Source organism: Hyalangium ruber, from assembly GCF_034259325.1.
GTDB classification, from domain to species: domain Bacteria; phylum Myxococcota; class Myxococcia; order Myxococcales; family Myxococcaceae; genus Hyalangium_A; species Hyalangium_A rubrum.
Genome location: NZ_JAXIVS010000002.1, coordinates 172,160 through 287,502, shown reverse-complemented (window position 1 = coordinate 287,502; position 115,343 = coordinate 172,160). Strand labels below are relative to the sequence as shown.

Sequence of the window (115,343 nt, the reverse complement as noted above, 5' to 3'; positions counted from 1 at the left end):
GCCCAGGGCGAACTGGTCGCTGCGCCCGTCGATGGGCTGCCCCGAGGCCTGCTCCGGGGACATATAAGGATACTTGCCCTTGAGCACCCCGGTGGCCGTCTGCTGGCCGCTGCCGGCCGCCTTGGCCACGCCGAAGTCGATGATCTTCACCGCCCCGTCGAAGCCGATGAGGATGTTCTGCGGAGAGACGTCCCGGTGGACCAGCTTGAGCGGCTGGCCCTGGGCATCGCGCGACTTGTGGGCGTGGTCCAGCCCGGCGGCCGCCTCGGAGATGATGCGCAGCACCAGCCCGGTGGGCAGCAGCTTGCCCTTGAGCCGCGCGTGCTTGTCCATGCGGCGCACGTCGTCGCCCTGCACGTACTCCATGGCCAGGCAGTGCCGGCCTTCGATCTCCACCAAATCGAGGATGGTGACGAGGTTGGGGTGCTGGAGCCGGGCAACCAGCCGGGCCTCGTCCAGGAACATGGTGAGGAACTCATCGTCCTCGGCCAGGTGCGGAAGGATGAGCTTGAGCACGACCAGGCGCTCCACCGCGCCCCTCTCACGCGCCAAGAAGACCTGCCCCATGCCCCCGGAGGCGATCTTTCTTAAAAGCTCATATTTGCCGAAGGCGACAGCCATGTTCGGCTCAGAATACCTTGGACTGTGGCCCTGAGTGAAAGTCCCTGTGCCCGACCCCCCGCCAGGCGGACAGGCGTGCGGTGAGAAGTGTCGGGTGCTCTCCAGGAGAGAGACTCAGGCCTTCATTTTATACCCGGAGTGCAGCGCCCAGTAGGTGAGGCCGGTGGCGACCACCGAGACCCCCAGGAGGATGCCGCCGCCCAGCACGGGCGAGAAGATGCTGTGGCCCACCATGCCGTAGCGCACGCCCTCGACCATGTAGACCATGGGATTGAAGAGGCTGATCGTGTTCCAGGGCGAGGGCAGCGCGTTGACCGAGTAGAAGACGCCGCCCAGGAACGTGAGCGGCATCATCACGAAGGTGGGGAAGAAGTTGATCTGCTCGAACTTCTCGGCCCACACCGCCGCCAGGAGCCCCAGCACGCTGAAGACGTAGGAGGACAGCAGCAGGAAGTAGAGGGCCACCCAGGCGTGCTGGAGGCTGAAGCCGGTGAAGAAGAGGGCCACCGCCCAGGTGAGCCCGCCCACCACCAGCCCGCGCACCATGGCGCCGCCCACGAAGCCGGCCATCAGCTCGCCGGCGCCCAGCGGGGCCACCAGCAGGTCCACCACCGTGCCTTGAATCTTGGTGATGAAGAGCGAGGAGCTGGAGTTGAGGAACGCGTTGTTGGCGATGCCCAGGAAGATGAGGCCCGGGACGATGAAGGACAGGTAGGGCACTCCCTCCACTTCCTGGACGCGGCTGGAGATGGAGTAGCCGAAGACGATGAAATACAGCGTGGTGCTGATGAGCGGCGAGAGGACGGTCTGGCCCGGCACGCGCATGAAGCGGCGGACCTCCTTCGCGAACAGCGTCTTCATCCCAAGGGTGTTCATGGCGTGGGGAGGGGCGTCAGGCGGGGTGGAAGTCAGGCGGCCTTCGGAGAGGAGGGGCCGCGGAGGATCTCGATGAGCACGTCCTCCAGGCGCGAGCGCCGCGTCTCCACGTCGGAGATGGGCAGGCCCTGGGCATAGAGGACGCGCAGCAGGTCTCCGGCGGGAGCGCTGCCCTCGCGCTCCAGATAGGTGAGCGTGCGCCGGTCCTCGGAGAGCGTGGTGTTGAAGCGGCGGGCGGGCTCGGGTAGCTCCGACTGGGGCTGCTCGAAGGTGACCACGAGGCGCTTCTCGCCGAAGCGCCGCATCACCGTGGCCTTGTCCTCCACCAGCAGCAGGCGCCCCTCGTTGATGACGCCCACCCGGTCGGCCAGCTCCTCGGCCTCTTCGAGGTAGTGGGTGGTGAGGACGATGGTGGTGCCCTCGCTGGCGAGCTTGCGCACGTAGTTCCACAGGTCTCGCCGCAGCTCCACGTCCACGCCCGCGGTGGGCTCGTCCAGGAAGACGAGCTTGGGGCGGTGGACCAGCGCCTTGGCGATGAGCAGCCGGCGCCTCATGCCGCCGGAGAGCGCGCGGGCCACCGTGTCCTTCTTGTTCTGGAGGTTGAGCGCGGTGAGCATCTCGTCCACGCGCGCCTCGTCCCGGGGGCGGCCGTAGAAGCCGAGCTGGATGTGGAGCGACTCGGCCACGGAGAAGAACGGGTCGAAGTTGATCTCCTGTGGCACCAGGCCCACTTCATAGCGCGGGCCCACGGGGTCCTGGTCCAGGTCCTTGCCGAACAGGAGGATGCGGCCGCTGGTCTTCTTCACCAGCCCGCAGATGGAGCCGATGAGCGTCGTCTTCCCGGCGCCGTTGGGCCCCAGCAAGGCGAAGATCTCCCCCTGGCGGATGGAGAGGTTCACGTTGGAGAGGGCGGTGAGCTTCGCGTAGGACTTGGTGAGGCCCTGCAACTCGAGGACGGGCGAGGACATGGCGAGAGGCGCTCTAGCACTTCCCGGGGCCGGTGTCCCTGGGCAGAGAGACAGGGTGCGCCAGGGCCCAGGAGCGCTAGAGTGGGGGCGAATGCTCTACGTACGGGACTTACGGGCCCTGGCCGCCCGGCTCACCGAGCCGTTCTTCATCAAACAGGTTGGACCGTTCGCGCTCGTGCAGAAACCGCCGCGTCCGGTGGTGGAGCAGATGGCGATGAAGATGGGGGCCCAAAGCACCATGGTGGCTACAGGCCCGAGCCTGGAGGCCATGCAGCTGGCGGTGCTGCTGCGCTTCGACGAGCTGCTGGTGGCCACGCTGCCGCCGCTGGGCAGCCAGGACGAGCTGACAGTGGGACGGCTGCCGAGCTGCGAGCTGGTCATCAACGACCCGTCGGTCTCCAAGGAGCACGCGCGGCTGCGTTGGCATGGGCAGGCGGGGGCCTGCACGGTGGTGGACCTGGGCTCGATGAACGGCACCCTGCTCAACGGGCACACGCTCGAGGCGCACAAGGAGTTCTTCGTGCGGGATGGGGACCTGGTGCGCTTCGGGGACGCGGACTTCGCGTACCTGACGGCGAAGTCCCTTTTCGAGCGTTTGCACCGCTGAGTGCGGCAGCGAGCAACCGGGGCAGGGGGGCGGGGAGTTCCTTGCGCCCCGCGCCCCTCCTTAGTATCCGCCACCGTCTACGTCGTAATTGGGAGGCACCAGACCCGAGATGGCCCAGAACTTCATCTTCACCATGCAGGACCTGCGCAAGGTCAAGGGCGGTAAGGAGATCCTCAAGGGCATCTACCTGTCCTTCTTCCCAGGCGCGAAGATCGGTGTCATCGGTCCCAACGGCTCGGGTAAGTCCACGCTGCTGCGCATCATGGCCGGCGTGGACACCGAGTTCTTCGGGGTGGCCAAGCCAGACCCCAGCGTGCGGGTGGGCTTCCTGCCGCAGGAGCCCCAGCTCGACGCCTCGCTGGACGTGAAGGGGAACGTGGAGCTGGGCCTCAAGGAGATTCGCCGGCTGATGGACCGCTTCAACGAGGTGTCGGCGAAGTTCGCCGAGCCCATGAGCGACGCGGAGATGGAGAAGCTGCTGGCCGAGCAGGGCAAGCTGCAGGACGCCATCGACGCGGCCAACGGCTGGGAGCTGGACCGCACCATCGAGATGGCGATGGACGCGCTGCGGCTGCCCCCGGGCGACGCGGACGTGACGAAGCTGTCGGGTGGTGAGAAGCGCCGCGTGGCGCTCTGCCGCATCCTGCTGGAGAAGCCGGACCTGCTGCTGCTGGACGAGCCCACCAACCACCTGGACGCCGAGAGCGTGGCGTGGCTGGAGCGCGCGCTCAAGGAGTACAAGGGCACCATCGTCAGCATCACCCACGACCGGTACTTCCTGGACAACGTGGCCGAGTGGATTCTGGAGCTGGACCGCGGCGAGGGCGTGCCCTGGAAGGGCAACTACTCCTCGTGGCTGGACCAGAAGCAGAAGCGGCTGGAGCTGGAGGAGAAGTCGGAGAGCCACCGCCAGAAGACGCTCAAGCGCGAGCTGGAGTGGGTGCGCGCCAGCCCCAAGGCGCGCCAGGCCAAGAGCAAGGCGCGTATCGCCGCGTACGAGGAGCTGCTCAACCAGACGCAGGACAAGCGCGACGCGACGGGCGAAGTCACCATTCCTCCCGGGCCCAAGCTGGGCGGGTTGGTGGTGGAGGCCAAGGGGCTGCGCAAGGCGTTCGGGGACCGGCTGCTCATCGACGACCTGAACTTCAAGCTGCCGCCCGGTGGCATCGTCGGCGTGATTGGTCCGAACGGCGCGGGCAAGACGACGCTGTTCCGGATGATGACGGGCGTGGAGAAGCCGGACGCGGGCGAGCTGCGCATCGGTGAGACGGTGAAGCTGGCCTACGTGGACCAGAGCCGCGACGCGCTCAATGGCGACAAGAGCGTGTTCGATGAGGTCAGCGGCGGGCTGGACTACATCGACCTGGGACGGGCGGGGCAGATGCCGAGCCGCGCGTACCTTGCGGGCTTCGCCTTCAAGGGACAGGACCAGCAGAAGCGGGTGAAGGACCTGTCGGGCGGCGAGCGCAACCGGGTCCACCTGGCGAAGATGCTCAAGAGCGGCGGCAACCTGCTGCTCCTGGACGAGCCGACCAACGACCTGGACGTGGAGACGCTGCGCAGCCTGGAGGAGGCGCTGCTGAGCTTCGCGGGCTGCGCGGTGGTCATCAGCCACGACCGCTGGTTCCTGGACCGCATCGCCACGCACATCCTGGCGTTCGAGGGAGACAGCAAGGCGTTCTTCTTCGAGGGCAACTTCGAGGACTACGAGGCGGACAAGAAGAAGCGACTGGGAGCCGAGGCGCTGGAGCCGCACCGCATCCGCTACCGCCCGCTGACGAAGAGCTGAGTGCTATGTGGGTCCCTTCTCCCGCTTTGGGGAGAGGGCTAGGGTGAGAGTCTAGAGGAGGGGACGCTGATGATCCGGAAAGTCTTGTTCCGTAAATTCAAGGCATATCGTTCCCTCGATGTGGAACTAGAGCCCTTCACTGTGCTGGTGGGCCCGAACGCTTCGGGCAAGACCACACTTCTAGAGGGGTTACTGCTTGCTACAGATGTTGCAAGTGAGGAGAAGAACCCCCCCACGAACCCGATGGCATTTATCTCGCCGGTTATTCGCACGAGAGAGGGGTTGCTTACACGTGATGCGACTCCGCCACTCGAAATAGGAATCACGGGAAATTGGAAGGGCACAGAAGCAGAACTCTGGCTCCGAGGAGCCGTGAGAAAAGCCGAAAACCCAAAGAAAGAGGAATGGGTTTTCTCGATTTCAGGCAAGATCGACGGCCAAGATTTTCGGCCAGGGTTAAATCCAATACAGCAGAGGGTAGATCAAAAAAAGCTCTCAATGCTGCGCAGTGAGTTGAGGTCAACCGCTGTTCTACGGTTCGAGCCAAGAAGACTCGCAGAACCCTCTTACAGCGAGGAAGAAATTCCACGCGTTGATAGCGATGGAAGTGGGCTTGCTGCTGTTCTAGCTCAACTTAAGCTTACCGACGATGAGCAGTTCAACGCCATTGAGAGCTTTTTGAAGCAAATAGTCCCGACGGTCCAAAGAATCCGTGTTGAGAGGGCGGCTGTTGAGCAAACAGCTCTAAGAACGGTAGCCCTCGATGAGCAGCAGATCAAGGTGCCTGAGACGCGCACTCTCTGGGGAAATCGGATTGTTTTCGATATGGTGGGGGCCAAGGGCGTTCCTGCGGATACTGCTGGGGAAGGCACTCTCATGGCACTAGGGCTCTTAGCGGTAGTGATGGGTCCTTCACGGCCGAAACTCATTCTTTTAGATGATGTGGAACTGGCGCTCCACCCTATGGCTCAGGGCAAGCTGATCCAAGTTCTTCGAGGGCTGCAATCCCACAATCCAGAATTGCAGATTGTTGCAACCAGCCACTCGCCTTTCATCTTGAACCACCTTGATCCGAAAGAGGTCAGGATGACGTTCCTCTCGGAGAATGGCATTGCTCGCTGCGAAAAGCTTACTGCCCATCCCGAGTTCGAGAAATGGAAGGACCTGATGAGCCCGGGTGAGTTTTGGAGCACCGTGGGCGAGAACTGGCTGGAGAAGGTGGGCGAAGCCAGTGCCAGCGAATGAGTCTTCCTACGAATTCGGGATCGTCTGCGAGGCTCGGGCTGATCAGCTCACGGCGTGCGGACTCGCAGACCGAGTTTTGCTCAAGGACATCGACTGGCTCGAAGAGGAACTGCTCGATTCTTGCCGGAGATGGCGAGGAGCATCCGAGGTGGATACCTTCGTTGAGTGGCGGAAGGTCAACGAACACTCGGGTCAAAGTGGTGCGAAGGTTATCTTCGGCAAGTTCAATGGTGAAGCGGGTCAGCCTGATGCGCTCATCGCCCGGAAGGCGCTTTTGCTGTTTAGCTCAATGAAGAAGCATCCTGCCGCTGTACTCCTCATTCGAGACAGCGATGGGTATCGGAATCGTCAGGAGGGGCAGGGACTCAAGCAGGTGCGAGAGGCCTACCCCTGGCCCTTTCAAGTGGTGATTGGCGTGGCTCACCCGAAGCGGGAAGCGTGGGTGCTCGCGGGCTTCGAGCCTCGGAGCCGTGATGAATCCGCACGCCTTCAAGCGCTCCGCGAGCGGCTCTCCACCGACCCCATCCTCAAATCTCACGAACTGGATGCTCGAGAACACGGTGCGAAGACCGACATCAAGCGAGCCCTGGATGAACTCATCCAAGGAGAGAGTGACCGGGAGCGCCAGTGCCTCAATGAGACAGCGCTCGAAGTGTTGGAGCAGCGTGGAAAGTCCAACGGACTGGCGGCATACCTGGCAGAAGTCCGCCAACGGCTCGTACCAATTTTCCTGGGACGGGCTCCAGAGCCGTAGCAGGTAGGGGGACGACCCGTCCCCCTCGCCCTGTCTCCGAGAGAGGGGGCGTGCCTCCCGAGGACACTACCAAGGAAGTGAGCTTGGGCCGATCCCGCGCTATGGTCGTCCCTCTCGGGAGCCGCCCCCCGAGGAGCCATGAACTTCGTCTTCATCTCCCCGCACTTTCCGCCGCAGTACTTCCACTTCATCACTGCCCTGCGTGAGCGGGGCGTGAACGTCCTCGGCATCGGCGACTCGCCCTACGAGGGGCTCCGTCAGGAGCTGCGCGAGTCGCTGCACGAGTATTTCTTCACCCCCAACCTCAACGACTACGACGCGCTGCTGCGCGCCACCGGCTACCTCACCTGGCGCCATGGCCGCATCGGCCTCATCGAGTCGCTCAACGAGTCCTGGCTGGAGATGGAGGCCCGCCTGCGCGAGGACTTCCACGTCCCCGGCCTTCTTCCGGCCGACATCCAGCGCCTGCGCACCAAGTCCGGCATGGCCGGCGTCTTCAAGGACGCGGGCGTGCCCCACCCCGAGCTGGAGCGCGTCCAGAGCGCCTCCCAGGTGAAGGCCTTCGCCCAGCGCGTCGGCTACCCCCTGGTCCTCAAGCCCGACGTGGGCGTGGGCGCCGCGCACACCTACAAGGTCAGCAGCGACGCCGAGGTGGACAAGGCCCTCGCCCAGCCTCCCGCCATCCCCTATGTGGCCCAGGCCTTCGTCCAGGGCACCATCGTCACCTATGACGGCCTCGTCGACCGAGAGGGCCGCATCCTCTTCACCCTCAGCCACGAGTACAGCGACGGGGTGATGGAGGTGGTGACCGAGAAGCGCGACATCTCCTTCTGGAGCCTCAAGGAGATTCCCGCCGCGCTCGACACGCTGGGCCGCAAGGCCGTGGCCGCGCTCGGCCTGCGCGAGCGCTGGTTCCACCTCGAGTTCTTCCGTCTACCGGATGGCCGCTTCATGGCGCTGGAGGCCAACCTGCGGCCCCCCGGCGGCTTCATGACGGACATGATGAACTACGCCTGCGACATGGACGTGTACCGGCTCTGGGCCCGCGTCGTCACCGGCGACTCCGTGGGCGACCTGCGCGTCACCCCCAAGTACCACGTGTGTCACGTCGCCCGGCGCGCCGGACGCTCCTACCGCCACAGCCACGAGGAGGTGCTGCGCAAGCTCGGGCCCTCGCTGCTGATGCACACCTCGAACCTGCCCGGCGTCTACCAGGCCGCCATGGGCACCCAGATGTACCTCACGCGCCACCTGGACCTGGAGGCCATGCGCCAGGACGTGCGCTTCATCCAGAGTACGATCTAGCCACGGCTCAGGGCGCCTCGCTCCAGGTGAGCAGGAACGTGCTGTGCTCCTCGCTGCCCTCCAGCAGCGTCACCCGGGGCCGCGCCGCGCCGCAGGCGAGCAGCACGCTCTCGAACAGGCCCTCGACGTACCCCAGGGGCTGCTTCGAGTTGATGCTCACCGTGTACTCCATCGGCCCGCGCTCTTCCGCCGAGCCCTCCGTGTAGTTGTCCGTGGAGGACAGCACCTTCGGTAGCCGCAGCACCATGCGCCGTGGCCCGAGCAGCCGCAGCACCCGCAGCGTGGCCTTGCCGATCAACGTCTGCCCGTAGCCCTGCACGTGCCGATGGGCCAGCCGGCGGAAGCCCTCCTCCCGCGGCATTCCCGGGAACGTCTCCTCGACGATGACGTGCAGGCACTTCTGCCACGCCAGCACCGGGAACGCGGGCGGCGGCCGGTCCACGTCCAGCCCCAGGTGCCGCAGCCGCTCGCGCAGCCGGGGCGACACCTGGCCTCCCAGCCCGTGCCGCACCAGCCCCTCCACCACCTCGGTGTAGATGAGGCGGTCCTCGAGCTTCACCAGAGGACGCGCCTTCACGCGCTACCCCAACAGCCAGCGCATCGCGAACGGCAGCCGTCGCTGCCAGTCCCGCTCATGGTGTTGCCCTCCCGGCTCCAGCACCAGAATCACCTCGTGGTCGTGGTAGCCCAGGCGCTTGAGGTGCCCGTAGAACTCGCGGGTGGCCTCCCCGTAGTTGAGCGGCACGTCGCCGGCGTCGATGTGCTCGGTGCTGCCCGCATCCAGGTAGATGCGGCTCCAGCGCTGGGTATGCGCCGTCCACTCTCCGAAGAGCTTGTGCTGATGCCACATCACCGTGGGCGACAGCGCGCCGATGCGCCCGAACACCTCCGGGTACTTCCACCCCAGGTACAGGGAGATGAGGCCGCCCAGCGACGAGCCCATCGTCCCCGTCCACTCCGCGCCCGAGCGCGTGCGGTAGGTGCGGTCCACGTAGGGCTTGAGCTCCTCCACCACGAAGCGCGCGTACCGTGCGCCCTGTCCCTCCTGGTGGCCGTGCGGCCCCTCCCACGGCGAGTACTCGCGGAGCCTGCCGGGCCCCGAGTCCACCGCGACGATGATCCACGGCTCCAGCCGGCCCTCGGACACCATGCCCTCGAGGACCCGGTTGGTACACCACGTGTCGTACAGCGCCGACTCTGGGTGGGCGAACACGTTCTGCCCATCGTGCATGTAGAGCACCGGGTAGCGGTGCTCACTCTGCGCGTCGTAGCCGTCCGGGGTGTAGATGCGAAGGGTTCGGTTGAAGCCCTCTTGGGGCGAGGGAAAGTCGCGGATGATGTGCACGTGGCCCATGTTGCGGACACCGGCCAGCCGGGCAGATGCCAGGCCGCGGCGGTGGAGGCCGCACCATAGATGGCTCCGCACCAGGGGCCAACCGGGGAAAGCGCGCGCGGTTTCCCATTTGATGGATTTCATGCGTCCACCCGGCGTGTGTCCGGGGAGCCGCCCAGGCTTGTCCCCGCTGCACTGTTCACCTCCGCGGGCGGCGCATCGTGCCGATGGGTGCCTCGCCCTTTGGGCTCGCCATGCCCACATTCGCTGACGACGCATGGTGGAAGCAGGAGGACAGGTGGCGCGAGATCCACCCAAGACAGCCATCCTGCCAGGCGAAAGCACCTCGGCAGGCTCGACTCTGGGAGGCGATGGGGACTTCCGGCAGGGAGGGCTGCCCTCATGAACCCGTGGGTCCCAGTGAGCGAGGCCTCCGAAGGCCGGCGAGAGGGCCGCGCGGAGGCGACGGAGCTCTCTCATGGGCCGCGGGCGCGAGACTGCATCCATCTGGTGCTCGCGTCCCTGCCCATCGTCCTCTGGTCCTATGACGTCCAAGGCGTGGTGACGTTGTCCGAGGGACGGGGGCTCCAGGCGCTCGGAGTACAGCCGGGAGAGGTGGTGGGCGCGTCAATCTATGAGCTGTGCGCGGGGCACGCGGAGCTGCTGGGGGCGATTCGGCGGGCCCTCCAGGGCGAGTCGGTCGCGATGGAGCTGGAGTACCGGGGCGTGTGGTTCGACACGCGCTTCATCCCCGAGCGTGGGCCGGACGGCGAGGTGGTGTCCGTCGCGGGCATGGCGCTGGACATCTCCGAGCGGCGGCGGGCCGAGGAGGAGCTGCGCGAGTCCGAGACGCGCTACCGCCTGGCCACCCTGGCCACCAGCGATGCCCTCTGGGACTGGAACATCGCCACCAACGAGGTGCATTGGAGCGAGAACATCCACCGCATCCTGGGCATGGAGCAGGAAGAGGTGGATCCCGCCCTGGAGTGGTGGGTCGAGCGCGTCCACCCCGAGGACCGCGAGCGCGTGCTGAGCGGCCTGCTCCGCTTCATCGACGAGGGCGAGGCCCACTGGGTGGACGAGTACCGCTTCCGGCGCTGGGACGGCTCGTACATCATCGTCAGCGACAAGGGCTACGCGGTGCGGGGCGCGAACGGTCGGGCCTACCGCATGGTGGGGGCCCTGGAGGACATCACCCAGCGCCGGGTGGCCGAGCAGGAGGAGCGGCGGCGCGCCGACTTCGAGCAGCTGCTCATCGGCATCGTCAGCCATGACCTTCGCAACCCCCTCAACGCCATCAGCATGGCCGCCGCGCTGCTGCTCAAGCAGGGCGAGCTGAACGAGGCGCCGCGCCGCTCCGTGCGCCGCATCCTCTCCAGCGCCGAGCGCGCCACGCGGATGCTGCGCGACCTGCTGGACTTCACCCAGGCGCGGCTGGGTGGGGGCATTCCGGTGAAGCCCCGGTCGTTGGACCTGCACGAGCTCACCCGCCAGGTGGTGGAAGAGGTGCAGCAGGCGCATCCGCAGCGCCAGCTCGTGCTGGAGCAGAGCGGCGACGCACAGGGCGAGTGGGACGCGGACCGGCTGGCGCAGCTCATCACCAACCTGGTGAACAACGCGCTCACGTATGGGCCGCAGCACTGCGCGGTGCGCATCCGCACGCAGGGCCGCAAGGACGCGGTGACGCTGTCCGTACACAACCTGGGTGCGCCCATTCCGACGGAGATGCTGCCCCGGCTCTTTCAGCCGCTCAAACGCGGCGAGGCGCGAGGGGGCGGCGGCAGCAGCCACTCCATCGGCCTGGGGCTCTTCATCGTCAAGCACATCGTCGACGCCCACGGGGGGCGCATCTCCGTGTACTCCACCGAGGCGAACGGGACGACGTTCACGGTGCGCTTGCCCCGGCATCCGCCCCGGGCGCGCGGGCCCGCGCGTCGTTGAGCGGCGACGGGGCGCTGGCCGCGGCCCGCAACCAGGGGCGCACCCGGAGCGCCAGGACCAGCGCCAACACCAGGGGCACCGTGCCCGAGAGCGCGAGCGCCGCCCGGGCGCTGGCGTGCTCGAGCAGCACCGCGGTGAGCGCGCTGCCCGCGCCGATGCCCAGCGACCAGCAGGCGCCGTACAGCGAGAAGCCCTCGGCCTGGCGGTCCGCCGGCAGCGCCTGCTGCAAGAGATAGGTGAGCAGCCCCACCAGCGGCGCGAGGAAGAAGCCGGCGGCGATCAGCCACCCCCCAGCGCCCACCACCCCGCGCGTGAGCCCCAGGGGCAGGAGGAGGGCGCCCCACAGCCCCAGGAAGAGCAGCGAGCGCCACACGGCGGCCGAGGTGGAGGCGGGCCGCGCCGCGCTCGCCGAGACCAGCCCTCCCACCGCGCTCGCGGCCGACAGCAGCGCCGCCAGCGCTCCCCACATCTCCGCGCGCGAGCCGAACTGCACCAGCAAGGGCGGCAGCGCCGAGTCCACCGCGCCCCAGCTCACCCCGGCGCCCACCACCGCCACGTACACCAGCAGCGGCAGCCCGTGCACGAAGGGCCCCAACGCCAGGCCCGCGGCGCGCGGGGAGGAGGCCGGAGGCGCCTCACGCGGAGGCAGCAGGCGGCTGGCCAGGGTGGCCAGCACCGCGCCCGCGCTGATGATGCCCAGCGTGAGGCTGACATGGACGAGCGCCAGCGCACCCACCAGCGGCGGGCCGGCGATCCACGTCACCTCGATGAGCACCGCGTCGATGGCGAAGGCGGGCGCCAGCTTCTGGGGGGAGAGGAAAGAGGGCAGCAGCGCACGGTAGGCGCCAAACACGCCTGCGGGGAGGACGCCCATCAGCAGCGAGAGCCCCAGCAGCACCGGCAGCGGCGCGCGGACGGCGCAGGCCACCGCCACCGCGGCGCACAGCCCCGCCAGCAGCAGCAGGGGAAGGCGCATCGCCTCGGGCAGGCGGCGGCGGTCCATCATCCGCCCGCGGAAGGGCGCGGCCACGGCGGCCCCCACCGAATACACGCTCGTCATCCACGCGCCTGCGGCGAACGAGCCCAATGCGGCCTCTCCCGCGAGCAGCAGCGCGAAGGGCATCATCGTCGCGCACAGTCGGGCACATGTGACGGCCAGCACCCAGCGGCGCCAGCTCGCGTCCGCCCACAATTCGCGCTGGGCGCTCAGGCCGCGCGCGGCTCCTTCCTGCCCGGACACCCGCCACCTCCTCCTCGATCCGAGCCCCTTCTACCTCACCGAAGCCGGCGCCGCCCTCCAAGGTGGGGTGGAAGCGACCCCAGAATTTGTGTGCTGAGAGGCATCCCCCTGAAGTCTTTTTCGACCCCACAGGTCACGTCAGCCCCCATGTGCAGACTGCTTCACACTGTGGCTCGCGATCGTAAGGGTTTTCCCCAGGGTCATTTCGTGTCCGGGCCCGCCTTCGTTTGCCCGTGAAGCATTAGAAAAAAACCAGGGAAAAGCAGTGGGAACGGGAAATTCAGCCCTGGAAGAGCTTTCAGAGCTGAAGACCTACATCTGAAGGCCCCAATCTTTCCGCGCGCTTACTCCTGGCATGAACCCTGCTGATATTCACTGTCGGCCGGTAAGAAACCTTACAAGCAAGCGAGAAATGCTTATGCCGACTGTCCGGTTTGCAGGAGCTGGCGCCTTCGTCCCATCCCGGTCCATCAGCAATGAGCGCATCGCCAAGGCGTTCCCGGGGTGGACTGCTGAACACATCCTGGAGAAGACCGGCATCCTCGAGCGGCGCTACCTGTGGGAGATCGACGCACAGGGTAATGCCATTCCGCCGCCGGACGATGACCTGCCGGTGTACCCGGCCACCAGCACGGACATGTGTGAAATCGCCCTGCGGCGGGCGCTGACGCAGGCGGGGGTGGAGGGGCGCGAGCTGGACGCGCTCTTCGTGGTGACGTGTACGCCGGACGAGCTGAACTTCAACCACGACGCCATGCTGCTGCACCGGCGCCTGGGGTGCCGCTCGGACACCTTCGCGCTGGTGGTGGACGATGGGTGCGGCGGCACGCCGTACATCATCGACATGGCCAGCAAGATGATGGAGAGCGGGCGCTTCAAGACGGTGGCGGTGGTGGCCTCCTCGCTGCTGTCGCCGCAGCTCAACCGCGAGGTGTACACCAGCGAGGTGGTGCCGGCGCCGGGCCGCAAGCCGCTCAACGCGTACCTGTCCGCGTACGTGTTCGGCGATGGGGCGGGCGCGGTGGTGCTGCGCGCCGACGGCGAGGAGGGCCAGGGCATCCTCCGGAGCATGTCCGGCAACGCGCACAGCGAGCTGGTGCTGCGGCGCGGGGGCGGGATGATGCGGCTGGCGCACCAGGGGCGCGCGCGCCCGGGGGACATGGCCTTCGTGGTGGATGGGCTGAAGGTGGCCGAGAGCTACTCCATCTACATGCGCCGCTGCATCGAGGGGGCGCTGGCCGAGCACCCGGCGCTGCGCTCCGAGGTGAAGCGCTATTACTTCCACCAGCCCAACAAGCGGCTGATGGATCACTTCGTCCAGAAGGTGGGCCTGCCGGCCGAGCGCGTGGCGATGAACGTCCACCACTACGGCAACACCTCCGCGGCGGGCATGTTGATCCTGCTCGCCGAGGACCTGGAGGCGGGCCGGGTGCGTCTGGGCAGCGGCGACCTGGTGATGGTGGCCGCCGTCGGCGCCAACGTCCATTACGGCGCGCAGTTGGTTCGGCTGTAGCAGCTCTCGTTTTCTCCCGCAGGAGGAAGACCGCCATGCACGTACAGAGTCAGGCCACGGAGATGGGAGCGGGCCTCAACACCGAGGCGCACCTCGAGCGGAACATGGCGCTCGCCATGCCCGATGACACCGCGCGGGGCATGTTCTTCAACGGCGCGCTGGAGGTGGTGCGCTCGTTGGCGGGGGAGGAGGTGGCGCGGCTGTGCCACCAGTCCACCGGGGAGCGCCGCAAGCACGTGGACTTCTTTCGCTACCCGGTGGCGAGCTTCCTGAAGCTGTGCCTGACGGCGGTGCGGCACGTGGGGCCGCGGCTCGGAGGTTGCGAGGCGACGCTGCGCTGGGTGGGGGAGCAGTCCTCGCGCGACTTCCTCACCTCGATGGCGGGCAAGACGGTGCTGGTGCTGGCGGGCGGCAGCGTGAAGCGCGTGCTCGCCCAGGTGCCCTCGAGCTACCGCGCCGCGGTGAGCTACGGCGAGCGGACGCTGGTGTGCGACGGGCAGCGGGGGCGCATGGTCATCAAGCACGACTTCATGCCGCCCGCCTACCACGAGGGCACGCTGCGCGGCACGCTGCTGGCGGCGGGGGCCAAGACGATCCACGTCCAGGGTCAGTCCACCGGGTTGCTCGACAGCGAATATGAGTTCTCCTGGGAGTAGGTGCGTGAGGCCTTCATCCATGTCGCGGCTGGCGGTGGTGCTCGTTGCGTTCGTCCACGTGCTTCCCGGTGTCGCTTCGGCCGGGGAGGTGGTGTTCCAGTTCCGCAGCCAGGAGTCCGCCAAGGCGGAGGACCCCGAGGGCTGCAAGGTGGCGCCGTTCGAGGTGAACGTGCGGCTGCCGGCCGAGGTGCTGGTGGCGGAGAAGCACGGCGCGGACGGCAAGGTGCTGCTCGCGGGGGAGAAGAAGGTGGGCACGGGGCTGGCGTGCGCGCGCATCACCGACCGCACCTTCACCGAGGGCTCGCTGGTGGACTTCTACGCGCGCTTCACGCTGCCCGAGGGCCGCTTCACGGCGGTGGGCAAGTGCATGGTGTCGAGCAACACGGTGCCGCGCGCGGGCGTGGTGCTCGCCAGCTGCGTGCTGAAGCTGACGGAGTTCCCCGCGAAGTACGCGGGCGGCATCATGACGAGCGCGAGCATCTTCAACCCCCAGAACCTGCCCGGCTACCACACCGGCTCCTTCTGGACGCTGCGCGCCTTCGAGGCGGACCCCGCTCCGCCCGCGCCCAAGAAGTAGCCGCGCTGGCCTGCCCACCCGCTCCTCGGTCGAGGGCTTGCCTCGACGCTCGCCCTTGCAGGAGCGGGCGGCAGAGGGGGCAACCCACCCGGGTTGAAAGTGGGAAAGTGGGGGCGCACGCCCCCTTGGGCGGCCATGCGTCTGCGTTTCCATTTCAAGCTGCTGCTTGCGTTCCTCGCCGTGCTCTTGCCGGTGCTGGCGCTGCTGGGCTTCGACTTCCTGTCGGGGGTGCGAAGGACGCAGCACACCATCCTCGAGGCGCAGAGCCTCACGGCGCAGGCCGTCTCCGCGCAGGTGGCGGAGACCTTCGATGCCGCGATCGATCTGGGATGGACCCTGGCCAATGATCCCGTGGTCCAGACCCTGGACCCGTGGCGGCTGGACGCGCACCTGCAGCGGTTGAAGGAGCACAACCCCCGCTATGACGCGATCGGGGTCTACGACGCCGAGGGTGTCAACCGGGGGTGGGGTGATCCGAGCGAGCCTCCGGAGCCGCGCTTGCGGATCGGCGACCGTCCGTACTTCCAGAAGGTGATGGCCACCAATACGCCGGTCATCTCCCAGGTCATCGAGCTGCGGCGCCCCATTCGCACCGCCGTGCTCGTCTCCGTGCCCATTCGCGGCCCCGAGGAGCGGCCCGTGGGTGTCGTCAACGTGGTGCTCCAAACGGCGCTCCTGGAGCAGCGCTACCTGGGCTCCTGGCTCCAGCCTGGGCAGGCGATCTTCCTGACGGACCCCTCGGGCCGGCTGGCCTTCCACACGGGCTACCCCGAGCTGCCCTACTCGCAGAGCGGAGCCTTCCTTCCGTTCGAGCCGCTGCAGGCGGCGCTGGCCGGCACACCCGTGCAGCTCGACCAGTTCGTGAGCCCGCTGAGCAAGGACGCCTCGCTGGGAGCCTTCGTCCCCATCCCCAAGTATGGGTGGGTGGTGGGGGTGACGACGCCGCGCGAGGTCGCCCTGGCGCCGCTCTACGGCTCGCTGCGCACGCAGCTCACCGTGTTCGTCGGCATCCTGCTGTTGAGCACCCTGATGTCGGCGGTGCTGGCCCGCATGCATGCCCGCCCGGTGCGGCAGCTCCAGTCCGTCGCGCAGGCGCTGGGACGGGGTGAGATGCAGCAGCGGGTGTGGATCTCCTCGGGAGACGAGCTGGAGGAGCTGGGCGGAGCCTTCAACGAGATGGCGGCGCGCATCGCCCGGAGGGAGGCGGACGTGGCGCGGCTGCTCGAGCGGGAGTTGGCGCTCTCGCGCATCGGCCAGGCGCTGGTCCGCGAGGTGGAGCTGGATCGGATCGCCCACGTGGCCATCGAGCAGAGCCTCCACGCGCTGGGGGTGGACGCGGTGGGGTTGTGGCTGGCCCGGCCGGAGCAGCGACAGCTCACCCTGGCGGCCTCCCATGGGCTGATGCCGGGGCTTCGGGAGCGCCTGCACCAGCTCTCCTTCGACGAGCCGCTGCTCACGTCCCAGGCCGCGCGGCGCGAGGCCATCCAGGTGGTGGAGAACGTGCTGTCGGAGGACACGCCGGTGTTGGCGCGGGCGCTGGCGCTGGAGGAGGGCTTCCGGGGCATGGTGTCGGTGCCGCTGCACTCGCGGGGGCACCTGGTGGGGGTGATGACGTGCCTCACGTACGCTCCGCGTGTCGTCTCCGCTCGGGAGCGAGAGTTCCACGCCACGGTGGGTCAGTTGTTCGCGGTGGCCATCGAGAAGGCGCGCCTGTTCCAGGAGGTGCGCGAGGCGCTGCGGCTGCGCGAGGAGTTCATGTCGGCGGCGGCCCACGAGCTGCGCACGCCGGTGACGACCATCCACACGTGGGCGGAGATCCTCGAGCGGATGGAGCCGGGCTCGCTGCGGAAGCAGAAGGGGCTGTCGGCCATCATGCGCAGCACGCGGAGGCTCGGCCGGCTGGTGGAGCATCTGCTGGCGGCGGTGTGGATGGCGCCCGGGCTGCCAAGGCTGGAGCGCGAGCGGTTCGATCTGAGGACGCTGGTGGAGGAGCGCATCGAGAGCCTCTCGCGGACCACGGAGCATCCGATCGACTTCGAGGTGAGCGGCACGTGCCTGCTGAACGCCGATCGCCAGCGCATGGGAGAGGTGGTGATGCACCTGCTGGAGAACGCCCTGCGCTACTCGCCGCCCGAGGGGGCTATCGAGGTGCGGCTTTATGGCCTGCGGGGTGAGGCGGTGCTCTCGGTGCGGGACCACGGGCCGGGCATTCCGCTCGAGCGCCAGCCTCATGTCTTCGAGCCGCTCTACGAGCCCTTGCCGCCGGGGGCGGATGGCTACTCAGGGGTGGTAGGGCTGGGGCTGCACCTGAGCCGGCAGATCATCGAGGCGCACGGCGGGCGGCTCTGGGTGGAGAGCACGCCGGGCGAGGGCACGACGTTCCGCTTCAGCGTACCGGTGGAGGAGGCGGAGAGCCCTCGGATCGCCCGGGCCTGAGACGTGGGAGGTGCTACGCGCGCGTGCGGAAGCCCTCGCGAAAGAAGAGCCAGAGCCCCAGCAGCGGCAGCCCCTGGACCATGGAGAGCACCACGGCTCGGCGCACGCCGCTTAGCGGCTGGTTGGCGTGGGTGGAATGAAGGCCAGGGAGGCTTGCGGCTCCACGGCGGAGTCCTGCTCGTGGAAGACTCCGGTGGGGGAGGAGACAGATGGCGACGATCGGATCTCGGGCAACGCAATGCCCGTCATGGGTGATCCCACCCCATGAGGAGAGGTGGCCCCGGTGCGGGTGGGTGGCGCTGGTGGTGCTGATGGGGCTCGTCGGCTGCGCCACGGGCAATGCTGTTCATGAGCCTGGAGCCTATCGGCGGGGCCGCCTGGGCGAACTTCGACAGGACCGTGCTCCTGATAACGCGCCGAGGGCAGGAAGCGGCGGCACTGTCTTCGATCTCTTCGGTGAGAAGAAGGACGAGTTTCAGGTGCTGCAGGAGGCGGCGGGCCTGGAGGCGGGAGCTCGGCATGAGGCGGGAGAGGAACTGGAGGTTGAGGACGCACAAGCGCTGTGGGAGTCACTGGCGCGCACGCAAGCGTCGGTGAAGCACTTTGGCCCCAGGCGCACGCTGGTCGTGTTGCTGCGCCAAGTGCTCACTACAGGGGAGGACGTGTCCTACGAGGAGCTGGTGCAGCGCACCCAGCGCTTCCGCTTCCTGGTGGTGATGCGCCCGGATGGCTACCTGACAGGGACGTTGAGCGGTCGGCCCTTACAGGGCATGGGGCGACTGGTGCTGCGCGAGGGTCGACTGATGGCAGGCCCCTATGAGGTGGGAGCCTTCTATCGGGATCGGGGCGGAGTTTTCCACGCGGTGGATGAAGCGCTTCAACTCTTGCCCCAGCCGGCAGTGGGCGAGTTGGCGCTGGAACGCGACTGGTTCAACGCCGCGCTGGACGGGGCTGAGGATGCATTGGAGGAGATGGTGGTGGGGCTGGCGGGCTTGGTGACCGACCCCATCCGTGGCGTGGAGGGACTGGCCCAGTTGCCCTCCGCCGTGGCGGGCCTCCTCCTCTCTTCCCCTGAGTACTTCGCTCGGTATGGAACGCGGCCGTTGCAGGAGCAGATTCGCGAGGCGGCACGGCTGTCGACGCATCTGGTCATGCTGTACGGGAGCGCGGCTGGCGCCTCGACGAGGGTCAGCACCGCGGGGGCGAAGCTGCCCGTGCTGGCACTCAACGCCGAAGGCGTATTAACGATCGAGCAGGTAGCGGTACCTGGGGGGAGTACGGCAGCGGTGCTCGGAACGGGGGCAGGGGCTGTCTATGTCCTCATGGGGTCTGAGAAAGCCCCGAAGAAGGGTGGCGCATCCTCAGCGGCGGGCGGACCTGGAGAGTGGAAGCACAAGAAGTTCTCGGGCTCCGAGCGCGCTCGGCGCTACCAGGAGCAGATCACCGGTCGCTCCGCGGATGAACTCTATTACATCGAGCGTGTGGAGTACGACGGCTTCAGACAGGGCGTGCTGAAGGAAGCCAAGGCCCCTGGCTACCTCAAGTTATTCGAGAAGGGCGGGCAGCCCGAATATTGGTACAGGAACTCAGGGGAGTTCCAGGGGTTGCTCAACCAGGCCAAGAGGCAGTCGGAAGCCAGACGTGGCCTGCCAGTCGAGTGGCATGTTGCCGAGCAGGAGATGGTCGATATCCTCCGGTACCATTTCAGGCGGGAGCGCATCTCAGGCATCGAGGTTCTCTACACGCCGCCGGTGCCCTGAGGAGTGAAGCGCCATGTTGGAAGAGACCTACTACCTGGGGGCTTATTGGGGCGCTCGACGTGAAGAAGTCGGAGAGTGCTCCCGGCGCGCGGAGCTCTTCTTCCACATGCTGGCGCGGTGTGATGTCTCTCTCGGACAGTGGTATCGCAGCGGCCGAGTGCCGCGCGGCACGCCGGGCCATCTGGTGCGGACAAATGACCGTGGAGCGCTGGAGGAGTTGTTCCTGCGCGGCAGGAATCGGACGGATCTCCACGAGCGGGTGATCGAGGCTCTTGGCTTTAGCCTTGACGTCTGGAACCAACTGCCTGATGCCAAGGCGGCGAAGCTGAGTATCAACTGCGGCGTCTTCTCAGAGGAGATCAGCAACACGTGCATCGTGGAGCTGCCCAGCCAGGGAGAGGCCGTGGAGCGGATGCTGAGCCTCCCAACGCTCATTCAGGTGCTCACCTCCATGGTTATTGCCTGGGACCCAGACTGGGGCGTGGTCAACACCAACCGTGCGCTCATGGAGCTTGTGCCCCGCGGCGATGAACGAACTTCGGACGTGGGCTGGGTGACGTACCTTGCGCACCGCCGAGGCACCGTGCCGCCCCTTCCCGCCCCTGTACGAATTGAACCGGTGGGTGAACTCGGCATGCTCGTCATCCTCACCCCCGAGCGCTTCACCGCCTCCAACCCCGAGCACATCGCCCTGGGCCGCCGCGTGCATGAATTGCTGGACAGGGCAGGACTGCTGAAGCCCCTGCCCTCCTGAAGCTTTCCGGGCCATGCCACAAGTGTGGCACTTTTGCACCCCACGTCCGGGTCGGCAGGCGGCTTGAAATGAGGCGCCCTGCTGCCGCACGCTGTCGTCCCGCCGACATCCATCGCTGTCCCAACCCCTCCAGGGGAGTCCCGTGATGCTGCCTGTACTCCTGGCCCTTCTCCTCACCCAGAGTGGCAACCCCCGCCAGACGGGCGTCCCCATCGGCTCGGGCACGAAGCTGGCCAAGGTCACCCTCACCGCCCCCACCGGCGGCTGGACCGTGGATCGGATGATGCTCGTGGAGGGCACCCTCAGCGACACCAGCATCGACCCCGTCGTCGTCTCCATCAACGGAGACCGCTACCTGATGCGCACCCACAACGGGCGCTTCAGCCGCAAGTTCCCCGCCGCCAGCGGCAAGAACATCGTCACCGTCATGGCCACCAACAAGGCCGGCACCGCGCGCGCCCAGGTGACGACGTACGCGCAGATTCCTCCCGTGCCGATGAAGGCCATCCTCACCAGCGACACCGAGGGCGTCTACACGGACCTCCACATCTACGAGCCCACCAGCGAGAGCGACGCCGGCGGCACCATCGACGGCGCGAAGATGGCGCACGTGTACTGGGCCGACACGGCCAGCCCCAGCGGTGGCACCTTCTTCCTCAACGAGCAGGGCGGCGACTTCGATCAGCCCGCCTACGGCCCCTACCTCTATATCCACCGCGCCCCGCCCAAGGGCGTCTACCTGATCGCCACCAACTACTGGCCCAGCGGCGACAAGGCCCACACCGTGGCCACGCTCAACGTCGCCCTCTTCGAGGGCACTCCTGGCGAGGTGCGCCGCATGGTGCGCATCCCCCTGGCCACTCCGGGTACCACGCGCGTGCTCGCCTGGGTGAACATCCTCGGCGACAACCAGGCCGAGGTGTACGTGCCGTCGCAGGACCCCGCGCCCAAGCACCCCTCCTGGCCCTCCAACCTCGACTCGGTCGCCAGCGAAGTCTCCGCCGGCAACTCCGGCGGCTACGGAGACGAAGGTGGCTACGAGGGCGAGAGCGAAGAAGGGTACTGACCGCCTCGCCGCCGCGCATGCTCTCCCTGGCCCTCACCCTGGCGCTCGCCGCCGCTCCGACTCCGGCACCGGCGGCTTCCGCCGCGCCCGAGACGCCCGCCGCCTCCTCCGAGTCGCGCGAGGCGCGAGACGTGCTCTTGCTCCGCGAGCTGGGACAAGTGGCGCTGGCGCAGGTCCGGAAGATGGATCCGCTCTGGCACCCGGAGCAGCGCGACTGCGCGGGGCTGGTGCGCTTCGCCTACCGCAGCGCGCACAAGCGCTTCTTCCCCGAGCGGCTCGCCCGGCCCCTGTGGCTCGATGCGCGAGGCCAGCCCGCGGACTTCGCGGACGCGGAGACGCTGCTCTCGCGCAGCTTCGCGCCGCTGGGCCGGGATGAGGCCACGCTCGAGACGCTGCGCACCGGGGACCTGCTGGCCTTCCGCCAGGAGCAGGAGGCCGGCCCCGTCTTCCACCTCATGTTGGTGGTGCGCCCGCAGGACAAGGCGCATGCGCCGGCGCGCGTCGTCTATCACCCGGGTGAGAAGGGCGCCGCCGTGCGCACCGGCGTGCTGCACCAGCTCGCCACCGAGGCGCCCGTCGAGTGGCGCCCCGTGCCCCAGAACACCGCCTTCCTCGGCTTCTTCCGCTTCAAGGAGTGGACTCCATGAGCTCTCCGGAAAACCCCACGGGCGCGCCAACGCCCTCGGAGCCGCCGCCTCCGGCTCCGCCGCCCTCCGACAAGGGCTTCCCCAAGGGGCTCCTCATCGGCCTCGTCAGCGTGCTGGTGGGCGGCGCGGTGGCCGGCGCCTTCGTGCTGGGCCGCCGCAGCGCGGGCCCCGACGGCACCGACAGCCCCTCTTCCTCCACGGGCTCGGGCCCGGGGGGCTCGGGCATCCCCAGCGCCGGCGCCAAGGTGGAGGGCAAGCCGCCCTCGCCCGGCACCAAGACATTATATGTGGGCAGCCAGGGCACGCCCGCCGTCTGGGTGGACGTGTACGCGCCGGCCAAGGTGCGCCAGGCCCTCGTGGACAACCGCTGGCTCCAGGAGCAGATGAAGAAGCCGCTGGGCCAGGGCTTCGCCAGCTCCTGGGCCGCCTTCTTCGGCTCCACGGGTGAGGACCTGGGCGCCTCCTTCAAGGGCGCGGTGTTCGACGTGGTGGCGGGCCAGCTCCTGGACTCGCCCTTCCGCGCGCTGTGGTTCGTCGGCCCCAGCGACACGAACGCGCCGGCCCTCATCATCCCCAGCCCCAGCAGCACCACCACCGCCGCCTACGAGGCCATGGAGAAGGTGGCCGAGCGCGGTGACTTCAAGGCCTCCAACTGCCCCTCCGGCGCCAGCCCCTCCGTCACGGCGCCCCAGGAGGGCTTCCGCGTGTCCCGCTGGCTCGTCGCCGAGCAGTCGCTGTACGTGGGCCGTACCGCCGACCGCATGGTGGTGGCACGGCAGCCGGAGATGGTGCTGCGCGGCCTGTGCGTCGAGCTGGAGCGACTGGCGGCTCCCAAGGGCGTGGACCTGGAGCTGGGCTTCAACAACCAGGTCCTCGGCCGAGAGATGGTGTACGTCAGCCAGGCGCTGGGGCTGGAGAACGGCACCCGGCTGCAGTTCGCCGCCGAGGGCTCGAAGCTGGTGGCACGCGGCATCGCCGGTCCGCTCACCGAGAAGGTGCGGCTGGACGCGGCGCCGCTCTCGGATGATCTGCTGAAGCTGGTGCCCTCGGACATGCCGGTGCTCATCGCGCTGCAGCTCAAGCTGCCCGAGTCGCTCGAGGGCTCCAAGGTGAAGGCCTACTGGGCGGGTGAGGACCCCGGCCAGGTGCGCACGCGCCAGGTGGCGTTCGTGTGGCACCCGCGCGGGGATGCGGACCTGGAGCACGAGTTCGCCATCCTCTGGGGCCGCGCGAGCGACGCGCCCGCGCTGCAGAACATGTTCAACGGAGGCAACACGCTGGCGCAGGGCTCGTTCTGCAACCACCAGGTGCTGGCCTCCAACGAGGAGGTGCTCGGGCGGCTGCAGAAGGCCTGCAACGGCCAGAGCCCCAACCTGCTCAACGCGGCGGGCCCGGTGGTGTCGGGGCTGCGCGCGCCGGGCTCGGTGACGGTGGGAGTGAACATGGGGCCGCTGCTCAGCGGGCTCCTGGCCGACGGGTACTGGTCGGATCAACAGCTGGGCAAGGGCAAGCCACTGCCGGCCACGGGGCCGGACGAGATCGAGGAAGCCCGACGCGACCTCGAGACGCTGCCGTACGTGGGCCTGCGCGGCACGGTGCAGGGTGATTCGCTGGTTCCGGGAGGGTTTGGATCATGAAGGTCTCCATGCGCTTTGGCCTGCTGGCGGCGCTGACGCTGGCCGGAGTCGCGGCCGCCAAGCCGCTGTACATCACCGTGCCTCGCGCCTACGGCCCCGAGGAGCCGGTGGCGGTGGACGTGGCCTTCGACAGCAAGGGCCCCGTGGAGCTGCGGGTGCTCAAGCCGGACAACCTGAGCGCCTTCATCCAGGCGCAGCAGGACATGCGCCGGGCGTACGAGGAGCCGCCCTTGCTGGAGAACCCCGGGCGCGCGCTGAGCCGCGGCTTCAACGCGGTGCGCCTGCCCACCACGTACCTGCTCTACTCCTTCAGCACGGAGTTCCGTGACGCCGTCTCCCCGGCGCTGCCGCCGCGCGGGCCCGAAGACACGCCGCCCGCGCTCAATGAGATGGCGCAGGGCCCCGAGAAGCTGGTGGGCGTGCCGGCGGGCTTCACCGTGGCGCGCAGCCAGTGGCTCAACCTGGACCTGGGCGGCGCGGGCACGGACTTCAGCGTGCCGGGCTTCTCCACGTGGGGCGGCGGCGGCTTCCAGGAGCGCCGGGTGATGCTGGCCCCGCTGCCAGCGGGCACCTACGTGCTCCAACTCGTGCAGGGCAAGGTGGAGGGCCAGGTGGTGCTCGTCGTCACCGACCTCACCGTGCAGATGAAGCAGACGGACAACCAGGTGCTGGTGCGCGTGGCGGGCCGGGACCAGAAGCCGCGCGTGGGCGCGCAGGTGAAGATGTACCTGCCCACGGGCGAGGGCCCCACGGGCACCACGAACGACAAGGGCGAGGTGACGCTGGCGGTGTCCGAGCCGCGCGTGCTCGCCACCGCCACGGTGGGCCAGGACACGGCCCTGGTGGACACGGACTTCTACTCCTCGCTCGCGGTGGCGCCGGACGTCTTCATCTATAGCGATCGGCCCATCTACAAGCCGGGCGACACGGTGAAGTTCCGGGGCTTGGTGCGCCAGCCGGACACCTTCCTCGCGCGCCTCTTCACCCCGAAGAAGAAGGAGGTGGCGGTGAAGCTCACCTCCGCCGAGGGGCGCGAGGTGACGACGCGCGCGGCGGTGGACGAGTTCGGCAGCTTCCACGGCACCATGGCCGTGCCGGAGGACCTGGGCACTGGCGTGCTGCGCGTGACAGCCGCGGTGGACGAGCAGTCGCACCAGGGCGAGGCGCGCGTGCAGGACTACGTGAAGCCGACGTTCTACCTGGAGCTCACTCCGGAGAAGGAGAACATCGTCCCGGGCCAGCCGTTGAAGGCCACGGTGAAGGCGCGGCGCTACGCGGGCGGCGTGCCCGAGGGCGCGCGCTATGAGGTGTTCCTCTACCGCTCGCTGCTGGACGCGCCCGCCTGGGTGGATGACGCGGGCAAGGGCGGTGGGGGCAGCGCGGTGACGTACGGCTCCACCTCCAGCACCGAGGGCAAGCTCAGCGTGCCCGAGCGCCTCTACTCCACGGTGGCCGAGCGCGGCGCGGGCGAGGACCCGTGGTCCAGCGCGCCCAAGTTCGACGAGAACGGTGAGGCCGTCATTGAAATTAACGTGCCTCCTCTGGCAGCGGGCGAGGAGCGGCTGCCGTACCGCTACACGCTCACGGTGCGCGCGAGGGATGACCAGGAGACGTTCGCCAACGCCACGGCTCCGTTCTTCCTCTCGGACGTGGAGGTGTTCGGCGCGGGCAGCTTCTCGGAGGCGGTGGTGAAGAAGGGCGGCGAGGCGACGCTGGCGGTGCGCGCCACCACGCTGTCGGGCAAGCCCTACGGCGCCACGCAGGCCGAAGTGGAGTTCGTACTGCGCAAGGCGGATGACACCGAGAAGAGCCTGGCCAAGCGCACCTTCACCACGGGTCCGGACGGGGTCCACCGCGAGAAGGTGCCCACGGACGAAGTGGGCACGGTGCTGGCCCGGATGACGGTCAAGGACAAGAACGGCAAGGCGTGGGAGGGCGAGCAGTCCATGCTCGTCATCGGCGGCAGTGACGAGCCGGTGGCGAAGGTGGCCAACCTCACGCTGGCCTCGCTGTCCGGCACGCTGTCGCCGGGGGACTCGGCGCAGCTGGTGGGCCTGCTGCCCGACAGCTGGGGCCCGGGTGGCAAGAACGGAGGCCCGGTGTGGCTCACGTTCACCGGCGCGGGGCTGTACGGCACGCAGGTGGTGAACCTGGAGGGCCGCACGCTGGTCCACAGCTTCCCGGTGGAGAAGCGCTTCGGCAGCGCGGTGTACGCCTCCGTGGCGTACCCGACGAGCTCCGGCCGCTGGGAGGAGCGCACGGTGTCCTTCCGCATCGTCCCGGCCGAGCGCACCCTCTCGGTGAAGCTGACGCCCCGGCGCGCCGAGGCCGCGCCGCTCACCGAGCAGGTCATCGATGTGCGGGTGACGGACCACGAGGGCAACGGCGTGGTGTCTCAGCTCTCGGTGGGCGTGGTGGACAAGGCCGTCTACGCCATCCAGACAGAGTTCCGCCCCAAGGTGCTGGACTTCTTCTACCCGCCGGCGCGCAACAACGTGTCCAACTTCTACTCGGCCGAGTTCCAGGGCTACGGCTACGGCGAGGCGCTGGCGCGCAAGATGGCGGGGTTGCCGAACCACTCCTTCGCCTCGGTGAAGCCGCCCACGCGGAAGGCCAAGGACGAGGAGCGCGACACGGCGCACTGGCAGCCGGATGTGGTGACCGACCGCGACGGGCGCGCCACGGTGCGCTTCAAGCTGCCCTCCAACCAGACGCTCTGGGTGGTGACGGCGGTGGCGGCGGACACCTCGGGCCGGTTCGGCGAGGGCACCTCCGAGTTCGCCACGCGCGGCGGGCTCAACCTGTACGCCGCGCTGCCGCAGTTCCTGCGCGCGGGCGATGAGGCGTTCGCCTCGGTGCGCCTGTCGGCGGGCCAGGCCTCCAAGGGCAGCCAGCTGCTCGACGTGAAGCTGGCGGCGGCGGGCATGCTCCAGGCCAACACCCAGCAGCAGAAGGTGGAGCTGGGCCAGGGCGGCGAGCAGGTGATTGGTCTGCAGATCAAGGCCACCCAGCCGGGCAGCGCGGAGCTGGCGGTGGACGTGACGGGCGGCAAGGAGCCGCTGAAGGACCGGCGCGCGGTGCCGGTGCGTCCGGCCGCGCTGGAGGAGCCGGTGAAGGTGTCCTCCTGGGGCGGTGGCGAGCTGTCGCTGCAGGCACCGGCCTCCGCGACGCTGACGGACGTGCAGCTGGTGCTCCAGCCCTCGCTGGTGGACGCGGCGCTCACCAACGTGCGCGAACTGCTCACCTACCCGTACGGCTGCCTGGAGCAGCTCGTCTCCACCACGGTGCCGAACGTGGCGCTCTTCCAGACGCTCAAGAAGGTGGACGCGCTGGAGAAGCTCGACCCCGAGAGCCAGGCGCTGCTGGCCGAGGCGCGCAGCCGCTCGGTGCAGGGCACCGCGCGGATCCTCTCCCTGTCGGTGAAGGGCGGCGGCTTCACCTGGTTCGGCGGCTACAACACGCCCAACCTGCCGATGACGCTCATCGCCCTGGACGGACTGGCCTACGCGGTGGACGCGGGGCTGGTGGAGGCCAATGACCCGCGCATCGCCGACAGCGCGCGCTGGCTGGAGGCGCAGGAGAACCTGCCCTTCGAGTACGACGCCACGCGCGCGTACGTGCTGTCCCGGCTGTACGGCGAGCGGCAGGCGGCGCGGGTGCGCGCGCTGCTCGACCGGGCGACGCCGGGGGAGCTCTACCCGCTGGCGCTCGCGGTGCTGGCGGCGGAGAAGGCGGGCGTCATGAAGGAGCCCACGCTGCAGGCCCGCGTGGACGCGCTGGTGACGGCGAGCAACGAGGGCTTCGTGCGGCTGGCGGGCATGAACACGGACGGGGAGGGCGAGGAGGCCTTCTTCCGCTATCCGCTGCGGCGCGTGGGCCTCACGGCGCTGCTCGCCCACGCGGCCTCCTTCGGCAAGCTGGACGTGGACAAGGCGCGCCGGAGCCTGCTGGAGCTGCTCAGCCGGCCGAACCTCTCCACGTTCGATCGGAGCACGGCGCTGCTGCACTCGCTGTGGCTCATCGAGCGGGACGCGAAGGCCTTCAAGCAACTGCCGCCGCCGCAGGTGAAGGGCGCCAAGGGCACGGTGAGCTTCGCGCCTCGGGGCATGGGCCTGGTGGCCACGCTGGAGCCGGGCACGCGCTCGGTGAACGTGGCCGCGTTCGACGGAGTGGCCACGCTGCGGGCCACCACGCTCACGCCGCTGCCTGATGTGCAGCCGCGCGCCGAGGGCATGAGCATCGAGCGCCGCTACTGGGTGCTGCGCGACAGCGGCAAGGTGCCGCTGGCCTCCGGAGAGCAGGTGGCGCAGGGCGAGGAAGTCTTCGTGGAACTCATCCTCGACGCGCGCGGGGACAACAAGGCGCGCTCGGCCTACTACGTGGTGGAGGACGCGGTGCCCGCAGGCTTCGTGCCGCTCATCGAGGACAAGGAGTTCCGGGGCGCGCCGCACTCGCTGGCCCTGGCGCCCGAGGCCCTCAAGCGGCGCGTGCTGAGCCCGGAGCGGGCGACGTTCTTCTTCGAGGAGCCGGCGTGGTGGAGCGACAGCCCGCGCACGGTGGGCTACGTCATGCGGGCCCAGTTCGCGGGCTCCTTCACGGCGCCTCCGGCCTCCATCGAGGACATGTATGTCACCAGCCTCCGGGGCCGGACGAAGTCGGACGTGCTGGCGGTGAAGCCCTCCGAGAAGCCGCGGGGGGACTGGTAGCCGATGGGGTGGGCCGCTGTGACAGCCGCGTTGCTGGCGGCCACCCCGGTATTCCACACGCAGGGCGACGTCACGCCCGAGGCCGCCCTGCGCGCCGAGGCCGAGGTGGCCTGGAAGGAGCTGGAGGCGCGGTACGTGGCCGAGGCCGGTGGAAGCCCCACCCAGGCGCCGGCCTCCATTCGCCTCCAGCGCGGCGTGGGGCTGGCGCCGGAGCGCAACGCCCAGGGCCGGCCCGGCCTGGTGGAACTGCGGCAAAACATGCCGGGGGTGTTGGACCCGCGCCTGCGAATGGCGCTGCGGCATGAGCTGGCACACCAGCTCCTGTGGTGGGCGTGCCCCGCCGCCGCCGAGGACCGGCTCTTCCACGAGGCCTTCGCGCTGGTGGTGAGCGGCGAGCTGCCCGAGTGGCGCGAGGGGCCCTACCAGTCCCTCACGGCGGCGGCGGCGGAGCTCGCACGTGCGCCGGCGGTGGATACGCCTCGGGCGAGAAGAGCGCTTTCGCGCATCCTCGGGGAGCAGCAGGGCTTTCCCAAGGCGCTCTCTCGCAGGCTGCGCCAGTGCCAGGACGGAGCGCGCTGGGTGGTGCCCGTCTCCATCGACGAGCTGGCGGACGTGCAGGTACAGGCGTCGCTGCCCGCCACGGTGGTGGTGAGCCGCCATTCGGGCGAGCTGCTGCTGGTGGAGGGAGAGGTGCAGCGCGCGCTGCCCTATGGCTCCACGCTCAAGCCCTTCGTCATCGCTGGGAGCGCCGCGCCGCCGCCGCTCCTCTCGCCGCGCGCGGGCGTGCAGGAGTGGGCCTGTGGTGAGCGGCTGCCAAAGCAGGTGGACGGGCGCACGGCGCTGCTGCGCTCGTGCAACGGGTACTTCCTGGACTGGGCCTCCCACGGAGGTGCCGCGGACTTCGGCCCGTGGGGCGCGGTGCTGTCCGCGGTGGGGCTGACGGGAAAGCCCACGGACATGGCGGACGCCATCGGCCTGCGCTCCACGCTGTCGCTCTCCCCATGGGGCATGGCGCAGGCGTACCGGTTGCTCGCCGAGGCTCGGCCGGAGCTCATCGAGATGATGAAGGAGAACGCCTCGGCCGGGACGCTCTCGGAGCTGACCGCCTCCCGAGCGTTCGCGGGCGTGGCCACGAAGACGGGCACCGTGCGGGACGCGGCAAGCCGGCCGCAGTATGGGTGGATCGTCGCGGTGGACGCGGACGTCATCGCCGTGGTGATGCGGCCGGGGAAGATGCCGCGCAGCTTCGCGGGCGAGGTGCCCAAGGTGCTCGCGCGGGTGCGCGAGCGCGCAGGAACCGAGGCGGCGAGGGTGCAGGTGCTGGGGTTGGCCTCGGCCTCGGAGGTGGAGGCGGGCTGTCCCAGCGCGGGCTTCGCGGTGGACCAAGGCACGCCGCGCGGAGTGCCCCAGGGCTTCTCCCGGATGAGGGACATGGTGGCGCGAGGGCCAGCGGTGTGCCTGGGCAGCCCATGGCGGGTGCGAGTGCCGGGGTTGCCCTCGGAGGGCCGGGACTACGCGGGCATCTTCACGTGGTCCACCCCACCGCCGTACCGGCCGCCCCCGGGAGTGCCGACCACCGAGCGCCAGCGCAGCGCGCGGAGAGGCTCGGACTTCCTCTTCCGCACCACGCGCCTGCAATACACAGCGGGCGTGGTGGCGGCCGAGGACGCGGCGGCCAAGGGCGAGGCGCGGGTGGCGCTGGCGCGCGTGGTGGCGCACAACGAGCGCCACGCCGAGAGTCGGCACGGAGGCCGGCCCATCTGCGACACGACGCACTGCCAGGCCTTCCTCGGCACGGTGCGCGCGAAGCCCGAGGAGGAGCGGGCGCTAAGTCTGCCGCCGCTGCGCTGGAAGCAGTGGCTGCTCTTCTCCCAGGGAGGCGAGGAGCCCTGGCGCGAGGTGCGCCCCCGGGCGAGGGTGGAGGCGCTGCTGGGCTCGGGGCTGGCCTCGCTGCGCTTCGAGGCGGGGCGGGTCTCCTTCATCCGCGCCGAGCGAGAGGGCGGCGCCACCTTCGACACCACGGAGAGCCAGCCGTGCGAGGTGCTGCGCTCGGCGCTGAAGCTGCCCTCCTGTCCGCGCACTGCCTCCTTCGACGGCGCCAGCATCGTCTTCGAGGGCCGGGGGCGCGGCCACGGCGAGGGGCTGGACGTGGAGGCCGCCAAGGCCAGCGGCCTGCGCAGCGACGAAATCCTCGAGCGCGCCTACGGGGCCGAGGGCCCCAAGGGGAACTCCGCGGTGAAGAGCGCGCCCTGACCCGGCTCGCTCTGGACGCGGATGGTGCCGCCCAGGGACTCGAGGATGGTGCGGGTGATGTAGAGGCCCAGGCCCAGGCCGCCGTAGTTGCGCTCGGACACGGCGCGCTCGAAGCGCTCGAAGATGCGCCCCTGGTGCTCCGGCGCGATGCCGATGCCCTCGTCCTTCACGGTGAGCACCACGCGCTCGGCCTGGGCCACCAGCCGGACGTGGATGGGCTTGCCGGCGCCGTACTTGATGGCGTTGGTGAGCAGGTTCTCCACCACCTGCTCCAGCCGCATCCGGTCCGAGTTGCCCACCAGGCTCTCCGGTGCCTCCACGGTGAGCGGGGACTCCACGCGGGTGGCCTCGGGCTCCAGCCGGGAGACCACGTCCCGCGCGACGGCGGCGAAGTCCACCGGCTCCGAGCGCAGCTTGAGCTGGCCGGAGGTGATGCGCGAGACGTCCAGCAGGTCTCCAATGAGGTCCGACAGCCGTTTGATCTGCTTGCGCCCGGCCTCCACGTGCGAGCGGACCTTGCGCACGAAGGGGGAGTCGGGCTCGGCCTCGGCCTCGCGCGCCAGGCTCTGGAGCTTGAGGCTCAGCGGGGTGAGCGGCGTCTTCAGCTCATGGCTGGCGACGGACAGGAACTCGTCGCGCAGGCGCACGGCGTTGCGCACGGCCTCCTCCGCCCGCTTGCGCTCGGTGATGTCGAGGATGAGTCCCACGTAGCCCCGGACGCGGCCCTGCGCGTCACGGTCGGGGATGGAGTTGGACTGGATGAACAGCTTGCGCCCATCCGGCTGGGTGAAATGGCTCTCGTAGCGGATGGTCTCTCCGGCGAGTGCCCGGTGGACGTTGTCCTTCACCTGGGAGTAGCCCGGCTCGCCAAGGACCTCCACCAGCTTCCTTCCCAGGATCTGCTCGGGCTTCAGGCCGAACCACGGCTCATAGGCCTGGTTGGCGAAGCGGTAGCGCTCCTCCTGGTCCACGTAGGCGACGAGCGCCGGCAGCGTGTCGGTGATGGTCTGCAGCCGTGCCGCGCTCCGCCGGGCCTCCTCGCGGCTGGTCTCCGCCTCCTGGCGCGCGCGGACCTGCTCGGTGACCTCGAAGGCGAACATCAGCACCCCATCCACCGTGCCCTGGGGGTTGCGGCGCGGCTGCCAGACGAGGTTCCAATACTTCTCCTCTGGCTGTTCGTTCGCGTAGGCGATGGGGACCCGCACCTCCTGGCCGAACCGGGGCTCACCGGTGCGATAGGTGTCGTCGAAGACCGACAGGAACTCCGGCGAGATGTCCGGCACCACCTCCTGGAGGGGCTTGCCATCCAGCTCCCGGTGGCCCACCGCCTCCTGGTAGGCGGCGTTGGCGAACTCGAAGACGTGCTGGGGCCCGCGCAGGATGATGATGAGGGCCGGCGCCTGCATGAAGAGCTCGTGCAGGTAGGTGCGCTGGGCCTCGGCCCGAGCGTGGGCGGCCTGCTCGCGCGCCAGCAGCTGCGCTCGCTCGGCCTCGTCGCTCTCCGCGCGCTGGCGGGCGCTGACCTGGAACCACGCGACGGCGTACGCCATCAGGCTGAGCAGCACGCCCACCACCCCCACCGCGGGGACCCAGGGCAGCAGCAGCGTCTGCTCGAAGCGGGCCTGCGAGGCGAAGGTGAGGGTCCACGGGCGGCCCGCCACCTCCATGGCCAGGGTGGTGGTGAAGGCGGGCGGGTCGAAGCGCTCCGCTTGGGGCATCGAGTCATACAGCAGGTGCTCGGGGCGGGCCGCCGTCCCGTCGAAGACGCGGAAGGCCACCCGAGGCAGGGGCTCCTTCTGGAAGATGCCGTTGAACAGGTCTCCGGCTCGGAAGGGGCTGTAGACGAACCCCTCCAGCGTCGCCAGGCGCTCCGCCTCGGTCGGAGGCACCTTGCCGCCCAGGTACACGGGGACGTACAGCAGGAAGCCCGCCTGCTTGAGGGGGTCGATCTCCTGCTGGAGGATGACCCGACCCGAGAGGGCGGGTGAACCCGAGCGCCACGCCCGCTCCATCGCCTCGCGGCGCGTGGGCTCGGTGAACATGTCGTAACCCAGCGCCGCCTGGTTCCGGGCATCCCGGGGCTCCAGGTAGACGATGGCGTGGTACTCCTCGCGCGGCTCCTCGGGCCACAGGCGGAACGTGGGCTGGCCGCCTGCCTGGATTCGCGCCACCCAGGCGTCCTTGTCCGCCCGCGGAATCCGCCGGGTGAAGCCGATGCCCTGCACCCCAGGGTCATGCCGCTTCAGGTCGAGCCGCTCCACGTAGAGGTGGAACTCCTCGGGAGTCACCTCCTGGCTGGCGGCGAAGAAGCCCGCCGCCCCGCGCAGCAGCGTCACATCCGAGTCCAGGTGACCGATGATGCGCTCCTCGGTCATCCGCACGAGGTTGTCGAAGCGCGCCGAGTCCCTGGCCCGGGCGGTGGCTCGGAAGAGCACGGTGCTGGCGGCGGTCAGCACCAGGCAGAAGCCGAGCACGGCGAAAGGCGCCAGCGTCGAGCGTCTCGAGATGGAAGGGAGAGCCACGTTCACCGTCGGGAGCTTCGGCAGGGTGCCCAGATACCATTGATCCGTCGAGGCATGTCGGATCGCAACGGTAGCCAGGCACGGCCGGTCGACGGCTTCTGGCCGGTACGAAAACCACAGCGGGCCCCCCTCTGCACCATCCCCCGAAGATGCAGAGAGGCAGGCCCGCTGCTCACTGCCCACCCTGTGTCAGGTGCGCGCTTCAGCTCGCGCTCCCAACTGTCCGCGTGAGACGCGGGTGGCACCTCTGACAATCCAGAGGTCTGGGATTGCCATATCTATTCCCCATGCTAATGCTCAGGGTAAGAAGTCGGCAACCCCCAAGACTCCCTAACAGCTCGTTTCCTCAGCTCTTTTTTTCCCACGCGCAGACTGGCGGTGGAACTTTTCAGCGCCGGCGTATAGCGGGGAAAACCAGTTTTGGTCGAATTAAATTTTTTGAGCCGTCATTGAAGAGAAACCGTTCGATGTCGAGCGAACGAGCAGGCGTGCCATCATCCCCGAAGCCGGGAGGGGCCTCACGCCATGATTCCGTTCAACGAGTTCAAGGGCATCGAGGTGTCGGGACGCAACGTGCTGGGTCTGGTGCAGGCGTTCGGACAGTTCAAGTCCATCGCCAGTCAGATCCTCCTGGCCGAGGGGCTGGGGCGCAAGGGCTCTGATGGGCTGGTGGTGGTGGACACGCAGTCCTGGTACCCGTTCGACGCGTTCCTGCGAGCGTTCGCGCGCGCCAGCCAGCAGATGGGCGACTCGGTGCTGCACCAGATCGGCGTGTCGGTGATGAAGACGGTGGAGTGGCTGCCGACCATCAAGGACGTGAAGACGATGATGGAGGCGATGGACGCCAGCTACCACATGCAGCACCGCAAGAACGGGCGGCCGATGTGGGACCCCACGACGGGCCACATCAAGGAGGGGATTGGCCACTACAAGTGGAAGCCGCGCCCCGACGGCAGCATGGAGGTGGAGAGCAACAACCCGTACCCGTGCGCCTTCGACAAGGGGCTGCTGTTTGGAGGCATGCGTCGGCTCAACGCGACGGGCTCCATCCTCCATGACGAGATGTCGCCGTGCCGCAAGAAGGGCCACGCCTCCTGCATCTACATCGTCCGGGCCTAGCCTCTGTTCGAGCTCGAAGGCGTCTCCAAGCGATTTGGCGTCACCCAGGCGCTGCACCCGGTAGAGCTGCGGCTGCCGCCCGGACGCACCACGGTGCTGCTGGGCCCCAGCGGGTGCGGCAAGTCCACGGTGCTGCGGCTGATGAACGGGTTGCTGCCGCCGGACACGGGCCGGGTGCTGTTCGATGGGCAGCCGCTGCCAAGCGAGGAGGCGGCGGTGCTGCGGGTGCGCCAGCGCATGGGCTACACGCTCCAGGGCGGCGGGCTCTTTCCCCACCTCACGGCCGGACAGAACGTGGCGCTCATGGCGAGCTACCTGCGGTGGCCCCACGCGCGGATCCGCGCCCGGCTGGAGGCGCTCGTGGAGCTGACGCGCTTTCCGGCGGAGGCGCTGGAGCGCTTTCCCGCGCAGCTCTCGGGTGGGCAGCGCCAGCGGGTGGGGCTCATGCGCGCGTTGATGCTGGAGCCGGACGTGCTGCTGCTGGACGAGCCGCTGGGGGCGTTGGATCCGATGGTCCGCTCCGAGTTGCAGGTGGACCTGCGCGCCATCTTCGCGCGGCTGGGCAAGACGGTGGTGCTCGTCACGCATGACCTGGCGGAGGCGGCCTTCCTGGGACAGCACGTGGTGCTGCTGCGGGACGGGCGCGTGGTGCAGCAGGGGACGCTCGCCGAGCTGGAGACGCGCCCGGCGGACCCCTTCGTCACCCGCTTCATCCAGGCGCAGCGGCTGACGTTGGAGGGCGGCGCGTGAGGGCCTGGCTCGCGGGCGTGCTGCTGGTGGGGCTGGCCGCGTGTCTGCCGCAGACGGCGGAGGCGCCGTCCGAGGTGCGGGTGGGCTCCAAGAAGTTCACCGAGTCCGTCATCCTCGGGGAGCTGGTGGCGCGGCTGGCGCGAACCACGGGGACGCGCGCGGTACACCGGCGCGAGCTGGGCGGCACGGCGGTGCTCTGGGAGGCGCTCCGGCGCGGGGAGCTGGACATCTATCCCGAGTACACCGGCACGCTGCGCCAGGAGCTGCTGTCCGGACGCAACCTGAAGGATGACGCCGCGCTCCGGGCCGCCCTGGCCGCCGAGGGCCTGGGGATGAGCGCGCCGCTGGGCTTCAACAACACCTACGCGCTGGGGGTGAAGGAAGCGGAGGCTGAGCGCCTGGGCCTGCGGCGCATCTCGGACTTGCGCGCGCACCCGGAGCTGCGGCTGGGCTTCAGCAATGAGTTCATGGACCGCGCCGACGGGTGGCCGGCCCTGCGAGACAAGTACCAGCTGCCCCAGCGGGAGGTGAGCGGGCTGGACCATGACCTCGCCTACCGGGGCCTGGAGAGCGGCGCCATCCAGGTGACGGACCTGTACTCCACGGACGCGGAGATCGCCGCCTACGGGCTGCGCGTGCTGGAGGATGACCTGAAGCACTTCCCCGCCTACGACGCCGTGCTGCTGTACCGGCAGGACTGGGCGGCGCGAAACGCGAGCGCGCTGGAAGCGATCCTCCAACTGGAGGGACACATCTCCGAGCGGGAGATGGTGACGCTCAACGCGCGGGCGCGGCTGGAGCGCGTCTCCGAGTCACAGGTGGCGTCGGAGTTCCTTGCCCGCGTGCTGGGCCTGGAGTCACAGGTCCGCGAGGAGACCCTGGCCGCGCGCGTGTGGCGCCGGACGCGCGAGCACCTGTTCCTGGTCCTGGTGTCGCTGCTGGGCGCGGTGGCGGTGGCGGTGCCGCTGGGCGTGCTCGCGGCGAAGTGGGCGCGCGTGGGGCGGGGCGTGCTGGGGCTCGCGGGCATCATCCAGACGGTGCCCTCGCTGGCGCTGCTGGTGGTGATGATTCCCCTGCTGGGCATCGGCTCCCGGCCGGCCATCGTGGCGCTGTTCCTCTATGGACTCCTGCCCATCGTGCGGAACACGGCCGCGGGGCTCAGCGGCATTCCAGAGGATCTCCGCGAGTCCGCCGAGGCGCTGGGGCTGCCACCGCTGGCCCGGCTGTGGCGCATCGAGTTGCCGCTGGCCTCGCCGTCCATCCTCGCGGGCATCCAGACGGCGGCGGTCATCAACGTGGGCACGGCGACGCTGGGGGCCCTGATTGGCGCGGGGGGCTACGGGCAGCCCATCCTCACGGGCATCCGGTTGGACGACACGGGGCTCATCCTGGAGGGCGCGGTGCCCGCCGCGCTGCTGGCGCTCGGGGTCAGCGCGCTGTTCGAGGGCCTCGAGCGGCTCGTGGTGCCGCGCGGGCTGCGCGTGTCACAGCGAGGATGAGGGGAGCGTGGCGCTCTCGCGAGGCCGAAGCTCCGCCCGGGGCGCATCCTCCGCCAGCCCCGCCGCGCTCAGCCGCACGAGGGAGAGCCACACGAGGTCCGCCAGCAGCAGGTGGACGAGCTGCATCCACACGGGAGCGAGCAGCACCAGGTTGATGAGCCCCGCGCCCAACTGCACGGCGTAGAGCACGCCCACCGCCGTCGCGCTTCGCTTCACCTCGGGCGAGGGGCGCAGCCGGGCCAGGAGCGAGGCGGCCACCACCACCAGCGCGCCGACGACGATGGCCAGCACCGGGTGCAGCACGCGCAGCCGCAGCAGCACGTGCGCCGACTCGGACATGTCCTGCCGCAGGCCCTCCGCGAGGCTCGTGGCGGGGAACAGCGTGTCTCCCAGCGCCGCGATGGCGCCGCTCACGCCCAGCAGCATCACCCCCGCCACCACCGCGGCCACCAGCCCGCCGGCCAACCCCTGTCCTCGCAGCGCCACACGCGAGCGACCGCCAGCCCACCACGCCGTCAGCCCCTGGGCGCCAATGAGCAGGAAGGTGTTGATGAGGTGAGCCGCCATCCAGAACCCGCGCCCGGTGGACTTGTCGTGCGCCACGTACTGGAAGAGCACCAGCCCCGCGCCGATCGCCGCCTCGGTCAGCATGAGGATGAGCGCCGCCACCGAAGCGCGCCGCGCCGGGTGTCCAGGGGCATGGGCTCGCAGGCCCCACACGGCCAGGACCACGGCCAGCACCATCGCCAGGCCGCTCGTCACCCGGTGCGTGTATTCGATGAGGGTGGCCACGGTGGGCTCGCGCGGGATGACCACCCCGTTGCACACCGGCCAGTGGTCCCCGCAGCCCGCCCCGGAGCCCGTGGCGCGCACGAAGGCGCCCCAGAGCACCACGGCCAGGGTGTAGAGGAGCACGGCGTAGCTGAAGACCTGGAAGCGGCGGGACGAGGCGGGAAAGGTCATCGAAGCGGCGACCCCGGCGGGCGGAGGGCTCCTCCCTAACGCACTTTTGCGCCAGGCGCCTCTCTTCACAGTCCGGGAACTTGGACGCCCGTCCACCGGGCGAGACTGTGACTCCACTGTGCCCTGCGGCAGGGCATGGACTGGAGCCCCCTCCGCCTGAGGATCCAAGGACTTGGCCCGTCCCGGGAGCATGGGGCCGGTGCTGGCACGGCAGGTGCTTAAGCCCATCCCGTCCGCCCTGACGAAGCGGATGGCTCGGGATCCAGGTCAACATCCCGAGGTGACCGTGGGCTGAGGCGAACTCCCCCCGTCTCGGCCCACGGTCATCGGTCGTTGAGTGTCTTCTTTCGTGAGTGTTGGCGCGTCGCGGATTGGGGTGGGCCTGATACTCCCCCCGGTCCGCGACGCGATTTTTCCGGGCAGTGCTTAGCCTCACTGCGTGAACCACGACCCGTCCCCGCTGTCCTCAACCCCACAGCACCGGCTGTACCGGCTGGAGCAGGCACTGGCCGAGGGCCAGGAGCGCCAGGCGCAGGCCATGGAGGCCTGGGTGCGGCAGATGGGCCGCCTGCCGAGCAGGCAAGAGCGCCGCCACTGGGAGAAGCGGTGGAAGAAGCAGGCGAGGCGAGCGGCGAGGCGGGCGGAGCGCAAGACGCGCCGCGCCGAGCACTCGGCCCGCGAGGAGGCCTCTCGCAACCCGGTGCTCGGCATCGTGTACGCGGTGGGCGCGCTGGTGACGCTGCTCATCGCCCTGCGCTACCCACGGGCCTACTGGTGGCTCATCTTCATCGCCGTCTTCGTCTTCGGGCAGATGGCGGCGCGCCAGCTCCTCCCCCGGCGGACGCGGCAGGGCAGGCCCCTCGCGGAACCAGAAGGGGCCACCCTTCCCGAGCCGCTCCCGGTGGAGCCCGTGGATCCACGCATGGCCCGGGTGGACGCGCTGTGCGACAAGCTGTTGGCCGAGCTGAGCACGGGGTCAGGGGCGCTGCGCGACGTGGTGCATGCCCCCGAACAGACGGTGGAGGCGCTGCGGCGCAGCTGCCACGCGCTGCTCAGCCGGGAGCGGGAGCTGCGGACGCTCATTTCACCCGAGGACGAGCGCAGGCTTGCGGAAGAGCGCGCGTCGCTCTCGGCCCGGGTGGAGGCGGAGGCGGACGCGGTGGTGAAGGAGCGCCTCGCCTCGGCGCTGGCGGTGCTGGACGAGCAGCGGCGCCAGCGAGCGGAGCTGGCCACGGCGGCCGCGCGCCTGGAGGCCGAGCACACGCGGCTCTACTACACGCTGGAGAACCTCTACACGCAGGTGCTGCGGGTGCGCACGGCGGACGCGGCCTCGGAGGACGTGGCGGGTGCGGGCTTGCGCCGCAGCGTGGAGCAGCTGGGCACGGAGATGGAGGCGGTGACGGAGGCGCTGGAGGAGGTCCACCGCGCCCCCGGCACGCGGGTGCCTACTCGCTGACGGAGGCCTGGGTGGGCGGCGCGGTGGTGCCCGAGGTGATGCGCACCGTCTTCGCGTTGAGGAACTCGCGAATGCCGTGCAGCGCCAGCTCGCGGCCGTGCCCCGAGTGCTTCACCCCGCCGAACGGCAGCCGCGGATCCGAGGCCACCATGGCGTTGACGAACACCATGCCCGTCTCGATGCCATCGATGAAGCGGCGCGCCTCCGCCTCGTCGTGCGTCCACACGCTGGCGCCCAGCCCGTAGGGAGAGTCATTGGCGAGCGTGATGGCGTGCTCCACGTCCCGTGCGCGTGAGAGCACGGCCACCGGGCCGAACAGCTCCTCGCACGCGGCCGGAGAGCCCGGCGCCGCGTCCGCCAGCACCGTGGGCGGGTAGTAGAAGCCCTGCCCCGAGGACAGCTTGCCGCCCACCAGCAGCCGGGTGCCCTGCGCCACGCTCTTCTCCACCTGCGCGTGCAGCCCCTGGCGGATGCCCTCGGTGGCCAGGGGGCCCACCTCCGTCTTCGCCTCCATGGGGTCGCCCACCACCACCCGGCGCATGCGCTCCACGAAGCGCCGCTCGAACTCGGGGTAGATGGCCTCGTGGACGATGAAGCGCTTGGCGGCGATGCAGGACTGGCCGTTGTTGATGAGCCGCGCCTTCACCGCCGTCTCCACCGCCAGTTCCAGCTTCGCGCTCGGCATGACGATGAACGGGTCGCTCCCGCCCAGCTCCAGCACCACCTTCTTCAGGGCCCGGCCCGCCTGGCCTCCCACCGCGCGCCCCGCCCCCTCGCTGCCGGTGAGGGTGACCGCCTTCACGCGCGGGTCCTCAATCACGCGGGCGATGTCCCCCGTCTCGATGAGCAGCGTCTGGAAGGCGCCCTTGGGGAAGCCCGCGCGCAGGAACAGGTCCTCGAGCGCCAGGGCGCACTGCGGCACGTTGTGCGCGTGCTTGAGCAGGCCCACGTTGCCGGCCATCAGCGCCGGAGCGGCGAAGCGGACCACCTGCCAGAAGGGGAAGTTCCACGGCATGATGGCCAGCACCGCGCCCAGCGGCTGGTAGCGCACGAAGCTGCGGTCGCCGCCGACGTCGATCGACTCGTCGCGCAGGTACGCCTCGCCGTGCTCCACGTAGTAGCGGCAGGCCGAGGCGCACTTCTGGGACTCGGCCTTGGCGGCCTCGAAGGGCTTGCCCATCTCCTGCGTCATGAGGCGGCCGAAGTGCTCGGCCTCGCTCTCCAGCAATTCCGCGGCGCGAGCCAGCCAGCGCCGCCGGTCGGCCAGCGCGGTGTGGCGGTAGGCGCGGAAGGTCTCCTCGGCGAGCTTCAGCCGCGCTTCGAGCTCCTCTGCCGAGTGAGCGTTGAAGCTGCGGAGCGTCTTTCCGGTCGTCGGGTCGATGGTGGCGATGGCCAAGTGCGTTCCCTCCGGAGGGCAGTGATAGCAGCCTGGGCCGGGAGGACAACGGCGCTGAAGGGAGGGCCGTTCAGGGATGTACGCCTGGACCCGCACCGGCCGCCAATTCGACCCCAGCCCCGGGCCGGGTTACTCTGTAGGTAGGGTTTCCCCCTGTCCGCAGCCCGGAGCCGTCATGAGCTACGAAGTCGTCCGCGCCCGCCGCTTCAACCCGGTGATCGCCGGAGCGCTGTCCTTCTTCGTTCCGGGGCTGGGGCAGCTCTACAAGGGCCAGTTCTGGGGCGCCCTGCTGTGGTTCCTCTTCACGGGGGTGGGCTACGCCCTGTTGGTCTTCCCAGGAATCATCCTCCACTTCTTCTGTGTGGTGAGCGCCGTGCTGGGGAACGCGGCGCGGGACCGCATCCGCGTGTCCTGAACCCCCGGCCCCCGGGCGGGACTCTGTGTACTACCCGGCGGCGGCGCGAGCGAGAAGCCCCCCAGGCGCGGCGGGAGTGCATAGGGTGGGCGCATGTGGCGTCCCTTGCGCGAGTGGAGCTCCCTGCTGCCAGGCCCGGATGGGGCACGACTGCTCGTGATGTTGCTCGTCATCGTGGGCTGCTGCCTGGGCTTCGTGGTGCTGGCTGACGAGGTCCTCGAGAAGGACACGCAGACCTACGATGAGGCCATCGTGCGCGCGCTGCGCAAGGCGGACGCTCCCGAGGTGCCCGTGGGGCCCCGGTGGCTGCGGGGAGCGGCGCGGGACGTGACGGCGCTGGGCAGCGGGACGGTGCTGACGATGGTCACCCTGGCGGTGTGCGGCTTCCTGGCGCTGGTGCGCCACTTCCGCTCGCTGCTGCTGGTGGCCGGCTCCACGGTGGGCGGGGCGGTGCTCAACAGCGTGCTCAAGGAGCTCTTCGCCCGGCCCCGGCCCTCGGTGGTGCCGCACCTGGCCGAGGTGTTCGCCCCGAGCTTCCCCAGTGGCCACGCGATGCTGTCGGCCATCGTGTACCTCACGCTGGGCGCGCTGCTGTCGCAGCTCACCTTGCGCCGGCGGCTCAAGGTGTACGTGCTGACCGTGGGGATGCTCCTGAGCTTCCTGGTGGGGCTGACGCGGGTGTTCCTGGGGGTGCATTACCTCACGGATGTGCTGGGCGGGTGGATGGCGGGACTGGCCTGGGCGTTGCTCTGCACGCTGCTGGTGCGCGCGGTGAAGCGGCGCAGCCCGGCGCTGCGCGAAGAGGTGCTCAAGGGCGCGGACACGTCCGAGCAGATGCCGGACGTCTCGGGTCGGGAGCCTGGGTAGCGGCGCTCGGGCGGCGCCCGCCCAGGGGGCCCACGAAAATCCACCCTCCCGCGTCGTGCGAGGCGTAGGGTGGGCCCGCGGATGAGAGGCTGGCTGGAGGAATGGAAGGCACGGCTGCGCCCGGACCGGGCTCGGGTCCCCGTCTTCTACGACGCGTCCTACCGGCTGCCCTTCCTGGGCCTGGAGGCCTCCACCGGCATCGAACCGCGCCGGGTGGACTTCACCACCTGGTACCTGCTGGAGACGGGCGTGGTGCGCCCCGCCCAGGTGTACCGCCCGCTGCCCGTCTCGTACGCGCAGCTGGCCCGGGTGCATGAGGCGTCCTACCTGAAGGCCCTGTCGCGCCCGGAGACGCTCGCGCGCATCTTCGCGGTCGAGCCCTCGGACGTGGCGGTGGACGCGCTGCTGGACACCCTGCGGCGGGTGTGCGGCGGCACGCTGGAGGCGACCCGGTTGGCGCTGGCACAAGGGCGCGCGGTGGCCAACATGGCGGGAGGCTTCCACCACGCGGCGCCGGGCCGGGGCGGCGGCTTCTGCGCCCTCAATGACATCGCCGTGGCGCTCGCGGAGGCGCGTGCCCAGGGCTTCGAGGGCCAAGTGGTGGTGGTGGACCTCGACGCGCACCCACCGGATGGCACCGCGGAGTGCGTCGCGGGGGATGCGAAGGTGTGGGTGGGCTCGCTCTCCGGCAGCGACTGGGGGCCTCCGCCGGGAGTGGATGAGGTGCTGCTGCCGCGAGGGTGCGGTGACGCGGAGTACCTCGCGGCGTTGGAGGCGCTGCTGGGCCGCATGCCACGCGCGGAGCTGGCCTTCGTCATCGCGGGCGGCGACGTGCTGCGGGGGGACCGCTTCGGCCTCATGGGGCTGAGCCTGGAGGGAGCGCGCGCGCGGGACAGGGTGGTGGCGCGAGCGCTGCGGCGAGTGCCCTCGGTGTGGCTGCCCGGAGGCGGCTACCACGAGGAGGCGTGGAAGGTGTTCGCCGGCTCGGTGCTGGCGCTGGGCGGGCGGGGACATCGGCCCATCGAGGCGCGGTTCGATCCGCTCAGCGCGCGGTTCCAGCGCATCTCCCGGATGCTGGCGCCGGAGGCGTACTCGGACTGGGAGCCCATCACCCAGGAGGACCTCGAGGGAGCGCTGGGGCACGGGCTGCCGCTCCAGGAGCGGGTGCTGGGCCACTACACGGCGCAGGCGCTCGAATACGCGCTCTATCGCTACGGCCTGCTCACGCACCTGGAGCGCCTGGGCTACCAGCGGCTCCGGGTGGAGGTGGGCTCCACGGGAGCGGGGGACCGCACCCAGCTGCTCGGGCAGGCGGACGGACAGGAGCACCTGCTGGTGGACTGTGTGATGGAGCGCCGCCGGCTGGGAGAGGAGGACTACCTCTTCGTGAACTGGCTGGCCCTGCGCCATCCCCGGGCGCGGTTCAGCGCGGTGCGGCCGAAGCTGCCGGGCCAGGACGTGCCGGGGCTGGGCCTGTCGCGCGAGGCGGTGGAGGTGCTCATTCGCATGGCGGAGCGGCTGAAGCTGGCGGGCGTCGCGTTCCGGCCCATGTGGTACCACCTGGCGGTGGTGGCGAGTGCCCGCCTGCGCTTCCTGGAGCCAGCGCGGCAGGGGCGCTTCGAGGCGCTGAGGAGGGACCTCGCGCACCTGCCGATGCTGGAGGCGACACGCAGGGTGGCGGAGGGGCGGGTGCTCCTCAACGGTCAGCCCTACGCGTGGGAGGCCGCCGACATGGTGTCGAGCCACGCTCCGAGGACCGAGGACTCGGAGGCCATCGCCGCCGAGCGCGAGTGCTGCCACTTCACCGTGGCGGGGGCTTGAGCGGCGTCAGTGCTGCACGGCGAGGATGCGCCAGTTCTTCACATCGATGGCGTAGACGGCACCCATGTCCAGCACGGGGCCGAGTCCCATCTCGCAGGCGCCCGGACGTGCGGCGAAGTCGACATAGACCAGGCTCTCGGAGTGGGACGTGACGAACACGTCGTACGAGTCGCGTCTGTAAAGGCATTCCTCGCGTGGCGTCGCCCCTTTATGCGGTTTGATGTCCCAGGGCAGGAAGTCCTCCATGGCCAGCTGGATGGCGGCGAGCTGGATCCCGGTCAGGTGCAGGCTCGAGTCGTTGGGAACATCGATCGGGAACTCGACGCCCGCGGCCTCTTGCGGCGAGGCACGCACCGGACGCGGAGGGCGCTGGAAGAGCGCGCAGGCGGGGAGCAGGGCGCAGAGCGCCAACAGCAGCGGACGCTTCAGCGAGTCAATCGTCGGCACGGGTGATCACTCCGGTGGCCTTGTGTTCGAGCTTGATGAAGCCGATGAGCTTCCACTGCTTCCCCCTGCGCTCGTACAGCTCGCCCGGGCGCTCCTCGTTCAGATAGGGAACGAGCTTCTGAACGAGGCATGCGTTGTCGAACTGGAGGCGGATGGAATAGACCTGATTCGCGCTGAACCGGTCTTCCAGGCTCATCTTCGAAGGCGACCAGGGATGGCTGTGATAGTCGCCGAGGGGGATGCTCTGTCCGCGCGCGTCTTCGACGATGCGCGGCACGTAGCAGTTCTTTCGGGGGGAGACGACTCCCATCCGGGTGTCGCTCAGGGGGGAAGGGTGGCTGGCGTAATAGGTGCCGTCACCCAGCGAGTAGATGACGCCGCAGTACTCCCGGCCATGGTCCTCCTCCTTCGCGCGGGGCAGGCGCATGATGGCCGGGCAGAGCTGATCAATGACGTCGTCCGCGTCGCGGGACGGTTGGACGGCCTCCCAGGGCCCACGCACCCAGACCCGGCCGTCTCTCACGCCGTAGGTCTCGGTGTCGCCTGTGGGCTGAGGGCCGCCGGCACACCCCAGCACCCCCCAGCACAGCAGTGAAAGCCCTCGAAGGAGCCACATGGAAACCTCAGGAAAACCCGACTAACTCGTACAAGGTGGCTTATACGGTTTTCCCTGGCTTCATGCAATGCGCGACCACCTCATGAGTAGTGCGGTCGCACACCTCGGTAGGTCACATCACGGGAGGGGTCTCCCGGAGCACATCCTACCCAAGGGGTTGGCTCACGGCAACCACGGCGGGCCGGATGGGGATGCGGAAGCAGAACAGCGTGCCCTTGGGGGGATTGTCCTCCACCCAGATCCACCCGCCGTGGGCCTCCACCACGCGCCGGCAGAAGGCCAGCCCCAGGCTGTTGCTGGCCCGGGCGCGGGCGGCGGTGGGCACCCCGTCGGGCAGCTGGCTCTCGAAGACATAGGAGCGCGAGGCCGAAGGAATGCCCGGGCCCTCGTCGCGCACCCGCAGCTCCAGCAGGCCCGGCTCCGGCTGGCTGGCCTCCATCGCCACCTTGCCGCTGCCCAGCTGGGTGAAGCGGTACGAGTTGTCCAGCAGGTTGTCCAGCGCGCGCCGCAGCAGCTCCCGGTCCGCGGTGATGAGGCGCTCCGTCACCCGCATGCCGTGGGTGAACTGGCGGTGGCTGCCGTGGATGCGAACGCCGAAGTCCCGCGCCACCTCCGCCAGCAGCGCGGTGACGTCGAACTCCGCCATCCGCGTCACCAGCGGCGCGTCCTCCTGGCTCGCCTCCAGCAGGTTGGCCACCAGCCGCTGCACGCTCTCCGTCCCCTCGCGGATGTCGCGCGCCGCCCCCCGCACATCCTCGGGGAGCTGGGTGCGGCTCTGCACCAGCGCCGCGTGCGAGTGGATGGCGCTCAGCGGCGTCTGCAGATCCTTCACCACCAGCTGCAGCAGCCCGTCCTTCTGGCGCTTGAGCCGCGCCAGGGCGTCGCGCTGCGAGCGGCTCTCGGCCTCTCTTCGCTCCAGCTCGCGCACCCGCAGCCGCAACTGGAGCTGGCTCTCCACCTGCCGGCCCAGGGTGTCCAGCGCCTCGGCCTGCTCGGCCGTCAGCTCGCGCGGCACATGGTCGATGACACACAGCGTGCCCAGGTTGTGCCCGCTCAGGCTCTTGAGCGGCGTGCCCGCGTAGAAGCGCACATGCGGCGCACCCGACACGAGCGGGTTATCGTGGAAGCGCTCATCCCGGGTGGCGTCGGGTACCACGAACAGCCCGTCCTGGAGGATGGCGTGCGCGCAGAAGGCCAGGTCTCGGGATGTCTCCGTCGCCTCGATGCCCACCCGGGACTTGAACCACTGCCGGGTGTGGTCCAGCAGCGACACCAGTGCGATGGGGACTCCGCACAGCCGCGAGGCCAGCCGCGTCAGGGCGTCGAAGGCCTCTTCGGGCGGCGTGTCGAGGACGGCATGGGCCGCCAGGGCTTCCAGGCGCGCGCCTTCGTCCGGAGGCAGGGGGGCTGTCTTCATGGGGGTCCTCTCGATGAATAGTGGACGGTAGTGACGCCCCCTCCCACCCACAGGCCTTGGGTGGGTTTCCTGTCCCCAAGGGCGAGCCAGGTGTCCGATACTGGGAGTCTCACCCGCTCGAAGCGTTCAGTACCGGGCGCTTCACGAGGTAAGGAGATGACGCACCTCGTCAACGCGCCAGAAAGAAGCCTTCCTCACGCCTGTCGCCGGGACCTTCCCTGGAGGACAGTGGGCAAATGGAGGGAGCAAAGGTCTCTTGTTTGCTGGGCAAGGAGTGATTCCAGGCTCCGTTGACTTTTCTTCAGAACCACCCCCTGATCAGCCTGTGCGGCAGGCCGCTGGGAGGGGGGCAGAGGCAAGCAGGACCCCAACGGCGGCCAGACCTGCTCCTGGCTGTGTTCGCCCTTGAAGCGCGAGAGAAGCAAGGAGAGTCCGTCTTGGCAGATGAGTGGGGCTCGGGATTGAGGCGGTCCGAATCCCTGGCGGGTGAGGCGGCGCCGTCGTACCGCGAGCGGCCTCGGATGCTCGCCGACGTGCGGGGCACCTCGGACATCGAGGCGGACGCGCTGCGCTACCGCATGCTGGCGCGGCACCTGCGCACGGTGGTCTTCCAGTTGGATCCGCTCGGCCGCTTCACCCTGCTGGGTGCCTCCTGGAACGAGCTGACGGGGCTGAAGACGGCGGCGGTGCTCGGCACCCCGCTGGTGGAGGCCCTGCACCCGGTGGATCGCGAGCAGATCTCCATGCTGCTGCGGACGCTGACGACGCGCACCCAGGACAGCTTCCGGCACGAGGTGCGCGTGCTGAGCCGCGCCGGCACCTGCTGGGTGGAGCTGTTCGCCCAGGCCTCGCCCGCCTCGCCGGGAGAGGTGCTGGGCATCATGACGGACATCACCGAGCGCCGCCGGGCGCTGGAGGCCGTCATCACCCGCGAGCGCGGCCTGGCCGCCGTGGTGGAGGTCCAGCGCCGGCTGCTGGCGCACGAGCCGGAGGATGAGCCCTACCAGAACCTCCTCGAGCCGCTGAGCCGCGCCGCGGGCGCCGGCCGCGTCTATGTCCTGGAGGCCCGCCGCGAGGAGCGAGGGCACCTGCTCGTCACGCGCCGGGCCGAGTGGTGCGCCGTCGGCATCTCCTCGCTCCTGCACCGCGCGGAGCAGAAGGAGCTGCCGCTGGAGGAGCTGCTGCGCTCGGACCATGCGCTGGCGCTGAGCGTGGGCCAGCCCGTGCAGTTCCTGGCCGCCGAGTGTCCCTCGCCGCTGCGCGAGCATCTGGAGGCACAGCAGACGCGCGCCGTGCTGCTGCTGCCGCTGAAGGTCCACGGAGAGGTGTTCGGCTTCCTGGGCTTCGACAACTGCGTGGAGTCGCGGGTCTGGGAGCAGGGCACGGTGGACCTGCTGGTGGGCGCGGCCGGAGCGCTGTCGCTGTCGCTGGAGCAGCGCACCACGGACGCGCTGCGGGCGCGCACCGAGGCCACGCTGCGCAGCACCGAGGCCGGCCTGCACCTGCTCATCGAGGGCTTTCCGGATCCGGTGCTGATGCACGCGGACGAGCAGGTGCTCTACGTCAACCCAGCCATGGTGCGCTACCTGGGCCACGAGGGGCCCGACTCCCTGGTGCGCCAGCCGGTGCTCGCCGTGGTGCGGGGCGAGGACCACTCGGCGATGCTGCGGCACCTGACCGAGGCCCGCGAGGAGCTGGCCGCGCGCGCTCAGGAAATGACGCTGCTGCGGCAGGACGGGCAGGAGGTGGTGGCGGACCTCGTCACCCTGGGCGTCACCTTCGAGGGGCGGCCGGTGATGCTCACCTTCGCGCGCGACTTCACCGAGCGCAAGCAGATGCAGGCGCAGTTGATGCTCAGCGACCGCATGGTCTCCATGGGCACGCAGGCGGCCGGTATCGCGCACGAGCTGAACAACCCGCTCTCCTACGTCATCGCCAACCTGGAGTTCGTCCACGGGGAGATGCGGGCCGGGCCCGCGGATGCCGAGCGCGTGGCCGAGTGGCGCGAGGTGCTGGGAGATGCGCGCGAGGGCTCCGAGCGGGTGCGGCAGATCGTCCGCCAGCTCAAGGCCTTCTCGCGGGTGGACGAGGAGCGGCGCGAGCCGGTGGACCTGCACCAGGTGCTCGACTCGGTGGCGCAGATGGCCAACAACGAGGTGCGCCACCGGGCGCGGCTGGTGAAGGACTACGGCACGCTGCCGTACATCGTCGGCAACGACGGCAAGCTCTTCCAGGTCTTCCTCAACCTCGTCATCAACGCCGCGCACGCCATCCCCGAGGGCAAGGTGGACGGCAACGAGATTCGCATCGTCACCCGCGAGGATGCGCGCGGGTGGGCGGTGGTGGAGGTACGAGACAGCGGCTCCGGCATCCGCCCCGAGCACCTGGGCCGCATCTTCGAGCCCTTCTTCACCACCAAGCCGCACGGGGTGGGCACGGGGCTGGGGCTGCCCATCTGCCATGCGCTGGTGCGCGCGCACGGCGGCGACATCTCGGTGGAGTCCACGCTGGGTAAGGGCACCACGTTCCGGGTGGTGCTGCCGCCCGCGGAGGAGGAGGCCGAGTCCGGGAGTGCGGAGTGCGTCCCCGTGTCGAGCGGCGCCGGCAAGCGGGTGCTCATCATCGATGACGAGCCCTCGGTGGCCGCCGCGCTGGGCCGGATGCTGGAGGGACACCGGGTGGAGATCGCCCACGGCGGGGTGCAGGCCCTGAAGCTGCTGGGGAGCGAGCAGGGCTATGACCTCATCTTCTGTGACCTGATGATGCCCGAGCGCACGGGGATGGACGTCTTCGAGGAGATCATCGCCCGACAGCCGGAACTGGCCCAGCGCTTCATCTTCATGACGGGTGGAGGCTTCACCCCGCGCTCGCGGGAGTTCATTGCCTCCGGCAAGTACCGGGTGCTGGACAAGCCGTTCGACAAGGGCGACGTGTACCGGCTGATGCTCGAAGTGCTCTCTCTCGGACGGACGGCTCCGTCGGCGGGCTGAGGCCGGGAACTCGCCCGGAGTCACCTGGGGAGGGGATAATCCTCCGCCTCGTCCCCATTCGTACCCGCTGGAGGAGCCATGCGCCGTGCCTGTCCTCGTCTCACCCCGGTGCTCGCGCTGGCGCTCGTACTGGCGACGGGGTGTTGGCCGTGGTCCGGCTCGAAGCCCACGCCGGATCCCGGCCCGGTAGAGCCAGGCGGTCCGGGCCTGGGGGGCGCGTGCGCGGGCAACCAGCGCTTCCTCATCGGCAGCGGCCTCTATGACATCACCGGGCCGGCCGCCGAGGTGGGGATGATGGGCTACGCGATGGTGGATCAACAGACGCAAGGCATCCACCTGCGCCTGCGCTCGCGGGCCTTCGTCATCCACTCGCCGTGCAACGAGAAGCGCGTCGTCTTCGTGAGCGCGGACCTGGGGCAGCTCTTCCAGGCGGTGAAGCAGCAGGTGGTGGAGCGGCTGCGCTCGCGCTACGGCAACCTCTATACGGACGCCAACGTGCTGCTGAGCGCCACGCACACGCACTCGGGCCCGGGCGGCTACTCGCACTATGCCCTCTATGATTTGACGACCTTCGGCTTCATCCCCCAGAACTTCGAGGTCATCGTCGAGGGCATCGTCCAGTCCATCGTCCGCGCCCATGAGAACCTGGGCGAGGGCTCCCTGCGCATGGCGGCCGGGGAGCTGCTGGACACCAGCATCAACCGCTCCCCGGAGGCCTACCAGCGCAACCCGGCGGAGGAGCGCGCGCGCTACCCCCACGACACCGACAAGCGCATGACGCTGGTGCGCTTCACCCAGAGCGACGGGCGGGAGATCGGCCTCATCAACTGGTTCGCCGTACACGCCACGTCCATGGGCAACGACAACCACCTCATCAGCGGCGACAACAAGGGCTATGCCTCCGCCCTCTTCGAGGACGCGATGGGCACGCTGTACACGCCGAAGGGGCCCACCTTCGTGGCTGCCTTCGCGCAGAGCAACGAGGGAGACGTGACGCCCAACATCCTGGGCGGCACCCACGGCGGAGGCGCCAACGACTTCGAGGACACGGCGCTCTCCGCGCGCAAGCAGTACACGCGAGCCTCCGAGCTTCATGCGAGCGCCACCACGTCGCTCACCGGCGGCGTGGACTACCGGCACCTGTACGTGAAGATGGATGAGGTGTCGGTGGAGCCGGGCTTCGCGGATGGGCAGCGGCGCGGCACGTGCCCGGCCGCCATTGGCGTGTCCATGCTCGCGGGCGCCGAGGATGGGCCGGGCTTTGGCCGCGAGGGCGTCTCCTGCCCCACCGCCCGGGACTTGTTCGGTGGCTTCGTCTGCGCCGTCTCGAGCACCGAGTGCCAGGCGGAGAAGCCCATCGTGCTGCAGATGGGGACGATGAAGCCCTACCCGTGGAGCCCCGAGGTGCTGCCCCTGCAGCTCGTCACCGTGGGCAACCTGGCGCTGGTGGCCGTGCCCTTCGAGCTGACCACCATGTCCGGGCGCCGCCTGCGTGAGACGGTGCGCGAGCGGCTGGCGCCCGCCGGCATCACCGAGGTCGTCATCGCCGGCCTGTCCAACGCCTACTCGGGCTATGTCACCACGCGCGAGGAGTACGCGAAGCAGGACTATGAGGGCGCCTCCACCCACTTCGGTCCGTGGACGCTGGCGGCGCTGCAGCAGGAGTTCGCCCGGCTGGCCGAGGCGCTCCGGGCCAACACGCCCGTGGCGCCGGGGCCTACGCCGAGGGACCTGCGCAAGGACGTCATCGGCCTGCAGCCCGGGGTGGTGTTCGACGACAAGCCCATCTGGACCTCCTTCGGAGACGTCGTCCACGGCAAGGACGCGCGCGCCTCCTACCAGCGCGGCGAGACGGTGAGCGTCACCTTCTGGAGCGGCCACCCGAAGAACGACCTGCGCACCCAGGGCAGCTTCCTGCGGGCCCAGCGGCGCGAGGGCCTCGGGTGGAAGGATGTGGCGTACGACTGGGACTGGGAGACGAAGTACCGCTGGAAGCGTGAGAGCTGCCTGCCCCTGCTGGGGTGCTCACACGTCACGGGGGAGTGGACCCTCCCCGAGAACACGCCCGCGGGCACCTACCGCCTGCTGCACGGCGGCCAGTGGAAGTCCGGGTGGGACGGCAAGGCGCATCCTTATACCGGCATCTCCCGCGAGTTCACCGTGCCGTGACTCAGGTGCAGGTGCCGTCGGCGCTGCAGGTCTGGTTCTTGTTGCAGCTCTTGCACACCGAGCCGCCCTTGCCGCACAAGGTCCTCCAGTTGCCGGGCGCGCACAGGTTGTTGACGCAGCACCCATCGCACGAGCTGGGGCTGCACCGGCACTGGCCCCCCACGCACTGCTGGCCCGGATCGCACATGGCATTGCCGCCGCACCGGCACTGGCCGTTGGCGCAGCGATCCGCGCGCACTGGGTCGCACGCCGGGTTCTGGCCACACACGCAGGCGCCCGAGGTGTTGCAGGCGTTCGCGGTGTCCGTGTCGCACATCACGCAGGCCACGCCCCCCGTGCCGCAGGTGTTGAACGTGGAGGTGGTGCATGAGCCACCCATGCAGCAGCCATTGGGGCAATTGGCACAGACAGGAGTGCCCCCATCCGTCCCTCCATCCGGAGTCCCGCCGTCCGGCTCGCCGCCATCCGGAGACCAGGGCTCCAGCCGCACGGGGACCTCCACCTCATAGCCCTCGCGCACCTGCGCCTGCTCCGTGCCCAGCGCCACCGGGGTGCCGTTGGCCAGGCCTTCGATGCGCACCTCCGCCTGCGATTGGTCCGCCACCGAGGGCAGCAGCAGGCGGAACGAGTCGCCGTTGGCCAGCAGCCGCTCGGGCTCCTCCGGCAGCAGGTGGGGACCGATGTTGCTGTCCTCCACCGTGGCCGAGATGCGGATCTGATCCATCAACAGCGTGGGGGGGAAGTCGATGGTGACGAAGAGCGCCGTCCCCGAGGCCTTGGCGGGATCCCGGCAGGCGCCCAGCAACAACCCCAACCCCAGCAGCCAGAGCCCGCAAAGAGCCCCGGCCCGAGTGACCGTCTTCGCTTTGCGCTCCAAGCGTTTCATGTGCCCTGCAGGGTAATGGCGTGATGGGGGCCACTGCAGGGGGGTGAATCCAGGGAAGTCCAGTGAGTTGAGAAGATAACGTTTACCCGGAGTTGATCAGGAAACACCGAGAGTGACTAGAGCAGCGGACACTCTTGGGCCAGGGCCACGGGGGCCTGGGCGGTGGAGGGACGGTTGGGACGCAGCCGCAGGAGGTACTCGCGCAGCCGCGGGGAGGGGTTGATGAACTGGAGCCCCACGCCCGGCGGCATGCCCCAGGTGCTCGCCTGCGCGGACTCGACGTGCCGGACGACTTCGCCGACGCACTCGACGGTCTCTCCCTCGAGCAGCAGGGTGAACTCGAGCCGGCTGAAGAGGCGGGGGAAGGGCTCGGCGCAGCACATGAAGAGGCCGCCCCGGCTCAGCTCGATGCACTGCACCTCCACCTCTCCGGTGCCGCTGCGGCGGTGGACGCGGGCCACCCAGCTTCGGGAGGGCCCGGCCTCGGGGCGGGACACGTGCGCCCGGGGCGTGCGCAGACAGACGGTGGACATGGGCACCGGCGTCTGGCCTCGCGGAGAGGACTCCAGCTCGCCGAGCATGGGCTTGGGCGCGGGCGGAGGCGGGGCGTTCACCCCGGCCAGCACGGCCTGCTTGAAGTCGAACGCGGTGGCGAAGCGCTCCTCCGGGCGCCGCGCCAGCGCGCGGAGGATGGCCTCGGAGAGCCCCACGGGAATGCGCGGGTTGAGCGTGTGCGGTGGCACCGGCCCCGGCGCCGTGAAGGACAGCAGCAGCTCCGCCATCTGGCCGCGCGGGTAGGGCAGCCGCCCGGTGGCCACCAGGTACGCCGTCACTCCCAGCGCGTAGATGTCGGAGCGCCCGTCCACGGACTGCCCCGTCCACTGCTCGGGAGACATGTACGCCGGAGTCCCCAGCACGGTGCCCACCACCGTCAGCGCAGGCTGCGGCTTGGGCCCACGCGCCTTGGCCACGCCGAAGTCGAGCACCTTCAGCGAGGGCAGCTGCCCCTCGCGCCGCACCACGAAGAGGTTGTCCGGCTTGAGGTCGCGATGCACCACCCCGGCGCGGTGCGCGGCGTCCAGCGCGTCACACGCCTGCTCGAGCAGGTGCGCCAGCAACTGCGGCTCCATCGGCCGGGACAGCTGGGACAGCGGCACGCCCTCCAGGTACTCCATGACGAAGTAGTGCAGGCCGCCGGGCGCCTCGCTGATGTCGAAGATGCGGACGATGTTGGGGTGGCCCACCAGGTTCACCGTGCGGGCCTCGGCGTAGAAGCGCGCGCGCAGGCTCGCGTCCTGGCCCAGGTGCGGGTGCAGCACCTTGAGCGCCACCCGCGCGCCGATGCGCGTCTGCTCCGCCAGGTACACCGTGCCCATGCCGCCCGAGCCCAGCTTGCGCACCACGAGGTAGGGCCCCAGGTGCTTGCCCACCAGGTCGATCGGTGGCTCGGCCTCTCGCAGCGGGGGCGGTGTCGCGTAGACACGGGGAGAAGGTGTCACCAGCCCACGCGCAGGGCTCGAGGGCGTGTGACGGACCCGACGCTCTACGGACGTGTTCTGGCCCGTCTGGCTCCAGGACACGTTCCCGCACAGCGCATCATCGGCATGTTCCGACAGGCAGAGTTCGCAGTGCATGGGGGTCTAAGAAACTGAGAAAGGGGACCCGCACGGTCTGCAAGACGTGTGCTTCGGCCTGGGTGTACTTTTCGCGAATGACAGGTGCGATGACGCGGTGTGTCCGACGCGACTTCGCGGCATTGCAGTGCCACGCGGCGCACAGACACACCCCGTCACCCAAGGTGCGTCGACAATTCGTTCAATTCGCGCTTTATCGGTTCTACACATCGTTCACCGCGCCCCACCCCGGAGCGCGGGAGGAAGCCTCAGGCGCGCTTGCCGCGGGCGGTGGGCTTCCAGGGCTCGGCGTCGATGCGCACGCCCACGTACGAGGGGAAGCGCGGCACGCCGTCGTTGGAGAGCTCCTGGTAGCGGAAGGTGATGATGCTGCCGAGGCCGGGAGGGTTCTCGCGCTCGGCGTCGGACAGGCCGGTGCCCACCGAGAAGCGGGTGCCGTTGCGCAGCTCCACCTCGAGGGCACCCAGCCGCCCCTTGTGCCGGCCGGCACCGGGCTGGTGGCCGATGACGCGCGCCTCGTCGTCATGGAAGCTCTTCACCTTCAGCAGCGTGTAGGAGCGGCCTGCCTCGTAGCGCGAGCCGGGCTGGCGCAGCATCAGCCCTTCGCCTCCGAGCCCCTCCACGCGCGCCAGCTCCTCGCGCAGGTGCTTCACGCTCTGGCAGGGCTGGTGCTCCAGCCACTCGGCATAGGGCGGCGCCACGTCTTCCACGAACTGCTGGCAGTGAGCGAGGCGCTCCTCGAAGGGAGCGTCCAGCGAGGGCGCATCGAAGATGACGAAGGCCAGCTCCTTCCAATCGTCGCTCTGGTCCTGCCGCCGCACGACGCTGACGGTGCGCTGGAACTTCTTTCGCCCGCCGAACAGCTCCCCATCCAGCGGGTAATCCGGCAGCTTCTCGGTGAACCAGGCCGGGGCGTAGAAGGGATTGCCCTGGCGCGACAGGAAGCGCTTGCCGTCCCAGTAGGCGCGCACGCCATCGAGCTTCTCGCTCATCCACCAGCCGGTGAGGTCCGTGTCGTTCGTCCACGAGTGGGCCAGCAGCACCGGTGGGGCCTTGGCGTCGCTCGACGTGGCGCTGGCGCTCGAGGCCGGCGCGGCGCGGTTCCGGGCGCGGTTGGTGGAGGGGCTGGCCGAAGCGCCGGAGGCTGCCGCCTGGGTGCGGGCGTCCTCGGCCGCGTCGCCGCGAATCTTGCGCAGGTGCTTGCAGGTGCGGCGCTCGATGGCCACGGACTGGTTGCGCCAGGCGGGGCAGGTGCAGGAGTACACACCGCCGGTGTTCTTCAGGATGTACGGCTTGGCGCCAGAACCTTTGACTTCGAGCTGCTCGCCATTCGCGATATCGGCCACGAGTTGTCCTCTCACAACGCCGCGAGTTCCTCGCGGCGACGAACAGAATCGTATCCGGCGGGTCTGACGTAGACGGAGGACCCTGGAAGGTGGGTAAGTGGGAGACGCCTTCGGAGGTTGCGGCGCATGGTGATCATCCTCATGGGAGTGGCGGGAGCGGGGAAGACGACGCTGGGCAAGCGGCTGGCGGAGGCCCTGGGGTGGCGCTTCCTGGAGGGAGACGATTTCCACCCGCCGGAGAACGTGGCGAAGATGGCTTCGGGGGTGCCGCTGACGGACGTGGATCGCGCCCCGTGGCTGGAGCGGCTGCGCGGGCTCATCGCGGAGGCGGTGACGCGAGGCGAGGACCTGGTGGTGGCCTGCTCGGGGCTGCGGCGGAGCTACCGGCTGCTGCTCACGGTAGACCCCTCGCGGGTGCGGTGGGTGTACCTGAGCGCTCCTCGGGAGGAGATCGCCCGCCGGTTGAAGCTGCGCCAGGGACACTTCATGCCGCCGAGCCTGCTGGACAGCCAGTTCGAGACGCTGGAGGCGCCGGAGGACGCGCTGGAGGTGGATGTGGCGCGGGAGCCCGAGGAGGTGGTCGCCGCCATCCGGGCCGGGCTGAAGGTGTGACTCAGCGGAGCGCGGGCCAGACGAAGGGCTCCACCGTCCAGCGCTCGCGCAGGCGCGCCTCCAGCGACGCGAGGGTGCTTGCCAGCGCGGGCACGGGGTTGAGGGGCTCCAGCAGCAGGCGGCAGCGCTCGAGGTGGTGCAGCAGCGCGTTGCGCTCGGTGAAGCCCGGCGCCCACTCGCGGTCCCGCTCCAGGGCCTTGGGAGAGATCCACTGGAAGACGTTCACCGTGCGCGCGGCGACCACCGTGGCGCATGCGCGGGCGTACTCGGAGTCCACCCGGGCCGCCTCGCAGCCCTGCGCCAGCACGAGGCGGTAGGCGACGTCCGCGCGCGTGGAGAGCTCTTCCGGCAGCGGCACGGAGATGAGCCACATCAGCGCGTCATAAAGCGCGTGGCGCATGCCCGCGTATTCGAAGTCCACGAGGTGCGGGCCGTCGCGGGTGAAGACCGTGTTGCTGGGCGCCATGTCCCCGTGGGTGAAGGCGAGGAAGGGCCCGGGATCCGCGAGCGTACGCGAGAGCTGCTCCAGGTCCGCGAGCGTGCCCGGCGCCTCTTGCGCGCCCACGGCCTCGACCCAGCGACTCAGCCGGCTGGCGTTGTCCACGAGGTAGCGCGCGTTCTCGATGCGCACCCGCTCGTGGCGGGGCTCCACGGCCTGGCGCACGGCGTCGTACTCGGCTTGCGCGCCCAGCGTGCGCACGTGGAGCTCGGCGGTGAGCCGGACGATGGAGAGCAAGGCACTGCTGGCGATCTGCGGGTCGTCGCCGCGAAACAGGGAGTCGAGGCTCTGGCCCCGGCCGAGGTCCTCCATGACGAAGAGGCGCGCCTCCTCGCTGCCGGCCAGGAAGCGCGGGCTGCCGGGGATGCCGCGCCGGGTGAGGAAGAGGGTGCCCGCCCAGTCATCGAGCCCGCACACGGGCTCTTCCCGGAAGTGCTTGAGGACGACGCTCTGCACCTCGCCGCCGACGACGCGGGCGCGCACCACGTGGCTGCGAGCCCCCGCACCGAGCACCTCGGGCTCGCTGAGGAGCACGGGGCGCCCCCATGTGGCGGAGAGCGCGCGGGCGCCATCGGCCAGCAGCAGCTCCAGTTCGGGCGGGTTCAGGATATGCGCTCCACGGTAGCCCCGAGGCGCTCGAGCAGCTCGCGGTACCACGAGAAGGTGCGGGCGGTGCGGTCGCCCAGGGCCTGGGTGCCCCAGAGGACGGTGAGGGTGCGGCGGGTGTCCGCGTTCGTCTTGGTGCGCTGGGCGTCCTTCACCGCGTTGGCGCAGGGGCCCTCGGCGTCGAAGAGGCACAGCAGGCCGCTCAGGTCGATGGTCTGCCCGGACGCGTTGAAGATGTACTCGGAGCCAGCCGGCGCGATGCCGAGGCGGAAGGGCGCCTTGGCCCGGTCGAGGTCCACCACGCTGATGGGCAGGCCGCTGTGGAGGGACACGGCGTTGCAGGCATCCACGGCGGCGTTGATGGAGCCGAGGGAGCCATCTCCGGCGGCGCGCACGAGGTACTCGGAGGCGGGCTTGCCCCGGCCGGTGGGCTTGTAGCCGCCGTGGCGCAGCAGGTCGCGCACGGCGCCGCGCACGGCGTCATCGCTGCTCAGGGGCGCGGAGGCATCCGGCTTGAGCAGCGCGGTCAGCCAGTCCGGCGAGGGCCGCGCGGACAGGGGCTCCGGGAACGTGGTGGTGAAGGCGAGGGCGTCCAGGAGGGGATGAGGGTCGACGGTCAGCACGGCGCCACTCTATGGCGCCGACCGGCACCGCTCTACTTACTCGAACAGGCGACTGGCGAGCCGTGCCAGCTGCTGCGCCTTGCCCGTGTAGGGCGGGAAGAAGAAGTGGGCCAGGGACGCGCGCCCCTGCCGCATGACCGACCGGGCGTGGCTCAGCTCCCGGAAGCCCGCCTCGCCGTGGTAGGCGCCCATTCCGCTCTGCCCCGTGCCTCCGAAGGGCAGGTTCGGGTTGGTGATGTGGATGACCACGTTGTTCACCATCGTCCCGCCCGCGGACGTCTGCCGCAGCAGTCGCTCCACCGCGTCCTCGTCCTGGCTGAAGAGGTAGAGCGCCAGCGGCTTGCCTCCGCCGCGAATCGTCTCCACCACCTTCTCCGGCTTCTCGTAGCGCAGCACCGGCAGCACCGGACCGAAGATCTCCTCCTCCATCACCGCCGCCTCTTCCGTCACATCCGCCAGCACGGTGGGCGCGATGTAGCGGCTCTCCTCATCCACCACGCCCCCGGCCACCACCCGCGCTCCCGCGGTCACCGTCCGGTCCAGCAGCCCGCGCACCCGCGTGAACGCCGCGGCGTCCACCAGCCGGCACAGGTCCGGGCTCGCCCGGCGCGCCTCCTCCGTCTTCCCGTAGAAGCGCTCCAGCGCCTCCTTCACCTCGGAGAGGAACGCCTCCTCCTTCGAGGCATGCACGTACACGTAGTCCGGCGCGATGCACGTTTGTCCCGCGTTGAGGAACTTGCCCCAGATGATGCGTTCGGCCGCCGCCTTCACATCCGCCGTCGCGTCCACCACCGCCGGGGACTTGCCGCCCAGCTCCAGCGTCACGCTGGACAGGTGCCGCGCCGCCGCCTCCATCACCTTGCGGCCGATGCGCGGCCCGCCCGTGAAGAAGATGTGGTCGAACGGCAGCCGCAGCAGCGCGTCACCCACCTCCGGACCTCCCTGCACCACCGCCACCTCGGAGGAGTCGAAGGTGTCCTGCACCAGCGACGCGATGAAGGCCGCCGTGTGCGGCGTCTTCTCGCTGGGCTTGAGCATCACGCAGTTGCCCGCCGCCACCGCTGTAATCAACGGGTTGAGGGCCAGGGCCAGCGGGTAGTTCCACGGCGCCAGCACCAGCACCACGCCCTTGGGCTCGTAGCGCACCTCGCTGCTCGTCCCCGCCAGCAGCAGCGGCGTGCCCACCTTGCGTGGCTTCATCCAGGACTTCAGGTGCTTGAGCGTGTGCGCCAGCTCCATCAGCACGGGCAGCAGCTCGGTGCTCTCCGCCTCGGCGCGCGGCTTGCGGAAGTCCGCGTAGAGCGCCTCCGCCATCGCCTCGCGCCGATCCAGCAGCAGGGCCTTCAATCGCTCCAACCGGGCCAGGCGCTCCCGGGCGTCCGTCTGGGCCTGCTGCCATCGGCGCGCCTGGAGCCGCTCGAAAGCTTCCTGCAGCGGACGCTGGGTCTCCGCCGTTTCTTGGGTCCTGACGAGGCGCATGGCAGCTCTCCTATCGATTCAGGGACCCCCCAACCGCCCGAGGGCCCCCTGTCTTCCCGTGGATCCGCCTACTCAAGCCAACGACTCAGGCGGGCGGCAAGCCCCTTCAGTCCCTTTCCGTCATAGGGCGGGAAGAAAAGCGAGGCAGCCGACGGCAGCGCCTGCACCAACACCGCCCGCTCGTGGCTGAAGGTCTTGAAGCCGTACTGGCCGTGGTAGTGGCCCAGGCCGCTCATTCCCACGCCTCCGAAGGGCAGGTGCGGGTTGGCGATGTGCAGCAGCACGTTGTTCACCACCGCCCCACCCGAGGTGGTGTGCTGGAAGACGTCCTCCACCGCGCGCTTGTCCTCGGCGAAGACGTAGAGGGCCAGCGGCTTTCCCCCGGCGTTGATGTGGGCATAGACACCCTCCCGGTGCTCGTACGTCATCACCGGCAACACCGGACCGAAGATCTCCCCCTCCATGATGGCCATGTCCGGCCGCACGCCCGAGAGGAGGGTGGGCGCCAGGTACCGCGTCCCCGCATCCGCCTGCCCACCGGTCTCCACGCGCGCCCCAGCGGCCACCGAGCGATCGAGCAGCTCCCGCACGCGGCGGAAGGCCCCGTCGTCCACCAGCCGGGCGAAGGAGGCACTCTCCCGCCATGCCGTCTCCTGGGAGCCATAGAAGGAGGCCAGCGTCCGCCGGGCGTGCTCCAGGAACTCCTTCTCCCGCGAGGCGTGGACGAAGACGTAGTCCGGGGCGATGCACGTCTGCCCCGCGTTGATGAACTTGCCCCACATCAGCCGCTCCGCCGCCGCCTTCACGTCCGCGGAGGCATCGATGATGGCGGGCGACTTGCCACCCAGCTCCAGCGTCACGCTGGCCAGATGCCGAGAGGCCGCCGCCATCACCTTCTGGCCGATGCGCGGGCTGCCCGTGAAGAAGAAGTGGTCGAACGGCAGCTCCAGCAGCGCGTCTCCCAGCGCCGCACCGCCGCGCAGCAGCGCCACCTCGCGCTCCTCGAACACCTCGCGCACCAGCTCCTCCAGGAGCGCCGCCACGTGCGGCGTCTTCTCGCTGGGCTTGAGCACCACGCAGTTGCCCGCAGACACCGCCGCGATGAGCGGGTTGATCAGCAGCGCGAACGGGTAGTTCCACGGCGCCAGCACCAGCACCACGCCCTTGGGCTCGTAGCGCACCACGCTCTTGGTCCCCGCCAGCAGCAGCGGCGTGCCCACGCGCGTGGGCTTCATCCAGGACTTCAGGTGTTTGACGGTGTGGTTCAGCTCCTCCATCACGGGGTGCATCTCCGTCAGCTCCACCTCGGCCGCCGGCTTGCGGAAGTCCGCGTACACCGCCTGGTTCAGCGCCTCGCGCCGCGCCAGGATGGCCGCCTTCAGCTTCTTGAGCCGGGCGATGCGCTCGGAGGCCGTGGTGCGCGCCATCGTCCAGCGGTGCGCCCGCTGCGCCTCGAACACCGCGCGCACCCGCGTCACGTCCACGAAGTCCTCGGGAACGGGCGCCACGCGAGGGGCCGGCGCGGTCGTGGGAGCCGCTTCGGTCGGAGCGCCACCCGGAACGGGCGTGGCGGTGGAGGGCTTCTTCGTGTTCTCAAGCATGGGCGCGCTCCTGGACCTTTCTAACGATGGTGGTGACGGCGCTGCGCGGCAGGAAGCGCACGCTCTGCGCCAACAGGTTGTTCACGAAGCCGGGGATGACGACCGCCTGCCCCCGGTGCAGCGCCTCGTAGCCGGCGCGCGCCACGGTGAGCGAGTCCATGATCTCCTTGCCCTTCACCAGCCGGGACTCCTCCATCTTCGCCTGCTGCTGGAAGCCCGTCTTGGTAGGGCCCGGGCACAGGCAGGTGACGGTGACGCCCGTGCCTCGCGTCTCGTTGGCCAGCGCCTCGGAGAACGAGAGCACATACGCCTTGGTGGCGTAGTACACCGCCATCAGCGGCCCGGGCTGGAAGGCCGCCGTGGAGGCCACGTTGAGGATGCGGCCGCTCTTGCGCTCCAGCATCCCCGGCAGCACCGCCTTGGTCAGCGCCGTGAGCGCGGAGATGTTGAGCTGGATCATCTTCAGCTCCGCGTCCAGGTCCGTCTCCACGAAGGCCCCGTAGGCGCCGTAGCCCGCGTTGTTCACCAGCGCGTCCACCTGCACGCCCTCGACCTTGAGCCGCTCCATCAGCCGCGCTGGAGCCGCGGGGTCCGACAGGTCCGAGGCCACCACCAGCGCGCGCACGCCGTGCTTGGCGGACAGCTCCTGCGCCAGCTCCTGAAGCTTGGACTCGGTGCGCGCCACCAGCACCACGTCATAGCCCCCCTCGGCGAACAGCCGAGCGAAGTCCAGGCCGATACCGCCCGAGGCTCCGGTGATGAGGGCTGTCTTCTTCTTCGTCTGGGTCGTCATGGGGATCTCCTTCTCCTCTGAGAAACTCAGCGGGCCTCGAGCCCGCGCAACAAGGTGGTCAGCGCTTCCGTCAGCTCGACCGTGAAGTCCACGCGCAGCGGCGCCATGTGGGGCAGCGCCAGCACCTCGCGCGTCACCGGCGCCACGTCCGCCATCTGCCGCAGCCCCGTCACCAGCGCGTGCAGGTGCATCAGGAAGCGCGCCCCCTCGCCCGGCTTCAGGAACTCCAGCCGCTGCTCCACCTGCGCGCCCGTGCGCACCAGCGCCTCCAGCAGCCGCTCCTTGAAGCCCCGCGCCTGCTCGGCAGTGACGTTCTGCTCCAGCACCGTCTGCAACAGCGCCAGCAGCCGCGTCAGCGCCTCCTGGCCCTCCAGCGACTCGGCCACCGTGCGCGCCAGCCGAGGCCCCGCCCACCGGCCCTCTCCGCTGGCCAGCTGCGCCTCCAGCTTCGTGAACCACGCGAAGAGCAGCTCCTCCAGCAGCGCCAGGAACAGCGCCTCCTTCGTCGGGAAGTAGAGGAACACCGTGCCCTTGGCCAGCTTCGAGCGCTCCGCCACATCCGCCATCTTCACCTCCGCATAGGAGGTGGCCGTGTAGAGCGCCAGCGCCTCATCCAGGATGAGCCGCCGCCGCGCCTCCTTGTCCTCGTCCCGCCGCGCCCTGAGCGGCAGCACCCGCTTCGCCTTCACCGGCACATTGCTGACCATGAGTCACTTGTAAGAGCCTCCCTATTTCTTGTCAATGACCCCCGGTCATTTCGAGGGTTCGGGAGCGGAAACTCGCTCTGCTCGGCCGGTGTGCGAGCATGTAGGTTCATGATGAGGCCCCTCCAGGCGGAACTGCTCCAAGGACGCGCGCTCTACCGCGAGGTGGTGCTGGGCAAGCTGGCCCAGGCGCGCGAGTCGGTGTGGATCGCCACCGCCAACGTGAAGGCGATGTTCGTGGAGCAGGGCGAGAAGTTCGTCCCGGTGCTGGAGGTGTTCGATCGGCTGGCGGCGCGCGGGGTGGCGCTGCGGCTCTTGCACGCGGAGCTTCCGAGCCGGCCCTTTCGCGAGGCCTTCGACGCGCGGAGTCGGCTGGTGCGGGGCGGGCTGGAACTGAAGGTGTGCCCGCGGGTTCACTTCAAGGCCGTGGTGGTGGATGGGGCGTGGGCCTACCTGGGCAGCGCCAACCTCACCGGCGCGGGCCTGGGCGCCAAGGGCGAGGACACGCGCAACTTCGAGCTGGGCTTCGTCACCGAGGACTTCGATGTCATCGACCGGGTGACGGCGCTGTACGAGGCGGTGTGGGGCGGGGCGGAGTGTCGTGGGTGTCGACTACGCTCGGTGTGTCCCGACCCCATCTTGCCCCCGGGAGCCGGAACGGCGAAGAAGCGGGCGTCCGATGGCATTCGCCTGGGACATGCCCGGCGCCTCCGGCGCTAACGACGAGGGAGAACTCGAAATGAAGCTCTATTTTGCCCCTGGCACCCGTGCCATGCGTCCCCGCTGGATGCTCGAGGAGCTCGGCGTCCCCTACGAGGTGCAGCAGCTGGACCTGATGAAGGGCGAACACAAGCAGCCGGCGTACATGAAGATCCACCCGCTGGGCGTGGTGCCGGCGCTGGATGACAACGGCTTCGTGATGATCGAGTCGGCGGCCATCGTGATGCACCTGGCCGACAAGTTCCCGGAGAAGGGCTTCGCTCCGGCGCCGGGGACGAATGAGCGCGGCGAGTACTACCAGTGGATCTCCTACGTCATGACCGAGGCGGAGAAGCCGCTCGTGGAGATCCTCATGCACACCCGCTTCCTGCCCGAGGCCCAGCGCTCGCCCACCGTCATCGCGACGAGCAGCCAGCGCTTCAAGCAGGTGGCCGTTGCCCTCGAGGAGCGCATGAAGGGCCGTGAGTACGTCGTCGGCAGCAAGTTCAGCGCCGCCGACGTGGTGGTGGGTGGCGTGCTCAGCCTCGGCGCGATGTTGGGCCAGCTTGGTGATTACCCGGCGCTGCAGGCCTACGTACAGCGGCTCCACCAGCGCCCGGCCGCCCAGAAGGTCTTCGGGCACTAGCCTCTGGATTGACTCCCCGCGGGCGGTCCGGTGGAGTGGGCACCGGGGCGCCCGCCCCGGTCTTCCGTGGTCCCTCGTGTCTTCCCCGTGTCCGAGCCCTCCTCCGCGAACCCTCCCGAGAAGATGGCGGAGCTGGCGGTTCGCCGGCGCAACTTCCTCATCTGCGCGGCGGTCTTCGCCTCGAGCGTGGTGACGCACCCGGTGTTGTTCGGCGCGCTGCGCGTACCCGTCGCGGCGGTGCAGCTCGCCTGGGCCGCCTCCTTCGGCCTGCTGGGTGTGCTGGTGGGCTCCGGCAGGTTGCCCCTCCCTCTCGCGGGGATGGCGGCGGGCCTGTTGAGCATCACCGCGCTCACCCTCGAGGTGCTGCTGTCGGGGGGCATCCACAGTCCCTTCTTCGCCACCTTCTATATCGTCCCCCTGGTGATGGCCGTCTTCGTGCCCGCGCGGCGCTCGCCCGTGCTGGTGTCCATCGCGGTGACGCTGGGGGCGCTGGTGCTCGTGTGCGTGCTGTCCGGAGCGCCCACGCGCTTTACGATTTCTCAAATCATCGTCTTCAGCTTCTCGGCCGTGGTGTCCGCCTACGGCACGCGGACGTACCAGCGGCTGCTCGCGGCCGAGCGCCAGGCGAACCAGGAGCGGCTCAAGGCGCTCGAGCAGCTGGCCGAGAGCGAGCGCCACCGCCTGCACGCCGAGCGCCACCGCGCGGAGGTGGAGCGGTGGGCGCTGGTGGGCCAGCTCGCCTCCGGCGTGGCCCACGAGGTGAACAACCCGCTGGCCTTCGTGAAGGCCAACCTCTGCTTCCTCCAGGAAGAACTCGTGGAGCTCCGGGAGCCGCAGAACCGGGACGAGCTGCGCACCGTGCTGGAGGAGACGCAGCAGGGCGTCTCTCGCATCCAGCAGATCGTCGCGGACCTGCGGCAGTTCTCCCGGGAGATCTCCGCCGGCGAGGAGTGCGCGGTGTCCGAGGCGCTGGACGAGGCGCTGCGCCTCGGCGCGGCGCGCCTGAGCGGCGTGGGCGAGGTGGTGCGCGAGGTGTCGTCGGATCTGCCCAAGGTCCAGATGGGGCAGCGGCACCTGGCGCAGGTGCTGCTCACCCTGCTCGTCAACGCCGCCGACGCGGTGAGGTCCGCCCAGCCGCAGCGCCCGGCCCATATCGTCCTGCGCGCCCGGCCCGACAGCGGAGGCGTGCGGCTGGAGCTGGAGGACAACGGTACGGGCATTCCCCAAGAGGTGATGCCCCGCCTGTTCGAGCCCTTCTTCACCACCAAGTCCCGGGACAAGGGCACCGGGCTGGGCCTGGCGCTGTGCCGCGAGTACCTGTCTCGCGCGGGAGGCGCGCTGTCGGCGGAGAACCGTCCCGAGGGAGGCGCTCGCTTCACCCTCCTGCTCAAGGCCGCGAAGTCCCAGCCCGTCGCCAGCGTCTGAGCCTCGCCTACTCCGCGGGAGGCGAGCCCTTGCGGTGTTGCTCGCGCCAGGTGCTGGGAGAGTCACCCACCAGCTTGCGGAACAGGCTGCTGAAGTGCTGCAGCGAGGCGCAGCCCACTTCCACCGCCACCGCCGTCAGCTTCATGTCCGTCTCCAGCAGGAGCTGCTGCGCGGTGCGCACCTGCACCGAGTTGAGCTCGGACTGGAACGAGGTGTTGGCCTCCTTCAAGCGCCGCTGCAGCGTGCGCTCGGACATGCCCATCTCCCGGGAGACATCCGACAGGCCCGCGTCCAGCAGCCGGGTCCGCAGCACGCGGTGCAGCTCCTGCAACAGCGGTGACTGGCCGGTGGCCTGCGCCATGAGCTGGTTGAGCTCCGCCACCAGCTCCGCGGCCCGCACCTCGCCCACGCCCAGCCATCCCAGCGCCTCGCCCGTGTCGGTGAAGACATCCGTGGGGTACGAGCGCCGCAGCAGGCTGTAGAAGCCGCCCACCGCCGCGCCCACCAGGCCCTCGGGACGCAGCAGCGCCTGCCGCTTCACCGAGGTGGCGAAGTCCTGCTCGCGCTGCTGCATGTAGTTGACGAAGAAGGAGAAGGCGTTCGGGTCCGGGTACTCCAGCCGTCGCGCGTCCACCAGCGAGGCGTGGGGCGCGTGCGGCGTGCGCTCCACATCCAGCACCTGCGTCAGGCGTCTCGCCTGCGTCTCGCCCGGACGCCCCCAGAGGATGAACCCGGCCAGGTCCTCCGAGGCGTACCAGTGCAGGAACCCGTCCCCTATGAAGTAACGGCCGAGGGGGTTCCGGACGTAATCGTCGACTCCGTCAGCGGCTCGCACGGCGCGGCAGAATAGCCCCTCAGCACCCGCGCCACCCAGAGCGGATTGATCGGCGAGAGCGAGGTTTGCAGATCTGGACGAACGCGGTCTGCCACTGTCAGGGAGTGGGTAGCCCCCGGCAGCTCCCTCCAGGGGACCTGGGGCCAGACGTGGTGGGCCTGATGGTGACCCGCGTTGAAAAAGAACAGGTTGTACAGACGCGAGTTCGATGTGACGGCCAGCGAGTCCTTGCGGCGGGCGTCCGTCTCGAAGTGAGCGGCCAGGTTGAGCCAATAGATGGAGAGCTGGCCCACCAGCCACAGTCCCCAGAGGGACAGGCCGAGGGACGGGCGCCAGAAGACGAGCCCCAGGAGCAGGCCGTCCACCACGACGAAGTCCAGCGCCAGCTCCAGGCGCCAGGCGCGCGTCTTCGTCGCCTGCCACACGTTGCCCACCACCTGCCACGGCCAGAACCACGGCGCGAGCGTGGAGCGCAGCAGATAGCGCAGCACACCCTCACCCGGACGACGCATGCCCCAGTCTCCCGGGCCATCGTTGTAGCGGTGGTGGTTGAAGTGGTGGATGTAATAGCCCCGGTAGGGGAAGCCACACGAGAGCCCCAGCGTGCGCGACACCACGAACTGGAGCGCTCGTGGCTTCACGATGGGCACGTGCATGTGGTTGTGCAGGACGGCGTAGTTCCAGAACAGCACCGCCCAGCCCAGCACCAGCATCCCCGCGCGGCCGGTCCACTCCAGCGAGCTCCAGCTCCACAGGAGCGCGGGAAACCACGCCCACCACAGCGCATGCACGGCGAGGTTGGGCAGGTCCAGCGCGGGCGATGTTGTTCGAGGGGGACGCATGAGGGCGGTGTGTACGCCCCCGACGTCCCATGTCGCTTCCTTCCTCGCGCCAAGCAGTTGCGAGGAGGCGACGCCCCACCGACCCCGCCTCCCTCACGGGAGGTCGGGGACTCAGCGGTGGATGGCGCCCGCTACCTGGGTGATCAGCCGAAGCTGAGCAGGCTCGAGCCGACGCAGCGCGCGAATCACGCGCCGCACCTCGGGACGCTCGCCGTACTCCGGCGGATCCTCGGCCACCGCCACCGGCTTCTCCGCCGAGGCGACTCCGAGCAACACGTCCGAGGAGCAGTTGAGCACCAGGCACAGGCGCCGCAGCGTCTTCACGCTGGGCAGCATGTGGCCGCGCTCGAGCCGTCCGTACACTTCCGTGGCGATGCCGACCCGCTCGGCGACATCCGCTTGAGTGAGATCCAACCGCTGGCGAGCCGCGCGTACCGAGGCTCCGATGATGGTGGCCAGTCGCTGTTCCATGGCTGCTGACACCTTCTGAAAAGGGCGTTGACCCTCTTGTGCGCAAGACGCGTCATCGAGGGAGTCGTCACTCGTTGTGAGCGACGGCGTAGGAGGGAGATTACGGAGGGCGTCTGACATCTCTGGGTCCCTGTAGCCGCCCCGGGAAGGCTCTCCTCGCAGACCGCGCACGCACACCCGTGCCGTTGCGGTAACGCACCGCGCACAGCTCACCTGTGCCGTCGTGAGTCGGCTCCGAGGCCGATTTCTCGGCTTCGGATCAACCTGCTAGGAGTTCAACCCGTGACGTAGTGAACGAGTTCCGAGGCCGACCTTTCGGTCCCGGAGCCATCTGGCGGGATGATCAACGCCTGTACCCTGAAATCTGTTCCAGGCCGATTTTCCGGCCTCGGAGCCATTTCCCGGTGCTGATCAGCCCAATCCGCCAGGAGGGCCGAGCAGCGCCGCGAGCGCCTCGGTGGACTGCTGTTTCTTGCGCTTTCGCACGAGCCGACGTAGGCGCCGCGCGCCTCGCGAAGCCAACCTGGCGACGTGGGTTGTGGAGATTCGTTCACCGCCCGCGCACGTCCTCGCGGGAGGTCTCGCGTGAGCGCTTCGAGCGCTCCCCGGTGGGCGCTTCGGGAGGCCCCGCGCAGGTGCTCCGGGAGGCGGTGGCGCGAGCGGAGCCGTGCGTGTGTCCCGAGGTACTGGAGGGTGGGTGGACGGTGGGCGACCTGAGAGGGACCGGAAGCCTGCCGGGTGTGCGGGCGCTCGCTCGTACGCACACCCCTCCCGTGCGCGCCGAGGCCGAGAAATCGGCTCGGGCGGCGTTGTCAATGGTCTAGAAGGGCAGTGCTCGGAAAAGCCCTAGCTATTTCGGGGGTTTACCTGCCATGAGGGTCTGACATAAGGTCCGTCCGACCCCGCATCCGAGGTGGTCGGATGTCCGCTGGAGGACAGCTTCAGCGGAGGTCCCAGCGCCTTGTGGAGGGCTGTTCAGGTCGTGAGCGACGAGCGTCCCGACGCGCTGCTCAAGAGCGCACTTGAGAAGATCGTCTACTTCGAGGCCCGTGCCGACCAGCTCCACAACGAGCTGGATGGAGCCCGGCAGGAGGTGGACCGGCTCAAGCGTGAGCTCGCCGAGGCGGGTCAGCGAGAGATCGTCCTGCGGCGCGAGGTGGCCGAGCTGGAGGTGCGCATCAACCGTTCCAACGCCGAGCGCGAGGAGCTGGTGCGCCTCAACCAGGCCTTGCGCGACGAGAAGACGCAGCTGCTGGGCAAGCTGCTCGACTCCAGCCGCATCCGCAGCGCGGACCAGGCGCGCGACGACGACGACGATGACATCGGCATCGACCTGGCGTCCTTCATCTCGCAGCTGCGCAGCGAGGTGATGAACCGGCCGGGGCAGGCCCCTACGCCCGTGCCCGCGCCCGTGGCTTCTCGGAGCACGCCCACGCCGGTGCCCGTGGCGCGGATGCAGGAGCGACCGCCGCCGCCAGTGCCGGATGACGCGGATGAGCCGCTGTTCCCCATGCCGGGCTTCGCGGTGGCGATGGCGGTGGCGCCCCGGGTGGCCACGATGGTGGCCGCCTCGCCGGTGGTCCAGCAGGCGCAGCGCTTCCTGTCCGAGGGACGGCTCGGCGTGAGCCCCGCGCAGCTCGCCGAGCTGTCCGGGCACGTCGGGCCCTCGGGCAGCGCGGACGAGACGCTGTTCGGCTTCTCCGTGCGTGAGCTGTCGGCGCAGGACTCCGCCGCGCGCGTGCGTGCCGCCGAGCGCCTCAAGGCCCTGGGACAGCCGGCCGCCGCGCCCGCGCTGGCCACCGCGCTGCACGCCGAGACGGAGCCCGCCGTGCAGGTGGCGCTCATCCAGGCCTTCGCCGGGCTGTGCCGGGAGGAGGGCGCCTCGGTCGTCTCGCCGCTCCTGGCCTCGCCCGTGTCCGAGGTCCGCATCGCCGCGCTCAAGGCCCTGCTCGCGCTGGCGCCGGAGGATGCCGCGCCTCACCTCGCGCAGGCGATGAAGGATCCGGACCGGGCCGTGCGCCGCCGGGCCTCGTTGCTCGCGCTGGGGCTGGAGGGCGAGGCAGCACGTCGGCTCGGCGAGGAAGCCATTCACGACACGGATCCGGAGGTGCGCAGCCTGGCGGCCCTCGCCCTAGGAGCGGCCAACGGGGAGGACGCCCGGAAGCTGCTGCTCGAGTCGTTGCTGGACCCGGAGCTGCGCGTGCGTCGCTCCGCCGCGCAGAGCCTCTCGCGCATCCTCGGCCATGATGTCTCGGCCGTGGTGGGGCTCGATGAGCCGCAGCGTCGCCGGGAGATTCGCCGGCTCGCCACGCTGCCCTCGCAGCCCGTGCGCGCGCCGCTCGTGGCTCGCCCCGTCGCTGCCGCTGCCCCCGTGAAGGTCGCGCCGCCCGCGCCTGCTCCCACGCCCGCGCCCGCCATGCCCACGCCGGTGGCTCCCGCGGTGACGTACGCGCACTCGGTCCCGGCATCGGCTCCCGAGCGCTCCGGCCCCGTTCGCGCGGCCCTGGCGGTAATGAGTGGCGTGCCCGCGAACCGGTCCGCGCCGGTGCCTCCCCCGGCGCCCGCGACGCGCGCAGGCCCGTCCCCGGTCGAGGCGCTGTGTACATCGCTGATGAGCGACATCCGCACGGCCATCCGGGGACGCTCGTTTGGAGAGCTGACGGCCGCGCTGTCGGCTCCGGTGGAGTTGGCGCAGGAGGCGCTAACCCTCCTGGTTGCCCGGGGAGCCGTGGTACGGCGGGGGCACAAATACTTCGCCGCTTGAGGCAAGGTATGCCCCCGACGGTTCGATAAGGGTTCTCGATGGATGCTCCGACCTACACCGCCAAGCAGGTAGCCGAGATGCTCGGCGTGTCTTCCAAGGAGCTCTCCGGGGCGCTGAAGAAGGACACCTACACGCCGGACGACGTGTGGGAGCTGCGCGCCACGCTCGACAAGTACCCGCCCTCCATCGGCCAGCGCCGCCAGCTCTTCCTCAACTTCAAGGGCGGTACGGGCAAGACGTCCTTGTCCACCTCTTATGCGTGGCGGCTGGCGGAGCTGGGCTACGCGGTGCTCCTCATCGACCTGGACAGCCAGGGGCACTCCACCAAGTGCCTGGGCTACGAGGGCGAGGACTTCGAGAAGACGCTTCAGGACGTGCTGGTGCGCAAGGCGCCGCTGACCCAGGTGATTCAGAAGTCCACCCTGCCCAACCTGGACTTCATCCCCTCCAACTTGAGCATGTCCACGGTGGACCTGGCGCTGATGCCCATGGCCGGCCGCGAGTTCAAGCTGCGCAACGCGCTCAAGGAAGTGGAGGCCAGCTACGACGTCGTCGTCTTCGACGCGCCGCCGTCCTTCGGTCTGCTCAACCTCAACGCGCTGATGGCGGCCAACGACTTGTTCGTCCCGGTGCTCGCCGACTTCCTGTCCTTCCACGGCCTGAAGCTGCTCTTCGAGACGGTGCAGAGCCTGGAGGAGGACCTGAACCACGTGCTGGACCACGTGTTCATCGTGGTGAACTCCTTCAACGCCACCTTCAAGCTGGCCAAGGAGGCGCTCGAGGCGCTGCAGACGCACTACCCCGAGTACCTGCTGCCGACGATCATCCGGCAATGCACCAAGTTCGCTCAGGCCTCCAGCGAGGGGCGCCCCGTGTTCGTCGCTGACCCGACCTCCAAGGGCGCCAATGACATCCAGGCCATGATTGACAACGTCCTGCCTCGCATGACGGCCACCGCTCCCAAGTCCGGCTCCAAGGCCACCAAGGCCGGCTGAGTCCACCTACCCCTTCCTCCACCTCCTGTGCGCTCATGAAGAAAGCCTTCGAACAGAATGTGTCCCGCGCCAAGCCGCGCGTGCGCCTCGGTGCGCTGACGGGCCTCCTGGAGAGCCCGGAGGCCGCCGAGAGCGAGGCTCCCGAGGCCTCATCCGTCGCCGAGGCCCCCGCGTCCGCTCCGGACCTGTCCGCCGAGGTGCGCGCCCGCATCGAGCGTGCCCGCGCGCCGCGCCCCAGCGCCTCCGAGGCCGTGAGCGCCGCCCTGCGCGCGCCCCTGTCCGCGCATGAGTCCCAGGCGATGGCCGCCGTACACAGTGAGGTCTTCGGTGCGCCCACCCTGGAGGCCTCGGGCCCGCGCGTGACGGCCGCCGAGCCCGAGCCCGTGATTCCCAGCGTGCTCGCCGCGCAGGTGGTGGTCGCGCCCACGCCCGTGGCCCACGGCGATGCGCCGGACACCGAGGTGGAGGTGCAGACGCCGGCCTCGCCCGCGGAGGACATGGACCCGGAAGCTCGCCGCGAGCGGCTGAAGGAGCGGCTCAAGGCGGTGCGCGAGAACCCGCGCCCGGAGCCGCTGCCGGCCTCGGTGGCGGAGGCGGGGATTCGCGCGGTGGAGCGCATCACCACCCTGCAGGGCGAGCTGACGCGGATGAAGGCGCACAACCTCGCGCTGACGCAGGAGCTGGAGGCGGCGCGGCGCCAGTCCGAGAAGGCCACGGAGGAAGCGCGGCTGCGGATGGACGAGGCGCGGCGGCTGGCGGCGGAGATGGAGGGCCGCGTGAAGCTCCTGGGCGACCTGGAGCGCGAGCTGGCGGCCCTGGAGGGCGAGCGGGACGAGGCGCTGCTGTCGCTGCAGGAGGCGCGGCAGGCGATGCACGCGGCGGCCGAGGAGCGCTCGGAGCTGGAGGTAGAGGTGGAGAAGGGCAAGAAGGCCCTGACCGACAGCCTCGCCGAGGAAGAGCGCCTGGCCACGGAGCTGGAGAGCGCGCAGGAGGAGACGGCCTCGCTGCGCCGCGCGGTGGAGGCGCTGCAGGGCGAGCGGGACGTGCTGGCCCAGCAGGTGGCCTCGCTCACCGCCGAGCGCGCGGAGTTGCTCGAGGCGCGCAAGGCGCTCGAGGCGGTACATCGCGCCCTGAGTCACGCCTCCCTGCGCTGACGGGCCGAGTCCTGGGGCGGAAGCGCCGGCGCGGTATCATGCTGGGGATGCGTCACTTCGCCCTCGTTGTCCTCCTGGCCGCTTCCGTGGCGTCGGCCAGTACGCCGGTGCTCTCGGGTTTCGAGAGCCTGCCGTCGGATCCGGCTCCGCCCGAGCTCGTGCGCGGCCTCCACTACTGGATCTCCAACGAGAACAACCTCGACCTCTTCCACGACGCCGTGAAGGACAAGGGCGGCGTCTACGTGGGCGTGGGCTCGGATCAGAACTACCTGCTGGGAGGCTGGGCGCGCTCGGAGGTGCTGGTCCTGTTGGACTTCGATCAGGCCATCGTCGATCTCCATCGCGTCTACCGCGTCATCTTCCTCGCGGCGGAGACGCCCGAGGACTTCCTGCGACTGTGGCAGCGCAAGAGCCGCGCCGAAGTGCGTCGCCTCATCACGGAGGGCTACGAGGACAAGAAGGAGCGGTTCGGAGCGCTCCAGGCCCATGGCACCGCTCGTGGGGCAGTGGAGCGGCGGCTGCTGCGGGTGGTGGAGCAGATGGCCAAGGCCTCCCTGCCGTCCTTTCTCACGGATGCCGCCGAGTACGCCCACCTCCGCCGCCTCTTCCAGGAGGACAAGGTCTTCATGGTCCGAGGCGACCTCACGGCCCGGCGCAGCGTGAGCGCCGTCGGCGAGGCAGCTGTGAAGGCGGGGAAGAAGGTCGGGGTGCTCTACCTCTCCAACGCCGAGCAGTACTTCTCCTATGGCGCGCAGTACCGCAGGAACATCCGCGCGCTTCCGATGGATGAGAGCAGCGTCGTGGTCCGCACGAGCGGCCAGCGCGGCATCACCCACCTGAAGGGCACCTACTACCACTACAACACGCAGTCGGGTTCGAGCTTCGCGGCCTGGCTGGCCGACCCGAAGACGCGGCACGCGCACGGGATGCTCCGCCTCGCGCCGGACACCGACAAGGCGCGTGGGCTGTCGCGCCTCGACATCGGTCCTGAGGAGGCTCGCGAGGCCGCGAAGCAGAAGCTCCTGGCGAAGCGGCAGGTGAAGAAGCCGGCCCGGCGCATTCCTCGGCCCACGAGTGCAGAGGCGGTGCAGTGAGCGGTGGGCGGTGGCTGCTCCTCGTCCTCTTCGCGGCAGGTGCTCAGGCTTCCGAGGCGGTGCCCTGCCTCGAAGCGCAGGTGTCAGGCATGGCCTGCGTACACGGAGGGCCCTTCCTTCGGGGCGTGAACGGAGGCAAGCACGCGCCAGCCCGGCCCCAGGAGGAGGTCTGGGTGCAGACCTTCTATATGGACACCCACGAGGTGACCTATGGCGCCTACAAGTTCTGCGAGCGGGAAGGGCGGTGCCGGAAGGCCGGGCCCAACTACCGCGACTTTGACAACCCCCAGCAGCCCATCAACGGGGTGAGCTGGTACGACGCGAAGGCCTTCTGCGAGGCCCACGGCAAGCACCTGCCCACGGAAGCCGAGTGGGAGAAGGCGGCGCGGGGCACGGATGGGCGGCTCTACCCGTGGGGCGACGAGCCCGCTACCTGCGAGCGCGCGGTCATCATGGACAGCCGTGGGCGCAGCTGTGGCCAGCGCCAGCGCTCGAAGACGCACGCCGACGTGGGCCGTCCGGAGCCAGTGGGCTCGCGGCCTCCCAATCCGTACGGGCTCTACGACATGTCGGGCAATGCCTGGGAGTGGGTCGCCGACTGGTACACGCCCTCGTGGAAGGCATGCGGCACGGCGTGCCAGGGAGTCGATCCCAAGGGCCCATGTGAGGGCCGCGAGCCCTGTCGTGGCTACACGGAGAAGGTGGTGCGAGGAGGCTCGTGGTTCTGGCCGGCCTTGCACGCCACGGCGGTGTACCGGCGACCGCACGTGCCCGCCAACCGGCCCATCTTCCATCACTTCGGCTTCCGCTGCGCCGCGAGCGTGGAGCAGGCGCGTGCGCTCGCGGGACGGGCCCCCTGAAGCCTCCGCCTACCGCTTGTCGCTGGCCACGGCGGACTTCACCACCGAGAACTCCGCCGGCAGCGTGGGCTTCGCCAGGCCCGCCGTATCCGCCGGCAGCTCGGGGAAGTCCTCTCCCGAGTCCTGGGCCTTCTTGAGCAGCGCCACCAGTCGCTTCACCCGGTCCGACTTGCGCGGGTGGTTGTCGAAACCGCTTCGGCTCTCGGAGATCTTCCCCAGGAACCGGATGTACTCGCCAGGGTCGTATCCCGCGGAGACCATCAACCGGACCGCCAGCTCATCCGCCTGATACTCGTCCTCGGCGCCGAAGCCGTTGTCCACGATGGAGTCGAGCACGTCATCGGTGAACTTGCCGAGCAGGTCCGGATGCCGATCCAGATCCAGGCGACCGCCCGAGCCTTGCTCCACGGCTTGAAGGAGCGTGTCCACCGCGGACGGGGTGAGGTCCCCACCGCTCTGCCGGAAGATATCGCTCCCGCCCTTGAACATCGCCGCCCGCTTGCACTGCGCCACCTTGACCTGGCCGTAGCGCTTGAGCGCGTGCTTGCTCGTGATGTGGGCAATCTCATGCGCGAGCACGCCCGCGAGCTGGGCCTCGTTGTCCACGCCCTGGAGCAGCCCTCGGGTGACGAAGACGTAGCCGCCCGGCGCCGACACGGCGTCGAAGGACTCCACGTTCTGGAGCACCCCGAAGGTCCACTGCAACGTGGGGCGGGGAGACTGCGACGCCAGGTTCCTGCCCACGACGTTGAGGTACTGGTGGAGCTTGCGACCCGCCTCGTCGCCGATCATCAGCCCGCCGCCGCGCTGGGCCCAGTTGATGGCCACCGAGCCGCCCAGGGCGTACTCCTCCTGGACGCCGATCTCCGTATCCAGCTTCGAGCAGTCGGAGCTGCTCTTGGCCTCGCGGCTCGCCGTGCCCACCGCACGGCCCAGCTCATGAGGGCTGTTCGGCACGGAGGGCAGGCGCATGCCCGCGCAGGAGGCGGTCAGCACGCCCAGCCCGGCCATCGAGAACACCACGGTGCGCGCGTTCACTTGCGACCTCGCGATGCCGTCTCCTTCGGGCCCACCACGCGGAACAGGCCCGCCTTGCGTGCGTGCGCATCCATCTCCGCGGGGCCGACCTTCCCGGCGAGCTCCTCGAGCTTCTGGATCTGCTTCGTGGCCTCGGCGTAGTTCGTGCCCTTGCCGTTGCCGTAGTCGATGGCGCCCTGGCTGAGTCCCTTCACCGCGGCGCCGGAGCTGGCATAGGCCACCGGATCCACCTTCTGCTCTCCGTTCTTGGTGATCAACTCCAGGTTGGGAGGCTGCGCGGCGAGGTTGGACTGGAACACCACGCCCTTCTTTCCATCCACCTCCACCCGGTGCCACTGCTTGTTCTTGGGGTCAGCGCCCTTCCACGTCACGGCCTTGCCGGGCTGGAGGATGGCGATCGCATCGGCGGTGGCGGAGGCGTTGGCCATCAGCCGGGTGTTGCGAGCCTTCACGTACAGCGTGCCGTCTGGCTTGACCGCCAGGGTCGTGCCTCCGGCGCACAAGGCCAGTACGGCCACCCATCTTCTTCCTCGCATGCTCATGGCGTCCTCTGTTCCGGCGGTGCTGCTATCGGGTGGCGGCGGCGATCTCGGCTGGCACCGAGAGCTTCACCAGCCCACGGGGGCTGGCCGGCAGCTCGGAGAACCCGTCCTGGGGGCTCTTCGCGGCCTCCAGCAGCGCGAGCAACCGCTCCTGGCGCTCACGGTGGGCCGGGTGATGGGTGAAGCCACCGCCTTCCGGCAGGGTGCCGAGGAAGGTGATGTACTCCTGGGGGTCGTATCCCGCCGAGGCGATGAGGTGCAGGGCCATCGCGTCCGCGGCGAATTCGTCCTCGTGCGCATGGCCTTTCTGGACGAGTCGCTCGACGAGCGGATCCGTCAACCGCCGCAGCAGCTCGGGGTCCTTGTCGAGGTCCAGCACGCCAGTGCCATGCATGGCATCGAGCATGCGCCCCAACTCCGGAGGCATCACCTCCTTTTGTACCTGCCGCGTCATCGCCAGGCTGAACTTCATGCTCGCCGCCACCTTGCACTGCTCGGCCTTCACGTCGTCGTAGCGCGCCAGCGAGTGCTTGAGCACCACATGGGAGATTTCGTGCGCGAGCACACCCGCGAGCTGCGCCTCGCTCCGCACGCTCCGCAGCAGCGCGCGGGTGACGAAGACGTAGCCCCCAGGCGCGGACGCGGCATTGACGGTGTTCGGCTCCTCCAGCACGCCGAAGGTCCACTCCAGCGTCGGGCGCCCGGACTGCGCCGCGAGGTTCTGGCCGATGAGGTTCATCGTCCGGTGCATCCGCTGCCCGGGCTCACTGGCGAGCATCAACCCGCCGCCCTGCTGCACCCAGTTGACGGCCACCGCGCTGCCCAGCGTGTACTCCTCCTGGATGGTGACCTGGGAGCGCTGCTGCTCGCACCGGCGCGTGGCCTCATTCATCTCCTGGACCAGCTTGAACGTCCGGTTGGCACCCTCCTGGCTGAGGGCCGGGCGCGCCGGCTTCGAGCCTCCACAGGCGCTCAGGAGCAGCCCAAGCCCCGCTATCCACGACAGGTGCCGGCTCATGGCGTGCCTCCGTTCTGGGGACCTACCACCGGATGGAGCTGGGCCTTCCGCGCCCGCTCGGAGACCTCCTGCAGCGGAATCTCCCGGGCGAGCGTGCCGAGCTGGCGAAGCTGCGTCGCCGCCTGGCCATAGTCCGTGCCCTTGGCCTTGCCGTAGTTGATGACGCCGTCGCCCAGCAGCTTCACCGCCGCGCCGGAGCTGGAGAACGCCACGGGGTCCACCTGCCGCACCCCATTCTGGGCGACGAGCTCCAGCTGGGGCGGCTGCGAGGAGAGGTTGGACTGGAACACCAGGCCCTGCTTGCCGCTGGCCTCCACGCGGTGCCACTGCTTGTTCTTCGGGTCCACGCCCAGCCACGTCACCTGCTGGCCGGGCTGGAGGATGGCGACCGCATCCGCGGTGGGCGAGGGGGTGCTCATCAGCCGGGTGTTGCGGGCCTTCACGTACAGGCTGCCGCCCTGCTTGACCGCCAGGGCCGCGCCCGCGGCACACAAGGCCAGCACGGCCACCCACCTTCGTCCTCTGATGCGCATGGCGTCCTCGGCTCTCTTCTATTTGTCCAGGTTCGCCACCCCATCGAAGGGCAGCGGGGGAGGAGTCTGCTCGTATTTGCGGCAGCGCGCGAGCAGCGCGGCCAACGGACCGTCCTCGGGGTCCCTCGCCCGCTGCGTCTCCAACACCGCCGCGGCCTCGGCGAAGCGCGCCTGCCGGTAGAGCGCCAGCGCGTCATGGTAGCGCGCCACCGTCTCGCGCTTGCCGACGGGCAGCTGGCCCTTGAGGGCCAGCAGCTCGTACACCGTCACCGCCTCCGTCTTGCCCGCCACCCGCACCTGGTCCAGCTCACGCACCTCGATGAAGTCCCGGGCCAGCTCATAGGTGCGCGGGCCGATCATGATGAGCGAGCCGTAGGCCTTGTTGGCCCCTTCCAGCCGCGCCGCCAGGTTCATGCCATCGCCGATGGCCGTGTAGTCGAAGAGCTGCTCGCTGCCGAAGTTGCCCACGAAGAGCTTCGCGCTGTTCAGGCCGATGCGCGTGTACACATCCGGTAGGCCATCCCGGCGGAACTCGGCGCGCAGCCGATCCACCTCCGCCTTGGCCGCCAGCGCCCCGCGGCAGGCGCGCACCGCGTGGTCCGAGTGGCCGAAGGGCGCGCCGAAGAGGCACACCACCGCGTCGCCGATGTACTTGTCCAGGCAGCCGCCCTCGCGCAGCAGCGAGGAGCTCACCCGCGTCAGGTACATGTTGAGCACGCGGACCAGCGCGCGAGGGTCCTCCTTGAAGCGCTCGGAGAAGGTGGAGAAGCCGCGGATGTCGCTGAAGAAGGCGGTGATTTCGCGCTCCTCGCCATCCAGCTTCGGCAGCTGATTCTCCTCCACCATCTGCTCGATGAGCTTCGGCTCCATGTAGCGGCTGAACGCCTGGCGGATGAAGGCGGCCTCGCGGTTGGCCGAGAAGTGGTTCAAGGCCGCCGCCCCCATGCTGGAGAGCATGCCGGCGATGGCGGGCAGCGCGGTGAGCAGGTGTACCCGCTGGAACGCCAGCAGGAGCCCCATCATCAAGAAGACGAACGGCACGAGCCCCAGCAGCCAGAGCAGCTCCAGCGCCGGACGGCGCAGCATCATCAGCGCCACCGCCGACACCAGGGACAGCCCGAGCGCGAACAGCACGCTCACCCAGACGGGGGACTCGATGATGAAGCGCCCGGCGAGGAAGTTCTCCACCACCGCCAGTTGCTTGCTCACCCCCGGCGTGGTCGCCGCGAACGGCGTGGCCTTGTTGTCCCCCAACCCCACCGCCGTGCCACCGATGACGACCACCTTGTTGCGGAACAGGTCGGCGGACAGGCCCCGCGGCTTCCCCTGGCTGCGCTGCACCCACGCATCCAGCACGGCCACCAGGGGGACGACGTGAAAGCGCTCATGCAGCGGGCCTCCGTAGTCCAGCTCCGCGCTGCCGTCCGGGTTGACCGCGAACTCGCGCGAGCCCAGCCGCATCTTCCGGCCCGAGAACTCGAGCTCCTGGGCGCCGAAGAGGTCCGCCGCCAGCGCCACCGGCAGCGTGACGTAGCTGTTCGTCCCGTCCGTGTACGCGAAGCGCGTGCGGCGCATGCTTCCGTCCGGATCCGGCTCCACCTCCACCAGGCCGAAGCCGTCCACCTCTGGCAGCAGCGAGGCGAGCGGGGGTACCACGTGATTGGGGATGAGCATGCCGGGCGCGGGCTCGGACTCCAGACGCGGCAGCGCGCGTCCGTCCGTCCGCACCGGGAAGGCCAGCGCGCGTGCCGCCGCCTCCGGGTCCACCTGCGGCTGGACCTGCTCCTCGTCCACGTCGACGAACTCCTCCTCGGCGGGCTCCACGGGTGCGGGCTCCGGAGGCCTGGCGGGCATGGGCAGGACGTTGGAGGGCTCCACCTTCGGCAGCGGCGCGGCGCTCGGGTGGCTGGAGACGCCCAGGTAGAACGGCAGGCCGGTCTCCGCGAGCACCCGGGTGAGGGCGAGGTCCGCGCTGGGGTCGGTGTAGCGCTCGTCCATCACCGCGTCGAACATGACGGCGCGTGCGCCACTCGCCGACAGCTCCTCGGCGATGCGGGCCCACAGGCTGCGCGTCCAGGGATAGGTGCCGTAGTTGCGCGCGTACGAGGGGTTGTTGCGGATGCCGTCGATGCTCGATTGATCGATGGCCACCACGATGATGTCCTGCGACTGCGCTCGATTGCGGGTGAAGGTGGTCAGCGCGCTGTCGTACAGGGCGCGCTCCAGGTTGGGCAGCCACAACCACCCCAGCAGCCAGCACGCCACCGCCACGCCCGTGGACACCCCCGCAAGCCCCAGCATCATCGCCAGGTTGTTGCGCAGGCGCATCCGTAGGACTCTCCGGGTATCACTCTCCATGAACGGCATTCCCTCGCTCCGCTCGACTCTATGCCAGCCGACCGGGCGCGCTCACCTGCGGCGTGCGTTACATTGATGCCTACGAGAGCAAGCGTGGATAACCCCAAGCGTGGCCATGAGAAGTTCTCCGGGAGCACCTTCCGGGCCTACCTCGACGGGCTCGACGCCATGGGACTGCGCGCCGTGGTGCGGCTGATGGTGCCGCCGCACGTGCAGGGGATGATGGACACCCCGCCCGTGCCCACCGTGTGGATGGAGAGTGACGCGCTGCCGCTCATCTTCGACGCGGTGATGAAGCTGCAGGGCCTGGAGGGCATGAGGGCCCTGGGCTACGCGGCGACGAGCGGCACCACGGGCCGCTTCCTCAAGCCGCTGATGCAGATGATGTTGAACAAGCACGGGCGCAGCCCCGCCTCGCTGTTCGCGAACATGAGCAGCCTCTACCGTTCCTTCTTCCAGGGGCTCGAGTTCAAGTACACCCCGGAGGGAGCGCGCTCGGGGATGTTGCAGATCCGCTCCAACTCCGCGATGGGGGCTTCCTCCTGGGCCGCCTGGGAGGGCTCGCTGCGCCTCCTGTTCGAGGAGTGCGGTGTCACCACCGGTGTCATCAGCCCCAGCCACGTGAGTGAAGAGGGCCGCGTCGCCACGATGCGCGTGCGCTGGTAGTTCCCGGGACAGCAGGCAGTCAGACGAGCAATCGAGGCCCCCCGTGGAGCCCGGTCGGCGTGCCTCCGCGCGTTGCCGGTCCTTGGGTTGCGTCGGAGCTTAAGGCGCGAACCCACCTCACTTCTCTTTTCCCAAGGAGTCACACGTGGCCCTGGATCTTTTCAAAGAGAAGGGCGTCGCCTTGGACCGCCAGGTCTTTACCTGGAAGGACCTCGTGCAACGCCCTTACAGCAAGCTGGATGACGATGCCTTCACGCGCGTGAGAGTCATCCTGATGAACGGCCTGGAGGCCGACGCGCTGCGCTTCAAGCACCTCGCGGCCCGGATGAACCGGGAGCTGCGGGAGCCGCTGGCGCTCGTGCGGCGCGCCGAGCACTTCCAGCAGACGCTGGTCAACTGGCTCAACCCACCGGACCAAAGTCCAATCGAGACGACCATCGGCTTCGAGCAAGTGGCCATCGAGGTGACGGCCAGCGTGGCGCAGAAGGAGCCGGACGCGTACATGGCGCAGGCGTACCGCTTCGGCCTGCTGGAGGACTTCGACCACCTCTATCGCTACGCGGCCCTGTACGACCGCATCGAGGGCAAGGACCCCAACTACCTCGTCCAGTCCTACTCGGACATCCGTCCCGGGCGTCCCACGGCGGTGGAGCACCGCCACCCGCTGGATGACCTGCGGCGCTCGTATGACCGGCGCGCGGCGCACCCGCTCACGAAGATCCACGCGATCCTCATCACGGCGGCCGAGTTCCAGACACATGACTTCTACATGACCATCGGCCCGATGTTCTCCGACCCCGTGGCGCGTCAGCTCTACGCGGAGATCGCCGCCATCGAGGAGCAGCACGTCACCCAGTACGGCTCGCTGCAGGATCCGGACGAGACGCTGCTGGAGAAGTGGCTGCTGCACGAGGCGATGGAGGTCTACGCCTACTACTCGTGCCTGGCGTACGAGGGCAACGCGCGCATCAAGGCCATCTGGCAGCGCTTCGTGGACTACGAGCTGGGCCACCTGCACTACGTGATGGAGCTGTTCCAGCGGCTGGAGGGGCGCGACCCCGCCGAGATCCTGCCGGCCACGTTGCCCGAGCCGGTGGCCTTCAAGAGCCACCGCGAGTTCGTGCGCCGCGTGCTGAACCAGGAGGTGGACCTGCGGACCGACGGCACGACCTTCGTGGACAAGGGCGAGCTGCCGCCGGGCCACCGCTCGTTGCAGTACCGCGACCAGCTCAACGCGGAGGGCTCGCCCTCCGAGACGGCGGCCGCGGGCTACCAGTGGACGCCCGGTACGGAGCTGGCTGGGCGCGTGCAGGGCTTGGGGGTGACGCCGGAAGGGAGGCTGCGGCAATGAAGAAGACGACCAGCGACGTGGGGCTCAACCGGACGGGCATCCAGACCTCGCCCATCGAGAGCAAGGAAGCCATCCAGGGCGCACTGGAGGGGCTGCCGAGCTCTCCTGGCAGCGAGCTGGGCATCGCCGAGGTGCGGACCGAGTACGCCCGCGAGGGGTACGGGCTGGGCACGGTGCCGGTGCCGGCCACGCTCAAGGGCATGTTCACGACGGCCAAGGAGATGCTCAAGGGCAACAAGCCCACGGTGTTCATCGACAAGCTGGGCGAACGGCTCGGCTTCGAGCGCACCGGGGTGCGGCTGTACGAGGCGGCCCTGAGCAAGTTCGACCTGCACGGCACGTGGCCGGGGGGGCCCTCGCGCGAGCAGCTCGAGAAGATCATGCGCGATGAGCTGTCCCACTTCGTCCTCCTCCGCGAGGCGATGGAGAAGCTGGGCGCGGATCCGACGGCGCTGACACCCTCGGCGGACCTGGCGGCGGTGGCCTCCAAGGGCATTCCGGCGGTGCTCACCGACCCGCGCACCAACCTGGTGCAGTGCCTGGAAGCGCTGATGGTGGCGGAGCTGACGGACAACGCCGGCTGGGAGCTGCTCATCGAGCTGGCCCAGGGGCTGGGGCAGACCGAGCTCGTGGATCAGTTCGAGCAGGCGCTAGGTGCGGAGGCGGAGCACCTGCTGCTGGTGCGGCGGTGGCTCATCGCCGCCGTGACGGGTGAGGCCGGAGTGCGGGAGGAGGCCGGAGTCCCCGCGCCGTAGGGCCCCTGCTGCCAGCATGAAGAACCCGATGCCCGGAGGAAGGCTGCTTCCTCCGGGGTCGGCATTTCCAACCCTGGATTTTTTCTCGGAGGTTCGACGATGCAGCTTTCACTGCGAAGCCCGGCGATGAGGCGTGAATCAGCCGTGGCCCTGGGAGTCTTCAGCGCGCTGACAGCGGGTACGGCCGCCCTGGGCGCTCGGGTGACGAATCATGGAACGCAGCTCTGGTACCGCCGGCTGCGCAAGCCTCCGTTCCAGCCGCCCAAGGCCACGTTCCGCTATGTGTGGCCGGTGCTCTACGGCTGCATCGCCCTGTCGGGCTGGCGGGTGTGGAACGCGCCCTCGGGGCCGGCCCGCTCACGCGCCTTGGGCCTGTGGACGCTCCAGCTCGGCCTGAACGCGGCCTGGTCCTGGCTCTTCTTCGGCAAGCGGCGGCTGAAGTCCTCGCTGGTGGACAACCTCGCGCTCGGCACGAGCATCGCCGCCTACATCGCCGCCGCGAGAAAGGTGGACCGGCCCGCGGCGGCGCTCGTGGCGCCCTATCTGGGTTGGGTGGGCTTCGCCAATCTCCTCAATGAGGAGCTCGTTCGGCGCAACCGCTAGGCCTCAACGCCCAGAATTCTCTCGCTCCGGGAGTTTGGGAAAAATCTTCCCCGGGAAGATCTCCGGGGACCGTCGTTCTGCTGGGCAATATGGACGCGGTTGCCCTACATCACGACGGTCTCGGCTCCTCCCTGCGCTTTCGAAGCTTGACTGCCCGGGAGCGGACGGACCAGCCTGCGTCCCGCTTGGATTCCGGGTCCCTGCCAACGCCCATGATGGACAGCCGGTGGTTCGCGGCCTTCGTCCGGGAGCACGAGTCCGCCCTCCACGGCACCGCGCTGCGGCTGTGTGGCAACCCCACGGATGCGAGGGACCTCGTCCAGGACACGTTGGAGCGCGGACTGCGCAGCCTGTCTCGCTACAAGGTGGGGACGGATGGCCGCGCCTGGTTGCTCACCATCCTGCACAACATCTTCATCGACCGTTGCCGCTCGCGCACCCGGGAGCGCCGGGCGGACGTGTCCGCGGAAGAGGTGGAGGAGCGCATCGCCGCCCCCGAGGCCGAGGCACAGCCGGGCTGGGCCTCCATCAGCCCCGAGCAACTCAATGAGGCGCTGGAGAAGATCCCCGAGGAGTTCCGCCTCGTGTACCAGCTCCATGCGTTGGAAGGGCGCTCCTATATCGAGATCGCCGAGAAGCTGGGCATCCCCAAGGCCACCGTGGGCACGCGGCTCATCCGCGCGCGCCGCCGCCTCAAGGAGCTGCTGATGCCCGTGGCCACGGGAGGCGGGGCATGAGCGAACAGCCGGACATGGGCGAGGAGATTCATGACCTCGTACACGCCTTCGCCGACGGAGAGCTGGAGCCCGCCGAGGCCGATGCCTTCCGCGTACACCTGGGCACCTGCGAGCAGTGCCAGGCGGAGCTCAACGACATCCTCCAGCTCCAGGCGCTGAGTGGGCGGCTGGCCTCGACGCAGACGCAGGCATCGTCTGCCTCCGCGCCGCCCGCGCAGGAGCTCCGCCCGAGCCAGGCTTCGCGTCCTGCGGAGGAGGCGTCCTCCCGAGCTTTTCGCCCCGCATGGAGCCGTCGTCGGCGTACCGCCCTCACCCTGGTGTTGGGCGGCTCGCTGGCGGCGGCTTTCGCGCTGGCGGTGCTGCGTGAGCCAGGCCCTGGAGCTGGGAAGCCCGAGGCGCTCGCGCTGGCGCCCACGCGCTCGCTGGAGGCGCGGCTGAGCTACGGAGGGGCCAGCACCTGGAGGCCCTACAACGTGAAGCGCTCCGGCACCGAGCGCGCGCTGGAGATGGTGCCGCTGGAGAAGCTCGCGAAGCTGGAGAAGGCCGGCGACTACCACGGCATGGGCGCCAGCTACCTGCTGCGCGGCGAGCGGGAGCAGGCCGCCGAGTTCCTGACTCGGGCCGCCGCCTCGGTGGACGTGGACAGCGATCGCGCGGTGCTGGCGTTCTCGAAGGGCTCGTTGAACGAGGCGCTCCAGCTCCTGGAGGGCGTGCTGGAGAAGGCTCCCAACCACGCACCGGCGCTGTGGAACCGGGGCCTGGTGCTGCGCGAGCTGGGGCTGGACCTGCTGGCGGCGGAGAGCTTCGGCAAGGTGGTGGCGCTCAACGAGGCGGGTTGGAGCGACGAGGCCCGCGAGCGCAAGGTCGCGCTGGAGAACCCGGTGCTGGAGCGGCGCAACCGGTGGAAGGCCGCGAGGGACGCGGGCAAGGCGCTGGTCGAACAGGGCACGCCCATGCCCGAGAGCGCCGTGCGAGACGCACCGCCCGTGGCGCGCCGCTCGCTGTACCTCGCCGTCGGATCCGCACCCACGGCGGAGCGGGTGCTCGCGCTTCGGCCCGTGGCCCAGGCGCTGGATGCCCACTATGGCGCCCGCGTGCTGGAGCCCTCTCTCGAGCGGATCGCGAAGCGGGACTTCACGAAGCGCGCGCCCCTGGCCGCCACCTTCGCCCAGCTCGTCGCGGGCAAGCTGGAGGCCAGCGAGGGCGAGGGCTTCCTCCGCCAGCTCCAGGCCAGCGGAGAGAACGATCTTCTCCTGAGCGCTCTGCCGCTGCTCCAGCAACTGCCGGCGCGGTGGGAACTCTACGCGTCCGCCGCGCGCGAGGAGGGCGATCCCTGGTTCCTGATGGACGTGGAGCGACAGCACGCTCTGGCGCAGCGGGCCGCCAGCGAGCCCGCCAAGGCGGAGGCCACGCTTCGCTCGGCGCTGACCACGTGCGAGCAGCAGCGCCTGGACGCTCGCTGCGCGGAGCTGCACCAGCTCTTGGCCGAGCTGTACGCCGCCGAGCGACGGTGGCCCGAGGCCCGCGAGCACACCCAGCGCGCGCTGGCCTGGGCGAGACAGGTGAATGACGTGGAGCTGGAGTCGGGGCTGCTGCGCACGCTCGGGCAGCTTGCCGGCCTTCAGGGCGCCTCGGCCCTGGAGCGCGCGTACCTCCAAGAGGCCCAGCTTCGCCAGCCGGGCTGAGGCGCCTGGACACGACAAGGGCCACGGACGCTCGAGCGCCGTGGCCCAGAAAGAATCAGTTGCGGAAGCGCGTGGGCTTGAGCGGGTTGAGCGTCAGCATCGCCGTGAAGTAGCGCGCCTGGCTCTCGCTCGTGCAGCGTACTTCCTGGATGCGGCCGCCCATCTTCACCCGAATGAGCCAGCCATCCTTCTCGCGCGTCATCGTGGGGCTATCAGTCGTCATGGAGTCCATCCTTGAAGTCCTTCCTCCCACCGGACTCTTAAGCACTCCGCGTGCCAGCGCTGGGAGCCGCGTTTTACGAGCGGTTGCCCCCTTGAAGTGAGCACCGGTGGACACAGGGCCTGTCTTTTTTGCAGAGCGCCCTGCAAGAGTTTCAGTGGACGTGGCGCTCGGGCAGGTGAGGGGGCGCCACCGGGGTCGCCGGCAGTGTCGGAAGGGCCACATAGAATGTGGAGCCGCGGCCCACCTCGCTCTCCACCCAGATGCTGCCACCGTGGCGCTCGACGATGTCGCGGCAGATGTAGAGCCCCAGCCCCAGCCCGCCGTAGGAGTGGGTGGAGACGTTGCGCGCTCGGAAGTAGCGCTCGAAGAGGCGCTCCTGCTGGTCGGGGGGAATGCCGATGCCCGGATCCCGCACGGTGAGCAGCACCAGCTCGCCGCGCGGCTCCAGGGCCACGTGGATGGTGCCGCCGTCGGGGCTGTACTTCAGCGCGTTCTCCAGCAGGTTGGCGATGACCTGCTCCAACCGGTAGGGGTCCCCGAGCACCTGAGCGGGAGCGGCGGGAGGCTGGAACTCGATGCGGTGCTCGGCGTCGTGGGTGCCCTCCGTCACGTGGATGACGTGCTCGACCAGGGTGTCCAGCCGGGTGGGCTGGGGGTGGAGCGCCAGGCGCCCGGACTCGATGCGCGAGGCATCCAGCAAGTCATTGATGAGCGCGGTGAGGCGCAGCAGGTGCTGGCGCGCGTGGCGCAGGCTGGAGGGGTCCACCTGCTCGCCCCGGTCCAACCGGCGCTCGAGGCCAGCCAGGCGCAGCGCCAGCGGGGTGAGCGGCGTCTTCAGCTCATGGGAGGCGATGGTGAGGAAGTCGTCGCGCACGCGCACGGCCTCCTGGGCCTCGCGGTACAGACGGGTGCGCTCCTCCTCGGCGTGCCGGCGCTCGGTGATGTCCTCCACCACGGCCCCCAGGCCCAACACGCGGCCGTCAGGGGTGCGCACCGGGTAGAGGCTGCTCGCCCAGAAGCGCTCAGGGCCGGGGAAGCCGAAGTCGGCGCTGCTGCTCAGCTCCACCTTCTCGATGGGCACTCCGGACTCCAGCACCCGTTGCAGGCGCTGCTCCAGGAGGGCGCCCGGAGGGCCCAGCACCTCCCGGGGTCGGCGGCCGAGGTGAGCCTCGGGCGGGTGGCCATTGAAGCGGGCCAGCACGTCATTGATGCGCACGTAGCGCAGCTCCATGTCCAGGAACGCCAGGCCGATGGGCGCGGTGTCCAGCAGCGTGTTCACCTGGGCCTCGCGGGTGGCGCGCTCCTGCTCCATGCGCCGCTGCCAGGTGATGTCCTCGATGATGCCCACGCCTCCGGAAACCTCGCCGTGCTCGTCGTAGCAGGGCGCGAAGAGGGTGCGCACCGGCGTCACCTTCTTGGCGGTGATGGAGTGGTATTCCCCCTCGAAGCGGGTGTGCTTGCCAGTGAGCGTGGCGCGGATGCAGCGCATGATGCGCTCGTCACGCAGGGTGAGCAGGTTGAGCCCCAGGATGAGCCGCTTGGACGAGCCGATGATGCGCACGAAGTAGTCGTTGCACGCGGTGACGATGGGGGTGCGATCGAAGTGGAAGATCCCCAGCGGCGCGTTCTCGACGATGACCTGGTAGAGCCGCTCGGCGACGGCGGGCGCGTGTGCTTCCCCTGCATGCCCGTACTGCCAGAGGCGGATGGACGTATCCTGCTCCAGGGCCGTGCGGCGGAAGTCGGGGGCCTCGGGGATGCGGCGCAGGGACAGGACGACGCGCTCGGACTCGCCCGCACGGGCGCTGCCCGCGGTCACCTCCAGCATGAGCTCCTCCCCCTCGCGGCGCTGGAGCGGTAGCAGGATGGGGCAGCCTCCATCGGAGCAGCGGCGATCCAGCAGGTAGCGCAACAGGGAGCGCCCATCCACGGTGTGCAGGCGCGTCGGAACGAGCCGGTTGAAGGGCTGACCGCGCAGCTCTTCGCGGCTCCAGCCGAGCAGCCGCTCGGCGGACTGGGTGAGGTGGACGATGCGCTCTTCCCCATCGCATGCGACCAGAGGGTCGGCCATGGCCTCGATCAGGAGCTTGAACTCGCCGCCGTCCGCGGGTGTCACCGTCAGGCCTCCCTGGCAGGTGCGAGGCTCCTCGGGTGGAACACAGGGATTGGGCCGCCCGGGGAGGGCACGCATCCCCTCCTCTCCTTATAGAGGTAGGTACGGTGAGGGGGGATGTGACTCCGACGCGAGGGCAGGGGAGGCGACCCAGGGACGCCCGGGTCGCGAACGGGCAGGCGGACCCATGCCCGTGACGGAAGCTGCACAACAGGCCACGTGAGCGCGTAGTCTTCCGGCCCGTGGTACACGTCCTCTTCTTCTCCGACAGGCAGGTGCGCGACAAGCTCTTCGCCCTGGTGGACGGGACGCGAGGGCCGTTGCTGGTGACGGGGGTGCGTCACGGCCCGAGCATGCGCCCGCCCGAGGAGCGCGAGCCCTTCGACACCCTGGAGGCCAGCTTCGGCCACACGCTCACGCAGGTGCTCGTGGCGGACGAGGGCACCGTGGAGGGGATGTGGAGGGACCCGCTCGGAGACCTGGGCGAGCGGCTCTACCCGCGCAGCAAGCAGGAGGCCTATGCGGCCTCGAGCGGCTTCCTGCTGCTCGAGGGCGGCCGCCCGCGCGCCGTGCTGCGCAAGCGGGGCGTGCCGCGGGAGGACCTCTGGTACTTGCAGGAGGCCCTCAGCCAGCTCTCCTCGCGCATTCCCGCGCCGGACCCCGCGCGCAAGCCCGGCCCGCGTCGCCAGGCGGCTCCCTCGGGCGCGCGCGCTGGCCCCGGGGATCCGACGCCTCCTCGTGGAACGCGCGCCCAGGCCGAGCCGCCACCTCCGCCGCCGCAGCCCACGGGCAGGGACCCCTGGCAGGTGCTGGGCATCGCACCCGGGACGCCCAAGGAGGAGGCGAAGCGGGCCTTCCGGGCGCTGGTGACGCGCTACCACCCGGACAAGGTGGCGCACATGGCGCCCGAGTTCCAGGAGCTGGCCGAGCGCAAGACGCGCGAGCTGCTCGAGGCCTGGGCCGAGCTGGAGAAGACGCTGGCCTGAAGCGGCCGCTCAGCTCGCCAGCTCGAAGCGGGCGATGAGCGGCATGTGGTCCGACAGCCCGTGGAAGCGGCTGGAGAGGTCCCCGAACGGCCGCGTCTCCTCCATGTCGAGCCAGCGCACCCCCCCGTTGGAGAAGAGGTGGTCCAGGTGCATGCGCATGTGCATGAAACCCGCGGTGGGGAAGCCTCGAGTGGCCGACGGGTCTATCTGCCCCACGGCGACCTGGGCGCTGGTGAGGTGGGCCTCGTCACACAGGTAATGGAACACGGGCGAGGCGGGCGGCGAGTTGAAGTCCCCGCCGACGATGAAGGGCTCGCCCTGGGCGTGCTCATGCAGCAGGTTCACCAGGGTGCGCGCCTCGTGGAGCTGGTTGACGCCCCGGCCCATCTTGTCCTTGGTGGCCCAGAACTCGCGGGCGAAGGGGGTGGGCAGGCTCAGGTGGGTGTTGAAGACATGGAAGGCGCGCTCGTTGTCGGCGCGCACCAGCCGCATGTGCGCGCAGATGCGGCTCTGCTTGCGCTCCTTCAGCCGCTGCACGTGGTGGTAGGTAATCTGAGCGGGGGCCTCCACGTTGTGCCGGTCCACCCGCAGCGTCCTGCGGTTGACCAGCATGGCCAGGCCCGTGGTGTAGAGCGAGAAGTCGCCCAGCTTGTAGTGGTGGGCGCGGAAGTAGAAGGCGTCGTAGGGCATCTCCCGCCCTTGCGCCCCGAAGATCTCCTCCATGCGGCCCATGAAGGCCTGGAGCTGGGTCTCGCCCGCGTGCTGGGGGCGGTGCGCGATGGAGCTGCGGAACGAGCTCGTCTCCACCTCTTGCAGGCAGACGATGTCCGGCAACGGCTCCAACGAGGAGATCGCCAAGGAGACCCGGCGCTTGGGACCGACCGTACTCGCCAGCCCACGCAGCGCGTGGCCGAAGTATCGGACGTTGTAGCTCACGATGCGTAAAGGTGTGTCAGCCATACACCCGGAACCGAGAGACAGTGAACCCTGGTGAGATTACCCACGCTGCTGCTTCGGGGTGATGGGTAACGGGCCGCCGCCACGGGTGGGAGGCCCAGGTCGCCCGGTTGCTCTCCAGGCAGGGCGCCTGCTCACTACCTCCAAGGTGGTACGAGAAAGCGGGCGGCTCTTTGCTTGCTTGATCTGTGCGCTACCTGATACTCGGCAGCCGCCCGGGGCCCCCAGCCTCGGCGCCAAGCACCCGCCTCGCGGGCCGGCCGTGGGGGGGACGGGCGCCAGTCGCCCTTTCATTCATGAGGAGTCCAGGAATGCGTTCCATCAAGTTGGCAGTAGCCGTTGTGGCGGTCAGTGGTCTTCTGGGTTGCGGTGGTAGCCAGCCGTCCATCTATCGCGTGGCCATGGAGCGGGTGACGCTCGCGAACACCGCTGCTTGCTTCCGCGCGGGCCAGGTCCCCACCACCAACCCGGACGAGACCACCAACATGGTGGACGAAGAGCAGTGGGTGATCTGGGACGGCATCGACGACGTGCAGTACCTGGAGCCCGGTAACATCGACTACAGCCTGGGCCAGGCCGAGGACATCTCCATCGGCGGCGAGGCCATCCAGGGCGGCAAGGTCGAGGACAACACCGTCTTCACCACCACGCGCACCCGTCGCGAGTCGACCACCGAGATCTACACCACCTCGGCCACCTACACGATCGAGAAGCTGGGCAAGACCCTCGAGGGTTCGCTGGCGCTGAGCTCGGCCTGTGCGGGCGCCGACTGCGGCGGCATCCCGAGCTGCAACGTCACGCTGCGCTTCGTCGGTCGCAAGATCAGCACCGACAACCTGACCGTCTACGACAACAGCGGCGGGGACTAAGCCTCGTCGCGGAGCCGGGCCCCTTCACCCACGGGCGGGGGGCCTGGCATCCCCGGGCAGGCTTGGAGCCGGCCTTGCCAACAGGGCCGAGGGCCGGCCTGCCAGGGGAGGCAGTGCGGAGCGCACGGAAGGGCCGAGGGTGTTAAAGGAGGGAGTAACCTCCATGACGCCCACCTCCCGATTCCGTGGAACCGAGAAGTACCTGTCCAGCGAAGGCCTCCAGGCCGCCGTCAACTGCGCGTTGGTGCTCCAGCGCCCGCTGCTGGTGAAAGGCGAGCCGGGCACCGGCAAGACGCTGCTGGCCGAGGCCATCTCCGAAGCGCTGGGCCTGCGGCTCATCCCCTGGCACGTGAAGAGCACCACGCGCGCCCAGGACGGGCTCTACGTCTACGACACCGTGCAGCGCCTGTATGACTCGCGCTTCGGCGACGGGGACGTGAAGGACATCCGCCGCTACATCCGCCTGGGGCCCCTGGGCGAGGCGTTCTCCTCCCCCGAGCGCGTGGTGCTGCTCATCGACGAGGTGGACAAGGCGGACCTCGAGTTCCCCAACGACCTGCTCCACGAGCTGGATCGGATGCGCTTCCGCATCACGGAGACGAACGACGAGGTGGTGGCCGCGCACCGCCCGGTGGTCATCATCACCAGCAACAACGAGAAGGAGCTGCCGGATGCGTTCCTGCGCCGGTGCGTCTTCCACTTCATCGACTTCCCGGACACGGAGCTGATGCGCCGCATCGTCGGGGTCCACCATCCGGGGCTGGAAGAGGCGCTGGCGGAGCAGGCGCTGAAGATCTTCTACGAGCTGCGCGGCTTCACCCGGCTGCGCAAGCGCCCCTCCACCAGCGAGCTCATCGACTGGATCGCCGTGCTCAAGGCCAGCGGCGTGCAGAGCTTCAAGCTGGATGAGAACCTGCCGTTCCTCGGCGCGCTGCTGAAGAAGGAGCAGGACCTCATCGCCGTGTCGGAGGCGTTCGGGCGCGGTCGGCGGACGCGGGCTTAAGAGGAGGCGAGCGCCATGTTCCTGCCCTTCCTCTATGAGCTGCGCAAGCGCGGGGTGCCGGTGGGCGCGCAGGAGGCGCTGGCGCTGGCGGGCGCGCTGAAGGCGGGCCTGCACGACAGCAGCCTGGATGGCTTCTACCACGTGGCGCGGGCGCTGCTGGTGCATTCGGAGACGCAGCTGGACGCCTTTGATCAGGCCTTCCTGGCGCACTTCAAGGGCATGGAGTCGGCGGGGCTGGAGCTGACGCGCGAGCTGATGGACTGGCTCAAGGACGCGCGTGAGCGCAAGGAGCTCACCCCCGAGGAGCAGGCGCTGCTCAACTCGCTGGACGTCGAAGCCCTGCGGCAGCTCTTCGAGGAGCGGCTGCGCGAGCAGCGCGAGCGGCATGACGGAGGCAACCGGTGGATCGGCACCGGGGGCACCTCGCCCTTCGGCAACGGAGGCGCGCCGCAGCAGGGCATCCGCGTGGGAGGCACCGGAGGCCGGCAGGGCACGGCGCTGATGCAGGCCGGAGAGCGCAAGTACCAGGGCTATCGGGACGACATCGTGCTGGACACGCGGCAGCTGGAGGTGGCGCTGCGCAAGCTGCGCGCCTTCGCGCGTGAGGGCGTGGCGGACGAGCTGGACGTGGACGAGAGCATCAGCGCCACGGCGAAGAACGCGGGAGAGCTGGAGGTGGTGACGCGGCCACAGCGCCGGCCCAACACGCGCGTGGTGCTGCTGATGGACTCGGGCGGCTCGATGGACCCGTACGCGGCGCTGGTGAGCCGGCTGTTCAGCGCGGCGAGCCGGGCCACGCACTTCAAGGAGCTGCGCACCTACTACTTCCACAACTGCGTGTACGGGAAGCTGTACGCCACCCCGCAGCTCACGGGCGGAATCACGGTGCCGGACCTCATCGGCCAGGTGGGGCGGCACCACAAGCTGGTCATCGTGGGCGATGCGTACATGGCGCCCTATGAGCTGGGCATCCGCACGGATGCCAACGGCAACTACTCGCAGGATGGCGTGGAGGGGCTCGTCTGGTTGATGCAGCTCTCCCAGCACTTCGAGCGCAGCGCGTGGCTCAACCCGGAGTCGCCGCGCATCTGGGCCGGCTCGACCATCGCGGCCATCGCCCGGGTCTTCTCCATGTTCCCCCTCACCCTCGAGGGCCTGGGCGAGGCGGTGACGCACCTCACCCGGGGACGTACGCCGAAGGGCACCACCGCCCGCAGATAAGATACTCCGGACTTCTGGCGCTCCGCCGAGGAGGCTTGTCCCGTGTCCCTGGTTGCCCTCGAGCCTCGGAGTGACGCCTTCGTCCAGCAGGCCCTGGAGCGGCACCAGCGCCGGAGGGAGGAGCAGGGCATCCCCACGCTCACCGTGCTCGTGGGCCGCTCGGGACATGCCATGACCTTGCTGCGCCGCTGGCTCGAGCCGCGCCGCCGGCTGCTCTGCACCGTGGTGGCGGAGGTGGAAGTGGAAGTGGTTCGTGCGTGGGTGGAGACCCTGGTCCGCGAGAGGAACGTCCGGGCCGACGCGGCGGACTTCCTGGGAGCGTGCGTGGGCCTGGCCCCGGGTGAGCTGCGGACACGACTGGAGGGAAGGACGACTTACGAGCGCGACGTCGTTCTCCAGGAGTTCCTCCCCCTGGCTCCAGACGGTGATGCCACGGCGGTGTGCAAGGTCCTCCTCCAGCTTTCGACCGGGCACGCCGGGGGACTTCTCTTCAGCGCGGTATTGGCCGCCTGTAATGGGGAGCCTGCTCGTGTCCTCGCGGCACTGCATACACTCGTCCCCGCGGGCACGGCCCCGGCGCTCCTGCTCACCGGAGTGGAGCCAACCTGGTTCGCGCGCGCCGCGCGGACGGCGGCACGACTGTGTGACGCCGTGCCCCTGCTGCCCCTGGCGCTCAACACGGAGCGCCCGGCCGTCGACAGCTTCCTGGGGAGCAGTGAAACCCAGGCGCATGCCATGGTGCGGGAGGGGCTCATCGGGCTGGAGGCACCTTCACCCGTCGAGCTCCGGAGGCGGCTGGAGGCGCATGGGGTTCGGCACGCCGACACCCTCTCCGACTCCCTGTCCGGGCTGGCGGAGGATGGCGTCTCGGAGGAGTTGCTCGCCCAGTTCGCCAAGGCGGCCCGGGGGCGCGAAGCCGCCGCTTCGAATCCCGCCGAGGCGGATGGAGCGCGAAGCGAAGCCGAGCGATTCCTGCGGATGATGCTCGATGAATTTCCGGACACTCACGGGCTCTTCGAACTCAACAAGCGCGCGAAGTTCAGAATCCACAATCGGCCTGTAGAGGTAGACTTCCTGTCCGACCTGCTGCGTGTGGCCATCGAGATCGACGGCTACTATCACTTCCGGGGGCCCGAGGCCTACCGGCGGGACCGACGCAAGGACCTGGAATTGCAACTCCACGGTTACCTGGTTCTCCGGTTCCTCGCCGACGATGTAGTAGCCCGGTGGCGGGAGATTCGAGATACGCTCCGTCAGGTAGTCTCACGGAGGCGCGACCTGGCGAGAGTGCCACCGCCTCTTGGGGAGGATGCAGATGGTGGGGGATGACGTTTCGCGTATCGGGGAGCTGGCGCTGGCGTGGTTGCTGACGCGCGCCGAGGGGAAGGGGGCCCGGAGCGATTTGTCGCGCGCGTTGAAGCCCTTCGCAGAGCACCGCTGGAGCAGCGGTGAGTGGAGCACCCGGCTCGAGGAGGCGCTGACCCGGCTCGAGCAAGGGGGCCTCGTACTGCAGAACGCGCGCAAGGGCCTCACCGTTACCCCGGAGGGGCGCACCCGAGGGCTCGCGGCGCTCGGGGTGGAGCGCCTGGCCAAGGGTACGAGCTGGAAGCAGCTCAAGCGCGTGCATCTGGTGGCGCTGGCGCTGGGGCTGCCACCTTCCTCGGCGAACCTGTCCCGGTTGGGTCGTGCCGACGGCATGCGCGCGGTGCTCGTGCAGAAGCAGCTCGGGCTTTCGGCCTCCAGTCCCCAGAGCCTCGCGCAGGTTCGGGATGCGCTGTGCTGGCGACAGCTGGGGGTGGAGACCGACAAGCCATTCACCCTGGCCGCAGTGCAGGCGGTGTTGCTCGGCCGGGCGCTGCAAGCCTCGCGCGAGGTGGCTCCCGCGCAGGCCCTGCAGCAGTTGGCCGCCCGGAGCGTGGGGGCTCGGCGCACGGACACGGACAGCCTGCGCCTGGCGGCCCTGCGCGCGTGGGCCTTTCCGGCCGTGGAGTCCACGCCCGCCGAGTCGGCTCCCGCGCCCGTTCAGCCCGTTCAGGATGTCCTGCACGACTTCGCCGGGCGGGTCCTGCAGGCGGCTCGCACCGCGACGAGCGGGCGCTTCGGAGACGACCGGGTTTTCATCTCCCACGTCTGGCGTGCCATGCAGGGGCAGGGCTTGGATGAGCAGTCCTTCAAGCGCCGCCTCATCGAGGCCAACCAGAAGCGCCTGCTGTCCCTGAGCCGCGCGGACATGGTGGAGCTGATGGACCCCGCGGATGTGTCCGCCTCGGAGATCCAGCACCTCGGCGCCACCTTTCACTTCATCGCCCTGTAGCCGCAGTCAATCCCTCGCCCTTCCCTCGGGGGCAGCCCTTGACGACCCAGATCGATCCCCGCCTCGCCGCCTTCCTCTCGGATACGGAGGTCTTCCACTCCGTTCAGCACCAGCCCGACGTTCGGAAGCAGGATCCCTTCGATGTGGAGACGGTGCATCAGGAGGCCCGTGCGGCCTTCGAGCGCCTGTTGCTGCGTGCGACGACCCCGCCAGGCCCGGACTCGGGACGGATCCTGCTGCTGCTCGGAGACTCCGGCTGCGGCAAGACGCATCTGCTGCGGGCCTTCCGCTCCGAGGCCCACGAGCGCTCGCTTGGCTTCGTGGGCTACATGCAGATGACGACGGCTTCGTCCAACTACGGCCGTTACATCCTCAGCAACCTCATCACCTCGCTGGACCAGCCCTACCTCGAGCCCGGCGAGGCCCACTCCGGGCTGGAGAAGATCTCCGACGCGCTGCTGGCCAAGTGCGGCAAGGTGGCCGACGTAACCTCCCTGCTGGCGCATCCGGAGGCGGATGCCGAGGAGATCCCCAACCTCGTGGAGGTCGCCGCCGACGAACTCAAGAGTCAGTCCGTTTTCGAGAAGGTCGACCTGGACTTGATGCGCGCGCTGCTCTTCCTCCAGCGCGATGACCCGCGCCTCAAGGGACGCGTGCTCAAGTACCTGCGGTGCGAGAACCTCTCGGACAGTGACCGCAAGTGGCTCGGTGGGTTGGTGCCTCGCATCCATGACCACGAGCCCCTGGAGATGGTGGAGCACCTGGGGCGGCTCATCGCGGCGCTGGGCCACTCGCTCGTGCTGTTCGTGGACCAGATGGAGGGCCTGAACGACTTCGAGAACACCCAGCAGGTGCCGCACATCCGCCGGGTGATGACCACGCTCTGCGCCCTGGCCGACCGCGTGCCCTCGTCGATCATCGTCGTCAGCTGCCTGCACAACTTCTGGAGCGGGTTGAGCAATCAGCTCACGCAGTCGCTGCGTGACCGCATCGAGAAGGATCCGCCCTTCGTCAAGCTGGAGGCCTTGCGCACGGCCGACGAAGCCCGGCGTATCGCCGAGCGCCGGCTGGAACACCTCTATGAGCTGAAAGACGCGCCCTTTGATCATGCGGAGCCCACCTTCCCCTTCCCCCACGAAGGGTTCGAGGCGCTGGCCGGCATGCGCGCCCGGGACGTGCTCGAGACGTGCCGAGTCTGGCGCGAGCGCGCCATCCGCGACGGTACGGTGCCCGATCGCTTCCCGCTGGACAGCGGCAAGGTGGAGAGCGCGCCGCCTCCCCCCGAGCCGAAGGCCCTGGCGCTGGACCAGGCGTGGAACGACTTCCGGTCCGCACATGCCGAGGCGCCGCCCGAGGAGGATGCAGAGCTGGCCACGCTGCTCGTCTGGGCTCTTCGCGCTGCCTCGGAGGAGCTGACGACGGGCCACCGCTTCGACGCCCAGGCCGAGGGCGAGGTCATCCACGTGGGGATGTCCCCGGGCCAGGAGCGGCTGCGGGTGGCTTTCTGCAACAAGGGCTCGGGACGCGGAGCGCTCTTGCGGCAACTTGAACAGGCGCGCAAGGCCGCCCGGGGGCAGACACCCGTCGTGGTGCGCACCAGCTCGTTCCCCAACAGCCCGACTTCCAGCGCGGCAATGGAGCTGGGGAAGCTCATCGCCAAGGGGGGACGCAGCGCGGTGCTGGAGGACAGCGACAGCCGCGTCATCCTGGCGCTGCGCGAGTTCCGCAAGAAGCACGAGTCCCATCCCGAGTTTGCCGCCTGGCTCCGGTCGGTCCAGCCCCTTACCCAGCTCAAGCCGGTGCGCGACATCCTGGACCTGGATCACCTGGGCTCCACGGCCTCGGCGCCCCAGGCACCCGTGCGCACGCCTCCGCCGGAGGCTGCGGCGAGCAAGCCCGTTCCACCCAAGCCCGTGGTGCCTCTCGCGCCCCCGCCCCCTGCTCCCGTGGCCGCGGCGCCACGTGTGGCCAGCGAGCAGGCTCCCTCGGCGCCTCCCAAGCCTCGGGTGCCCATCCGCGCCGGAGTCATGGACAGCCTCCTGAAGGAGGAGGTCATCCTGCAGCCCAATGAGCTCACCCGGCACGCGGCGTTCCTGGGGGGCTCCGGCAGTGGCAAGACGACGGTGGCGTTGAACCTCGTGGAGCAGCTCCTGCTCCAGGGCATCCCGGTCATTCTCGTCGACCGCAAGGGTGACCTCGCCGGCTACGCGGCGGAAGCGTTCTGGACGCGCGACGTCGACGGAAAAGAGCGCGCTGAGCGTCAGGCCCGGCTGAGGAAGTGCCTGGATGTGGCCCTCTTCACGCCAGGCCACCCGCAGGGGCGCCCGCTCGCAATTCCCATCGTGCCGGACGGGCTCGCCCAGCTCCCAGCCTTCGATCGGCAGCAGGCGACACGCCACGCGGCGGACGCGCTGGCGGGCATGCTGGACTACCGACAGAGCCCACGCGACAAGTCCTGCCGCACGCTGCTGAGCCAGGCCATCGACCAGTTCGTCCAGCTCTCCCCGGAGGGCGTCACCTTGAAGCGGCTCAGCGACTTCATCGCTGACAAGGATCCTCGGCTCGTCAGTGCCGCGGGCCGGTTGGACACGAAGCTGTTCGACAAGCTGGCGGAAGACCTGGACCGGCTCCGCATCGATACCGAGTCGTTGCTGAGCAGTGGATCCGAGAAGCTCGACATGGATGTGCTGCTGGGCCGGGGCGCCCACGCGAAGCCAGGCCGGACGCGCCTGAGCATCATCAGCACCCGCTTCCTCGGAGACACGAACAACGTCCTCTTCTGGGTCTCCCAGCTGCTCATCGAGGTGACACGCTGGCTCAACCGCAACCCCTCCACCGAGCTGCAAGCGGTCCTCCTCTTCGATGAGGCGGACATGTACCTGCCGGCAATGCGGCAGCCCGCCACCAAGCAGCCGATGGAGAGTCTGCTCAAGCGGGCGCGCTCGGCGGGCCTCGGCCTGATGCTCGCCACCCAGAGCCCAGGGGACTTCGACTACAAGTGCCGCGACACCATCCGCTCCTGGTTCATCGGCCGGGTGAAGGAGAAGACCTCCCTGGAGAAGATGCGGCCCATGCTCAGCGAGGCCCGGGTGGACTTCACCTCGAAGATTCCCCACCAGGCCACGGGTGAGTTCCACGTCGTCCGAGAGGGCAAGGTGGACCGGCTCAAGGCGGACCTCTCCGTCCTGGCCACCGAACAGCTCTCCGACGATGAGCTACTGCGGCTTGCCCTTCGCACCCTGTCCAAGGAGCCGATGTAGGTAAAATGGAGTTATTTGTGGGTGGATAGGCAACTTCCTGCGCCTCGTTCCGACAATTCAAATGTAAGCCACACGGCCCCTGAATTCGCGAGGTTGCACCATGACCACCATCAACAAGCTCTCGACTCCTTCGATCCAGCCGCAGACCTCGCGTTCGGATGCGGCCTCCTCCAAGCCCGCCGCTCCCGCCGCCCGCGCCGAGTCCCGCGTGGGCCGTCCGGTGGACGGCTTCGACACGGCGCCCTCTTCCTCCAACGTCGTGGATCGCCCCGGCCGCAGCTCCTTCGTGGATCGCCCCACGGGCCTGCGCCCCGGCTCGCCGCTGATCAACCCCTCCGAGAACCTGACGGTTCGCCCGTTCTCCCCGCAGACCCGGGGCCCGGAGGCCGGCGGCCAGGTGGGCGGCAGCGAGCCGAAGCCGAAGCCCTCGGGCGCGCCGGTCATCGCGGTGTTCGACGGCGGCGTGGACGCCAAGCACTCGGACCTGGACGGGGCCATGTGGACCAACCCGGGTGAAGTCGAGGGTGACGGCATCGACAACGACAACAACGGCATCAAGGACGACATCCACGGCTTCAACGTGGGCTTCAACTCGGGCGACCCGATGAAGGGCGCGGGGGCGGACCACGGCACGCACGTGGCGGGCATCATCGCCGCCGAGGACAATGGCGAGGGCAACACGGGCGTGGCGGCGGGCAAGGCGCAGATCCTCTCGGTGGGCGGCCTGTACGACGGCAAGGACCTGCTGACGAACTTCGAGCGCGCGGTGGACTACGTGGTGGACATGAAGTCCAAGGGCGCCAACATCCGCGCGGTGAACGCCAGCTTCGGTGACGAGTACCGGGACGCGGCCTCGCAGGCGCGCTGGAAGACGGCGGTGCAGAAGCTGGCCGATGCGGACATCCTGCTGGTGGCGGCGACGGCCAACGGCAACGGCAGCAACATGAACAAGGTGCAGGACTTCCCGGCCAACGTGGACATGCCGAACGTCATCACCGTGGCGTCCATGGACAAGCGCAACGACAAGCTGGCGAGCTTCTCGTCCCACGGCGACAAGGTGGTGGAACTGGCCGCGGTGGGCGAGGACGTGCTGAGCACGGTGCCCGGCGGCGGCTGGGAGGAGATGAGCGGCACCTCGATGGCGACCCCGCGCGTGGCGGCCACCGCGGCGCTGATGTTCGCGGAGAACCCGAACCTGACGGCGGCGCAGGTGCGCGACATGCTGGTGAAGACGGTGGAGGTGGACCCGGACCTCAAGGGCAAGGTGAGCACGAGCGGCAAGCTGGACATCGACGCCGCCGTGGCCGCCGCCAAGGCCTCCGCCGCCACCGTCGCCACCCGCTAGCGCGGGCTCGGACTCCCCCGCGCGCTACGAGCGGATATCCGGACGCGGTAGGTCCGGTGTCTGAGGCGAGGGCACGTGGGGGGGCGCCGGCTTTTCAATCTCCGGCTGGCTCTCTCTCGAGGGAGAGATCTCCGGGGGTGTCCGCGGCACGTAGGGCTCGACCGGAGGAGTCACGTGTGGCTCCGCCGGCGGGCCGATTTCAGGGTTCTGATCTGGCACTCGGGCCTCCAGGAAAGGGCTCTATTGGGTTCAAGCTGGGGAGCCCTGGAGCAGGGCTCAAGCAGACCCAAGAACCCCGCGCTTGCCTGGCTGCCCACCTACCCGTGGGAGCGACCGCGTGAGGCCCGCGTTAGCGGGAGGCCACGGCGTTCCACCTGCCGTACCGAGAGGCGGGCACCCACACCCACTCCTCCACCTGCTCGTAGTGGCCGGGCACCTGCCGCTGCTCGTAGTAGCCGCCCTCGCACTTCGTGGTGTTGCGGCGCGGCTTGTACTTGCACTCCTGCGGCACCCACACCTGCTCGTAGCGAGCGGGCACCCACTTCTGCACGACCTTCAGCTCGTAGCGGCCCTGCTGGTTCGCCGGAGGCGACGGCCGCGGGTTGCGGTAGCGGTTGCCGTTGCCGTGGGAGCCGCGCAGCGACTGCGTCTGAGCCCCGACGCCGGAAGCGGAGTGTTCGGCCTGGGCGTCCGCCGCCTGAGCGGTGGAACCGAGGAGCAGCGCGCCGAGAGCCAAGGAGAAGAAGCCGGTCTTGAGAGCCATGTGCGAGTTCCTCCGTCGTGTTCGTCGTGTTGTCCTTTCTGACGGGGCACTCGCTCCGGGATTCATTCCAGGGGAGAAGGCACGGTGCGACAATCCCCCACCATGCTCTCTTCGCGTACGCGCGCTCCATGCCCCACGGCACTCTTCCTGCTCCTGATGCTCTTGGCCGGTTGTGTCCGAACGGTTCAAGAGGCTCCGCGCTCCCCACCTGCTCAAGAGGCTCCACCCCCCCCACCTGCTCAAGAGGCTCCGCGTCCCGGAGCCTTCTTGAACGGCATGTACTCTGTCTCTCCGCAAGATCCGCTCATCCGGTACACCGGCCGGTTCGACTTCATCCACCACCCGAGGACCGTGTTCTTCGACTGGCCAGGCGCCACCATCGAAGCCGCCTTCGAGGGCAGCGCGTGTTTCATCCGGCTCGAGGACGGGAACAACGACTACAACGTCTATGTCGACGGCCAGCCCCGGGGCGTGCTCCGCACCTCCTCTGAGCGTCTCTACAAGCTGGTCGAGGGACTGCCCGAGGGACAGCACACCGTCCGGCTCACGCGGCGCACAGAGTCCGGGTTCGGCCAGGCGGCCTTCCGAGGCTTCTTCGTGAGTCGCAAGCTCGTGGAGTTGCCTCCGCGTCCGGACCGCAGGCTGCTCTTCATCGGCGACTCGTTCACCACGGGCTATGGCAACGAGGGGCAGTTGGGGTGCAAGTTCTCGCGCGAGACGCAGAACATCGAGCTCACCTATGCGGCCCTCGTCGCCCAGGAACTGGGGGCCGAGTATGAAATCGTCGCGAAGTCCGGACGCGGAGTGGTGCGCAACTACGGTGAGCCCACGCCCACCTCGCCCAAGCCCATGCCCGCCTTCTTCGCCCAGACCCTGGCCGAGAAGGAGCAGCCCACCTGGGACTTCCAACGCTGGGTGCCCCACGCGGTGGTGATCAACCTGGGCACGAACGACTTCTCCACCGAGCCACATCCTCCCGAGGCGGTGTTCGCCCAGGGCTACGAGGCGCTCATCGCCCAGGTGCGGCAGGCCTACCCGAAGGTGCCCATCTTCTGCGTGGCGGGCCCGCGCATGAAGGATCCGGCGAAGGCGTACATCCAGGCCATCGTGGAGCGCCAGCGTGCGAGAGACGGCGGGCGCACGCACCTGGCGCTCATCCAGGACACCCTGGAGCACCCGGTGGACTTCGGCTGCGACTCTCACCCGAGCGTGACAGGCCACCGGAAGATGGCCGTTCAGCTCGGGCCCATCCTCTCCTCGGCGCTGGGGTGGAAACAGCAGGCGCACCCGGGCGACGTTTCCGGCGGGATTCCGTTGCGTGCGGGCGATTTGCCCACTACTCCGAGGGCGCCAGTGTTGTCGGCATCCCACCCGAAGTGAATCGAGGACTGCACCATGGCTCCTGTCACGATCAGCCCGCTGTACACCGCTACCGCCACCACCCAGGGAGGCCGTAACGGCCGCGTTCGCTCCTCCGACGGCGTGGTGGACATGCCGCTCGCGATGCCCAAGGAGCTGGGCGGCGCCGGCGGTGCGGTGACCAACCCCGAGCAGCTCTTCGCGGCGGGCTACTCCGCGTGCTTCGAGAGCGCGCTCCGGCTGGTGGCGGGCAAGGCCGGCAAGAACGTGAAGGACGCGAGCATCACCGCCTCGGTCACCATCGGCAAGACGCCGGACGGTGGCTTCGGCCTGGCGGTGGAGCTCAAGGGCAAGATGCCGGGCCTGTCGAAGGAAGAGGCCGAGCAGCTCATGCACACCGCTCACCAGGTGTGTCCGTACTCGAAGGCCACCAGCGGCAACATCGACGTGAAGCTCTCCGTCGAGGGCTGAGCAGGGCCAGGGTGAGGGAGCCCGAACACCGGCGCCCTCACCCGTAACACCCGAGGCTGTTATGCCTCCGTCTCGAAGCGCGCCACCTCTCCGAGCACCTGGCGCCGCGCGCGCGTGACGTAGCCGAACAGCCGGTCCGACTCGGCGCGCAGGTGCTTCGCCGCGTCGCTGGCGATGTAGCGCTCCACCGCCTCCACGCTGCTCAGCTCATACGTACACACGTAGCGAGGCCACCCATCCTCCGCCGTGGCGGTGTCACGCCACTTGCGGCAGGAGAGGAAGCCCGGCTCGCGCAGCACCTCGGGGACGTGGACCCGCTCATGCCACTCATTCCACGCGGCCTCGGAGCCAGGAGCCACCTCGATGGTGACGACGTAGAGCGCGGGCTTCACTTCGCGCTCCCGGCCCACACTCCCCAGGCCGAGAGCTTCGTGAAGGCCTCGGGCTCACGCTTGCCCTTGGCGCCCAGGCGGTCCACGCCCTCGGTCAGCGTGCGGAAGCGGGCCTCCTGGGCCAGCCCCGCCAGGGACGCGTCCCACGGGTCGGCAGCGTACGTCTCGTAGCGCACCTTGCGCGTGCTGCCCTCCGTCTCGGGCGTGTCGAAGGTGAGCGAGGCGACGTTGCGGCCCTCGCCGCTGAAGGTGCCACGCGAGGTAGCGGTCGTCTTGGGAGGAGGCCAGCGCGTCGTCCCGATGGCCTCCGAGAGAAGCTCCATCAGGCTTTGCTCCAGGGGCACCACCTCCGCCTCGGCGAAGCTGGGGCACGGCTCTCCACCCGCGGTGGGCGCGGGGCCCTGGACGCGCAGGACGTGGCCCTGCTCGGCGGAGAAGCACGTGCGCTCTACACCGTTGTGGTCCGGCATGCTCAGGCGCAAGTCGTACCAGGTGCCCGGGCCGAAGGGCCGCTCCAACGCTGGCGCGGTGGCCGTGCCTCCCTCGGCGCCTTGGCGGACCTCCACCAGCGTGAGCTGGTTGCCTCCGGTGTCTCCAAAGCCCGACAGGGTGGTGCTCGCATCCAACAGCCCATTGGTGAGGTACAGCGGCCCGGGGCTCACCGCGTACAGCCGGTTCTCCATCGGCCCATCGCTGGGCCGGTTGTCGCGCACGTAGCGTTTGGCCTCCCAGGTGCGGCCCGCGGCAGAGGGTTGCTCGACGCTCTCGGTGCCCTCTCGGGGAACCTCGAGCGGGCGCGAGGCATCCATGCGCATGGGCAGGTGAAGCTCGCGGGCCAGTCGCGGGTTCGACAGGGGCTTGCCCGCGTCATCGGTGAAGCTGAGCTTCAGCCACGCCCAGGGTTGCTGCACCGCCACCACCTCCAGCACCAGCCGCCCGGCCACGGCGCGGGCCTCGCCGCCGCTCCGGCCCGGGGCTCGGTTGGCGGAGAAGCTGTACACCACGCGGTCACCCACGCGGGCCCGGTGCCACGCCGAGGTGCCCTTGGAGGGAGGCGCTTCGGGAGGGCTCTTCACGGGCTCCTCCTGGGGAGGTGTGGAGGGAGTGCCCTCCGACGGGCGCGGCTGGGGGGCGCTGGTACACGCGAGGGCCGCACAGCCAAGAAGGGACAAGAAGGAGGAACGCAGACGCATTTCAGCTCTCCTGACACGGGTTGAAGTGGGCCATGAAGGGGCGAACGGCCTCGGGGTCCACGGTGGTCCCCTGCAGGTCCAGCTCCGAGGTAGGCGTCTCCGGGGAGGGATCCGGCTCCAGCCAGACCCCCATCCGGACGTTGGACGAGCCCGGGCATTCAAAGAAGACGAGGGTGTTGAGGGTGGGGCCCCGCTCGCGGTCGCTGTTGTTGCCGCGCAGCTCGCCGCGCTGGGTGAGGTAGAGCAACCGTCGCCCGTCGTATTCGAGCACGCCTCGGCCGAGGACCTCATTGCCCTCGGTGTCGAGGCCCGCGCGGCTGATGACGCTGGCGTCGTCCGACTTGCCCTCGAGGTAGTCGCGCAGGTTCCCCACGTCACGCGAGGTGGCGCTCTTGAGGAAGAAGTACATGAACACGCTGGCGCCGCCATCATGGGGGGCGTCAGGGTCCTTGGTGGAGATCATCGCGGTGTCCATGACCATGGGCACGCTGAGCGACATCATCGCGTAGTAGCCGTCGGGCAGCGTCTTCGCGCCCAGGGCCTTCTTCACCTTCTCGGTGCGCACGATGGGGTTGGCCATGTCCTCCTTGATCTCATTGGCCTTCTTGGCGACGAACCAGACGCCCACCCCGACGATGATCGCTCCGATCAGCAACAGGCTGCCGCAGCCGATGCCGATGTAGAGCCAGGGGGACTGCTTCTTCTTCACTTCAGGTTGCATGGTGTTCTCCCTGGGGGACTTGATACACCGGGGAACGTCCAAGCCCAATCTTCCGGAGGCCCTCATGCCCGCCGCTCTGCCCATCCGTCGCGTCGTCCTCTACAAGCACGGGGTCGGCTACTTCGAGCGCAAAGGAAAGGTGAGCGGCAGCGAGGCGCTGCACCTGGACTTCAAGGCGCGCGACATGAACGACGTGCTCAAGTCGATGACGGTGTTGGACTTGTCGGGCGGTTCGGTGTCGGCGGTGAGCTACGACTCGACGAAGCCGCTGGAGCAGTTGCTCCAGGAGGCCACCATCCGCATCCCCGAGTCCGGCAGCCTCACGGCGCTGCTGGGGCAGATCAAGGGCGCGCGGGTGCGCGTGCGCGTGGGCGGCAAGGAGCCCGTGGAGGGCATCATCGTCGGCCTGGAGTCGCTGCCGGTGGTGGAGGGCAAGGCGTCCGTGGTGCGGCCCTTCCTGTCGCTGCTGGTGGGCGGCTCGCTTCGCACCTTCGACGTGCTCGAGATCACCGAGCTGGAGTTCCTGGACGATGCGGTGCGCAAGGACCTCGAGTTCTACCTGGCCACGGTGCTCTCCTCGTACAAGAAGGACAGCAAGCGGATGTCCATCCTCACCGCGGGCGAGGGCGAGCGCGAGCTCTTCGTCGCCTACGTGGTGGAGGCGCCGGTATGGAAGACCAGCTACCGCATCCTCCTGGAGGAAGGCGAGAAGCCCCTGCTGCAGGGCTGGGCGCTGGTGGACAACACGGGGGATGAGGACTGGGTGGACGTGGACCTGGCGCTGATCGCCGGGCTGCCGGTGTCCTTCGTCCATGACCTGTACAACCCCCGGTACATGAAGCGCCCGGTGGTGGAGGTGAAGACGGAGGCCGCCGCGGCGCCCGTCATTCCCGAGGAGGGGTATGAGGGAGGGGAGTCTCGGAAGGAGGAGGAGTCCGAGGAGGAGGGGGCGTCGTACGGGGCCGTGGCCCTTGGAGGCCCGGGAGGCGTCGCGCGCGGAGGCGTCGCAGCGGCGGGGAAGATCCAGGTCCGGCGGATACGCGCAGCGGCGCAGCGCAGCGTGGAGGTAAAGACGCTGACGAAAGAGGTGGGGGACCTGTTCGAGTACCGGGTGGATCACCCGGTGTCGGTACACCGCAACCAGAGCGCGTTGGTGCCCATCCTCCAGCGGCCTTTCGAGGGTCGGCGGGTGCTGCTCTACAACCAGGCCACGCGCGAGAAGAACCCGATGGCGTGCATCGAGCTGACGAACACCACTGGGCTCACGCTGGAGGGTGGGCCGGTGACGGTGATGGAGGCTGACACGTACGTGGGCGAGGCGATGCTCGACACGATGAAGCCGGAGGACCGGCGCTTCGTGCCGTATGCGGTGGAGCTGAGCTGCACCGTGTCGGTGGAGAAGGGGATGGAGGACGGGCCAGTGTTCCGGGTGACGGTGAGCCACGGAATCCTGGCGATGGACCAGTACTACCTGCAGCGCAGGAAGTACCTGGTGCGCAACAAGGGCAAGCGCCCGGCGACGCTGTTCCTGGAGCACCCGCGCACGGACTCCGAGCTGCAGGGCACGCCCGCGCCCGCGGAGACGACGGACGGCTTCTGGCGCTTCAAGCTGGAACTGGCGGCGGGGGAGAGCCAGGAGTTCACGGTGACGGAGCGCACGCGGGGCGCGCACCGGCGCGCGCTCAGCACGGTGACCTCGGAGGAGATCTCCTTCTACTTGAGCTCTCGCTACATCGATCAACGGCTCGCGGACGCGATGCGGCAGATCACCATTCTGAAGCAGCGATTGGTGGTGGTGGTGAACGAGGAGAAGCAGCTCACGGACGAGCGGGAGCGGCTCTTCAAGGACCAGGAGCGCATCCGCTCCAACATCGAGTCGCTCAAGAGCGGGGCGGCGCAGCGCGAGCTGGCCGAGCGCTTCGTGACGAAGCTGAGCGAGCAGGAGAACCGGCTGGACGCCATCGGCGTGGAGCTGGAGAAGCTCGCCAAGGAGCGCAAGGCCGCCACCGACGAGGTGGCTCGCCGCATCGAGGAACTCAGCTACGCCGCCGACGTGGGGAGCTGAGGCAGGACGCTCCCGGGCGCCTGGCTGCCCGCCCTGGGGCATCTCGCGGCGCTCGGGTTGGTCGCTCTGGGGGCCGGTGGAACGACCCGCACCTGGGTGGTAGGGTGGGAGCCATTCCATGACTGCGCTGATGAGCAAAGCCGCTCGCGGGCTGTGGCTCCTGGTGGGCCTGATCCTCCTGGCGGGTATCGGTTCCTGGCTGTACCGGCACTCTTCCCAGGGCCCGGAGCCCCTGCTGAAGCTCGGCGCGCTCTACCTGAAGACAGCGGCGACACCGCTGGTGATCGGCAGCGCGGTGATGGCGCTGGTGCTGGGCCTTGGCGCCACCGCCGCCTCGGCGCTGGCTCGCCGCACGCTTCCTCCCGTTGCTCGGCGGCCCGCACTCTCTCCGCTGGAGGTGGTCAACGAGGATGTCGCCATCGCCGTGCGCGAGATGCTGGTGGAGCTGGGCCAGTACCTGCGCAATCTCGGCTCCCGGCCGGACCCGGACATCATCGACTTCATGGGCACGCTCATGGACGGGGCCATCCGCGTGGGCGCCAGCGACGTCCACATCCACCCGCTGGAGGCTGGCACGCGCATCGCCTTCCGCGTCCACGGCGTGCTGGAGGAGGTGCTCGTCTTCCCTCGCGAGCACCACCCGCGCCTCATCAACCGCGTGAAGGTCCTGGCCAAGCTGACGCTCTACAAGCTCGACAAGCCCCAGGACGGCCACTTCCCCTTCTCCACGCAGGAGGGGCCCGCCGATATCCGCGTCTCCATCCTGCCCACCAACCACGGCGAGGCCGTGGCCCTGCGCATCGCCCGCACCGGCGTGCGGCTGCCCCAGCTCACCGCCCTGGGTTTCCCCGCCCCGCTGCTCGAGAAGTACCAGCAGATCCTCGCGCTGCCCCAGGGCGTCATCTTCGTGGCCGGCGCCACCGGCAGCGGCAAGACGACGTCGCTCTATGCCTCGCTCGGCCACATCAAGCAGTCGCGCGGCGCGCTCACCCGCATCGCCTCCATCGAGGACCCCGTCGAGTTCGACGTGCCCCTCTTCGCGCAGACCCAGGTCAACGCCGAGCAGGGCTTCACCTTCGCTCAGGGCCTGCGCTCGGTGCTGCGCCAGGACCCCAACGTCATCATGGTGGGCGAGATTCGTGACCCGGAGACGGGGCGCACCGCCATCCAAGCCGGCCTCAGCGGCCACCTCATCCTCACCACCATCCACGCCAACTCGGCCTCGGGCGTCTTCAACCGCCTCATCGAGATGGGGGTGGAGCCCTTCCTGCTGGCCTCCGCCACCGTGGCCACCATTTCCCAGCGCCTGGTGCGCGCCCTCTGCCCGCACTGCCGCGCCCCCGCGCCCCTGGCCTCCGACGAGCAGGCTCGGTTGGAGGAAGCCGGGCTCCTCGGCGGCACCTTCTATGGCGCGGTGGGGTGCCCGCGCTGTGACGGCAGCGGGTACCTGGGCCGCACCGCCATCTACGAGATGCTGGTGGTTACCCCGGCCATCCGCGACGGCATCAACGCCAAGGTGCCCACGCCTCGGCTCCAGGAGATCGCCATGAAGGAGGGGATGGTGCCGCTGCTGACCGCCGGAGTGGAGCGCGCGCGCACCGGCGCCACCACCCTGCGCGAAGTCTTCCGGGTCGTCGGTGGCTGAGCCTCAGGGGCAGGGAGAGGACACGTGAGCAACGCGCAGATCCCCCAGCAGAATGGGCCCTCGGGCCTGGAGCAGCCTCCCGACGAGAGGCAGGGCGGGCTCCTGGTGCCGCGCAAGGCCCCGGAGAAGTCCGAGCCCTCACCGGCCATGGAGAGCGGAGCCTCGCGCGTGGCCTCGGTGCTGCAGTTCGGGGCGGCGGGCTTCGGGCTCGTGGCCGCGACGCTCTTCGCGCTGCCCGAGCTCAGCCGCTCGTTCGAGGCGCCCCCCGTGGCGGTGCTCAACCAGCCGAGCTACACCACCGTCACGCCGACCTTCAACGAGCCCGAGCCCTCACAGAACCTGGACGAGATCATCACCGAGCAGACCTCTTCCTTCGATGGGGCGGCCATTCTCATGGTGGACTCGGAGCCCTCGGGCGTCAGCGTCGAGGTGGATGGCAGTGACCAGGGAGGCACACCGGTGTCGCTCACGCTGGACTGTCTGCCGGGAAAGCCCATCAAGGTCGAGGTCACCAAGCGGGGCTATGCGCCCGCGAAACACACGACCTTCTGCCGCACGAATACGATGATCAAGCTCTTCGCCCGGATGCGCAAAGCCGAGAAGAAGCCCGGCACCCCTGGCAAGAAGTAACCCGGGGGTGCGCGGGGGAACGACTGCCCCCCGCGTCACGGCACCCAGGGTGACTGCAACCGGGTAAGGCCCTCCTTACGACTGGATGACGCCGAAGTTGAAGGAGGGGTCCAACGGCTTCGTGGGCTCCACCGACGACTGGATGACGCCGAAGTTGAAGGACGGAGCCGGCGGCTCGGTGGGCTCCACCGACGACTGAATGACACCGAAGTTGAAGGACGGAGCCGGCGGCTCGGTGGGCTCCACCGACGACTGGATGACGCCGAAGTTGAAGAAAGCCTCGGGCTGCGAGAACCCGCCCGGACCGTGGCCCCGCAGGACGGTGCCCGTGCCGTTCGCCTCGTTCATCACCGCCAGGTCCACCCAACCGTCGTTGTTGAAGTCCCCAGCGAGCAGGGTGCTGCCGTTGCCCGCGTCGAAGGTGACGTGCGAGGCGAGCATCCCGTTGCCCTCGTTCAGGAGCACGCTCACCGTCTGGCGGGTGGGGTCCACCACGGCCAGGTCCGTCTGACCGTCCGCGTTGAAGTCCGCGCACACCATGTTGGGCGTACCGGTGCAGCCCTCCAACCCCTCAGCCGACTCCGACGAGAACCCACCGCAACCGACGCCGAAGGAGACCGCCACCACCGCCACAACCCAGGACATCTTGAAAGACCGGAACATGTTCACCACTCCTAGCGTTTGTATGCGCCCCTCCTCAGAAGGAGCGTGCTGGGTATGGAGAATACGGATCGGTCTGACATTCCCTGAGGTCAGGGCCGGGGAGCCCGGTACGCCTCGGCCCCTGCGACAACGGTGAGTCGAATTTGACCCGGTAGCAACTCCGCGGGTTGGGCTTCCACCGGGTCCACGGAGAGAGCCACGAAGTCGGCGTCCATGCCGGGCTGGAGCCGACCCCGCGTCCCTTCCGCGAAAGAGGCGTAGGCGTTGCCCACGGTGAAGCCCTCGAGCGCCTCCTGGCCGCTGAGGCGCTGGTCGGGGAGCCACCCGCCCGGAGGCTGGCCGGCGGCGTCCTGCCGGGTGCGCGCGGCGTAGAGGCCTGCGAGCATGTCGGGCCGCTCCACCGGGAAGTCGCTGCCCAGCGCCAGGGTGGCCCCCGCCGCCTTGAGCCGCTGCCACGCATAGGCGCCCCGCAGGCGCTCGGGGCCCACGCGCGCCTGGGCCCAGGGCATGTCGCTGGTGGCGTGGGTGGGCTGCACGCTGGCGATGAAGCCGCTCTGGCCCAGCCGGGTGATGTCCTCCAGGCGCATCACCTGGGCGTGCTCCACGCGGTGCCGGCCAGCGCGGACGCCCTCGGGCCCTGCCACGCGCAGCAGTGTGTCGAGCACCAGCGTGTTGGCCCGGTCGCCGATGGCGTGCGTGGCCACCTGGAAGCCCTTGCCGACGAAGGCGCGCACCCGGGCCTCGTACTCCTCGGGGCTGAGCAGCAGCAGGCCCTGGTGGCCCGCCTCGTCGCTGTAGGAGGCGTGCAGCGCCGCGCCCCGGCTCCCCAGCGCTCCGTCCGCGGAGAGCTTCACCGCCCGCGCCGTCAGCTTGTCGCCCTGGAAGGGGCCCATGGCGAGGAACGCCTCGCGGTCGGGGCCCATGCCGTCCACCATGACGTAGACGCGCAGCGGCAGGCGGCCCTCGGCGTCCCAGCGCTTGAGGAGCTGGAAGGTGCGCAGGTCCATGCCCGCGTCGTGTACGCCCGTCATTCCGCCCTCGGCGCAGCGGGCGAGCGCGGCGGCGAGCTGCGCCTCGAACTGCGCGTCGGTGGGCGGCGGCATCACCGCGAAGACGAGGTCCATCGCGTTGTCCACGAGGACGCCGGTGGGCTCACCGTCGGGGCCGCGGAGGATGCGGCCTCCTTCTGGGTCCTTCGTGTCGCGGGTGATGCGGGCCCGACGCAGGGCCTCGCCATTGACCCACAGCGCGTGGCCGTCGATGCGCGACAGGGCCACGGGCGTGGAGGGCCAGCGCGTGTCCAGCTCGGCGCGGGTGGGGAAGGCCTTCTCCGGCCAGTCGTTCTGGTCCCAGCCCTGGCCGATGAGCCAGTCCCCCTGGAAGGCGGAGCGCGGCGCGGCCCCCACGCGCTCGAGGGCCTGCGCGCGGGAGTCGGCGCCCACGAGGATGACCGCGGACAAGGCGCGGCCCAAGCCCGCGAGGTGACCGTGGGCGTCGCTGAGGCCGGGCACCACCGTGGCATCTCCGAGGTCCACCACGCGCGCATCCGCGCCGGCGGCGGCGAGCACCTCGTCCCGGGAGCCCGTGGCGAGCACCTTGCCACCGCGCACCGCGAGCGCCTCGGCCAGCGGGCGTGCCGGGTCGAGCGTCCGCACGCGGTGGGCGACATACACCGTGGTGGAGGAAGAGGAGGGCGTTGCGTCGGGAGTCCGCCGGGCACAGCCGGCCACGCACGCCAGGAGGAGCACCGCCGCGAGGGAACACCGGACACGTTGCATCGAAACACCTGCCATGAGCCCACCCCGGAGGTCGGGGCGAGGGCGCGCCACTCTGGCGCACCCCGGTGGTGCCGGCTACAGCCTGAAGTTCAGTGCGCTCGTCTTCAGTTGTTGACAGTAGACATCGCGAGCCCCTGAGCCGGCTCGCTCCGGCGATACAGGAGTTCGGGGCCTCGGTATCGTGAACGCATCCAGGCGCTGCGTGAGTCGGCGCTTCTTTGTCTCATTCCGAGGAAGTCGCAGAATGAAATACGGGGTGCGTGTGCTCCGAGAAATCGGGGTGGTGCTGGCGGTGGGCCTGGTGTTCGGGTCCGCTGCCTGGGCTCAGTCCTCCAGCAGCGTGCTCGCCGGAAGGGTGAGCAGCGCGCAGACGCACCAGCCGCTGGGGGACGTGGTGGTCACCGCGACCTCGCCCCAATTGCAGGGCGAGCAGACCGTGCTCACGGATGATCAGGGGCAATACCGGCTGCCCCAGCTTCCCCCCGGCGTGTACACCCTGCGCTTCGACGCGGACGGCTTTCAGCCCTTTGTCCGCCCGGACATCGCCCTGCGGCTGAATCAGACCCTCCGCGTGGAGGTGGAGTTGCTGCCGGGGACTCTCACGGAGGTGATCGAAGTCACCGCCACACCGCCTACGATTGATGTGGGCTCCACCACCACGGGCATGAACGTGGACCTGGAGTTCACCCGCCGCATCGCGCTCAATCGCCCGGGCGGAAGGGGAGGCGCGGCCCGCTCCTTCGAGAGCCTCGCGGAGCTGGCCCCCGGTGCCCAGATCGATCAATACGGCGTGTCCCTCAATGGCGCCACCTCGCCTGAGAACGGCTATGTCATCGACGGCCTGTCCACCAATGACCCGGCGGTCGGCATCAACGCCACCCCGCTGAGCGTGGAGTTCGTCCAGGACGTGAGCGTCATCACCGGCGGCTATCTGCCGGAGTTCGGCCGGTCCACGGGCGGCATCCTCAGTGCGGTGACCCGCTCGGGCTCCAATGAGTTCCACGGCTCGGTCTTTGGCAACTGGGCGCCGGGGAGTCTGGAGGGCAGCGGCCGGCTCGTGCTGAACGAGGGCTCGGTCATCAGTGCCACCCCGCAGCTGAAGCACCTGGGCGACTTCGGCGCCACCTTGGGCGGCCCGATCCTCCAGGACAGGCTCTGGTTCTTCGCCGGCATCGCCCCCTCGCTCACCCGGTACGATGTTCTCCGAGGCGTCAACGCCTTCACGCTGGACGAGGCCGGGCAGATCATCCGGGACGAGCAGGGACGCGCTCAGGTCACCCCCATCCCCGGGGCCTCGCGCTCCTACTTCGCCGACGCGCGCAGCCTCCAGTACCTGGGCAAGCTGACCTACGTCCTCAACCCGGACCACCAGGTGTCGGTGTCCCTGCTGGGGATTCCCTCCCGCACGGGCGGGCTGGGCAAGCTGTCCATCGACCCGCGCAGCGGCGGCCTGCCGACCTCCCGCGACGTCAACGCGCACCCGAGCGCCATCGGCCTCACCGAGAGCCGCTCGGACACCACTCAGGTGGCGGTGAAGTACGCGGGGGCGTTCCTGGACAAGAGCTTCCTCTTCGATGTCAACGCGGGCTACTTCCACCAGCGAGCCTCCACGCTGCCGGCCGATGGCAGCGCGCTGGGAGACCTGGAGGGGACCGGGCTGTCGAGCCTCTCCCGGTCGACCTATGTCGAGCCGCGCTCCCTGCTCCTGTTCGAGAGCCCGGGCGAGGCCGCCGCCTTCTGTCAGTGGACGGGAACAGCCACGAACCCAGCCGACCCCTGCGCCGTGAGCAACTATGACGTGGGCGGGCCGGACCTGCTCCAGGACGCCACGCTGGAGCGCTACCAGATCAACGCCCAGGCCACCTACCTGCTCAAGGCCGGGGGTACGCACATCCTCAAGGCGGGCCTCGACTCCGAGTTCCTCACCTTCGAGCAGACCAAGGGGTACGGCGGCGGCGTCCGCTTCCAGACGATGAACCTCACCGGCTCCATCGACCCGCGCACTGGGGAGGTCATCGGCTCGGAGGGCTACTCCGGCGACGTGTATGGCTGGTCGGAGGTGCGCCGCTTCGGGTACCAGACCGCGCCGGACACCGCCGTTCCGCTGGCGTTTCAGCAGGCTCGGACCCGGAGCGCCACCGTGGGCGGGTTCGTGCAGGACAGCTGGTCCCCGAACGACCGGCTGACGTTGAACCTTGGGGTGCGCTACGACGTCCAGGCCTTGTATGGCGGGGAGGGGCAGCTCGCGCTCGTCCTCGGCAACCAGCTCTCGCCTCGCCTGGGCGCCGTGCTGGACCCCTGGGCCAACGGCCGGATGAAGCTCTTCGCCCACTTCGCCCGCTACTACGAGCAGGTGCCGCTCAATGTGATGGCCCGCTACTTCCCGCCCGAGCGCATGTACTCGGTGTCTCGCGTCGCCTCGGGGCAGGGGCAGGAGGGGTGTGATCCGTCCACCCGCGAGGGCCAGCGGAACACCTGCTCGGGCAACTCGTTCATCGCGGGGCGGGGCGAGGAGGATCTCAACCCCAGCCGGCTCTACAGCGGCGGCAAGGTGGAGAACGAGCCGGTGGATCCGGACATCCGGCCGCAGGCGTCGGACGAGTACGTGCTGGGTGGCGAGACGGAGCTGTTCGCGCGTACCCGCCTCGGGGCCAGTTACACCCGTCGGACCATGAGCTCGGTCATCGAGGACATGAGCCGCGATGGGGGCTACACCTACTTCCTGGGCAACCCGAACAAGGGCTTCGCGCAGGACTTCCCCCAGGCGGTGCGCAACTACGACGCGGTCACCTTGTATCTGAGCCGCACGTTCGCCGAGGGCTGGCTGGCCCAGGCCAGCTACACCTGGTCCCGGCTGTACGGGAACTATCCGGGTCTGTTCCGCCCGGAGACGCAGCAGCTCGACCCGAACACGCTCTCGGACTTCGATCTGATCGAGCTCTTGGATAACCGCACTGGCCTGCTGCCCTTCGACCGCACGCACGCCATCAAGGTGTTTGGCGCCAAGGAGTTCGTCCTTACCGGCGCCCTCTCCACTAGCATCGGCCTGTCCTACCGAGGCAACTCGGGCATGCCGATCAACTACCTGGGCGCCCACCCGTTCTATCTGCAGAACGAGTCATTCGTTCTCCCGCGCGGCGCGGGGGGGCGCACCCCCTGGGTGAACACCGTGGACTCCAACCTGGGGTTGAACTACCGGCTCTCGCGCGACAGCGTCGTGTCCGTCACCCTGGACGTGTTCAACCTCTTCAACTTCCAGACGGCCACGCGGGTGGATGAGTCGTACACCTTCGAGTCCGTCTACCCGCTGGCGGGGGGCACGCCGGCGGACCTGCCTGGGCAGGTGCGGATCAACACCGGCTCTCCCGCCGCGGACGAGGCGTCGCCCACCTATCTGTCGGCGGAGCAGGTCAACCCGAACTTCCGACAGCCGACGCAGTACCAGGCACCGCGGCAGTTCCGCCTGGGCGTCCGGTACACCTTCTAGACGGGGGCGCCCCTCCTGGATGAGAGTTACGTGTGGGGCCTGCGCTCGACCGAGTCGGAGCGCTCTCGCCAGAAATTTCAAGCGGCGGGTTCGATTCCCGCCGCTTCCACTCTTCATGCTGCTTGGAGTTACGAACCGGGCTGCCTGATAGAACGGTGGCAGGTCCTTGGGGGAATAGGCACGAGCATGCGACTGACCGTTCTTGCACTGGGGAGCATCGCGGTCTCGTTCATTAGCTGTGCCACTCCTGGAGTTGGTTCCTCTGGGGCTCGCGAAGGGGCGACCGCCTACTACCTGCAGGAAAACGGTGCCTCGACTCGCGAGTTCTCCGCGCAGAGGGTTGAGCCCTCCTCTTCTTCAAAGCACGAGCGCCAAGGTGTCACCCAGACGCGTCAGGCTGTCCTCGGTGCCCTCCACGAAGTAACGCGCTCCACGACGAGCCTCACCCGCTCGCTTCACCTCCTCAAGCCCAGCGAGCACAACCTTGAGGGTCGGGTCACCAACGCCTTTACCCACCACGTTGCCTATGGTGCAGGGCAACTGCCATGGCTCAATGGCGCGCTGAGTGGTGCCACCAGACTGGCTCAAGCTTCCTCGGAAGTTGACGATCTGGACATGGAGCGGAGCATGCTCCGGATGACAGGCCCTCGGCTCCAAGCCGCCATGTTCGGCTCGACCTTGCTCGCCATATGGGTCGACTTCCTGAACCTCGCCGATCTCGTGCTCCGACAGTCCCGCTACTACAGCGCCGAGAGACTCGTGGTCGACATGCACCGCGTTCAGCAGTTGATCGAACCTTCCATGCAGGCTCTTGGCTCTCTGGAGCCAGGACAAATCGAGACAGCAGTGGCCTCGATGCCCGCGCTGATGGGGAAGCTTACCCGCGAGTTCAACTCCCTC

General features: G+C 69.3%; 94 protein-coding genes (2 of these 94 running past the window's edge). 56 read left to right on the top strand and 38 right to left on the bottom strand.

Annotated features, from left to right (window positions below; genetic code table 11):
- From SYV04_RS06250 to SYV04_RS06240, 3 genes are all read right to left on the bottom strand, one after another.
- Positions 1-621, bottom strand: partial view of a serine/threonine protein kinase gene (locus SYV04_RS06250; protein ID WP_321544696.1) — the 5' end (the start) only. 1,032 nt of this gene lie to the left of the window's left edge; only the first 621 of its 1,653 coding nucleotides appear in the window; it begins with the start codon at positions 619-621; its stop codon lies beyond the left edge, outside the window.
- A gap of 114 nt (positions 622-735) precedes the next feature.
- The gene (locus SYV04_RS06245; RefSeq protein ID WP_321544695.1) at positions 736-1,482 is read right to left on the bottom strand and encodes an ABC transporter permease; all 747 of its coding nucleotides are present in this window, start codon (positions 1,480-1,482) and stop codon (positions 736-738) included.
- A 47-nt stretch (positions 1,483-1,529) separates the two neighbouring features.
- Complete coding sequence (locus SYV04_RS06240) at positions 1,530-2,465, bottom strand: ABC transporter ATP-binding protein (RefSeq protein WP_321544694.1); 936 nt, start codon at positions 2,463-2,465, stop codon at positions 1,530-1,532.
- Between the two features lie 91 nt (positions 2,466-2,556).
- Between SYV04_RS06240 and SYV04_RS06235 the strand changes: the two genes are divergently transcribed.
- The 5 genes from SYV04_RS06235 to SYV04_RS06215 all read left to right on the top strand — a co-directional run bounded on the left by SYV04_RS06235 (position 2,557) and on the right by SYV04_RS06215 (position 8,165).
- Positions 2,557-3,072 carry an FHA domain-containing protein gene (locus SYV04_RS06235; RefSeq protein WP_321544693.1) on the top strand — a complete coding sequence of 172 codons (516 nt, stop codon included), beginning with the start codon at positions 2,557-2,559 and terminating at the stop codon, positions 3,070-3,072.
- Positions 3,073-3,181: 109 nt separating this feature from the next.
- A complete protein-coding gene (gene ettA, locus SYV04_RS06230) occupies positions 3,182-4,861 on the top strand; it encodes an energy-dependent translational throttle protein EttA (RefSeq protein WP_321544692.1) in 1,680 nt (559 codons plus the stop codon).
- 69 nt (positions 4,862-4,930) lie between these two features.
- Positions 4,931-6,106 carry an AAA family ATPase gene (locus SYV04_RS06225; protein ID WP_321544691.1) on the top strand — a complete coding sequence of 392 codons (1,176 nt, stop codon included), beginning with the start codon at positions 4,931-4,933 and terminating at the stop codon, positions 6,104-6,106.
- A gap of 148 nt (positions 6,107-6,254) precedes the next feature.
- A complete protein-coding gene (locus SYV04_RS06220; RefSeq protein WP_321544690.1) occupies positions 6,255-6,860 on the top strand; it encodes a hypothetical protein in 606 nt (201 codons plus the stop codon).
- Between the two features lie 138 nt (positions 6,861-6,998).
- Positions 6,999-8,165: an ATP-grasp domain-containing protein gene (locus SYV04_RS06215; RefSeq protein ID WP_321544689.1), complete on the top strand. Its 1,167-nt coding sequence runs from the start codon at positions 6,999-7,001 to the stop codon at positions 8,163-8,165.
- 7 nt (positions 8,166-8,172) lie between these two features.
- Here the strand turns inward: SYV04_RS06215 and SYV04_RS06210 are convergent, their stop codons facing one another.
- Together SYV04_RS06210 and SYV04_RS06205 are read right to left on the bottom strand one after the other, a co-directional pair.
- On the bottom strand, positions 8,173-8,742 hold the full coding sequence (locus SYV04_RS06210; RefSeq protein WP_321544688.1) for a DUF2378 family protein: 570 nt from the start codon (positions 8,740-8,742) through the stop codon (positions 8,173-8,175).
- A gap of 3 nt (positions 8,743-8,745) precedes the next feature.
- Positions 8,746-9,519 (bottom strand): alpha/beta hydrolase, encoded by a 774-nt coding sequence (locus tag SYV04_RS06205; RefSeq protein ID WP_321544687.1) that lies wholly within the window; start codon positions 9,517-9,519, stop codon positions 8,746-8,748.
- A 381-nt stretch (positions 9,520-9,900) separates the two neighbouring features.
- Here SYV04_RS06205 and SYV04_RS06200 point away from each other — a divergent pair, with 381 nt between their 5' ends.
- Positions 9,901-11,439, top strand: coding sequence for a sensor histidine kinase (locus tag SYV04_RS06200; protein ID WP_321544686.1), 1,539 nt, complete (start codon positions 9,901-9,903; stop codon positions 11,437-11,439).
- Here the strand turns inward: SYV04_RS06200 and SYV04_RS06195 are convergent.
- Positions 11,384-12,679 carry an MFS transporter gene (locus tag SYV04_RS06195; protein WP_321544685.1) on the bottom strand — a complete coding sequence of 432 codons (1,296 nt, stop codon included), beginning with the start codon at positions 12,677-12,679 and terminating at the stop codon, positions 11,384-11,386. The two genes, SYV04_RS06200 and SYV04_RS06195, sit on opposite strands and share 56 nt — an antisense overlap.
- A gap of 418 nt (positions 12,680-13,097) precedes the next feature.
- Between SYV04_RS06195 and SYV04_RS06190 the strand changes: the two genes are divergently transcribed.
- The 11 genes from SYV04_RS06190 to SYV04_RS06140 all read left to right on the top strand — a co-directional run bounded on the left by SYV04_RS06190 (position 13,098) and on the right by SYV04_RS06140 (position 30,684).
- Complete coding sequence (locus tag SYV04_RS06190; protein ID WP_321544684.1) at positions 13,098-14,192, top strand: 3-oxoacyl-ACP synthase III family protein; 1,095 nt, start codon at positions 13,098-13,100, stop codon at positions 14,190-14,192.
- A 35-nt stretch (positions 14,193-14,227) separates the two neighbouring features.
- The gene (locus SYV04_RS06185) at positions 14,228-14,848 is read left to right on the top strand and encodes a DUF2378 family protein (RefSeq protein WP_321544683.1); all 621 of its coding nucleotides are present in this window, start codon (positions 14,228-14,230) and stop codon (positions 14,846-14,848) included.
- A 4-nt stretch (positions 14,849-14,852) separates the two neighbouring features.
- Positions 14,853-15,425, top strand: coding sequence for a hypothetical protein (locus SYV04_RS06180; RefSeq protein ID WP_321544682.1), 573 nt, complete (start codon positions 14,853-14,855; stop codon positions 15,423-15,425).
- Positions 15,426-15,560: 135 nt separating this feature from the next.
- Positions 15,561-17,861, top strand: coding sequence for a sensor histidine kinase (locus SYV04_RS06175; RefSeq protein WP_321544681.1), 2,301 nt, complete (start codon positions 15,561-15,563; stop codon positions 17,859-17,861).
- A 293-nt stretch (positions 17,862-18,154) separates the two neighbouring features.
- Positions 18,155-19,621, top strand: a complete 1,467-nt coding sequence (locus SYV04_RS06170; protein ID WP_321544680.1) for a Tox-REase-5 domain-containing protein — start codon at positions 18,155-18,157, stop codon at positions 19,619-19,621.
- A 13-nt stretch (positions 19,622-19,634) separates the two neighbouring features.
- Positions 19,635-20,375 (top strand): immunity 52 family protein, encoded by a 741-nt coding sequence (locus tag SYV04_RS06165; RefSeq protein WP_321544679.1) that lies wholly within the window; start codon positions 19,635-19,637, stop codon positions 20,373-20,375.
- Positions 20,376-20,520: 145 nt separating this feature from the next.
- Positions 20,521-21,441 carry a DUF2135 domain-containing protein gene (locus tag SYV04_RS06160; RefSeq protein WP_321544678.1) on the top strand — a complete coding sequence of 307 codons (921 nt, stop codon included), beginning with the start codon at positions 20,521-20,523 and terminating at the stop codon, positions 21,439-21,441.
- 17 nt (positions 21,442-21,458) lie between these two features.
- The gene (locus tag SYV04_RS06155; protein WP_321544677.1) at positions 21,459-22,088 is read left to right on the top strand and encodes a DUF1175 family protein; all 630 of its coding nucleotides are present in this window, start codon (positions 21,459-21,461) and stop codon (positions 22,086-22,088) included.
- Positions 22,085-23,725, top strand: a complete 1,641-nt coding sequence (locus SYV04_RS06150) for a hypothetical protein (RefSeq protein ID WP_321544676.1) — start codon at positions 22,085-22,087, stop codon at positions 23,723-23,725. Before SYV04_RS06155 ends, SYV04_RS06150 begins: the two co-directional genes overlap by 4 nt.
- Positions 23,722-28,431 carry an MG2 domain-containing protein gene (locus SYV04_RS06145; RefSeq protein WP_321544675.1) on the top strand — a complete coding sequence of 1,570 codons (4,710 nt, stop codon included), beginning with the start codon at positions 23,722-23,724 and terminating at the stop codon, positions 28,429-28,431. Before SYV04_RS06150 ends, SYV04_RS06145 begins: the two co-directional genes overlap by 4 nt.
- A gap of 3 nt (positions 28,432-28,434) precedes the next feature.
- Positions 28,435-30,684 (top strand): SpoIID/LytB domain-containing protein, encoded by a 2,250-nt coding sequence (locus tag SYV04_RS06140; RefSeq protein ID WP_321544674.1) that lies wholly within the window; start codon positions 28,435-28,437, stop codon positions 30,682-30,684.
- Here SYV04_RS06140 and SYV04_RS06135 read toward each other — a convergent pair.
- Complete coding sequence (locus SYV04_RS06135; RefSeq protein ID WP_321544673.1) at positions 30,633-33,212, bottom strand: CHASE domain-containing sensor histidine kinase; 2,580 nt, start codon at positions 33,210-33,212, stop codon at positions 30,633-30,635. The two genes, SYV04_RS06140 and SYV04_RS06135, sit on opposite strands and share 52 nt — an antisense overlap.
- A gap of 519 nt (positions 33,213-33,731) precedes the next feature.
- Here SYV04_RS06135 and SYV04_RS06130 point away from each other — a divergent pair.
- Genes SYV04_RS06130 through SYV04_RS06120 form a run of 3 tightly spaced genes read left to right on the top strand, consistent with a single transcriptional unit; the run spans position 33,732 to position 36,574 of the window.
- Positions 33,732-34,325, top strand: a complete 594-nt coding sequence (locus SYV04_RS06130; protein ID WP_321544672.1) for a hypothetical protein — start codon at positions 33,732-33,734, stop codon at positions 34,323-34,325.
- A 3-nt stretch (positions 34,326-34,328) separates the two neighbouring features.
- Positions 34,329-35,075, top strand: coding sequence for an ATP-binding cassette domain-containing protein (locus tag SYV04_RS06125; protein WP_321545231.1), 747 nt, complete (start codon positions 34,329-34,331; stop codon positions 35,073-35,075).
- Positions 35,072-36,574, top strand: a complete 1,503-nt coding sequence (locus SYV04_RS06120; protein WP_422723912.1) for an ABC transporter permease/substrate-binding protein — start codon at positions 35,072-35,074, stop codon at positions 36,572-36,574. Before SYV04_RS06125 ends, SYV04_RS06120 begins: the two co-directional genes overlap by 4 nt.
- Here the strand turns inward: SYV04_RS06120 and SYV04_RS06115 are convergent.
- Positions 36,560-37,537: a COX15/CtaA family protein gene (locus SYV04_RS06115; protein ID WP_321544671.1), complete on the bottom strand. Its 978-nt coding sequence runs from the start codon at positions 37,535-37,537 to the stop codon at positions 36,560-36,562. The two genes, SYV04_RS06120 and SYV04_RS06115, sit on opposite strands and share 15 nt — an antisense overlap.
- Positions 37,538-37,976: 439 nt before the next feature.
- Here SYV04_RS06115 and SYV04_RS06110 point away from each other — a divergent pair, with 439 nt between their 5' ends.
- A complete protein-coding gene (locus SYV04_RS06110) occupies positions 37,977-38,993 on the top strand; it encodes a hypothetical protein (protein WP_321544670.1) in 1,017 nt (338 codons plus the stop codon).
- Here the strand turns inward: SYV04_RS06110 and SYV04_RS06105 are convergent.
- Positions 38,983-40,389 carry an NAD-dependent succinate-semialdehyde dehydrogenase gene (locus SYV04_RS06105; protein WP_321544669.1) on the bottom strand — a complete coding sequence of 469 codons (1,407 nt, stop codon included), beginning with the start codon at positions 40,387-40,389 and terminating at the stop codon, positions 38,983-38,985. The two genes, SYV04_RS06110 and SYV04_RS06105, sit on opposite strands and share 11 nt — an antisense overlap.
- A 175-nt stretch (positions 40,390-40,564) precedes the next feature.
- Between SYV04_RS06105 and SYV04_RS06100 the strand changes: the two genes are divergently transcribed.
- The 3 genes from SYV04_RS06100 to SYV04_RS06090 all read left to right on the top strand — a co-directional run bounded on the left by SYV04_RS06100 (position 40,565) and on the right by SYV04_RS06090 (position 43,492).
- Entirely contained in the window at positions 40,565-40,804 is a 240-nt protein-coding gene (locus SYV04_RS06100; RefSeq protein WP_321544668.1) for a DUF5683 domain-containing protein, read from the top strand.
- Positions 40,805-40,897: 93 nt separating this feature from the next.
- Positions 40,898-41,671, top strand: a complete 774-nt coding sequence (locus tag SYV04_RS06095; protein WP_321544667.1) for a phosphatase PAP2 family protein — start codon at positions 40,898-40,900, stop codon at positions 41,669-41,671.
- A gap of 81 nt (positions 41,672-41,752) precedes the next feature.
- Positions 41,753-43,492, top strand: a complete 1,740-nt coding sequence (locus tag SYV04_RS06090) for a histone deacetylase family protein (protein WP_321544666.1) — start codon at positions 41,753-41,755, stop codon at positions 43,490-43,492.
- A gap of 6 nt (positions 43,493-43,498) precedes the next feature.
- Here SYV04_RS06090 and SYV04_RS06085 read toward each other — a convergent pair whose 3' ends face one another.
- The 3 genes from SYV04_RS06085 to SYV04_RS06075 form a co-directional block, all read right to left on the bottom strand.
- On the bottom strand, positions 43,499-43,939 hold the full coding sequence (locus SYV04_RS06085; protein WP_321544665.1) for a hypothetical protein: 441 nt from the start codon (positions 43,937-43,939) through the stop codon (positions 43,499-43,501).
- A complete protein-coding gene (locus SYV04_RS06080) occupies positions 43,926-44,555 on the bottom strand; it encodes a hypothetical protein (RefSeq protein WP_321544664.1) in 630 nt (209 codons plus the stop codon). Before SYV04_RS06080 ends, SYV04_RS06085 begins: the two co-directional genes overlap by 14 nt.
- A 145-nt stretch (positions 44,556-44,700) precedes the next feature.
- Positions 44,701-45,972: a GAF domain-containing sensor histidine kinase gene (locus SYV04_RS06075; protein ID WP_321544663.1), complete on the bottom strand. Its 1,272-nt coding sequence runs from the start codon at positions 45,970-45,972 to the stop codon at positions 44,701-44,703.
- A 437-nt stretch (positions 45,973-46,409) separates the two neighbouring features.
- Between SYV04_RS06075 and SYV04_RS06070 the strand changes: the two genes are divergently transcribed.
- Complete coding sequence (locus tag SYV04_RS06070) at positions 46,410-48,962, top strand: ATP-binding protein (RefSeq protein WP_321544662.1); 2,553 nt, start codon at positions 46,410-46,412, stop codon at positions 48,960-48,962.
- A gap of 78 nt (positions 48,963-49,040) precedes the next feature.
- On the top strand, positions 49,041-51,131 hold the full coding sequence (locus tag SYV04_RS06065; RefSeq protein ID WP_321544661.1) for a neutral/alkaline ceramidase: 2,091 nt from the start codon (positions 49,041-49,043) through the stop codon (positions 51,129-51,131).
- A 1-nt stretch (position 51,132) separates the two neighbouring features.
- Here the strand turns inward: SYV04_RS06065 and SYV04_RS06060 are convergent, their stop codons facing one another.
- The 3 genes from SYV04_RS06060 to SYV04_RS06050 all read right to left on the bottom strand — a co-directional run bounded on the left by SYV04_RS06060 (position 51,133) and on the right by SYV04_RS06050 (position 54,997).
- Entirely contained in the window at positions 51,133-52,017 is an 885-nt protein-coding gene (locus SYV04_RS06060; protein WP_321544660.1) for a hypothetical protein, read from the bottom strand.
- Positions 52,018-52,133: 116 nt separating this feature from the next.
- Entirely contained in the window at positions 52,134-53,516 is a 1,383-nt protein-coding gene (locus tag SYV04_RS06055; RefSeq protein WP_321544659.1) for a protein kinase domain-containing protein, read from the bottom strand.
- A 383-nt stretch (positions 53,517-53,899) separates the two neighbouring features.
- A complete protein-coding gene (locus tag SYV04_RS06050) occupies positions 53,900-54,997 on the bottom strand; it encodes a DNA ligase (protein WP_321544658.1) in 1,098 nt (365 codons plus the stop codon).
- A gap of 126 nt (positions 54,998-55,123) precedes the next feature.
- Between SYV04_RS06050 and SYV04_RS06045 the strand changes: the two genes are divergently transcribed.
- A complete protein-coding gene (locus SYV04_RS06045) occupies positions 55,124-55,609 on the top strand; it encodes a gluconokinase (RefSeq protein ID WP_321544657.1) in 486 nt (161 codons plus the stop codon).
- 1 nt (position 55,610) lies between these two features.
- Here the strand turns inward: SYV04_RS06045 and SYV04_RS06040 are convergent, their stop codons facing one another.
- From SYV04_RS06040 to SYV04_RS06015, 6 genes are all read right to left on the bottom strand, one after another.
- Positions 55,611-56,642, bottom strand: a complete 1,032-nt coding sequence (locus SYV04_RS06040; RefSeq protein WP_321544656.1) for a phosphotransferase — start codon at positions 56,640-56,642, stop codon at positions 55,611-55,613.
- Positions 56,643-56,710: 68 nt separating this feature from the next.
- Entirely contained in the window at positions 56,711-57,337 is a 627-nt protein-coding gene (locus SYV04_RS06035; RefSeq protein WP_321544655.1) for a phenylalanine--tRNA ligase beta subunit-related protein, read from the bottom strand.
- Positions 57,338-57,373: 36 nt separating this feature from the next.
- Positions 57,374-58,816: an aldehyde dehydrogenase family protein gene (locus tag SYV04_RS06030; RefSeq protein WP_321544654.1), complete on the bottom strand. Its 1,443-nt coding sequence runs from the start codon at positions 58,814-58,816 to the stop codon at positions 57,374-57,376.
- Between the two features lie 68 nt (positions 58,817-58,884).
- Positions 58,885-60,417 carry an aldehyde dehydrogenase family protein gene (locus tag SYV04_RS06025; protein WP_321544653.1) on the bottom strand — a complete coding sequence of 511 codons (1,533 nt, stop codon included), beginning with the start codon at positions 60,415-60,417 and terminating at the stop codon, positions 58,885-58,887.
- On the bottom strand, positions 60,410-61,210 hold the full coding sequence (locus SYV04_RS06020) for an SDR family NAD(P)-dependent oxidoreductase (protein ID WP_321544652.1): 801 nt from the start codon (positions 61,208-61,210) through the stop codon (positions 60,410-60,412). The genes SYV04_RS06025 and SYV04_RS06020 overlap by 8 nt, the downstream gene beginning before the upstream one ends.
- Before the next feature lie 26 nt (positions 61,211-61,236).
- The gene (locus SYV04_RS06015) at positions 61,237-61,917 is read right to left on the bottom strand and encodes a TetR/AcrR family transcriptional regulator (RefSeq protein WP_321544651.1); all 681 of its coding nucleotides are present in this window, start codon (positions 61,915-61,917) and stop codon (positions 61,237-61,239) included.
- 111 nt (positions 61,918-62,028) lie between these two features.
- Between SYV04_RS06015 and SYV04_RS06010 the strand changes: the two genes are divergently transcribed.
- From SYV04_RS06010 to SYV04_RS06000, 3 genes are all read left to right on the top strand, one after another.
- Positions 62,029-62,634 carry a phospholipase D-like domain-containing protein gene (locus tag SYV04_RS06010; protein ID WP_321545229.1) on the top strand — a complete coding sequence of 202 codons (606 nt, stop codon included), beginning with the start codon at positions 62,029-62,031 and terminating at the stop codon, positions 62,632-62,634.
- Positions 62,635-62,653: 19 nt separating this feature from the next.
- Entirely contained in the window at positions 62,654-63,259 is a 606-nt protein-coding gene (locus tag SYV04_RS06005; RefSeq protein ID WP_321544650.1) for a glutathione S-transferase family protein, read from the top strand.
- An 87-nt stretch (positions 63,260-63,346) separates the two neighbouring features.
- Positions 63,347-64,684: a sensor histidine kinase gene (locus SYV04_RS06000; protein ID WP_321544649.1), complete on the top strand. Its 1,338-nt coding sequence runs from the start codon at positions 63,347-63,349 to the stop codon at positions 64,682-64,684.
- Positions 64,685-64,691: 7 nt separating this feature from the next.
- On the opposite strand, the gene SYV04_RS05995 is transcribed toward SYV04_RS06000, so the two are convergent.
- The 3 genes from SYV04_RS05995 to SYV04_RS05985 all read right to left on the bottom strand — a co-directional run bounded on the left by SYV04_RS05995 (position 64,692) and on the right by SYV04_RS05985 (position 66,832).
- Positions 64,692-65,411 carry a helix-turn-helix domain-containing protein gene (locus SYV04_RS05995; protein WP_321545228.1) on the bottom strand — a complete coding sequence of 240 codons (720 nt, stop codon included), beginning with the start codon at positions 65,409-65,411 and terminating at the stop codon, positions 64,692-64,694.
- 47 nt (positions 65,412-65,458) lie between these two features.
- A complete protein-coding gene (locus SYV04_RS05990) occupies positions 65,459-66,361 on the bottom strand; it encodes a fatty acid desaturase family protein (RefSeq protein ID WP_321544648.1) in 903 nt (300 codons plus the stop codon).
- A gap of 111 nt (positions 66,362-66,472) precedes the next feature.
- Complete coding sequence (locus SYV04_RS05985) at positions 66,473-66,832, bottom strand: helix-turn-helix domain-containing protein (protein ID WP_321544647.1); 360 nt, start codon at positions 66,830-66,832, stop codon at positions 66,473-66,475.
- Between the two features lie 982 nt (positions 66,833-67,814).
- On the opposite strand from SYV04_RS05985, the gene SYV04_RS05980 reads away from it, so the two are divergent.
- The 5 genes from SYV04_RS05980 (at position 67,815) to SYV04_RS05960 (ending at position 73,699) form a co-directional block, all read left to right on the top strand.
- The gene (locus tag SYV04_RS05980) at positions 67,815-69,596 is read left to right on the top strand and encodes a HEAT repeat domain-containing protein (protein ID WP_321544646.1); all 1,782 of its coding nucleotides are present in this window, start codon (positions 67,815-67,817) and stop codon (positions 69,594-69,596) included.
- A 38-nt stretch (positions 69,597-69,634) separates the two neighbouring features.
- Entirely contained in the window at positions 69,635-70,591 is a 957-nt protein-coding gene (locus tag SYV04_RS05975; RefSeq protein ID WP_321544645.1) for a ParA family protein, read from the top strand.
- A gap of 35 nt (positions 70,592-70,626) precedes the next feature.
- The gene (locus SYV04_RS05970; protein WP_321544644.1) at positions 70,627-71,745 is read left to right on the top strand and encodes an extensin-like protein; all 1,119 of its coding nucleotides are present in this window, start codon (positions 70,627-70,629) and stop codon (positions 71,743-71,745) included.
- A 38-nt stretch (positions 71,746-71,783) separates the two neighbouring features.
- Positions 71,784-72,839 carry an LIC_10091 family protein gene (locus tag SYV04_RS05965; protein ID WP_321544643.1) on the top strand — a complete coding sequence of 352 codons (1,056 nt, stop codon included), beginning with the start codon at positions 71,784-71,786 and terminating at the stop codon, positions 72,837-72,839.
- 89 nt (positions 72,840-72,928) lie between these two features.
- The gene (locus SYV04_RS05960) at positions 72,929-73,699 is read left to right on the top strand and encodes a formylglycine-generating enzyme family protein (protein ID WP_321544642.1); all 771 of its coding nucleotides are present in this window, start codon (positions 72,929-72,931) and stop codon (positions 73,697-73,699) included.
- Between the two features lie 9 nt (positions 73,700-73,708).
- Here the strand turns inward: SYV04_RS05960 and SYV04_RS05955 are convergent, their stop codons facing one another.
- From SYV04_RS05955 to SYV04_RS05935, 5 genes are read right to left on the bottom strand one after another with little or no spacing between them, the layout of a single operon-like run.
- On the bottom strand, positions 73,709-74,737 hold the full coding sequence (locus SYV04_RS05955) for a M48 family metalloprotease (RefSeq protein WP_321544641.1): 1,029 nt from the start codon (positions 74,735-74,737) through the stop codon (positions 73,709-73,711).
- Positions 74,734-75,255 carry an SH3 domain-containing protein gene (locus SYV04_RS05950; RefSeq protein WP_321544640.1) on the bottom strand — a complete coding sequence of 174 codons (522 nt, stop codon included), beginning with the start codon at positions 75,253-75,255 and terminating at the stop codon, positions 74,734-74,736. Before SYV04_RS05950 ends, SYV04_RS05955 begins: the two co-directional genes overlap by 4 nt.
- 49 nt (positions 75,256-75,304) lie before the next feature.
- A complete protein-coding gene (locus tag SYV04_RS05945; protein ID WP_321544639.1) occupies positions 75,305-76,297 on the bottom strand; it encodes a M48 family metalloprotease in 993 nt (330 codons plus the stop codon).
- Positions 76,294-76,830: an SH3 domain-containing protein gene (locus SYV04_RS05940; protein ID WP_321544638.1), complete on the bottom strand. Its 537-nt coding sequence runs from the start codon at positions 76,828-76,830 to the stop codon at positions 76,294-76,296. Before SYV04_RS05940 ends, SYV04_RS05945 begins: the two co-directional genes overlap by 4 nt.
- Positions 76,831-76,848: 18 nt before the next feature.
- Complete coding sequence (locus SYV04_RS05935) at positions 76,849-79,188, bottom strand: CHASE2 domain-containing protein (RefSeq protein ID WP_422723919.1); 2,340 nt, start codon at positions 79,186-79,188, stop codon at positions 76,849-76,851.
- Between the two features lie 93 nt (positions 79,189-79,281).
- Here SYV04_RS05935 and SYV04_RS05930 point away from each other — a divergent pair, with 93 nt between their 5' ends.
- The 6 genes from SYV04_RS05930 (at position 79,282) to SYV04_RS05905 (ending at position 84,985) form a co-directional block, all read left to right on the top strand.
- Entirely contained in the window at positions 79,282-79,854 is a 573-nt protein-coding gene (locus tag SYV04_RS05930) for a hypothetical protein (protein WP_321544636.1), read from the top strand.
- A gap of 145 nt (positions 79,855-79,999) precedes the next feature.
- Positions 80,000-81,205: a hypothetical protein gene (locus tag SYV04_RS05925; protein ID WP_321544635.1), complete on the top strand. Its 1,206-nt coding sequence runs from the start codon at positions 80,000-80,002 to the stop codon at positions 81,203-81,205.
- A complete protein-coding gene (locus SYV04_RS05920; RefSeq protein ID WP_321544634.1) occupies positions 81,202-81,960 on the top strand; it encodes a ferritin-like domain-containing protein in 759 nt (252 codons plus the stop codon). Before SYV04_RS05925 ends, SYV04_RS05920 begins: the two co-directional genes overlap by 4 nt.
- Before the next feature lie 126 nt (positions 81,961-82,086).
- Positions 82,087-82,563 (top strand): TspO/MBR family protein, encoded by a 477-nt coding sequence (locus tag SYV04_RS05915; RefSeq protein ID WP_321544633.1) that lies wholly within the window; start codon positions 82,087-82,089, stop codon positions 82,561-82,563.
- A gap of 212 nt (positions 82,564-82,775) precedes the next feature.
- Entirely contained in the window at positions 82,776-83,300 is a 525-nt protein-coding gene (locus SYV04_RS05910) for an RNA polymerase sigma factor (RefSeq protein ID WP_321544632.1), read from the top strand.
- The gene (locus tag SYV04_RS05905; RefSeq protein ID WP_321544631.1) at positions 83,297-84,985 is read left to right on the top strand and encodes a zf-HC2 domain-containing protein; all 1,689 of its coding nucleotides are present in this window, start codon (positions 83,297-83,299) and stop codon (positions 84,983-84,985) included. The genes SYV04_RS05910 and SYV04_RS05905 overlap by 4 nt, the downstream gene beginning before the upstream one ends.
- A 55-nt stretch (positions 84,986-85,040) precedes the next feature.
- Here SYV04_RS05905 and SYV04_RS05900 read toward each other — a convergent pair whose 3' ends face one another.
- On the bottom strand, positions 85,041-85,208 hold the full coding sequence (locus tag SYV04_RS05900; protein ID WP_321544630.1) for a hypothetical protein: 168 nt from the start codon (positions 85,206-85,208) through the stop codon (positions 85,041-85,043).
- A gap of 151 nt (positions 85,209-85,359) precedes the next feature.
- Entirely contained in the window at positions 85,360-87,399 is a 2,040-nt protein-coding gene (locus SYV04_RS05895) for a PAS domain-containing sensor histidine kinase (RefSeq protein ID WP_321544629.1), read from the bottom strand.
- Positions 87,400-87,563: 164 nt separating this feature from the next.
- Between SYV04_RS05895 and SYV04_RS05890 the strand changes: the two genes are divergently transcribed.
- Positions 87,564-88,307 (top strand): J domain-containing protein, encoded by a 744-nt coding sequence (locus tag SYV04_RS05890; protein WP_321544628.1) that lies wholly within the window; start codon positions 87,564-87,566, stop codon positions 88,305-88,307.
- Positions 88,308-88,316: 9 nt separating this feature from the next.
- Here SYV04_RS05890 and SYV04_RS05885 read toward each other — a convergent pair whose 3' ends face one another.
- Positions 88,317-89,267, bottom strand: coding sequence for an endonuclease/exonuclease/phosphatase family protein (locus SYV04_RS05885; RefSeq protein WP_321544627.1), 951 nt, complete (start codon positions 89,265-89,267; stop codon positions 88,317-88,319).
- Positions 89,268-89,575: 308 nt separating this feature from the next.
- Here SYV04_RS05885 and SYV04_RS05880 point away from each other — a divergent pair, with 308 nt between their 5' ends.
- The 7 genes from SYV04_RS05880 (at position 89,576) to SYV04_RS05850 (ending at position 99,276) form a co-directional block, all read left to right on the top strand.
- Positions 89,576-90,133: a hypothetical protein gene (locus tag SYV04_RS05880; protein ID WP_321544626.1), complete on the top strand. Its 558-nt coding sequence runs from the start codon at positions 89,576-89,578 to the stop codon at positions 90,131-90,133.
- 163 nt (positions 90,134-90,296) lie between these two features.
- Entirely contained in the window at positions 90,297-91,136 is an 840-nt protein-coding gene (locus tag SYV04_RS05875; protein WP_321544625.1) for an AAA family ATPase, read from the top strand.
- Positions 91,137-91,151: 15 nt separating this feature from the next.
- Positions 91,152-92,357: a vWA domain-containing protein gene (locus SYV04_RS05870; protein ID WP_321544624.1), complete on the top strand. Its 1,206-nt coding sequence runs from the start codon at positions 91,152-91,154 to the stop codon at positions 92,355-92,357.
- 42 nt (positions 92,358-92,399) lie between these two features.
- Positions 92,400-93,686, top strand: coding sequence for an endonuclease domain-containing protein (locus SYV04_RS05865; RefSeq protein WP_321544623.1), 1,287 nt, complete (start codon positions 92,400-92,402; stop codon positions 93,684-93,686).
- A complete protein-coding gene (locus SYV04_RS05860; RefSeq protein ID WP_321544622.1) occupies positions 93,673-94,671 on the top strand; it encodes a hypothetical protein in 999 nt (332 codons plus the stop codon). Before SYV04_RS05865 ends, SYV04_RS05860 begins: the two co-directional genes overlap by 14 nt.
- A 38-nt stretch (positions 94,672-94,709) precedes the next feature.
- The gene (locus tag SYV04_RS05855; RefSeq protein ID WP_321544621.1) at positions 94,710-97,931 is read left to right on the top strand and encodes a BREX system ATP-binding domain-containing protein; all 3,222 of its coding nucleotides are present in this window, start codon (positions 94,710-94,712) and stop codon (positions 97,929-97,931) included.
- A 100-nt stretch (positions 97,932-98,031) separates the two neighbouring features.
- Complete coding sequence (locus SYV04_RS05850; protein ID WP_321544620.1) at positions 98,032-99,276, top strand: S8 family peptidase; 1,245 nt, start codon at positions 98,032-98,034, stop codon at positions 99,274-99,276.
- Between the two features lie 349 nt (positions 99,277-99,625).
- On the opposite strand, the gene SYV04_RS05845 is transcribed toward SYV04_RS05850, so the two are convergent.
- Complete coding sequence (locus SYV04_RS05845) at positions 99,626-100,039, bottom strand: hypothetical protein (protein WP_321544619.1); 414 nt, start codon at positions 100,037-100,039, stop codon at positions 99,626-99,628.
- Positions 100,040-100,315: 276 nt separating this feature from the next.
- Here SYV04_RS05845 and SYV04_RS05840 point away from each other — a divergent pair, with 276 nt between their 5' ends.
- Positions 100,316-101,419 (top strand): SGNH/GDSL hydrolase family protein, encoded by a 1,104-nt coding sequence (locus SYV04_RS05840; RefSeq protein WP_321544618.1) that lies wholly within the window; start codon positions 100,316-100,318, stop codon positions 101,417-101,419.
- 15 nt (positions 101,420-101,434) lie between these two features.
- On the top strand, positions 101,435-101,869 hold the full coding sequence (locus tag SYV04_RS05835; RefSeq protein ID WP_321544617.1) for an organic hydroperoxide resistance protein: 435 nt from the start codon (positions 101,435-101,437) through the stop codon (positions 101,867-101,869).
- Between the two features lie 59 nt (positions 101,870-101,928).
- Here SYV04_RS05835 and SYV04_RS05830 read toward each other — a convergent pair whose 3' ends face one another.
- From SYV04_RS05830 to SYV04_RS05820, 3 genes are all read right to left on the bottom strand, one after another.
- Entirely contained in the window at positions 101,929-102,261 is a 333-nt protein-coding gene (locus SYV04_RS05830; protein WP_321544616.1) for a DUF4286 family protein, read from the bottom strand.
- Positions 102,258-103,337, bottom strand: coding sequence for a DUF6068 family protein (locus SYV04_RS05825; protein ID WP_321544615.1), 1,080 nt, complete (start codon positions 103,335-103,337; stop codon positions 102,258-102,260). The genes SYV04_RS05830 and SYV04_RS05825 overlap by 4 nt, the downstream gene beginning before the upstream one ends.
- Positions 103,338-103,455: 118 nt before the next feature.
- Positions 103,456-104,175 carry a hypothetical protein gene (locus SYV04_RS05820; protein ID WP_321544614.1) on the bottom strand — a complete coding sequence of 240 codons (720 nt, stop codon included), beginning with the start codon at positions 104,173-104,175 and terminating at the stop codon, positions 103,456-103,458.
- A 64-nt stretch (positions 104,176-104,239) separates the two neighbouring features.
- On the opposite strand from SYV04_RS05820, the gene SYV04_RS05815 reads away from it, so the two are divergent.
- The 3 genes from SYV04_RS05815 to SYV04_RS05805 all read left to right on the top strand — a co-directional run bounded on the left by SYV04_RS05815 (position 104,240) and on the right by SYV04_RS05805 (position 108,515).
- Positions 104,240-106,240: a hypothetical protein gene (locus tag SYV04_RS05815; protein ID WP_321544613.1), complete on the top strand. Its 2,001-nt coding sequence runs from the start codon at positions 104,240-104,242 to the stop codon at positions 106,238-106,240.
- 118 nt (positions 106,241-106,358) lie between these two features.
- On the top strand, positions 106,359-107,885 hold the full coding sequence (locus tag SYV04_RS05810; protein WP_321544612.1) for a GspE/PulE family protein: 1,527 nt from the start codon (positions 106,359-106,361) through the stop codon (positions 107,883-107,885).
- 24 nt (positions 107,886-107,909) lie between these two features.
- Positions 107,910-108,515, top strand: coding sequence for a PEGA domain-containing protein (locus SYV04_RS05805; protein ID WP_321544611.1), 606 nt, complete (start codon positions 107,910-107,912; stop codon positions 108,513-108,515).
- A 75-nt stretch (positions 108,516-108,590) separates the two neighbouring features.
- Here the strand turns inward: SYV04_RS05805 and SYV04_RS05800 are convergent, their stop codons facing one another.
- Together SYV04_RS05800 and SYV04_RS05795 are read right to left on the bottom strand one after the other, a co-directional pair.
- Positions 108,591-109,178 carry an FG-GAP repeat domain-containing protein gene (locus SYV04_RS05800; RefSeq protein WP_321544610.1) on the bottom strand — a complete coding sequence of 196 codons (588 nt, stop codon included), beginning with the start codon at positions 109,176-109,178 and terminating at the stop codon, positions 108,591-108,593.
- 89 nt (positions 109,179-109,267) lie between these two features.
- Positions 109,268-110,956, bottom strand: a complete 1,689-nt coding sequence (locus SYV04_RS05795; RefSeq protein ID WP_321544609.1) for an amidohydrolase — start codon at positions 110,954-110,956, stop codon at positions 109,268-109,270.
- Positions 110,957-111,200: 244 nt separating this feature from the next.
- On the opposite strand from SYV04_RS05795, the gene SYV04_RS05790 reads away from it, so the two are divergent.
- A complete protein-coding gene (locus SYV04_RS05790) occupies positions 111,201-114,443 on the top strand; it encodes a TonB-dependent receptor (RefSeq protein ID WP_321544608.1) in 3,243 nt (1,080 codons plus the stop codon).
- Positions 114,444-114,629: 186 nt separating this feature from the next.
- Positions 114,630-115,343 carry the start of a DUF2380 domain-containing protein gene (locus SYV04_RS05785; RefSeq protein WP_321544607.1) on the top strand. It continues 720 nt past the right edge of the window, so the window shows 714 of its 1,434 coding nt (coding positions 1-714); it begins with the start codon at positions 114,630-114,632; the stop codon falls past the right edge of the window.

Bases quoted from the DNA above. Each gene is read 5' to 3' on its own strand.
- SYV04_RS06245 (WP_321544695.1), bottom strand. From the start codon at position 1,482: ATGAAGACGCTGTTCGCGAAGGAGGTCCGCCGCTTCATGCGCGTGCCG.
- SYV04_RS06240 (WP_321544694.1), bottom strand. From the start codon at position 2,465: ATGTCCTCGCCCGTCCTCGAGTTGCAGGGCCTCACCAAGTCCTACGCG.
- SYV04_RS06235 (WP_321544693.1), top strand. From the start codon at position 2,557: ATGCTCTACGTACGGGACTTACGGGCCCTGGCCGCCCGGCTCACCGAG.
- ettA (WP_321544692.1), top strand. From the start codon at position 3,182: ATGGCCCAGAACTTCATCTTCACCATGCAGGACCTGCGCAAGGTCAAG.
- SYV04_RS06225 (WP_321544691.1), top strand. From the start codon at position 4,931: ATGATCCGGAAAGTCTTGTTCCGTAAATTCAAGGCATATCGTTCCCTC.
- SYV04_RS06215 (WP_321544689.1), top strand. From the start codon at position 6,999: ATGAACTTCGTCTTCATCTCCCCGCACTTTCCGCCGCAGTACTTCCAC.
- SYV04_RS06205 (WP_321544687.1), bottom strand. From the start codon at position 9,519: ATGGGCCACGTGCACATCATCCGCGACTTTCCCTCGCCCCAAGAGGGC.
- SYV04_RS06200 (WP_321544686.1), top strand. From the start codon at position 9,901: ATGAACCCGTGGGTCCCAGTGAGCGAGGCCTCCGAAGGCCGGCGAGAG.
- SYV04_RS06190 (WP_321544684.1), top strand. From the start codon at position 13,098: ATGCCGACTGTCCGGTTTGCAGGAGCTGGCGCCTTCGTCCCATCCCGG.
- SYV04_RS06185 (WP_321544683.1), top strand. From the start codon at position 14,228: ATGCACGTACAGAGTCAGGCCACGGAGATGGGAGCGGGCCTCAACACC.
- SYV04_RS06175 (WP_321544681.1), top strand. From the start codon at position 15,561: ATGCGTCTGCGTTTCCATTTCAAGCTGCTGCTTGCGTTCCTCGCCGTG.
- SYV04_RS06165 (WP_321544679.1), top strand. From the start codon at position 19,635: ATGTTGGAAGAGACCTACTACCTGGGGGCTTATTGGGGCGCTCGACGT.
- SYV04_RS06160 (WP_321544678.1), top strand. From the start codon at position 20,521: ATGCTGCCTGTACTCCTGGCCCTTCTCCTCACCCAGAGTGGCAACCCC.
- SYV04_RS06155 (WP_321544677.1), top strand. From the start codon at position 21,459: ATGCTCTCCCTGGCCCTCACCCTGGCGCTCGCCGCCGCTCCGACTCCG.
- SYV04_RS06150 (WP_321544676.1), top strand. From the start codon at position 22,085: ATGAGCTCTCCGGAAAACCCCACGGGCGCGCCAACGCCCTCGGAGCCG.
- SYV04_RS06145 (WP_321544675.1), top strand. From the start codon at position 23,722: ATGAAGGTCTCCATGCGCTTTGGCCTGCTGGCGGCGCTGACGCTGGCC.
- SYV04_RS06140 (WP_321544674.1), top strand. From the start codon at position 28,435: ATGGGGTGGGCCGCTGTGACAGCCGCGTTGCTGGCGGCCACCCCGGTA.
- SYV04_RS06130 (WP_321544672.1), top strand. From the start codon at position 33,732: ATGATTCCGTTCAACGAGTTCAAGGGCATCGAGGTGTCGGGACGCAAC.
- SYV04_RS06115 (WP_321544671.1), bottom strand. From the start codon at position 37,537: ATGACCTTTCCCGCCTCGTCCCGCCGCTTCCAGGTCTTCAGCTACGCC.
- SYV04_RS06100 (WP_321544668.1), top strand. From the start codon at position 40,565: ATGAGCTACGAAGTCGTCCGCGCCCGCCGCTTCAACCCGGTGATCGCC.
- SYV04_RS06095 (WP_321544667.1), top strand. From the start codon at position 40,898: ATGTGGCGTCCCTTGCGCGAGTGGAGCTCCCTGCTGCCAGGCCCGGAT.
- SYV04_RS06090 (WP_321544666.1), top strand. From the start codon at position 41,753: ATGAGAGGCTGGCTGGAGGAATGGAAGGCACGGCTGCGCCCGGACCGG.
- SYV04_RS06080 (WP_321544664.1), bottom strand. From the start codon at position 44,555: ATGTGGCTCCTTCGAGGGCTTTCACTGCTGTGCTGGGGGGTGCTGGGG.
- SYV04_RS06075 (WP_321544663.1), bottom strand. From the start codon at position 45,972: ATGAAGACAGCCCCCCTGCCTCCGGACGAAGGCGCGCGCCTGGAAGCC.
- SYV04_RS06065 (WP_321544661.1), top strand. From the start codon at position 49,041: ATGCGCCGTGCCTGTCCTCGTCTCACCCCGGTGCTCGCGCTGGCGCTC.
- SYV04_RS06060 (WP_321544660.1), bottom strand. From the start codon at position 52,017: ATGAAACGCTTGGAGCGCAAAGCGAAGACGGTCACTCGGGCCGGGGCT.
- SYV04_RS06045 (WP_321544657.1), top strand. From the start codon at position 55,124: ATGGTGATCATCCTCATGGGAGTGGCGGGAGCGGGGAAGACGACGCTG.
- SYV04_RS06030 (WP_321544654.1), bottom strand. From the start codon at position 58,816: ATGCGCCTCGTCAGGACCCAAGAAACGGCGGAGACCCAGCGTCCGCTG.
- SYV04_RS06025 (WP_321544653.1), bottom strand. From the start codon at position 60,417: ATGCTTGAGAACACGAAGAAGCCCTCCACCGCCACGCCCGTTCCGGGT.
- SYV04_RS06020 (WP_321544652.1), bottom strand. From the start codon at position 61,210: ATGACGACCCAGACGAAGAAGAAGACAGCCCTCATCACCGGAGCCTCG.
- SYV04_RS06015 (WP_321544651.1), bottom strand. From the start codon at position 61,917: ATGGTCAGCAATGTGCCGGTGAAGGCGAAGCGGGTGCTGCCGCTCAGG.
- SYV04_RS06010 (WP_321545229.1), top strand. From the start codon at position 62,029: ATGAGGCCCCTCCAGGCGGAACTGCTCCAAGGACGCGCGCTCTACCGC.
- SYV04_RS06005 (WP_321544650.1), top strand. From the start codon at position 62,654: ATGAAGCTCTATTTTGCCCCTGGCACCCGTGCCATGCGTCCCCGCTGG.
- SYV04_RS05990 (WP_321544648.1), bottom strand. From the start codon at position 66,361: ATGCGTCCCCCTCGAACAACATCGCCCGCGCTGGACCTGCCCAACCTC.
- SYV04_RS05985 (WP_321544647.1), bottom strand. From the start codon at position 66,832: ATGGAACAGCGACTGGCCACCATCATCGGAGCCTCGGTACGCGCGGCT.
- SYV04_RS05975 (WP_321544645.1), top strand. From the start codon at position 69,635: ATGGATGCTCCGACCTACACCGCCAAGCAGGTAGCCGAGATGCTCGGC.
- SYV04_RS05970 (WP_321544644.1), top strand. From the start codon at position 70,627: ATGAAGAAAGCCTTCGAACAGAATGTGTCCCGCGCCAAGCCGCGCGTG.
- SYV04_RS05965 (WP_321544643.1), top strand. From the start codon at position 71,784: ATGCTGGGGATGCGTCACTTCGCCCTCGTTGTCCTCCTGGCCGCTTCC.
- SYV04_RS05960 (WP_321544642.1), top strand. From the start codon at position 72,929: ATGGCCTGCGTACACGGAGGGCCCTTCCTTCGGGGCGTGAACGGAGGC.
- SYV04_RS05945 (WP_321544639.1), bottom strand. From the start codon at position 76,297: ATGAGCCGGCACCTGTCGTGGATAGCGGGGCTTGGGCTGCTCCTGAGC.
- SYV04_RS05940 (WP_321544638.1), bottom strand. From the start codon at position 76,830: ATGCGCATCAGAGGACGAAGGTGGGTGGCCGTGCTGGCCTTGTGTGCC.
- SYV04_RS05935 (WP_422723919.1), bottom strand. From the start codon at position 79,188: ATGGAGAGTGATACCCGGAGAGTCCTACGGATGCGCCTGCGCAACAAC.
- SYV04_RS05920 (WP_321544634.1), top strand. From the start codon at position 81,202: ATGAAGAAGACGACCAGCGACGTGGGGCTCAACCGGACGGGCATCCAG.
- SYV04_RS05915 (WP_321544633.1), top strand. From the start codon at position 82,087: ATGAGGCGTGAATCAGCCGTGGCCCTGGGAGTCTTCAGCGCGCTGACA.
- SYV04_RS05910 (WP_321544632.1), top strand. From the start codon at position 82,776: ATGATGGACAGCCGGTGGTTCGCGGCCTTCGTCCGGGAGCACGAGTCC.
- SYV04_RS05905 (WP_321544631.1), top strand. From the start codon at position 83,297: ATGAGCGAACAGCCGGACATGGGCGAGGAGATTCATGACCTCGTACAC.
- SYV04_RS05900 (WP_321544630.1), bottom strand. From the start codon at position 85,208: ATGACGACTGATAGCCCCACGATGACGCGCGAGAAGGATGGCTGGCTC.
- SYV04_RS05895 (WP_321544629.1), bottom strand. From the start codon at position 87,399: ATGCGTGCCCTCCCCGGGCGGCCCAATCCCTGTGTTCCACCCGAGGAG.
- SYV04_RS05885 (WP_321544627.1), bottom strand. From the start codon at position 89,267: ATGGCTGACACACCTTTACGCATCGTGAGCTACAACGTCCGATACTTC.
- SYV04_RS05880 (WP_321544626.1), top strand. From the start codon at position 89,576: ATGCGTTCCATCAAGTTGGCAGTAGCCGTTGTGGCGGTCAGTGGTCTT.
- SYV04_RS05875 (WP_321544625.1), top strand. From the start codon at position 90,297: ATGACGCCCACCTCCCGATTCCGTGGAACCGAGAAGTACCTGTCCAGC.
- SYV04_RS05870 (WP_321544624.1), top strand. From the start codon at position 91,152: ATGTTCCTGCCCTTCCTCTATGAGCTGCGCAAGCGCGGGGTGCCGGTG.
- SYV04_RS05860 (WP_321544622.1), top strand. From the start codon at position 93,673: ATGGTGGGGGATGACGTTTCGCGTATCGGGGAGCTGGCGCTGGCGTGG.
- SYV04_RS05850 (WP_321544620.1), top strand. From the start codon at position 98,032: ATGACCACCATCAACAAGCTCTCGACTCCTTCGATCCAGCCGCAGACC.
- SYV04_RS05845 (WP_321544619.1), bottom strand. From the start codon at position 100,039: ATGGCTCTCAAGACCGGCTTCTTCTCCTTGGCTCTCGGCGCGCTGCTC.
- SYV04_RS05840 (WP_321544618.1), top strand. From the start codon at position 100,316: ATGTACTCTGTCTCTCCGCAAGATCCGCTCATCCGGTACACCGGCCGG.
- SYV04_RS05835 (WP_321544617.1), top strand. From the start codon at position 101,435: ATGGCTCCTGTCACGATCAGCCCGCTGTACACCGCTACCGCCACCACC.
- SYV04_RS05820 (WP_321544614.1), bottom strand. From the start codon at position 104,175: ATGCAACCTGAAGTGAAGAAGAAGCAGTCCCCCTGGCTCTACATCGGC.
- SYV04_RS05815 (WP_321544613.1), top strand. From the start codon at position 104,240: ATGCCCGCCGCTCTGCCCATCCGTCGCGTCGTCCTCTACAAGCACGGG.
- SYV04_RS05810 (WP_321544612.1), top strand. From the start codon at position 106,359: ATGACTGCGCTGATGAGCAAAGCCGCTCGCGGGCTGTGGCTCCTGGTG.
- SYV04_RS05800 (WP_321544610.1), bottom strand. From the start codon at position 109,178: ATGTTCCGGTCTTTCAAGATGTCCTGGGTTGTGGCGGTGGTGGCGGTC.
- SYV04_RS05795 (WP_321544609.1), bottom strand. From the start codon at position 110,956: ATGCAACGTGTCCGGTGTTCCCTCGCGGCGGTGCTCCTCCTGGCGTGC.
- SYV04_RS05790 (WP_321544608.1), top strand. From the start codon at position 111,201: ATGAAATACGGGGTGCGTGTGCTCCGAGAAATCGGGGTGGTGCTGGCG.